This is a genomic window from Actinomadura sp. NPDC048021, from assembly GCF_040653135.1.
Classification (GTDB): Bacteria; Actinomycetota; Actinomycetes; order Streptosporangiales; family Streptosporangiaceae; genus Spirillospora; species Spirillospora verrucosospora.
Map to the genome: position 1 here is coordinate 80375 of NZ_JBEZJQ010000018.1, position 94630 is coordinate 175004.

99 protein-coding genes and 3 pseudogenes (1 of these 102 only partly in view) are annotated in these 94630 nt (G+C 72.5%); 65 read left to right on the forward strand and 37 right to left on the reverse strand.

Features of this window, described 5'->3' with window-relative positions; genetic code table 11:
• Positions 1 to 442 carry the end of a S8 family serine peptidase gene (locus tag AB0C87_RS27550; protein ID WP_353832036.1) on the forward strand. 707 nt of this gene lie to the left of the window's left edge, so only the last 442 of its 1149 coding nucleotides appear in the window; its start codon lies beyond the left edge, outside the window; it ends in the stop codon at positions 440 to 442.
• A 54-nt stretch (positions 443 to 496) separates the two neighbouring features.
• On the opposite strand, the gene AB0C87_RS27555 is transcribed toward AB0C87_RS27550, so the two are convergent.
• Positions 497 to 1237 (reverse strand): hypothetical protein, encoded by a 741-nt coding sequence (locus tag AB0C87_RS27555; RefSeq protein WP_360580204.1) that lies wholly within the window; start codon positions 1235 to 1237, stop codon positions 497 to 499.
• A gap of 518 nt (positions 1238 to 1755) precedes the next feature.
• On the opposite strand from AB0C87_RS27555, the gene AB0C87_RS27560 reads away from it, so the two are divergent.
• Complete coding sequence (locus tag AB0C87_RS27560) at positions 1756 to 2532, forward strand: CAP domain-containing protein (protein WP_353832034.1); 777 nt, start codon at positions 1756 to 1758, stop codon at positions 2530 to 2532.
• 54 nt (positions 2533 to 2586) lie between these two features.
• Here AB0C87_RS27560 and AB0C87_RS27565 read toward each other — a convergent pair whose 3' ends face one another.
• From AB0C87_RS27565 to AB0C87_RS27590, 6 genes are all read right to left on the reverse strand, one after another.
• Complete coding sequence (locus tag AB0C87_RS27565) at positions 2587 to 4014, reverse strand: sigma-70 family RNA polymerase sigma factor (RefSeq protein WP_353832033.1); 1428 nt, start codon at positions 4012 to 4014, stop codon at positions 2587 to 2589.
• Positions 4015 to 4170: 156 nt separating this feature from the next.
• A complete protein-coding gene (locus tag AB0C87_RS27570) occupies positions 4171 to 4857 on the reverse strand; it encodes an NAD(P)H-dependent oxidoreductase (protein WP_360580207.1) in 687 nt (228 codons plus the stop codon).
• A 34-nt stretch (positions 4858 to 4891) separates the two neighbouring features.
• Positions 4892 to 5224, reverse strand: a complete 333-nt coding sequence (locus AB0C87_RS27575) for a helix-turn-helix domain-containing protein (protein WP_353832031.1) — start codon at positions 5222 to 5224, stop codon at positions 4892 to 4894.
• Between the two features lie 107 nt (positions 5225 to 5331).
• Positions 5332 to 6573 (reverse strand): DUF6596 domain-containing protein, encoded by a 1242-nt coding sequence (locus tag AB0C87_RS27580; protein ID WP_360580209.1) that lies wholly within the window; start codon positions 6571 to 6573, stop codon positions 5332 to 5334.
• Positions 6570 to 6941: a YciI family protein gene (locus AB0C87_RS27585; protein WP_360358709.1), complete on the reverse strand. Its 372-nt coding sequence runs from the start codon at positions 6939 to 6941 to the stop codon at positions 6570 to 6572. Before AB0C87_RS27585 ends, AB0C87_RS27580 begins: the two co-directional genes overlap by 4 nt.
• A gap of 57 nt (positions 6942 to 6998) precedes the next feature.
• On the reverse strand, positions 6999 to 7649 hold the full coding sequence (locus AB0C87_RS27590) for a DUF998 domain-containing protein (RefSeq protein ID WP_360580211.1): 651 nt from the start codon (positions 7647 to 7649) through the stop codon (positions 6999 to 7001).
• A 155-nt stretch (positions 7650 to 7804) separates the two neighbouring features.
• On the opposite strand from AB0C87_RS27590, the gene AB0C87_RS27595 reads away from it, so the two are divergent.
• From AB0C87_RS27595 to AB0C87_RS27605, 3 genes are all read left to right on the forward strand, one after another.
• Complete coding sequence (locus AB0C87_RS27595) at positions 7805 to 8257, forward strand: hypothetical protein (RefSeq protein ID WP_360580213.1); 453 nt, start codon at positions 7805 to 7807, stop codon at positions 8255 to 8257.
• 278 nt (positions 8258 to 8535) lie between these two features.
• Positions 8536 to 9564, forward strand: coding sequence for an acetamidase/formamidase family protein (locus AB0C87_RS27600; RefSeq protein ID WP_360580215.1), 1029 nt, complete (start codon positions 8536 to 8538; stop codon positions 9562 to 9564).
• 226 nt (positions 9565 to 9790) lie between these two features.
• On the forward strand, positions 9791 to 10102 hold the full coding sequence (locus AB0C87_RS27605) for a hypothetical protein (RefSeq protein ID WP_353832025.1): 312 nt from the start codon (positions 9791 to 9793) through the stop codon (positions 10100 to 10102).
• A gap of 113 nt (positions 10103 to 10215) precedes the next feature.
• On the opposite strand, the gene AB0C87_RS27610 is transcribed toward AB0C87_RS27605, so the two are convergent.
• The 4 genes from AB0C87_RS27610 to AB0C87_RS27625 all read right to left on the reverse strand — a co-directional run bounded on the left by AB0C87_RS27610 (position 10216) and on the right by AB0C87_RS27625 (position 12626).
• Positions 10216 to 10749: a hypothetical protein gene (locus AB0C87_RS27610; RefSeq protein ID WP_345170986.1), complete on the reverse strand. Its 534-nt coding sequence runs from the start codon at positions 10747 to 10749 to the stop codon at positions 10216 to 10218.
• A 92-nt stretch (positions 10750 to 10841) separates the two neighbouring features.
• Positions 10842 to 11459: a barstar family protein gene (locus tag AB0C87_RS27615; RefSeq protein ID WP_353832024.1), complete on the reverse strand. Its 618-nt coding sequence runs from the start codon at positions 11457 to 11459 to the stop codon at positions 10842 to 10844.
• Between the two features lie 77 nt (positions 11460 to 11536).
• On the reverse strand, positions 11537 to 12034 hold the full coding sequence (locus tag AB0C87_RS27620; protein ID WP_353832023.1) for a pyridoxamine 5'-phosphate oxidase family protein: 498 nt from the start codon (positions 12032 to 12034) through the stop codon (positions 11537 to 11539).
• 112 nt (positions 12035 to 12146) lie between these two features.
• On the reverse strand, positions 12147 to 12626 hold the full coding sequence (locus tag AB0C87_RS27625) for a macro domain-containing protein (RefSeq protein WP_353832022.1): 480 nt from the start codon (positions 12624 to 12626) through the stop codon (positions 12147 to 12149).
• Between the two features lie 92 nt (positions 12627 to 12718).
• Here AB0C87_RS27625 and AB0C87_RS27630 point away from each other — a divergent pair, with 92 nt between their 5' ends.
• Together AB0C87_RS27630 and AB0C87_RS27635 are read left to right on the forward strand one after the other, a co-directional pair.
• A complete protein-coding gene (locus AB0C87_RS27630) occupies positions 12719 to 13684 on the forward strand; it encodes a hypothetical protein (protein ID WP_360580218.1) in 966 nt (321 codons plus the stop codon).
• A gap of 126 nt (positions 13685 to 13810) precedes the next feature.
• Positions 13811 to 14920: a winged helix DNA-binding domain-containing protein gene (locus AB0C87_RS27635; protein WP_360580321.1), complete on the forward strand. Its 1110-nt coding sequence runs from the start codon at positions 13811 to 13813 to the stop codon at positions 14918 to 14920.
• 96 nt (positions 14921 to 15016) lie between these two features.
• On the opposite strand, the gene AB0C87_RS27640 is transcribed toward AB0C87_RS27635, so the two are convergent.
• Together AB0C87_RS27640 and AB0C87_RS27645 are read right to left on the reverse strand one after the other, a co-directional pair.
• Positions 15017 to 15217: a DUF397 domain-containing protein gene (locus AB0C87_RS27640; RefSeq protein ID WP_360580220.1), complete on the reverse strand. Its 201-nt coding sequence runs from the start codon at positions 15215 to 15217 to the stop codon at positions 15017 to 15019.
• The gene (locus AB0C87_RS27645; RefSeq protein WP_360580222.1) at positions 15214 to 16026 is read right to left on the reverse strand and encodes a helix-turn-helix transcriptional regulator; all 813 of its coding nucleotides are present in this window, start codon (positions 16024 to 16026) and stop codon (positions 15214 to 15216) included. The genes AB0C87_RS27640 and AB0C87_RS27645 overlap by 4 nt, the downstream gene beginning before the upstream one ends.
• A 115-nt stretch (positions 16027 to 16141) precedes the next feature.
• Here AB0C87_RS27645 and AB0C87_RS27650 point away from each other — a divergent pair, with 115 nt between their 5' ends.
• Together AB0C87_RS27650 and AB0C87_RS27655 are read left to right on the forward strand one after the other, a co-directional pair.
• The gene (locus tag AB0C87_RS27650) at positions 16142 to 16552 is read left to right on the forward strand and encodes an ATP-binding protein (protein ID WP_360580223.1); all 411 of its coding nucleotides are present in this window, start codon (positions 16142 to 16144) and stop codon (positions 16550 to 16552) included.
• 196 nt (positions 16553 to 16748) lie between these two features.
• The gene (locus AB0C87_RS27655) at positions 16749 to 17075 is read left to right on the forward strand and encodes a rhodanese-like domain-containing protein (protein ID WP_353832011.1); all 327 of its coding nucleotides are present in this window, start codon (positions 16749 to 16751) and stop codon (positions 17073 to 17075) included.
• A gap of 140 nt (positions 17076 to 17215) precedes the next feature.
• Here AB0C87_RS27655 and infA read toward each other — a convergent pair whose 3' ends face one another.
• The 5 genes from infA to AB0C87_RS27680 form a co-directional block, all read right to left on the reverse strand.
• Positions 17216 to 17440, reverse strand: a complete 225-nt coding sequence (infA, locus tag AB0C87_RS27660; protein ID WP_353832010.1) for a translation initiation factor IF-1 — start codon at positions 17438 to 17440, stop codon at positions 17216 to 17218.
• The gene (locus AB0C87_RS27665) at positions 17437 to 18231 is read right to left on the reverse strand and encodes a GNAT family N-acetyltransferase (protein WP_345170966.1); all 795 of its coding nucleotides are present in this window, start codon (positions 18229 to 18231) and stop codon (positions 17437 to 17439) included. The genes infA and AB0C87_RS27665 overlap by 4 nt, the downstream gene beginning before the upstream one ends.
• Positions 18232 to 18441: 210 nt before the next feature.
• The gene (locus AB0C87_RS27670) at positions 18442 to 20373 is read right to left on the reverse strand and encodes an ABC transporter permease (RefSeq protein ID WP_360580227.1); all 1932 of its coding nucleotides are present in this window, start codon (positions 20371 to 20373) and stop codon (positions 18442 to 18444) included.
• 3 nt (positions 20374 to 20376) lie between these two features.
• Positions 20377 to 21135: an ABC transporter ATP-binding protein gene (locus tag AB0C87_RS27675; RefSeq protein ID WP_345170961.1), complete on the reverse strand. Its 759-nt coding sequence runs from the start codon at positions 21133 to 21135 to the stop codon at positions 20377 to 20379.
• An 11-nt stretch (positions 21136 to 21146) separates the two neighbouring features.
• A complete protein-coding gene (locus AB0C87_RS27680) occupies positions 21147 to 22442 on the reverse strand; it encodes an SGNH/GDSL hydrolase family protein (protein WP_345170959.1) in 1296 nt (431 codons plus the stop codon).
• A gap of 126 nt (positions 22443 to 22568) precedes the next feature.
• Here AB0C87_RS27680 and AB0C87_RS27685 point away from each other — a divergent pair, with 126 nt between their 5' ends.
• Positions 22569 to 23900: a sensor domain-containing protein gene (locus AB0C87_RS27685; protein WP_360580229.1), complete on the forward strand. Its 1332-nt coding sequence runs from the start codon at positions 22569 to 22571 to the stop codon at positions 23898 to 23900.
• The gene (locus AB0C87_RS27690) at positions 23870 to 24556 is read left to right on the forward strand and encodes a response regulator transcription factor (protein ID WP_345170955.1); all 687 of its coding nucleotides are present in this window, start codon (positions 23870 to 23872) and stop codon (positions 24554 to 24556) included. Before AB0C87_RS27685 ends, AB0C87_RS27690 begins: the two co-directional genes overlap by 31 nt.
• Positions 24557 to 24714: 158 nt before the next feature.
• Here AB0C87_RS27690 and AB0C87_RS27695 read toward each other — a convergent pair whose 3' ends face one another.
• Together AB0C87_RS27695 and AB0C87_RS27700 are read right to left on the reverse strand one after the other, a co-directional pair.
• Positions 24715 to 26235 (reverse strand): MFS transporter, encoded by a 1521-nt coding sequence (locus tag AB0C87_RS27695; RefSeq protein WP_345170953.1) that lies wholly within the window; start codon positions 26233 to 26235, stop codon positions 24715 to 24717.
• Between the two features lie 164 nt (positions 26236 to 26399).
• Positions 26400 to 27146 carry a helix-turn-helix domain-containing protein gene (locus AB0C87_RS27700; RefSeq protein ID WP_353832002.1) on the reverse strand — a complete coding sequence of 249 codons (747 nt, stop codon included), beginning with the start codon at positions 27144 to 27146 and terminating at the stop codon, positions 26400 to 26402.
• A 252-nt stretch (positions 27147 to 27398) separates the two neighbouring features.
• On the opposite strand from AB0C87_RS27700, the gene AB0C87_RS27705 reads away from it, so the two are divergent.
• The 3 genes from AB0C87_RS27705 to AB0C87_RS27715 are packed head-to-tail and all read left to right on the forward strand — an operon-like array spanning position 27399 to position 29837.
• Complete coding sequence (locus AB0C87_RS27705; RefSeq protein WP_345170949.1) at positions 27399 to 28058, forward strand: DUF4097 family beta strand repeat-containing protein; 660 nt, start codon at positions 27399 to 27401, stop codon at positions 28056 to 28058.
• A 37-nt stretch (positions 28059 to 28095) separates the two neighbouring features.
• Positions 28096 to 29067 carry an ATP-binding cassette domain-containing protein gene (locus AB0C87_RS27710; protein WP_345170947.1) on the forward strand — a complete coding sequence of 324 codons (972 nt, stop codon included), beginning with the start codon at positions 28096 to 28098 and terminating at the stop codon, positions 29065 to 29067.
• Positions 29064 to 29837: an ABC transporter permease gene (locus tag AB0C87_RS27715; RefSeq protein ID WP_345170945.1), complete on the forward strand. Its 774-nt coding sequence runs from the start codon at positions 29064 to 29066 to the stop codon at positions 29835 to 29837. The genes AB0C87_RS27710 and AB0C87_RS27715 overlap by 4 nt, the downstream gene beginning before the upstream one ends.
• A 71-nt stretch (positions 29838 to 29908) precedes the next feature.
• Here AB0C87_RS27715 and AB0C87_RS27720 read toward each other — a convergent pair whose 3' ends face one another.
• Positions 29909 to 31525 (reverse strand): hypothetical protein, encoded by a 1617-nt coding sequence (locus AB0C87_RS27720; protein WP_345170943.1) that lies wholly within the window; start codon positions 31523 to 31525, stop codon positions 29909 to 29911.
• 371 nt (positions 31526 to 31896) lie between these two features.
• Here AB0C87_RS27720 and AB0C87_RS27725 point away from each other — a divergent pair, with 371 nt between their 5' ends.
• Positions 31897 to 32076 (forward strand): hypothetical protein, encoded by a 180-nt coding sequence (locus AB0C87_RS27725; RefSeq protein ID WP_360580233.1) that lies wholly within the window; start codon positions 31897 to 31899, stop codon positions 32074 to 32076.
• A 116-nt stretch (positions 32077 to 32192) separates the two neighbouring features.
• Here the strand turns inward: AB0C87_RS27725 and AB0C87_RS27730 are convergent, their stop codons facing one another.
• Complete coding sequence (locus AB0C87_RS27730) at positions 32193 to 32822, reverse strand: LUD domain-containing protein (RefSeq protein WP_360580235.1); 630 nt, start codon at positions 32820 to 32822, stop codon at positions 32193 to 32195.
• A 157-nt stretch (positions 32823 to 32979) separates the two neighbouring features.
• Between AB0C87_RS27730 and sigJ the strand changes: the two genes are divergently transcribed.
• The 23 genes from sigJ (at position 32980) to AB0C87_RS27845 (ending at position 56629) form a co-directional block, all read left to right on the forward strand.
• Positions 32980 to 33918 (forward strand): RNA polymerase sigma factor SigJ, encoded by a 939-nt coding sequence (gene sigJ, locus AB0C87_RS27735; protein ID WP_360580237.1) that lies wholly within the window; start codon positions 32980 to 32982, stop codon positions 33916 to 33918.
• Between the two features lie 239 nt (positions 33919 to 34157).
• Positions 34158 to 35753 carry a phospholipid carrier-dependent glycosyltransferase gene (locus AB0C87_RS27740; protein ID WP_360580239.1) on the forward strand — a complete coding sequence of 532 codons (1596 nt, stop codon included), beginning with the start codon at positions 34158 to 34160 and terminating at the stop codon, positions 35751 to 35753.
• Positions 35754 to 35803: 50 nt separating this feature from the next.
• Positions 35804 to 37180 carry a DUF6801 domain-containing protein gene (locus AB0C87_RS27745; RefSeq protein WP_360580241.1) on the forward strand — a complete coding sequence of 459 codons (1377 nt, stop codon included), beginning with the start codon at positions 35804 to 35806 and terminating at the stop codon, positions 37178 to 37180.
• Positions 37181 to 37232: 52 nt separating this feature from the next.
• Positions 37233 to 38246: a cupin-like domain-containing protein gene (locus AB0C87_RS27750; protein ID WP_345170931.1), complete on the forward strand. Its 1014-nt coding sequence runs from the start codon at positions 37233 to 37235 to the stop codon at positions 38244 to 38246.
• Positions 38247 to 38501: 255 nt separating this feature from the next.
• Positions 38502 to 39821 carry a DUF6801 domain-containing protein gene (locus AB0C87_RS27755; protein ID WP_360580243.1) on the forward strand — a complete coding sequence of 440 codons (1320 nt, stop codon included), beginning with the start codon at positions 38502 to 38504 and terminating at the stop codon, positions 39819 to 39821.
• Positions 39822 to 39946: 125 nt separating this feature from the next.
• Positions 39947 to 41074 (forward strand): DUF6801 domain-containing protein, encoded by a 1128-nt coding sequence (locus AB0C87_RS27760; protein WP_360580245.1) that lies wholly within the window; start codon positions 39947 to 39949, stop codon positions 41072 to 41074.
• Positions 41075 to 41083: 9 nt separating this feature from the next.
• Positions 41084 to 42307: a lipase family protein gene (locus tag AB0C87_RS27765; protein ID WP_360580247.1), complete on the forward strand. Its 1224-nt coding sequence runs from the start codon at positions 41084 to 41086 to the stop codon at positions 42305 to 42307.
• Positions 42308 to 42360: 53 nt separating this feature from the next.
• Complete coding sequence (locus AB0C87_RS27770) at positions 42361 to 42879, forward strand: hypothetical protein (protein ID WP_345177899.1); 519 nt, start codon at positions 42361 to 42363, stop codon at positions 42877 to 42879.
• Positions 42880 to 42934: 55 nt separating this feature from the next.
• A complete protein-coding gene (locus AB0C87_RS27775; RefSeq protein WP_353831991.1) occupies positions 42935 to 43720 on the forward strand; it encodes an ABC transporter permease in 786 nt (261 codons plus the stop codon).
• Between the two features lie 3 nt (positions 43721 to 43723).
• Positions 43724 to 44551, forward strand: coding sequence for an ABC transporter permease (locus tag AB0C87_RS27780; RefSeq protein WP_360580249.1), 828 nt, complete (start codon positions 43724 to 43726; stop codon positions 44549 to 44551).
• Positions 44548 to 45807, forward strand: a complete 1260-nt coding sequence (locus tag AB0C87_RS27785; protein WP_360580251.1) for an MCE family protein — start codon at positions 44548 to 44550, stop codon at positions 45805 to 45807. The genes AB0C87_RS27780 and AB0C87_RS27785 overlap by 4 nt, the downstream gene beginning before the upstream one ends.
• A complete protein-coding gene (locus tag AB0C87_RS27790) occupies positions 45804 to 46859 on the forward strand; it encodes an MCE family protein (protein ID WP_360580253.1) in 1056 nt (351 codons plus the stop codon). Before AB0C87_RS27785 ends, AB0C87_RS27790 begins: the two co-directional genes overlap by 4 nt.
• Positions 46856 to 47899, forward strand: a complete 1044-nt coding sequence (locus AB0C87_RS27795) for an MCE family protein (protein ID WP_360580255.1) — start codon at positions 46856 to 46858, stop codon at positions 47897 to 47899. The genes AB0C87_RS27790 and AB0C87_RS27795 overlap by 4 nt, the downstream gene beginning before the upstream one ends.
• Complete coding sequence (locus AB0C87_RS27800) at positions 47899 to 48891, forward strand: MCE family protein (RefSeq protein ID WP_360580257.1); 993 nt, start codon at positions 47899 to 47901, stop codon at positions 48889 to 48891. The genes AB0C87_RS27795 and AB0C87_RS27800 overlap by 1 nt, the downstream gene beginning before the upstream one ends.
• Positions 48888 to 49928: an MCE family protein gene (locus AB0C87_RS27805; RefSeq protein ID WP_360580259.1), complete on the forward strand. Its 1041-nt coding sequence runs from the start codon at positions 48888 to 48890 to the stop codon at positions 49926 to 49928. Before AB0C87_RS27800 ends, AB0C87_RS27805 begins: the two co-directional genes overlap by 4 nt.
• Positions 49928 to 51175 carry an MlaD family protein gene (locus AB0C87_RS27810; protein WP_360580260.1) on the forward strand — a complete coding sequence of 416 codons (1248 nt, stop codon included), beginning with the start codon at positions 49928 to 49930 and terminating at the stop codon, positions 51173 to 51175. The genes AB0C87_RS27805 and AB0C87_RS27810 overlap by 1 nt, the downstream gene beginning before the upstream one ends.
• Positions 51172 to 51702 carry a hypothetical protein gene (locus tag AB0C87_RS27815; protein ID WP_360580262.1) on the forward strand — a complete coding sequence of 177 codons (531 nt, stop codon included), beginning with the start codon at positions 51172 to 51174 and terminating at the stop codon, positions 51700 to 51702. The genes AB0C87_RS27810 and AB0C87_RS27815 overlap by 4 nt, the downstream gene beginning before the upstream one ends.
• Positions 51699 to 52223, forward strand: a complete 525-nt coding sequence (locus AB0C87_RS27820; RefSeq protein ID WP_360580264.1) for a hypothetical protein — start codon at positions 51699 to 51701, stop codon at positions 52221 to 52223. Before AB0C87_RS27815 ends, AB0C87_RS27820 begins: the two co-directional genes overlap by 4 nt.
• 11 nt (positions 52224 to 52234) lie before the next feature.
• A complete protein-coding gene (locus tag AB0C87_RS27825) occupies positions 52235 to 52765 on the forward strand; it encodes a hypothetical protein (protein ID WP_360580265.1) in 531 nt (176 codons plus the stop codon).
• Position 52766: 1 nt separating this feature from the next.
• On the forward strand, positions 52767 to 53366 hold the full coding sequence (locus AB0C87_RS27830; protein WP_360580267.1) for a hypothetical protein: 600 nt from the start codon (positions 52767 to 52769) through the stop codon (positions 53364 to 53366).
• A gap of 120 nt (positions 53367 to 53486) precedes the next feature.
• Positions 53487 to 55184, forward strand: coding sequence for a GMC family oxidoreductase (locus AB0C87_RS27835; protein WP_360580268.1), 1698 nt, complete (start codon positions 53487 to 53489; stop codon positions 55182 to 55184).
• 39 nt (positions 55185 to 55223) lie between these two features.
• Entirely contained in the window at positions 55224 to 55586 is a 363-nt protein-coding gene (locus AB0C87_RS27840; protein ID WP_353831981.1) for a helix-turn-helix transcriptional regulator, read from the forward strand.
• A complete protein-coding gene (locus tag AB0C87_RS27845; RefSeq protein ID WP_360580271.1) occupies positions 55583 to 56629 on the forward strand; it encodes a hypothetical protein in 1047 nt (348 codons plus the stop codon). Before AB0C87_RS27840 ends, AB0C87_RS27845 begins: the two co-directional genes overlap by 4 nt.
• Before the next feature lie 11 nt (positions 56630 to 56640).
• On the opposite strand, the gene AB0C87_RS27850 is transcribed toward AB0C87_RS27845, so the two are convergent.
• Positions 56641 to 57858 carry a hypothetical protein gene (locus AB0C87_RS27850; RefSeq protein ID WP_345177928.1) on the reverse strand — a complete coding sequence of 406 codons (1218 nt, stop codon included), beginning with the start codon at positions 57856 to 57858 and terminating at the stop codon, positions 56641 to 56643.
• Positions 57859 to 58095: 237 nt separating this feature from the next.
• Between AB0C87_RS27850 and AB0C87_RS27855 the strand changes: the two genes are divergently transcribed.
• Positions 58096 to 58458 carry a VOC family protein gene (locus AB0C87_RS27855; protein ID WP_345177930.1) on the forward strand — a complete coding sequence of 121 codons (363 nt, stop codon included), beginning with the start codon at positions 58096 to 58098 and terminating at the stop codon, positions 58456 to 58458.
• A gap of 12 nt (positions 58459 to 58470) precedes the next feature.
• On the opposite strand, the gene AB0C87_RS27860 is transcribed toward AB0C87_RS27855, so the two are convergent.
• Entirely contained in the window at positions 58471 to 58803 is a 333-nt protein-coding gene (locus AB0C87_RS27860) for an ArsR family transcriptional regulator (RefSeq protein WP_353831978.1), read from the reverse strand.
• 89 nt (positions 58804 to 58892) lie between these two features.
• On the opposite strand from AB0C87_RS27860, the gene AB0C87_RS27865 reads away from it, so the two are divergent.
• The 3 genes from AB0C87_RS27865 (at position 58893) to AB0C87_RS27875 (ending at position 61669) form a co-directional block, all read left to right on the forward strand.
• On the forward strand, positions 58893 to 59891 hold the full coding sequence (locus tag AB0C87_RS27865) for a zinc-dependent alcohol dehydrogenase family protein (protein WP_360580273.1): 999 nt from the start codon (positions 58893 to 58895) through the stop codon (positions 59889 to 59891).
• Between the two features lie 126 nt (positions 59892 to 60017).
• Entirely contained in the window at positions 60018 to 60992 is a 975-nt protein-coding gene (locus AB0C87_RS27870) for a helix-turn-helix domain-containing protein (RefSeq protein WP_360580275.1), read from the forward strand.
• A gap of 71 nt (positions 60993 to 61063) precedes the next feature.
• Positions 61064 to 61669, forward strand: coding sequence for an isochorismatase family protein (locus AB0C87_RS27875; protein ID WP_345177936.1), 606 nt, complete (start codon positions 61064 to 61066; stop codon positions 61667 to 61669).
• Between the two features lie 2 nt (positions 61670 to 61671).
• Here the strand turns inward: AB0C87_RS27875 and AB0C87_RS27880 are convergent, their stop codons facing one another.
• A complete protein-coding gene (locus AB0C87_RS27880) occupies positions 61672 to 62160 on the reverse strand; it encodes a MarR family transcriptional regulator (RefSeq protein WP_353831975.1) in 489 nt (162 codons plus the stop codon).
• A 105-nt stretch (positions 62161 to 62265) separates the two neighbouring features.
• Between AB0C87_RS27880 and AB0C87_RS27885 the strand changes: the two genes are divergently transcribed.
• The 5 genes from AB0C87_RS27885 to AB0C87_RS27905 all read left to right on the forward strand — a co-directional run bounded on the left by AB0C87_RS27885 (position 62266) and on the right by AB0C87_RS27905 (position 67371).
• Positions 62266 to 63498, forward strand: a complete 1233-nt coding sequence (locus AB0C87_RS27885) for an amidohydrolase family protein (RefSeq protein WP_345177939.1) — start codon at positions 62266 to 62268, stop codon at positions 63496 to 63498.
• A gap of 82 nt (positions 63499 to 63580) precedes the next feature.
• Positions 63581 to 64909 carry a serine/threonine-protein kinase gene (locus AB0C87_RS27890; protein WP_360580278.1) on the forward strand — a complete coding sequence of 443 codons (1329 nt, stop codon included), beginning with the start codon at positions 63581 to 63583 and terminating at the stop codon, positions 64907 to 64909.
• A gap of 68 nt (positions 64910 to 64977) precedes the next feature.
• Positions 64978 to 65583: a GNAT family N-acetyltransferase gene (locus AB0C87_RS27895; RefSeq protein ID WP_353831973.1), complete on the forward strand. Its 606-nt coding sequence runs from the start codon at positions 64978 to 64980 to the stop codon at positions 65581 to 65583.
• Between the two features lie 161 nt (positions 65584 to 65744).
• Positions 65745 to 66344 carry an RNA polymerase sigma factor gene (locus AB0C87_RS27900; RefSeq protein WP_345177946.1) on the forward strand — a complete coding sequence of 200 codons (600 nt, stop codon included), beginning with the start codon at positions 65745 to 65747 and terminating at the stop codon, positions 66342 to 66344.
• The gene (locus AB0C87_RS27905) at positions 66337 to 67371 is read left to right on the forward strand and encodes a CU044_5270 family protein (RefSeq protein WP_360580281.1); all 1035 of its coding nucleotides are present in this window, start codon (positions 66337 to 66339) and stop codon (positions 67369 to 67371) included. Before AB0C87_RS27900 ends, AB0C87_RS27905 begins: the two co-directional genes overlap by 8 nt.
• 76 nt (positions 67372 to 67447) lie before the next feature.
• Here AB0C87_RS27905 and AB0C87_RS27910 read toward each other — a convergent pair whose 3' ends face one another.
• Together AB0C87_RS27910 and AB0C87_RS27915 are read right to left on the reverse strand one after the other, a co-directional pair.
• Positions 67448 to 68020 carry a hypothetical protein gene (locus AB0C87_RS27910; RefSeq protein ID WP_360580283.1) on the reverse strand — a complete coding sequence of 191 codons (573 nt, stop codon included), beginning with the start codon at positions 68018 to 68020 and terminating at the stop codon, positions 67448 to 67450.
• 101 nt (positions 68021 to 68121) lie between these two features.
• Entirely contained in the window at positions 68122 to 69174 is a 1053-nt protein-coding gene (locus AB0C87_RS27915) for a hypothetical protein (RefSeq protein WP_360580285.1), read from the reverse strand.
• A gap of 134 nt (positions 69175 to 69308) precedes the next feature.
• On the opposite strand from AB0C87_RS27915, the gene AB0C87_RS27920 reads away from it, so the two are divergent.
• The 4 genes and pseudogenes from AB0C87_RS27920 to AB0C87_RS27935 all read left to right on the forward strand — a co-directional run bounded on the left by AB0C87_RS27920 (position 69309) and on the right by AB0C87_RS27935 (position 72527).
• Positions 69309 to 70130 carry an SDR family NAD(P)-dependent oxidoreductase gene (locus AB0C87_RS27920; protein WP_360580287.1) on the forward strand — a complete coding sequence of 274 codons (822 nt, stop codon included), beginning with the start codon at positions 69309 to 69311 and terminating at the stop codon, positions 70128 to 70130.
• 137 nt (positions 70131 to 70267) lie between these two features.
• Positions 70268 to 70912 (forward strand): TetR/AcrR family transcriptional regulator, encoded by a 645-nt coding sequence (locus AB0C87_RS27925; RefSeq protein ID WP_360580289.1) that lies wholly within the window; start codon positions 70268 to 70270, stop codon positions 70910 to 70912.
• A 48-nt stretch (positions 70913 to 70960) separates the two neighbouring features.
• Positions 70961 to 71856, forward strand: a pseudogene (locus AB0C87_RS27930) (IS5 family transposase).
• A gap of 224 nt (positions 71857 to 72080) precedes the next feature.
• Positions 72081 to 72527, forward strand: coding sequence for a hypothetical protein (locus AB0C87_RS27935; RefSeq protein WP_360580291.1), 447 nt, complete (start codon positions 72081 to 72083; stop codon positions 72525 to 72527).
• A 209-nt stretch (positions 72528 to 72736) separates the two neighbouring features.
• On the opposite strand, the gene AB0C87_RS27940 is transcribed toward AB0C87_RS27935, so the two are convergent.
• The 6 genes and pseudogenes from AB0C87_RS27940 to AB0C87_RS27965 all read right to left on the reverse strand — a co-directional run bounded on the left by AB0C87_RS27940 (position 72737) and on the right by AB0C87_RS27965 (position 76221).
• Positions 72737 to 73138: a hypothetical protein gene (locus AB0C87_RS27940; RefSeq protein WP_360580293.1), complete on the reverse strand. Its 402-nt coding sequence runs from the start codon at positions 73136 to 73138 to the stop codon at positions 72737 to 72739.
• A gap of 802 nt (positions 73139 to 73940) precedes the next feature.
• Positions 73941 to 74516, reverse strand: coding sequence for a dihydrofolate reductase family protein (locus AB0C87_RS27945; protein ID WP_360580295.1), 576 nt, complete (start codon positions 74514 to 74516; stop codon positions 73941 to 73943).
• A 346-nt stretch (positions 74517 to 74862) separates the two neighbouring features.
• Positions 74863 to 75060: a DUF397 domain-containing protein gene (locus AB0C87_RS27950; RefSeq protein WP_360580323.1), complete on the reverse strand. Its 198-nt coding sequence runs from the start codon at positions 75058 to 75060 to the stop codon at positions 74863 to 74865.
• Between the two features lie 51 nt (positions 75061 to 75111).
• Positions 75112 to 75219, reverse strand: a pseudogene (locus AB0C87_RS27955) (DUF397 domain-containing protein); the annotation flags it as partial.
• Positions 75220 to 75229: 10 nt separating this feature from the next.
• Positions 75230 to 75415 carry a DUF397 domain-containing protein gene (locus AB0C87_RS27960; protein WP_360580297.1) on the reverse strand — a complete coding sequence of 62 codons (186 nt, stop codon included), beginning with the start codon at positions 75413 to 75415 and terminating at the stop codon, positions 75230 to 75232.
• Positions 75412 to 76221 carry a helix-turn-helix transcriptional regulator gene (locus AB0C87_RS27965; protein WP_360580299.1) on the reverse strand — a complete coding sequence of 270 codons (810 nt, stop codon included), beginning with the start codon at positions 76219 to 76221 and terminating at the stop codon, positions 75412 to 75414. Before AB0C87_RS27965 ends, AB0C87_RS27960 begins: the two co-directional genes overlap by 4 nt.
• A 110-nt stretch (positions 76222 to 76331) precedes the next feature.
• Here AB0C87_RS27965 and AB0C87_RS27970 point away from each other — a divergent pair, with 110 nt between their 5' ends.
• Both AB0C87_RS27970 and AB0C87_RS27975 read left to right on the forward strand, forming a co-directional pair.
• Positions 76332 to 76772, forward strand: coding sequence for an ATP-binding protein (locus AB0C87_RS27970; RefSeq protein WP_360580301.1), 441 nt, complete (start codon positions 76332 to 76334; stop codon positions 76770 to 76772).
• Positions 76773 to 76852: 80 nt separating this feature from the next.
• The gene (locus AB0C87_RS27975) at positions 76853 to 77077 is read left to right on the forward strand and encodes a hypothetical protein (protein WP_360580303.1); all 225 of its coding nucleotides are present in this window, start codon (positions 76853 to 76855) and stop codon (positions 77075 to 77077) included.
• Here the strand turns inward: AB0C87_RS27975 and AB0C87_RS27980 are convergent.
• Together AB0C87_RS27980 and AB0C87_RS27985 are read right to left on the reverse strand one after the other, a co-directional pair.
• Positions 77067 to 78179: a hypothetical protein gene (locus AB0C87_RS27980; protein WP_360580305.1), complete on the reverse strand. Its 1113-nt coding sequence runs from the start codon at positions 78177 to 78179 to the stop codon at positions 77067 to 77069. The genes AB0C87_RS27975 and AB0C87_RS27980 overlap by 11 nt on opposite strands.
• Positions 78180 to 78233: 54 nt before the next feature.
• On the reverse strand, positions 78234 to 79448 hold the full coding sequence (locus AB0C87_RS27985) for an Ig-like domain-containing protein (protein WP_345177970.1): 1215 nt from the start codon (positions 79446 to 79448) through the stop codon (positions 78234 to 78236).
• A 374-nt stretch (positions 79449 to 79822) separates the two neighbouring features.
• On the opposite strand from AB0C87_RS27985, the gene AB0C87_RS27990 reads away from it, so the two are divergent.
• The 8 genes from AB0C87_RS27990 to AB0C87_RS28025 are packed head-to-tail and all read left to right on the forward strand — an operon-like array spanning position 79823 to position 89385.
• Positions 79823 to 81229, forward strand: coding sequence for an exopolysaccharide biosynthesis polyprenyl glycosylphosphotransferase (locus AB0C87_RS27990; RefSeq protein ID WP_345177971.1), 1407 nt, complete (start codon positions 79823 to 79825; stop codon positions 81227 to 81229).
• The gene (locus AB0C87_RS27995) at positions 81226 to 82554 is read left to right on the forward strand and encodes an O-antigen ligase family protein (protein WP_360580308.1); all 1329 of its coding nucleotides are present in this window, start codon (positions 81226 to 81228) and stop codon (positions 82552 to 82554) included. Before AB0C87_RS27990 ends, AB0C87_RS27995 begins: the two co-directional genes overlap by 4 nt.
• On the forward strand, positions 82551 to 84248 hold the full coding sequence (locus AB0C87_RS28000) for a lipid II flippase MurJ (RefSeq protein ID WP_360580310.1): 1698 nt from the start codon (positions 82551 to 82553) through the stop codon (positions 84246 to 84248). Before AB0C87_RS27995 ends, AB0C87_RS28000 begins: the two co-directional genes overlap by 4 nt.
• A complete protein-coding gene (locus tag AB0C87_RS28005; protein ID WP_345178176.1) occupies positions 84220 to 84897 on the forward strand; it encodes a polysaccharide deacetylase family protein in 678 nt (225 codons plus the stop codon). Before AB0C87_RS28000 ends, AB0C87_RS28005 begins: the two co-directional genes overlap by 29 nt.
• On the forward strand, positions 84894 to 86027 hold the full coding sequence (locus AB0C87_RS28010; protein ID WP_360580312.1) for a glycosyltransferase: 1134 nt from the start codon (positions 84894 to 84896) through the stop codon (positions 86025 to 86027). The genes AB0C87_RS28005 and AB0C87_RS28010 overlap by 4 nt, the downstream gene beginning before the upstream one ends.
• A complete protein-coding gene (locus tag AB0C87_RS28015; RefSeq protein WP_353835608.1) occupies positions 86011 to 86769 on the forward strand; it encodes a Wzz/FepE/Etk N-terminal domain-containing protein in 759 nt (252 codons plus the stop codon). Before AB0C87_RS28010 ends, AB0C87_RS28015 begins: the two co-directional genes overlap by 17 nt.
• Positions 86766 to 87953 (forward strand): GNAT family N-acetyltransferase, encoded by a 1188-nt coding sequence (locus AB0C87_RS28020; protein WP_345177982.1) that lies wholly within the window; start codon positions 86766 to 86768, stop codon positions 87951 to 87953. The genes AB0C87_RS28015 and AB0C87_RS28020 overlap by 4 nt, the downstream gene beginning before the upstream one ends.
• Positions 87946 to 89385: a glycosyltransferase gene (locus AB0C87_RS28025; RefSeq protein WP_360580314.1), complete on the forward strand. Its 1440-nt coding sequence runs from the start codon at positions 87946 to 87948 to the stop codon at positions 89383 to 89385. Before AB0C87_RS28020 ends, AB0C87_RS28025 begins: the two co-directional genes overlap by 8 nt.
• 239 nt (positions 89386 to 89624) lie before the next feature.
• Here the strand turns inward: AB0C87_RS28025 and AB0C87_RS28030 are convergent.
• Positions 89625 to 90029: pseudogene (locus AB0C87_RS28030) on the reverse strand (glycosyl hydrolase); the annotation flags it as partial.
• On the opposite strand from AB0C87_RS28030, the gene AB0C87_RS28035 reads away from it, so the two are divergent.
• The 3 genes from AB0C87_RS28035 (at position 89944) to AB0C87_RS28045 (ending at position 93085) form a co-directional block, all read left to right on the forward strand.
• Positions 89944 to 90120, forward strand: a complete 177-nt coding sequence (locus AB0C87_RS28035) for a hypothetical protein (protein WP_345177985.1) — start codon at positions 89944 to 89946, stop codon at positions 90118 to 90120. The pseudogene AB0C87_RS28030 and the gene AB0C87_RS28035 sit on opposite strands and share 86 nt — an antisense overlap.
• 393 nt (positions 90121 to 90513) lie before the next feature.
• On the forward strand, positions 90514 to 91803 hold the full coding sequence (locus AB0C87_RS28040) for an ATP-grasp domain-containing protein (RefSeq protein ID WP_345177987.1): 1290 nt from the start codon (positions 90514 to 90516) through the stop codon (positions 91801 to 91803).
• Positions 91804 to 91831: 28 nt separating this feature from the next.
• Entirely contained in the window at positions 91832 to 93085 is a 1254-nt protein-coding gene (locus AB0C87_RS28045; RefSeq protein WP_345177989.1) for an NAD(P)-binding domain-containing protein, read from the forward strand.
• Between the two features lie 73 nt (positions 93086 to 93158).
• Here AB0C87_RS28045 and AB0C87_RS28050 read toward each other — a convergent pair whose 3' ends face one another.
• Positions 93159 to 93410 carry a hypothetical protein gene (locus tag AB0C87_RS28050; protein ID WP_345177991.1) on the reverse strand — a complete coding sequence of 84 codons (252 nt, stop codon included), beginning with the start codon at positions 93408 to 93410 and terminating at the stop codon, positions 93159 to 93161.
• Positions 93411 to 93783: 373 nt separating this feature from the next.
• Between AB0C87_RS28050 and AB0C87_RS28055 the strand changes: the two genes are divergently transcribed.
• A partial coding sequence (locus AB0C87_RS28055; protein ID WP_360580317.1) for a hypothetical protein occupies positions 93784 to 94630 on the forward strand: 847 nt, incomplete at its 3' end.

Here is a 94630-nt window from a genome sequence, read left to right on the forward strand (position 1 = left end):
CGGCGGCGGTTACTCGTCCTCGGTGAACACGGCCGCGAACAACCTCGCGAGCTCCGGCGTCTTCCTGGCCGTCGCCGCGGGCAACGACAACGGCAACGCCTGCAACTACTCGCCCGCCAGCGCGAGCAACGCCACCACCGTCGCTGCGAGCACGAGCACCGACGCCAAGGCGTCCTACAGCAACTACGGCAGCTGCGTGGAGCTGTACGCGCCCGGGACGGGCATCACCTCCACCTGGCTGAACGGCGGGACCAACACCATCAGCGGCACGTCGATGGCGACCCCGCACGTCACCGGGGTCGCGGCGCTGTACAAGTCCGCGAACGGGGACGCGTCCTACAGCACGATCCGCAGCTGGCTCGTCTCCAACGCCGTCAGCGGAAAGATCACCGGCAACCCGTCCGGCACCCCGAACCTCCTCCTGAGCAAGCGATCCCTCTAGAAGACCGCGTCGATGGGCCGTCGGAAGCGACGGCCCATCGACGGCCGCGGCGGCTCAGCGGCCCAGCGCCCCGCGCACGGTGAGGCCGTGCCGCGTCCGCAGACGCCGCAGCTCCCACATCGCCACGGCGGTGACGGACAGCGGTGCTCCCAGGATGAACCCCAGCCGCACCACGAACGGGACGCCGCCGTAGGCGCCCTGGAAGACGTCGAAGACGGCGACCTCCCAGACGAGCAGCGTCGCGAGGAGTGGCGGGACCGTGTCGTGGAGGTCGGCCGTCCGGAAGACGTGCACGAGTGACTGCACGATGCCGTAGAGGCCGAAGGGGATGTACCACAACGAGAAGGCGCCGATCGCGAACAGCAGCACCAGCCGCCACGGTGACGCCGTCCAGTCGGTGTCCTCGGTCACATAGCCCAGCCCCGTGGCCAGTCTCGGCGCGGCGAGCGTTATCGCCAGCGTGAGCAGCGCCCCGGCGGGTTTGGCCGCGCGGCGCAGGTACAGGCGCCGGTTGGGCGGACGGGCCGCCGCGATGAAGACGGTGACGGCGATCGGGAACGTCACCGCCAGCGTGATGAGGGTGGTGCGGATCTGGGCGAAGCGGTCGTCCAACACGCCGTTGGGGTCCTTCGCCAGCCCGTAGGAGAACAGCATCCACGTGACGGCGACCAGACCGACGACCGTTCGCCAGATCTGCACCTTCTTCACCGCCGGGTCGTGCACGCGTTCCGGCCGGGACGGCGTGAAGACCGCGCTCCCGACGGCGAACGGATTGAAGAGACGCCCGAACGTCATCCGGCGCGGCGGACCCGGCTGCCACGGACCCTGCGGGGGCCGCCCCGGGCCCTGCGGCTGCTGCCATGAGCCCTGCCCCTGCTGCCAAGGGCCTTGCGGCTGCTGCCAGGGGCCTTGGGGTTGCTGCCAGGGACCTTGCGGCGGCGGTCCGGGCTGCCACCCGGGTCCGGGCGCTTGTCCTCCTCCGTACGGATTCATCGCGCCCTGCCTCCGCTTCCGCTCATCCCGCGTCCTTCCCTCGCCGCGCCCGAGGCCACGAGGAGAATACGCAGGATCTCACCGAGTGAGAACGCTTTATCTCGATCCCGGCCGGGCCGCTGTCGCCCCGAGGACACGTGCCGCCGGGAACCAGGCCCCTCCGCTCCCGCACACGCGATCTTGAGTCGACTCGCCTCCCGTCACGTTCTCGCAGGTAGGAACGATTCTCAGATTTCGCTCGCACTTTCTGTTATCCGGGCGTACCCGCCAGGTCTCCCAGGTGTCCGACAAATCCTCGGAAACCAGGAAGGCAGGCTCACGTGAGCGAGAGGAACAGCACGGGGTCGAGACGGAGTCCCCGGACGCGCCGCGGCAGCTACGGGCGGGCGCCGCGTCCGAGCGGGCGGTGGTGGGCCGCCGTCGGCGCGAGCGCGAGCGTGGTCGCCCTGACGGCCGGGGTCGCCTACGGGGTCACCGGGTCTTCGGAGGCCCCGGCCGATTCCAGGCCGGTCGCCGACCGCGCGGCCCCCGCGCCCACCCCGTCCCCCGCCAAGGCGAAGGCGCCCGCCGGCAAGCCCACGGCTTCCAAGACCGCCAAGCGCTCGACCGTCGCGAAGAAGCCCGCGAAGCACATCACGAAGCGTCCGCAGAAGAAGAAGCGGCCGGTCACGCCGGCGCCCCGTTCCACGGCGCCCGGCGGCGGCAGCGTGGGCGGCGGCACGCTCGCCCAGCAGGTCGTCGCCCTGACCAACGCCGAGCGCGCCAAGAACGGCTGCGGGGCCCTGACCGTCGACTCCCGCCTCCAGGCCGCCGCGCAGGGCCACTCCGCCGACATGGTCGCCCGCGGCTTCTTCGACCACACCAACCCCAGCGGCAGGAGCCCGGGCGACCGGATCACCGCCGCCGGTTACCGCTGGTCCACCTATGGCGAGAACATCGCCTACGGCCAGCGGACGCCCGCCGCCGTCATGTCCGCCTGGATGAACAGCTCCGGGCACCGGGCCAACATCCTCAACTGCCGGTTCAAGAACATCGGCGTGGGTGTGGCGCTCAAGTCCGGGACCCCGTACTGGACGCAGAACTTCGGCGCCCGCTGACGTGCGGAGGCGTGCGCGCACGGGAGGGGCGCGAACCCGTCCGGCGCGCACGCCTCACTGAGGTGAGGCGAAGTCCTGCGTCCACCAGGGGCCGCCGGGGCCGGACGCGACGCCCACGCCGATCTCGGTGTAGTCGCAGTTGAGGATGTTGGCGCGGTGGTAGGTGCTGGTCATCCAGCTCGACACCGCCGAGGACGGCGTCGCGGCGCCCTGCTGGATGTTCTCCGCCCAGGCCCGCCACCGGTATCCGGCGGCGGTGATGCGGGCGCCCGGATCCTGCCCGCCCGCGCCGTCGTGGGAGAGCACGCGCCGCGCCGCCATGTCGGCGGAGTGCCTCTGGGCCGCCCTGGTCAGCCTCGGATTCTCGCGCAGGGGACGGCACCCGTGCCTGGCCCGCTGGATGTTGGCGAGGCGGACGACCTGGCGTCCCGGGCTGAGGGGCGCCGTGGACGTCTTGCGCGGCTTCGGCGAGCGTCGGGTCTTGGACGGGGTGGGCGACGGACGTTCGGAGGAGGTCGGCGCCGCGCTCGGAGTGGCGGCGGGCGCGCTCGGGAGCGCGGCGGCCGGGGGCGGCTCGTCGCCGGGCACGGCGAAGAACCAGACGGCCACCGCGACCGCCGCCACCGTGGCCGTCCCGACGATCGCCGCCGTCCGGGCCCCGCGCGAGGCGTGCAGGGCGACGTCCGCGCCCGACAGCTTGGCGTTCGCCAGGTCCGCCGCCGACAGACGGGCCGGGGGCGGGACGAGGACCATGCCCGCGAGCAGCGCCTCCGCCGGGGCGAGCCTGCGCCGGTGCGCGCGGCAGGCGTCGCAGCCGCGCGCGTGGCGGGCGATCCGCTTGCGCCACACGGGCGTGGGCCGCCGGTTCCACGAGGCCGTCACCTCGGCGAGGCCCGGGCACGGCGGCGTCGCGGCGAGCACGCGGACCACGAGCCGTCCCGTCTCCAGCTGCTCCTTCATCCGGTTCACGCGCACGGCCGCGTGGCGCCGCTTCACGTCCAGGGCCGCGGCGAGTTCGGTGCGCGTCAGCTCGCCCGAGACCTCTAACCACCACAGCGAGAGCAGGTCGCGGTCGGCGGGGTCCAGCCACCGGGTGGCCTCGGCGATCTCCTTGCGCTGCCCGGACAGCCCGAGCCGGACGATGGTGGTCTCGACGAAGTCGCCGCCGGGGTCGGGGATCTCGTGCGCGGCGTCCAGGCCGACGGCGGGGCGCCTCCGGTTCGCCGACCACCGGCGCCGCACCTGGTTCATCGCGATCGCCACGAGCCAGGACCGGAACCGCGACGGGTCGCGCAGGCCGCCGAGGCCGTTCAGCATCCGCAGCATGGTGTCCTGGACGACGTCGTCCACGTCCGCGTGGCCGTCCAGCGCCCGGCCGACGACGTTGTACACCAGCGGCAGGCAGGTCGACACCAGCCGTTCCCTCGCCGCCGCGTCCCCGGCCTGCGCCGCCGCGACCAGCCGCTCCTCGCCGCCGTCCATCCGCATCCCTTCGCGCCACCGGACCGAACCGTTCGGCCACGCCAGAAGAGACCCCGCCACCCTCCCGTCGATTACAGAAAAACTAGGACATGTCCAAGCGGGCGGGTGGGCCGTCCGGCCCGGCGGCGCGTCCCGCGGTTCACCGGCGGGAGCGGCTCACACCAGTGAGGCGTCGCGCGACGCGGGATCCGCCGCGATGAGCGTGACGGACTCCCTGACCGTCTCCAGCGCCGCCGCCCGTTTCTGGTCGGTCATGTGGGCCGGTCCATAGGTGACCACGGGGTCGAGCACCCGGTAGCCGACGAACTCCAGCATTCCGCGATGGATGTGGAACAGGAAGTCGTCCATGGAGCCGAAGACGCCAGGTTGGAACATCTCGCTGGGACCGCCGGTCGTGAACAGCAGCATCGCTCGCTTGCCGGCGAGGGCCGCGTTCTCGAAGAGACCGTGGTCGCCGCCGAAGACCGCCCCCATGGCGAAGACGCGGTCCACCCATCCCTTGAGGATCGCGGGCAGCGAGAACCACCACATCGGGAACGACAGCACGAGCAGGTCGGCGGCGAGCAGGCGGTCGAGGTGGGCCTGGACGGTCGCGTCGAGCGTCCCTTCCCTGACCGCGCGCATCTGCTCGGCCTGCGGCTTGAAGTGGCCCTCCACCGAGGGGAAGTCGTCGCGGGCGAGGGTCGGGGCCCAGGCGTCGGCGTAGAGGTCGAGGACGTCGACGCGGTAACCGGCCTCGCGCAGGGCCTGGGCCGCGGTGGTCATCTGGGCGGTGCTGAACGAGCGGGGCTCGGGATGGGCGTGGACGATCAGGGCGAGGGGAGCGGCATCCGAGGTCGACATGGGAAAATCATATCGACATATCGCGATTCGTCAATCAGATGGTGATGGCGAGCGCCTCCGCCAGCCGCGCCAGCCGCTCCTCGTCCCGCCGGTAGTGGGTCCACTTGCCCACCCGGGTCGCCCGCACGAGCCCGGCCCGTTCGAGCGTGCTCATGTAGCTGGAGACGGTCGACTGGGCGAGCCCCGCCTTGGCCTGGATGTGCGTGACGCACACGCCGACCTCCTCGCGGTCCGCGATCGGCTCCCACTCGCCGAAGTGCCGCTCGGGCTCCTTCAGCCACTGCATGATCTGCAGTCGGGCGGGATTGCCGAGGGCCTTGAACACGTCGATCAGCTCCTCCGGCCCCAACTCCGCCGCCGCGGCCATCAGCCATCTCCCTCACAGTCGAACCGACAGACCACGATATCTCGATACCTGAGCCGAGGCGGCCGGACTCACGGCCGCCGCCCCCGCAGCGACCGGACATGCCGTGGTCAGTCGAGGCGGTCGGCCTTGCCGAGCAGGTAGCGCTGCTCCACCTGGTTCTCGGTCAGGGCGGCCGCCTGGCGGTACAGAGCGGCGGCGGACGCGTCGTCGCCGGTCATCTGCAGAAGGTGGGCGCGCACCGCGCGCTCGCGTTGCCGCGTGAGGGGGTCGCGGTCCAGGCGGTGCCGGCCGTTGAGGTCGTCCAGGAGGGCCAGGCCCCGGGCCGGTCCGAACGCTCGGGCGACCGCCACCACGCGGCTGAGCCGGATCGGCGCGGTGGGCGTGAGGCGTTCGAGCCAGAGGTACAGCATCGCGATCTGCGGCCAGTCGGTCTCCTCCGGCGACGCGGCCGCCGCGTGCACGGCGGCGATGGCCGCCTGAAGCCGGTACGGGCCCGCCGCGCCGCGGTTCCAGACGCCGTCGATCAGCTCGGTGCCCTCGCGGATCAGGTCCGGGTCCCAGCGCGTGCGGTCCTGCTCGTCCAGCGGCACCAGCTCGCGGTCGGCGCCGGTGCGGGCCCGGCGCCGCGAATCGGTGAGCAGCATCAACGCCAGCAGGCCCGTCGCCTCGGCGTCGCCCGGGAGCGAGGCGTGGAGCATGCGGGCCAGCCGGATCGCCTCCCGCGTCAGGTCGACGCGGGCGAGCTCCCGCCCGGCCGTGGCCGTGTAGCCCTCGTTGAAGACGAGGTAGAGCACCCGCATCACGGCGGCCATCCGCTCGTCCCGGTCGGCGTCGGTCGGGGGAGTGAAGCGGGCGCCGGCGCGGGCCAGCCGCTGCTTGGCGCGGCTGATCCGCGTCCCCATGGTGGCCTCGGTCGTGCCGTGGGCGTGCGCGATCTCGGCGGTCGTCAGGCCGCCGACCGCGCGCAGCGTGAGCGCGACCTGCGACGTGGTGCTCAGCGCGGGATGGCAGCACAGCATCAGCAGCGTGAGGCTGTCGTCGACCTCCGGCGGGGGACCGGCCCGGCGGGCCGGCGCCCCCATGGCCAGCTCGGTCATCCCGGCCTCGTGCTCCCGCCGGCGCCGCGCCTGGTCGGAGCGGAGCAGGTCCACCATGCGCCGGTAGCCGATCCTGATCAGCCAGCTCCGCGGGTCTTCCGGCACGCCCCGGGCAGGCCAGTCATCGCTCGCCGCCAGCAGGGCCTCCTGGACGGCGTCCTCGGCGATGTCGAAGCGTCCGAAGCGCCGCACCAGGGCGCCGAGCACCTGCGGCGCCTCCGCGCGCAGCAGATGCTCGACGTCGCCGTTCACGCCGCGAACTCCTCCCCCATGATCGGCCGGATCTCGATCGGCTCGCCGAGCACCTCCACGATCCGCGAAGCGATCTCCACGGCGCGTTCCCGGCCCGCGACGTCGATCACGGCGAAGCTGGCCAGGACCTCCTTGAGCTCGGCGAACGGCCCGTCGGTCGCGACCACGCCGTCCGGCGCCCGGCGCACCGTCGTGCTGACCACCGGGTGGCCGAGCCCCTCGCTGGTGACGAACTCGCCCGTCTCGGTCAGTTCCCGCTCGACCTTCTGGTACTCGGCGAACGCGGCGAGCGCCTCCTCCGACGGAGCGTCGGCGGTGGCGGCGTCCCAGGCGGCGGCCGGGGTGTAGCTGAGCAGCAGGTACTTCATGGCGATCCTCCCCTTGGTCCCACAGTGCACGAGCCAGGTTCCCGCTGTACAGCCAGGTCAGCCCGGGTGCGTGCTCCGGCGGCGCAGCGACAGTGCGACGACGGTCGTCCAGGTGAAGGCGACCAGGCCGTTCAGCGCGATCTGCAGGCTCATGTGATCCGGCGACATGGGCACCAGCAGGACGAGAGCGACGGCCCCGTTCAGCACGGCCGGCAGCACGGCCCGACGGCGCGCGCACCGGACGGTCATCACGGCGGCCGCGATGGCGAGGGCCGTGAAGGCGACGGCCGCCGCGACCGAGTGCGCGACCCCGTGCCAGGACATCTGGTCGACCGGCCCCTCCGGTGTGCCGGCCGGGAAGCCGTTCTCCGGATCCATCGGGAGCAGCCCGGCGGCCACCAGCCCGGCCCCGAAGACCCCGACGAGGACGGGCAGCGCCCACCGCCCGGCCCCCTCGGTGATCGTGCGCCTGAGGCCGACGGCCAGGGCGACGCCGCCCAGCCCGGCGAGCACGAACGTGACGATCTGGATCCAGCCGAGATCACCGGTGGCGAGCTGGCTGATCGGGTGCCGCCTGATGTCGAAGCCGTCCCGCATGACCATCTGGGTGACGGCCGAGGCGAAGAACAGCGGCCCGGTGAGGGCGCCGGCGACCAGGACGCGGGACGTCCGGCGGACGCCGACCGAAGGGGCGATGGCGGTGGTCATGGATTCCTCCTCATCGATGGGTTCTCGCCGCTACCTCGGGACCGGGCCCCGGATCTCGACGTCCCGCAGAAGTGACCTACGTCACATCGGTGTCATGTCCGAAAGCGTCCGGGGGCTCCGAGGTACCGGCGAACACCCGCGAAGAGGAGGACACGATGTCCGAGAAGAGCCCGAACGAGAACGTTCCGAACGAGAGCGACCAGCCGAGCGTCGAGGTTCAGGCCCTCGACCGCCTGGTCGGAGCCTGGAAGGTCACCGGCGGCGCCGAGGGGACCGTCCGCTACGAGTGGATGCCCGGCCGCTACTTCCTGCTCCAGCACGTCGACCTCACCCAGTTGGGCGAACCGGTCACCGGCATCGAAGTGATCGGCAAGCTCCGCCCGTTCGGCGAACCCGCGGGCGAGGACGTGATGTCGCGGTACTACGACTCGCTCGGCAACACCCTCGACTACGTCTACGAGCTGACCGGCGACAAACTGACCATCTGGGGCGGCGCCAAGGGCAGCCCCGCCTACTTCGAAGGCACCTTCAGCCCTGACGGCAACGCCCTCACCGGCGAATGGGTCTACCCCGGCGGCGGATACAGGTCCGCCATGACCCGCATCTGACACCCGCGAACGACGACCAGAAGCGCCGGGCCCGATCAACGGGCCCGGCGCTTTTCGCTTTCCCGCGGGATCCACCTCGACGAACCGCCGGCCTCCCGGCGAGGCGGCCGGATACCCGCTGACCGGCTCACGCTCCGTGCCGGGCGCGGCGGGAAACGGACGGTCCCCCCTGCAAGGCCGCACAAGGCGGCAAGGCTGAACGCCGAAAACGAGAAAGGACGTCTCGCATGAGTGAGATGCCTGACAGGCTCCGATCCTGCTCGCCCGAGGCAGTGGTATTGGAGACCAGTCGAAAGACCGCGGGCTGGGGCCTCTTCGTCCCCGGCTCGGAACCCGTCCTGACCGTCAAGCCTGGCGCGTGCGTCACCATCAACACCGTCAGCTGGACCGGGGCGACCGCTCCCGAGGGCCCGATCGCCTACTTCCGGGCACTGGGGGTGCCCGCCGACCAGGTGCTGCCCGAGCTGCTGGAAGTGGCGGCGATGCCGCGTCCGGAGGGATCGAGCGGCCACGTCCTCACGGGGCCGATCGGCGTCGAGGGCGCCGAACCGGGCGACGTGCTGGAGATCCGCGTTCTGGATGTCTCGCCGCGCGTTCCCTACGGCGTGAACAGCAGCGGCCCCGGCCTCGGGGTCCTCGGCGATCTTCTGGAGCGGCGGACCTCCCGCCTGCTCCGGCTCGATCCCGAGCAGCGGTTCTACGCCTTCGGGGGCGGCATCGAGATCCCCTTCAGGCCGTTCGCGGGGATCATGGCGGTCGCGCCGCCCACCGGGGTCGGCGCCGTCTCCGCCAACCCGCCCGGCAGGTGGGGCGGCAATATGGACTTCCGCGATCTCGTCGCGGGGTCCACGCTGTACCTCCCGGTCTTCCAGCCGGGCGGTATGTACTACACGGGCGACACCCACGGCGCGCAGGGGCACGGCGAGGTCGACCAGACCGCCGTCGAGCACTCGATGAAGGTGACCGTCCAGTTCTTCGTGCACAAGGGCGGCGCCCTGAAGTTCCCCCGCGCGGAGAACCGTGATCACGTCTGGTGCACGGGGATCCACGCGGATCTCAACCTGGCCATGCGGATCGCGGCCGAGGAGGTCGTCGACTACCTCGTCGGCGTCCTGGGAATGACGGGTGTCGAGGCCTACCGGCTCTCCAGCCTCGTGGTCGACTTCAAGGTCGCCGAGGCGGTGAACGTCAACAAGGTCGTCATCGCCGAGATCCACAAGGACCGGCTGCGCCCGCTCGTGGGCGGGGCCGACGTCCCCATCGTGGGTCGCGGACACCACCGGCCCGCCGGTTCCTCCGTCTCCTGACGGTGCCGCAGGCGGGCCCTGAGATCTGCGGCGTCGCCGCCGTCTGACAGCGGCGACGGCGACGGCAAGGGTGAACACCCGGGGGTCCACGGGATCTGAAGCTCCGTGGACCTTCAGCACGAGGCGTCCCGGCAGAAAGGCGGCATCAGCCGCCCAACGCCGGGACGCTTTCTCGTTCCACGAGCACCTGCGAAGGCGCGAAAGCGTCGCCGTCCGCGAGAGAGGAATGCGGCCCCCGACCGTTCAACATCGCGACATCGCGCGTTCCCACGGCATCGACATCGGCGCCGACGAGAACCCCGTGCTTCCGGGGGGCGTCAGGCTCGACTGCAGGGTGCTGACCAAGGACGGACGGCGGCTCGTGAGGATCACCGTGCACGACGCGGTGCCGAAGGAGTTCAGCCCCCGGCAGGTGGTGGCGCAGATCTGGACCGGCTCGGACGGCTGCCAGCACGGCAGCCACTGGACCGACGAGGGCACGGCCTGCTGGGGAGAGGTCCTCCTGGAGGACCCGGCCGGGGGCGAGTCTCCCGCCTGAGCCTCGCCATGCTGACCGCTGACACACCCTCGTCGGCTTCGGTGTGGGGGCGCGGACACCGATGTGGTCGCACTGTCGAGGACAGCGCGACCACGGCGACTGGACCGGTGCGCTCAGCCGCAGGCTATCGGGCCGAAGTCATACGAGCCTGCCCAGTCTTCCCAGCCCCAGACATTGATGCAGGTGTTACGGGCGGACACATAGACCGGTCCCGCGAAATACCGGTAAGGCCCGTTGACGTCGTAGGAGGTGTCCCCGTAGCGCAGCTCCCGCAGTTTGACGCTGACTTCGGACAGTTTTCCGTAGCTGTAGTTCGTCGTCGACTTTTGCGTGAAGGCGCAGTTCTTGCCGTTGCCGGCGTTGTAGCCGATCTTCACGTATGCGACGGTGCCCCACCCGTCGGCGGTCTTGTTGTAGCCGGAAAGGGCGATGCTTCGCACTTCTTTGTAGCCGCTGCCGCAGACACCTGGCACCGAGTAGGCGGCGGCGGCGTTGGCCGGACTCATGAGGGACAGAGTTCCGACAGTGGTGACGGTGAGTGCTGACAATGACAGCACAGTTCGGCGCAGAGCCGTCTTCATACGTGCCCCCCAGGGGTTTTCCTTGCGCGGATACAGGAGATCGGTCCGCGCGCTGGCTTCCGCCATCCGGGGAACGGTACCAAGAATGATCAAGAGAGCGACATCACGGGTCGGCAACGAAAACGGTTGCACTTAACGGCCGGCCGAACGGTGCTTACCTACTTTGGTGTTGTGCCGTCCTCTTGGGGCCGACCCGATCCTTTGTCGTGGCTTTGAGGTAGATCATGGTCGCGTATTGTGATCGTTTCGCATTGGTCCAACGAAATTCCCGTGCTGCCGGGGACCAATGCGGACCTGCCGCTCGCCGCCGCCTCGGCGAGGACGGCGGGCGGGGTGTGGTCGAGCAGCAGCACGAAGTGCAAGGCGAACGGCTTCCTGTCCTCGTGCGGGACCCCGTCGGCGTCGAGTTGCAGGTTGGCCTTCCAGGCCGCCTGGCAGAGCACCGAGACGAGCAGGCCCAGGAACTCCGCACCGGCCAACCCGTCGGCGTCGTCGACGAGGACGGCGACGTCCCGCTCGCCGTGCCCGGGGCCGTGCCAATCGTGCAGGCAGTCCACGAGCGCGTCCCAGTTGTGGCCGAAGTAACCGGGGAAGGACAATTCCCGGGCGAAGGCGCGGAACAGTGAAGCCGGGTCGAGCAGTTCTCGACCGTCCAGTCGGAAGACGAGCCCGCCCTGTTCTTGGAGCGCCGCCGTTTCGGAGGCCACCCACGAATCGTCACCAGAGGTGAAGACGACCCAGGGCGGCCTGCGCTCGGTGAGGGTCGGGGCGCTCATGCCGAGGATTCTGACACGGCATGGCTTGGGCAAAGCGGCGCGAGGGGCCTGCGCCTGCCACGGCTCACGTTGCTGGATCAGGCGCTCTGGCGTTCGGCCCGCTGCCGCGCCAGCTCCTCGACCGCGCTGGGCAGCGTGGTCTCGAAGTCGATGAGCTTCACCCAGGTCGGCGTGACGACGATGCGGACCATGCCGTCGTAGAGGGAGCGGACCTCGGCCTCCCACTCGACGCGCTGCTCGGGCGTCATGTCGTAGCTGCCGTTCATCTGGAGGTATTCGTCCGGGATGCCGTCGACGACGTCGAGCTCGGCGCGCCCCCGGATGAGCAGGATCTTCGGCGGGTGCACCTCGGTGTCGATCGTGAGGGCCACCATCGGGTTCTCGCGCAGGTGCGCCAGCTTCGGGGCGTTCCTGCTGGTGCACATGACGATCTCCGAGCCGTTCCACGTGAAGGCGATCGGCACGTTGCGCGGCGTGCCGTCCTTGGCCACGTAGGCCAGCCGCGTCACATCACGCGCCAGCAGCTCCTGGCTGTACGGCCGGTTGAGGATCTCGGTGATCTCGTGCTGCTCCATGGTCGTCGCTCCTGTCTCGGTGCCGTCGAGCGCCCGTTCTCGGCCGCTCGTGCCCCTGGGACGGAGCCACCCCCACGTTCTCGACATCCCCGACACCGAGATCTCGAACTTTTCATGGCGTGTCGTAGATGGTGACGGAGATGCCGGGGTCGGTGAGCTCGCTGATGACGAGCGGTTCGATGCGGTCCCATCGCCCGCCGGCCAGGCCGCAGCCGATGCGAGGCATATGGACGGTCGCTTCGAGCTCGATGGCGTGTGCGGCCAGCTGGTGGAGGCACTTCCGCACCGCCTGGTAGCGGATCGGCGGCCCGGAACTCCGGCTGGTCTTGACGCCGTGCTGGCCGATCATGTTGGCGACCCAGATGTCGGGCCGGACCTGGACGAGCTGGACCGCGCCCAGCCCGAAGTCGTTGGCGGCGCGGTCGCGGTGCCAGCGCCGGTAGGCGGCTTCGGGCTCCGGCCAGCGTCGGGATATCGCCAGGACGAATCCCTTGCCCCAACCACCCCTGTTGTTGCAGACGTGCGCGATGACCTTGGGTCCTGCGGCCTGGGGGGAGGTCGCGTCGCCCTGGAGGTAGCGGATCTGCGCCATGATCGTCACGATATCCGCGCACAGTGACAGATCGGCTGGTCAGGGCACGCGCGCGTTCGAGCGCCTTGGCGTACGACCAGTACTGTTCGCGGATGGGATGCTGGACCGCCTATCTCGTCCGCCTGGAAGACGGCTCCCACTGGGAGTTGGACGAGAAGTACGGCCGGTGGCACCTCACGGGGGCCGACGACCGCAGCGGCCTCGTGGAAAGGATCCGGGCCGACGGCAGGCTCGTCGACGGAGCCCCGAAGACGGCACGGTCCTGCCAGGGCATCGCCCTGGACATGACCACGCGCCGGTACCGGTTCTACGGCTGCGCGTTGACCATGCCGCCCGCGGGTGCCAGCCACCGCGAGAGCATGGCCCTGCGCCAGGCGGCCACGCCGGGCTGGGAGGACTGGGACGTCGCCTACGCCTGGGGCGGAGACGAGGAACTGCGCCGCCTGATCTTCCCCGGACTCCCGCCCGAACCGGCGAGGGCCGAGGCCGTAGAGGTGAACCCGGCCGCTCGCGACTACTGGTTTGTCGACTGGGACCCGGACACCCGCCAGATCACGGTCCGCCACCACGAACTGATCGCAGACGCCCTCGCCGACGCATCCTGCCTCGTCAGCGTCATCGAAGCCGACGCGGCCCTCACGCACTGGCAACTGTCCAACACGATCGTCCCGCTGCTGGCGCATCACGGGGAGTCTCTTCTGGGCGCCCTGGCCGCCGAGGCGCCTTTTCCCTTGGCCGCCGAGGACGCCGTGACCGACGGCGCGGTCATCGACCTGCGCGCCCGTCGCCTGCGCTATTGGACCACCGCCACCGTCCCGCCGGGGCTCCTCGCGCGTGTGGGGGAGACCTGGCCGGGCTGGAAAGTCGAACGGCTGGCCTGGGGACACCGCGGACACCTCGCCGCCATCGGACGGCACCCCGACGGCCTGAGCATGACGGACGCCGAACTGCGCGAAGCCCGCTGGGACGACGAGCTGATCACCATCAGGAACCGCGCCGCGCTCCCCACCGAACCGCGCCGGCTGCACACACCGAAAGTGCACGTCGTCGACCAATAGTGAAGGCCGCCACCCACCGCGACCGGCCGTCTACCGAACTGCCCAAGGCCGGGGATGCGGCTTCGCAGGGCTGCTTGGCGCGGAGCAAGGGAACTCTTCCGCCCTACTCTGACCCGTGTGACACCGATGCTCACTCGCCGCGCGCTCAACCGCGCCACGCTCGACCGGCAACTGCTGCTGGCCCGTTCGACACTGCCCGTGGTGGAGGCGGTGGAGCATCTGGTGGGTCTCCAGGCGCAGACGCCGCACTCGTGGTACGTGGGCCTGGGCGTACGGCTGGAGGACGTGCGCCCGGAGCAGATCGGGCAGCTGCTCCTCGACCGGCAACTCGTGCGCATCGCGTTGATGCGTTCGACGATCCACCTGGTGAGCGCACGCGACTGCCTGTGGCTGCGCCCGCTGATCCAGCCCGTCCTGGACCGCGACCTGTTCTCCAACCACACCCACGGCGAACCCGTCCAGGGCTTGGACATGGACGAGTTGGTCGCCGCCGCCCGGCCGTTGGTGGAGGAGAAGCCGCGTACGAGCAAGGAACTCGGCGCGCTGCTCGCCGAACACGGCCGGACGGCGGGATGGGGCGACCGGCCCCCGGCGTCGCTCGCGTACGCGGCCCGCAACAGGATGGCGTTGGTGCAGGTGCCGCCCCGGGGTGTGTGGGGGCGAAGCGGGCCCATCGCGCACACGACCGCCGAGGCGTGGCTGGGCCGATCTTTGGCGGCCGACGCGTCCCTTGAGGAGATGGTCCTGCGTTACCTGGCGGCGTTCGGCCCCGCGTCCGTGAAGGACGTGCAGAAGTGGTCAGGGCTGACGCGGTTGCGGGAGGTGGTGAACCGGCTGCGTCCCCGCCTGGCCGTCTTCACCGACGACGACGGGCGTGAACTGTTCGACGTGCCTCACGCTCCCCGGCCCGATCCCGACACCCCCGCGCCGCCGCGTTTTCTGTACGACTTCGACAATCTGCTGCTGTCGCACGCCGACCGCAGCCGCGTCATCACCGACGCCTTCCTCGCGCAGAAGTACGCCACGCGCCGTCCACTGCCCGGCATCGTGCTCCTGGACGGGTTCACCGCCGGTGACTGGCAGCTGCAACGTGAACGGGACACCGCGACGCTGCTCGTCCGACCCTACGAGCAGCTCGCGTCGCGAGACAAGGACGCGCTGGCCGAGGAGGGTGAACGGCTCCTGGCCTTCGCCGCCGCCGACGCCACCACTCACGACATCCGCTTCGAATCCTGAAGTTGGTGATCAGGCTCGCGGGGAGGGCGAAGCCGCAGCGGGCGGCGGTGTCCATCTGGAGCAGCCGGTACTCGGCCGTCCGCGTTTTCGGGAGGGTTAGAGGTCTAGGTCTCCGCGCTTTGCGCGGGTGATGAGCTGGGTGAAGCTTGTGGGGGTGAGGGTGAGGTGGCCGGCGTCGGGCGCCTTGCTGTCTCTGATGCCGCGTCCTTCTGCAAGTGCAGCAACTTCAACACAGTCCTGTCCGCCGTCAGCGCCCGAGCCACTCCGGCTGGATTTTCGCCACACGGGGCTACTCATTTCACGGCCTCCATTAATTCGCGCAAGAGACTCCGGGTCGAGTCTCGCGACAGGGCGTCATCCCCTATCAGTCCGAAGCGTAGTCGGTACTTCCTGATCTTCGCCGGATCGGATACGAGCCGACCACCCTCGACCGCTGCTGACCAGGCATGTTCTTTTCGGCCTACCTCTAGGATCGTGAACGAGCCGTCCACCCCGGCATGTGCGGCTTTGTACTTGGGGAGCGCTCTGACGACCACCCTTCGGCGATGGCTGAGGTCAAGCAAGTGAGCGAGTTGCGCGCGCATGACCTCCGGCCCCCCTACGGGATCTTCGAGAACTGATTGCCGCACGAAGATGCGTAGTTCCGGCGGGTCGACGCGGTTCCAAAGCTCTTGCCGAGCCATGCGGATGGCGACCGCGGCCTCGACGTCCTCCACCACCTGTGCGCCTTCGATCAGCGCACGCGCATACTGTTCGGTCTGGAACAGCGCGTGAATGACTAAGGCGGAGTAGATGCTGATGACGTCGGCCCGCTGCTCGTACTTGGTGTAGGCGTGGAACCAGTTCGGATCATGTGCCGATTCGGCATATCGCCGAAGTCGGGCAAAGTGCCCCCGAGTCCTCCAAATCTGGTCGAGTATTTCTGCCTTCTCTTTCGAGAGATTTGTGGTGCCCGATTCATAGTTCGAAACCGTGGAATCGTCCACCCGTAAGACGTCGGCCAGTTGGGCCTGCGAGAGGTTGCGCTCCAGGCGCCATATCCGCAGGTCACTGGCCAGCCAGTGCCAGGGGTTGTTGTCTGGATCAAGCTTGTCGACCTTCGGCATTCAGGATCCTCAATCTTGGGATTCCTGAACGAAACGCGACAAGCGTAATCGGCGGCGGGAAGGTGGGGCCAGGGTTCAGCGAGAAGGGTGGCCCGGGATGAATGGCATTCGGGACATGCGGGACAAGCTTCCGTCGAAGGCGTCGAATGAGTTCGGGCTTCGGTGGCGGGCTTATCCGGAGAGCGTGTATCTGACGCGGTCGCTGGTGTCGCAGGCGTGTGAGGCGTGGGGGTTGGCGCGGCTCGACTATGTCGGGCGGACGATCATGTCGGAGCTGGCGACGAACGCGGTGGTGCACGCCGTCGAGGGGCATGAGATCCAGGCGTGGGTCACGCTTTTGGACGGTTCCGTCGAGCTCCGGGTGTGGGACCCGTCCCACGCGCCGCCGGTCGTGCCGGACGCCGATGTCGAGGCCGAGGGCGGGCGGGGCCTGATGATGGTGCGGCTCCTGGCGACCGGCGGCTGCGGATACCGGCACGTCAACGGCGGTCGCGGCAAGGTCGTCTGGGCGCGGCTCGCCCTCTAGGACCCCCGCCCGTCCGGCGAGTGGCCGCGCCCGACCCCCCTGGGTGCGGCCGCGCTTCCCCCGCTTCGCCGGACGGGCGGGCTCAACGCCGGCAGGCGCGGGCTTGGTGTCTGAGCCGTCCCTTGCAAACGGACTGCGGTCCGATTAGTATCCACCAATAACCGGACCGCGGTCCTGATTCTTGGAGGGTACTGGCATGACCGCACTCATCACCCGCGACGAGCTCAAGGCAGCGATCGAAGCGGGCACCGTGACCGTCCTCGACACCCTGGGCGGCGAGTACTACGCCAAGCAGCACCTGCCCGGCGCCCTCGAACTGGTCTTGGCCGACGTCAACGCCCAGGTGCCGACCCTGCTGCCCGACCGCGACGCCGCGATCGTCACCTACTGCTCCAACCCGGCGTGCCCCAACAGCGGACAGGTCGCCGATCGGCTCACCGCTCTCGGCTACACCGACGTCCGGAAGTACCGCGAGGGCATCCAGGACTGGGTGGAGGCCGGTCTCCCCACCGAGTCGGCTTGACGTGCCGGGGAGGGCAGAGCCCCCTGCCCTCCCCGGCATCGCACCGCCTCTGCGTGGATCGAGGCCCGGGTGGCGACTGCCTGGCCGTCCCGGAGATGAGTCCCGGTCACGGGAAGCCTGTGACCGGGGCCCGAGCGCCGTTAGTTGCGGTAGCGGAAGACGATCCGGCCGCGCGTCAGGTCGTACGGGGTGAGTTCCACCAGGACGCGGTCCTCCAGGTTGATCTTGATGTAGTTCTGGCGCATCTTGCCGCTGATGTGCGCGAGTACCCGGTGTCCGCCCTCGAGCTCCACGGTGAACATGGCGGCGCGAAGGCACTCGACGACCTTGCCTTCGCGTTCGAGGCCCTGCCTGTTCCTGGTCATCGGACGAGCTCCAGGTTGCTGCTCACCGACCGGGCCCCGACGCCCTCGATCAGTGCCGAGGCCGCCCGGTTGGACTCCTGGACCTCGGCCCAGGCCGCGTCGAATCCGGACTGGTGGAGCGTCCCCAGTGCGTGGGCCAGCAGGGCGCGCGCGATGCCCCGGCGCTGCTCGCCGGCCCGGACCGCGAGCAGCCCGATGCGCGGCCGTCTGACCGTCACCACCCGGATCAGACCCAGGTACCGGTCCGGCGCCGCGGCCACCGCGTACTTCGACGGGTCGACGACGGTGTCGTCCGCGGGGCGGGGAAGCACCTCCGCGGGCATCGACTGCCACCATCCGACGGTCGCCTCGACCTCGTCGCGGATCGCGCGGTCGACCGCCCGCAGCAGGTCCTCGTCCACCTCGCCGGCGGGGACGATCGTCACGCCCGGAGGCGGCAGGGCTCCTCCGAGCCCCGTCGCCCGCGGGTCGGTCGGGACGACGTACTCCCACTCGCGGCGCCGGATCCTGAAACCGGCCCGCCGCCATCGGGCCGTCAGCTCGGCGTCGGCTTCGTCGACCACCGTGTACAGCGGCGCCGGGAGTTCCGCCGGCATCGCCTCGGCGAGCCGGTCGAACGCGGCGTCGTGCCAGGCGTCGATGCTGACGAACAGGCGCCCGTCGGGCCGGTGTTCCGCGTACCCGCGGCCGACCACCAGGTCGTCTTCCAGTGCGTGCCAATGCCTGTCCGCGACGCGCGTGATCTCCACCGCGTTCCCGCTCAGGCCGGGTCTGTAGGGCTTCGTGTTCATCGGAGTCTCCTTCAGGAGTGCCTCGATCTCAGGCGCTCCTGGCGACACCGACTGTCAGCCGCCGGACCGTGACGAGCTGAAGGAGCACCCATGGGTGACAGGGTTCACGGGTACTCACCTCCTGGCGACGTCTGCACGGCCGAGCGCGACGGTATCAGCGCGGCGCCCTCCCGCTCCAACCCTTTTCCACCTCTATGGGCGCCCCGCGTCCTATTCGCGGGCGGCGACCAGTGCCGTGAGGGACGGCCTGGTGGCGGCCATCGCGGTCAGGGCGGCGGCCACGGCGGTGATGGCCAGGGAGGCCGCGGTCAGCAGGCCCAGCAGGCTCCACGGCACGGCGAGGATGTGCACCCCCTGCATCGCCGGGACGAAGCCCGCCAAAGCCCCCGCTGCGACCACGACCCCCAGGGACAGGCCGATGAAGGTGACCGCGGCGGACTCGATGACGGCCATCCGGACGACCTGGGCGCGGGTCAGGCCAGTGGCGCGGGCGACGGCGAACTCGGTGCGGCGCTCGGCGGCGGAGATCACGACGGCGTTGACGACCGCGATGGCGGCGTACAGGCCGGACATGCCCATCAGGACGGACATGATCCCCGTCGTGCCGCGCTGCTGCTCCGCGACCCTGGCATCGGCCCACTGGCGCAGGGTTCGCACCTCGCCGAGCTTGGCGGCGCGGATCCGCGAGGCGACGGCCTGCGGCGACGTGCCGGGCGCGACCTGGACCAGGGTCTCGGTGGGCGCGTCCGCGAGCATCGAGGCGGGAATGAGGTCGCGCGGCACCAGGAAGTTGTCGCTGCCGTTCTCCAGGACTTCCGGTAGGCGCGCGACGATGCGCAGTTCGAGCTTGCGGGAGCCGACCCGTGCCGTGACGTCGCCGTTGCGGACGCCTTCGGCGGCCAGTTGGGGGCCGATCGCGATGGTGCGGCCGTGCAGGGCGTCCAGGGAGCCGGAGCGCAGGGTGAGGCGGTGGGTGCGCCGGTAGGCGGGGGCATCCACGGCGGTGATGCCCGAATAGCGGGTCTGCCGGTAGGAGCGGCCTTCCACGCGGTGCCGGGACGTCACCGACATCTCGACCTGGCTCTGCGGGGACGCCAGGGCGACGCCGGGAACCTGCGGGATCCGGGCGGCGGCGGCCCCGGTCGAGGTGACCACCAGGTCGGCCGCGGTGATCCGTTCGAGGTCCGCGCCGGTGGCCCGGGCCAGCGAGTTCAGCGCGCCGGTCAGGCCGACCAGCAGGCCGACGAGGACGATGACGGGCGCGGCCGTCGAGGCGCTGCGCCGGACGGCGTCGCGCAGGTTCGCCTGCGCCAGTTCACCGAGGACGCCGGCGCGCAGCGCGGTCCCGAGCACGTGGCCGACCAGCGGGACGGCGAGGGGGCTCAGCGCGCTGAGGGCGATCGACCCGAACACCGACACGCCCATCGCGATCAGCAGGACGCCGAGCAGGTCGGCGCCGTGCCCGGCCGTGACCAGCATGACCGTCAGCGCCAGCGAGGACACGCCCGACAGCCAGCGGCCGGCGGTCATCACCCGGGTCGCGCGCGGGGCGTTGCGCAGGGCGTCCAACGGACGGACCCGGGCCGCCCGGTAGGACGCCGACAGCACTCCGAAGACCGCGACGCCGATCCCCACGATCGGCGACACCAGCAGGATCCCGGCGGACCAGTGCGCGGAGAAGCCGTGGGGGAGCAGCCCGATCCGGATCAGCAGCCGGGCTTGGAGCCAGGTGCCCGGCACGCCCAGCAGGATCCCGATGCCGCTTCCCGCCAGCCCCAGCAGGAACGCCTCGCCGAGCAGCAGCCGGACGAGCTGGGGACGGCTCCCGCCGAGCATGCGCAGCAGGGCCAGGTCCTTGCGCCGCTGCTCCACGGCGAAGGCGAACGTCGAGCCCACGATGAACACCGCCAGGAACATCGCCAGCGGCGTGGCCATGCCCAGCAGCGTCGCGGCCCCGACGTACCCCTCCCGGATCTGCTCGGCCGTCCGGTCCGAGGCGCCCGGCGGGATCTTCGGCTCGCCCGTCGAGAGCAGCACGAGCACCGACGACTGGACTAGCGCCACGCCGAGGGAGACGGTCAGCAGTGCCCCGGCGAACAGCGGCCAGCGGTCCCGGACGGTGCTGGCGGAGATGCGCAGCACGGGTCAGCCCTCCAACCGGGTGAGGCGCTCGGCCACCTGGGCGGCGGACGGGCGCATCAGACGGTCGGCGATCCGGCCGTCCGACAGGAACACGACCGCGTCGGCGCTCGCCGCTGCGACCGGGTCGTGGGTGACCATCACGACGGTCTGCCCGGCGGTGTCGACCATGCGGCGCAGCAGCCGCAGGACGGTGCGGGCCGATCCGGTGTCCAGGGCCCCGGTGGGCTCGTCGGCGAACAGCACCGACGGCCGCGTCACCATTGCGCGGGCGATCGCCACCCGCTGCTGCTGCCCGCCCGACAGCTCGCGCGGACGGTGCCGCGCGCGGTCGGCCAGGCCCACGTCCGCGAGGGCGGCCCGGACGTCGTGGCGCGACGGCCGGGCGCCGGCGAGCTTCAGCGGGAGCGCGACGTTCTGCTCGGCGGTGAGCGAGGCAATGAGGTTGAAGTTCTGGAAGACGAACCCCACGGCGCGGCGCCGCAGGCCGGTCAGGGTCGCGTCGGCGGCGTGGGTGACGTCCAGCCCGGCGAGCACGACGCGCCCGGACGTCACCTTGTCGAGGCCCGCGGCGCAGTGCAGCAGGGTCGACTTCCCCGAACCCGAGGGGCCCATCACGGCCGTCCAGGAACCGGCGGGGAAGGTCACGCTGACGTCGGCCAGCGCCTGCACCCGCGCTTCGCCCGTCCCGTAGTGCCTGCTCACCTGGTACAGCTGCACCGGCGCGACCGGAGCGGTGGCGGGCGCGGGACCGGGACCCGTCATCGCGGGACCCCTCATCGCAGTTTCCGCAGGTCGACGCCGCGCGCCAGGGCCTGGTAGCCCGCGTCGTTGGGGTGCAGCCCGTCCTGGTAGACGTACGAGAGGCGGGGACGGTCGGGGTCGGCGGGGTCGGCCATGATGCGGTCGGCGTCCAGAACGGCGTCGTAGGTGCCGCTGGTCCGGATCCAGTGGTTGACGGCGTCGCGGTTCTTCTCCACCTGGGGCGTCCACACCGGGAACAGGGCGCCCTTCATCGGGAGGATGGTCGTCCCGACGACCTTGAGGCCGCGGGCGCGGGCGGCGCGGACCAGTTGCCGCTGGGCGTCGATGACCTGCGCGGCGGTCGCCGGTCCGCCCGGCCGCAGGCACGGGTCGCCGGGGGTCTCGCGGATGTCGTTGGCGCCCAGATGGACGATCACTGCCCGCACGCCGGGACGGTCCAGGACGTCGCGGGCGAACCGGGCGGTGGCCTTCTCCCCGGCGCATGCCGAGTCGTGGCGCAGCCGGTTGCCGCCGATGCCCGCGTTGACGACGCCGAGCGGGCTGCGGGCGGCGGCCAGCCGCTCGGCCAGCGCGTCCGGCAGGCGCGCGTCGGCGCCGGGGGCGGCTCCGACGCCGTCGATGAGCGAGTCCCCGAAGGCGACCACCGTCCCGCCGGTCCCGCCGGTGACGTCCACGCCCGCCAGGTAGTACAGCGCGTCCGTGGAACGGGTGTAGGCGCCGGCGCCCTCGTCGGACAGGTGGTCGCCGGAGGCGCGGTAGGCGGGCTGGGTGGTGAAGCGGTGGAACGTCGCGGGCCCCGTCGCGCCGGTGAACCGCAGCGTGACCGCCAGCTTCTCCAGCGGAACGGTGGCCAGCGGCACCGGATCGCTGACGATGTCGGCGCCCGGCGCCACGGTGGCGGACCGCGTCCCGCCGAACCTCAGCGCCGCCGTGGTGCCCGGCCACGCCTGGGCGCCGCCCGCCGAGCGGGCGACGGCCGCGGCGGCGACCCGCAGCGGACGGGTCCCGTAGAGGTTGGACAGCCGGATCCGCACCTGAGCACCGCCCGTGCTGAGCCGGACGACCTGCCGCAGCGAGTGGTCGCCGAAGCCTTCCACGGACCAGTTCGGGCCCTCGTCCTCGCCGCCGGCGATCGGGCGCTGCATCGCCGCGCCCCAGCTCTGCGACCAGCCCGCGGTCCTGAAGGACGCCGCCTGTGCGGCGGAAGGGGCGGGACGGGGCCAGGCGTATCCGAGCCCGGCGATCAGCGCGGCAGCGGTGACGCCGGCCAAGGGCGCGACGGCCCGTGCGGGGAGCTTTCGTCTCATGCTCCGATCCCACCGCCGGGGCACCGGCGACCGCATCACGGTGGTCCACCAACTTGGAGGTATGCCTAGCACTACCTCCGCGTTCGCGCGGGCCGGGCACGGCGCGGGGTCGGCTAGCGTACGCCTGTGCCGAACGACCCGCCGCCCACCCTGCTGGCCGCGATGGGACGCCGCGGCTTCCTGCTGACGGCCTGGCCCTGGCGCGCCGTCGGCTACCTGCTGTCGACCGTGGTCGTCGTGGTCGCGGCGGGACTGCCGCTGGCGGTGCTCGGGACGCCGCTGCTCCTGGCCGCCGCCTCGGACGCCGCGCTCGGCGAGCGCGCGCTGCCGGCCGTCCTCGGCCTCCTGCTGGTCGCCGGGCTCGGGCCGGCGGTGACCATCCCGCTGACCGGTCTGGAACGGCGCCGGCTCCGCCTGGTGGACGCCCGTCCGGCGGGCCCGGGGCATCGGCGGCCGCCCGAGCGGGGCGTCCTGCCGTGGCTCCGCACCCGCTACACCGAACCGGTCACCTGGCGCGCGCTCGGCTACTTCCTGCTGCTGTCGGCCGCCGTCCCCGTCCTGTACGCGGCGCTGCTGTCCGTGCTGGTCTTCGAGTCCGGCGCCGTGGCCGCCCCGCTGATCCTGCTCGGCGGCGACGGGCCGATGGTGCTCGGCCCTGTGAAGATCGCGACGCCGGAGGAGGCGCTGCCCTACGCGGCCGCGGGGCTGGTGCTGCTGCCCGCCGTCCCGTACCTGCTCGGCCTGGTCGCCGCGGCGCAGGGCGCGCTCGCCCGGACGTCCCTGCGCAACGGCTCGGGGCAACGGCTCCAGGCCGAGCTGGTCGAGGTCGCGCGGTCCCGCGCCCGGCTGGTCGACGCGTTCGAGGCCGAGCGGCGCCGCATCGAGCGCGACCTGCACGACGGCGCCCAGCAGCGGCTGCTCTCCCTCACCCTGAAGCTCGGGATCGCCCGCGTCGACCTGCCGCCCGGGTCCCTGGCGGCCGGCAGCGTCGCGGACGCCCACGCGGAGGCCAAGCTCCTCATGACCGAGCTGCGGGAACTCGTCCACGGGATCCACCCCCGCGTCCTCACCGACCGGGGCCTGGCGGCGGCGCTGGGCGAGCTGGCCGACCGGTCCCCGCTCGCGGTCGCCGTCGAGGCCGACCTGCCCGGACGGCTTCCCCGCCAGGTCGAGAGCACGGCCTACTTCGCCGCGGCCGAGGCGCTCACGAACGCCGCCAAGCACAGCGGCGCCGACCGGGCCGCGGTGGTCGCGCGCCTCGCCGGCGGCGTCCTCACGGTGGAGGTCGCCGACGAGGGCGCGGGCGGCGCCGACCCGGCCCGCGGCACCGGGCTGACCGGCCTCGCCGACCGGGTGGCGGTGATCGACGGCAGACTGCTCGTGTCGAGTCCCGCCGGGGGGCCGACCCTCGTCCGCGTGGAGCTGCCTTGCGAACCGAACCGACCGCCGTCCGGGTAGTCCTCGCCGAGGACGGCGTCCTGCTGCGGGAGGGCCTGGCGGGGCTGCTGGCCAGGTTCGGCTTCGACGTGGCCGCCGCCGTCGACGACGCCGAGGCCCTGCTCGCGGCCGTCGCCGAGCACCGCCCCGACCTGGTCATCACCGACATCCGGATGCCGCCGGGCTTCTCCGACGAGGGCCTGCGGGCCGCCGTGCGGCTGCGCCGCGCCGACCCGGGCCTCGCGGTGGTGGCGCTCAGCCAGTACGTCGAGCTGAGTTACGCCGCCGACCTGCTCGACTCCGGCGACGGCCGCCGGGTCGGCTACCTGCTCAAGGACCGGGTGGTGGACGTCGCCGACTTCGTCGCGGCGCTGCGCCAGGTCCTCGACGGCGGGACGGTGGTGGACCCGAAGGTCATCCGGCAGCTCATCGGCCGCCGCCGTGACCCGCTCGCCGCGCTGTCCCCCCGCGAGCACGAGGTGCTCGCGCTGATCGCCGAGGGGAGCTCCAACGCCGCCATCGCCCGCCGGCTGGTCGTCACCGAAGCGACCGTGGGCAAGCACGTCCGCAGCATCCTGGCCAAGCTCGACCTCCCCCAGACCGACGACACGCACCGCCGGGTCCTCGCCGTCCTGGCCTACCTCCGAGACCGTCCCCCCACCCCAGACCCCGGCTGAGGCCGTGAGGCCCGGCGCGTCCCGAGGGTCCGGGTGGCTCGCTCACCCCCGGCCTCGACTTCGCCGACTGAGATCAGTGCGGCCGGGCCGCCGCCGACCAGGCTCGTGCCCTTGAGGCTGTCGGCCGTGGTCTGGGCGGCGGCCGCGGCCGCTGTGTGTCAGACACTGGGGGCGGGGGCTCCGGGCGACAGGCTCGGGGCTTCGGCGTCCTCGGGGGCGGTCCGGTGCTCGGAGACGGTCGGGAGCTCGGGGCGCGGGGTGTTCATCAGGACGGCGACGATCAGCGCGCCGACCACGAGGATCCCGGCGGACCACGCGCCGGCCGCGGCGAAGCCCTCCACCAGTGCCTGCCTGGCGACGGCCGGGCTCGGGCCGTGCGAGGCCAGGTAGTCCGCGGTCGCCGCGGTGGCGATGGTGTTGAGCAGCGCGATGCCGATCGAACCGCCGATCTGCTGCGCGGTGTTGACGGTCGCCGAGGCGATGCCGGAGTCGCCCTGGCCGACGCCGTGGGTCGCGTAGTCGAGGGCGACCGGCATGATCATGCCCGCCCCGAAGCCCAGGAGGAGCTGGGCGACGAGGACGCCCGCGGCGTAGGGGGTGCCGGGCTCCAGGGTGAGCATCCACAGCATGCCGGCGGAGCTCACCAGCATGCCGGGGACGATCAGAGCGCGCGGCGCGACCCTGGGCAGCAGCCGGGTGGTGAGGCCGCCGGCCGACAGCAGCACCGCCGTGGCCATCGGAAGGAAGGCCGCACCCGTTCTGATCGGCGAGTATCCCTTGACGACCTGCATGTAGTACGTCAGGAAGAGGAACGCGCCGAACATCCCGATGACCGCCAGGCCCACGGCCAGGTAGGCGCCGCCGCGGGTCCGGTCGGCGACCACGCGCAGCGGCAGCAGCGGCTGCGCGACGCGGCTCTCGACGAGGGCGAACGCGGCGAGCAGCACCGCGCCGGCGGCGAGCAGGCCGATGACCTTCGCCGAGCCCCAGCCGTCCGACCCGGCCCGGCCCGTGGCGTACACGATCGCGACCAGCCCGCCGGTGACCGGCAGGACGCCGAGGAAGTCGAACCGGGCGGAGCCCGGGTGCCGGGACTCGGTGAGCATCGCGAACCCGCCGACCGCCGCGACCACGGCGATCGGGATGTTGATGTACAGGCACCAGCGCCAGTCCAGGTAGTCGGTCAGCGCCCCGCCGGCCAGCAGCCCGATCGCGCCGCCCGCGGCGGAGATCGCGCCCCAGATCCCGAACGCCTTGGCGCGGTCCTTCGGCCCGGTGAAGGTCACGGCCAGCAGCGACAGCGCGGACGGCCCGAGCAGCGCGCCGAACGCGCCCTGCAGCGCGCGGGCCGTCAGCAGCATCTCGAAGCCGGCCGCCGCGCCGCCGAGCGCCGACGCGCCGGCGAAGCCGAGCAGGGCGACCAGGAAGGCCCGCTTCCGGCCGGTGTAGTCGGCGATCCGGCCGCCGAGCAGTAGCAGGCTCCCGAACGCCAGCGTGTACGCGGTGATGATCCACTGCCGGTCGCCGTCGGAGATCTGCAGGTCCCGCTGGAGCGACGGCAGCGCGATGTTCACGACCGTCCCGTCCAGAACGATCATTAGCTGGGCCAGGCCGATGAACGGCAGCGCGGCCCAGCGGCGCGAGCCGGGCGGCGGCGCGGGCGCCTTCGTGGTCGCCATGACTTTGTCCTCACTCGTGGTGCGGCGTGCCGCGCGAATCGATCGCGGGCCTCCTGACGCACACGAGACACCGGCGGCCGCGTCCTTCTGACAGGCCGCTCGTGTGAACTGCGCCACGGGCCGCGATGACGCCGCCCGCGTCCGGCCGGGGCGCCGGGACGGCCCTAGCCGCGGTCCGGTTCCGGCGCGGCGGCGACCGGGGGCGTTTCCGGCTTGGTGTAGAGGACGTCGCGAGCCTGCTCCACGGCCCGGTTCAGGCTTTCGCTGACGAAGTCGAGGAAGCGGGCGGCGTTCTCCAGGCGGGTGGCGGCCGGGGTGCCGCGCCCGAGGACGGCGACGCCCTCCCGCGCGGCTTCGCTGAAGCGGTCGTTGTCCCGGATGCTGCGGATCATCGACTGGTACCAGAGGTCGTTGTCGACGACGTAGCGGTCGCGCCGGCCGTCGCTCTCCCGGCGGATGAGTTCCAGGTCCGCGAGGAACGTGACCGCCTTGGAGATGGACGCGGGGCTGACCTGGAGCCGCTCGGCGAGTTCAGAGGCGGTGAGGCTGGTGTCGGCGGTGTAGAGGCAGCTCAGCACCCGGGCCGTCATCTTGGGCAGGCCCGCCGTCATGATGACGGTGGCGAGGGTCTCCTGGAACTCCAGCACCGCCTCGGCGTCGCGTCCGTAGGGCTGCGGCGCCGCCCGCGTCCCCCGGGCCGCGGTCTGGGTGCGCCGCCGGGTGCGGCGCTGGGTGGCGTGATGGGCCAGGTCGGCGCGGTAGCCGGTGGGGCCGCCGTTGCGCATCACCTCGCGCGTGACCGTGGAGGTCGGACGGTCGAGGCGGCGCGCGATCTCCGCGTAGGCGAGGCCGTCGGCCAGCCCCACCGCTATCTGCTGGCGCTCCTGCTGGGTGAGCCTGCCTCCCGGCATCACGACCCCTTTCGTGCCCCGCGGGGCCGTGGCGTTCCCTGACGCCTCCACCATAGCGTTCACCTTCAGTACATTGCAACGTTCGGCAGCGTTGCGTTGCGTTAGACAACAGTCTGTTGCAATGATTATCTAACTCTGACCTGCGCAAACGCTACTTCAATGCAAAGATCGTGTTGCCTATATATGGAAAGCAACGTAGCTTTTGCGTTGTTCGAAACAAGCAGCCGCAAGGCGGACCGCAAGGAGAGCACGATGCAGAAGTTCGACACCCCCGCCCCGATCACCGCCGTCCTGGACGTCCCCGCCGGCCGCGTCCAGCTCATCGCCGCCGACCGTACCGACACCGCGGTCGAGGTCCGGCCCGCCGACGCGTCCAAGGGCCGCGACGTGAAGGCCGCGGAGCAGACCGCGGTCGAGTACGCGGACGGAGTCCTGCGGATCGCGGTCCCGGTGAACAACCGCCTCGGCTCCTCCGGGGCGGTCGAGGTGACGGTCCAGCTGCCCACCGGGTCCCGGGTCGAGGGGAAGGCGGCCGCCGCCGAGCTCCGGACCGTCGGACGGTTCGGCGACGTCGCCTTCGAGGGCGCCTACCGCTCGATCAAGCTGGACGAGGCCGCGAGCCTGCGCCTCACCGCCACCGACGGCGATGTCGAGGTCGGCCGGCTGGGCGGCCCCGCGGAGATCAGCACCCAGCGGGGCGACATCCGGGTCACCGAGGCCGCGGGCGGCAAGGTCGTCCTGCGCACCATGTCCGGCGACATCTCGGTCGGCGCCGCCGCGGGCGTCTCGGCCTCCCTGGACGCCGGCACCAGCCAGGGCCGCATCACCAACACCCTCAAGAACGACGGCACCGCCGAACTCGACCTCCACGCCACCACGATGCACGGCGACATCACCGCCCGCAGCCTCTGACCCGCGGCTCGACGCGACCCCCCAAAGGAGCAGCACCATGACCGACCTGGCCATCGCGGCGACCGGGCTGCGCAAGTCCTACCGCGACAAGAAGGGCGAGAAGGTCGTCCTGGACGGCATCGACCTGTCCGTCCCCGAAGGAACGATCTTCTCCCTGCTCGGCCCGAACGGCGCGGGCAAGACCACCACCGTCCAGATCCTGTCCACGCTGATCCGGGCCGACGCCGGCGAGGTCCGCGTCGCGGGGTTCGACCTCGGCCGCCAGGCCGACGACGTGCGCGGCGCGATCGGGGTGACCGGGCAGTATTCGGCGGTCGACAAGCTCCTGACCGGCGAGGAGAACCTCCTCCTCATGGCCGACCTCAGGCACCTGCCGAAGAGCGAGGGCAGGCGGAAGGCCGCCGAACTGCTGGAGAAGTTCGACCTGGTCGACGCGGCGGGCAAGCCGGCCTCGACCTACTCCGGCGGCATGCAGCGCCGGCTCGACCTGGCGATGACCCTGGTCGGCGACCCCAAGCTGATCTTCCTGGACGAGCCCACCACCGGACTCGACCCGCGCAGCCGCCGCGCCATGTGGGGCATCGTCCGCGACCTCGTCCGGGACGGCGTCACCATCTTCCTCACCACGCAGTACCTGGAGGAGGCCGACGAGCTCGCCGACCGCATCGCCCTCCTCGACCAGGGGCGGCTGATCGCCGAGGGCACCTCCGAGGAGCTGAAGCGGCGCATCCCCGGCGGCCACATCCTGCTGAAGTTCGGCGAGCCCGGCCGGCTCGACGCCGCCGCGCTGGCCCTCGGCGCCGGCACCCCCGACCCGGAGGCGTTCACCCTCCAGGTGCCGAGCGACGGCAGCGTCCGGATGATCCGGGACGTGCTCGCCGTCCTGGACGACCACTCGATCGAGATCGACGAGATGTCGGTGCACACGCCCGACCTCGACGACGTCTTCCTCACCCTCACCGGCCGGCAGGCCGACGACACGGCCGGAACCAAGGAGGCCCTCCGATGAGCACGCTCACCCTCGCCGCGCGCGACTCCTCCACCATGGTCCGGCGGCAGCTCAAGCGCATCGTCCGCTACCCGTCCATGACCATCCAGCTGATCATCACGCCGGTCATCATCCTGCTGCTGTTCGTCTACGTCCTCGGCGGCACCCTCGGCAGCGGGCTCGGCGGCGGCCGCGACGCCTACGTGAACTACGTCGTCCCCGGCATCCTGCTCATGACGGCCGCGACCGCCGCGACCGGAACCGCCGTCATGGTCGCCACCGACATGACCGAGGGCATCGTCGCCCGCTTCCGCACCATGCGGATCTCCCGGGCCTCGGTCCTCACCGGCCACGTCGTCGCCAGCGTCGTCCAGCAGCTCTTCGGCATGGCCGTCCTCATCGGCATCGCGCTGGCGATCGGCTTCCGCCCGAACGCCTCCGCCGTCGAGTGGCTGGCGACCGCCGGGATGCTGACCCTGTTCGCGGTGGCCGTCACCTGGCTGTCGGTCGCCCTCGGCCTGAAGGCCTCGACCCCCGAGGCCGCCAGCAACGCCCCGATGCCGCTGATCCTCCTGCCCTTCCTCGGCAGCGGCTTCGTCCCCACCGACTCCATGCCCACCGCCCTGCGCTGGTTCGCCGAGTACCAGCCCTTCACCCCGATCATGGAGACCGTCCGCGGGCTCCTGCTCGGCACCCCGATCGGCAACAGCGGCGCCATCGCCGCCGCGTGGTGCGCCGGCCTCGCCCTCCTCTCCTACTTCTGGGCCAAGCGCACCTACAACAAGGCCTGACCGTGAACCGGCCGACCAGGGCCGTCAGACCAAAGGGTCTGACGGCCCTGACCGCTTCCCGGCCCAGTGGTTCACCGCCTCAGGCGGAAAAGGCTGGCGGTGGCCGCCCAGAAATCGGGGGCCGGTGTGCCCGTGACGTTCCAGGAGCCGTCGCCTTCGATCGCACGCCAGTCGGATGACCAGGAGTCGATGACGGGGCGCTCCGCGAAGGGGACGGAGACGAGGGGAAGGTCGGGCACGGTGCTGTTGGTGGGGCTGACGTGGCGGCCGCCGCCGGTGTTGCGCCTGGACCTGCGGAAGGCTTTTTGGGCGTCGCCCTCAGTGAGGCACCGGTTCTCGATCGCGCGCCAGAAGCCGGCCTCGAAAGACCGGTAGGCGGAGTCGTCGGACGTGGGGACGGCCATGAGCCCGAGAGGCAGGAGCAGGACCCGCAGGTCGCTGCCGGGCCGTCGCGCGATCATCGAAGCCGCCCAGCCGGGGGCTTGGTGCTCCAGGAGCTGGTAGCAGAGGCAGTACCCGTTCCAGGCGGCCACGGCGTTGCGCTCGTCCTCGGTGGGCTCGGGCCGGGCGTGGCGGCCCTTGGGGCGCCACATCTCGCGGGCGGCGGGGTGGGCGGGGCGCTTCTCACCGGTCCACCGCTGTCCATCCCAGTAGGCCTCGACGTCGGGACGGGTGCTGTTGAGATACCAGCCGGGCCGTCCCCACTCCACCGCGCCGGCCATGTTCCCCCGCCTCAGGGAAACCGGGCTGACCTGGCCGTCGCGGGCCTTCAGGCGTTCGACTTCCCGCTGGAGACCTTCGACCTGCCCGGTGAGGGTGGCCTTCTCCCGGTCCCAGTCCCGGACGGCCTGGCCCCACTCCTCCAGCGCCCGGCGGTACTTGTCCTCGTCGTCCTCCCGGGCCTTCTCCAAGACGGCGATGGTGTCGCGGTAGTGGGCGCTGAGCCGCTCCTGAAGAAGCTGCATGTCCTTCAGCTCCTGGATGGTCTCCCCCTGCCGGGAGATCCTCGTCAGCGCCTTCACCAGGGAGGTCTCCATGACCCGGGCATGCTCGTGCAGGCCGTCGACCCGCATGGCCCGCTGGGTCAGCTTCTGGGAGAACCAGGACGCCTGGAACTTCAGCATCTCGGCCTGGGCGTTGCTGTGCCGCTCGGCTTCCTCGGCCTCCCGCAGCTGCTGCTTGGCGGCGGCCAGACCGGCCTCCAGGTGCCCGAGGGCCTCGCGGAGTTCCTCGGCGGTCTGACGATGGCGTTCGCCGTGCGCGGTCAGCAGCGCGACCAGGCCCCACATCCGCTTGAGCGTCTCCTCCGCCGCCGCCAGGTCCTTCTTCGCGGTCGCCAGGTCCTTCTCCAGGATCGGCACCTGGTCCGCGTGGGTCGCCGGGCGGGGCTTCCGCTCGTCACGGGCGGCCCGGTACCGCTCCCGCAGAGTGCGCGCCTCGTCGTCGTCCAGCTCCCGGACGGTCTCCAGCGGCGCGACGAAGAACGCCTCCAGCACCCGCTCCTCGGGCACCGCATCGCCGTTGAGGTAGCAGTCGAGGCGGCTGTGCCCCCGGATCCCGGCGGCGGCGAGCAGCCTGTCCTTGGTGAGCCTTCGTGCCTCCATGAGGTCGCGAAGGTATTGGGACAACGCCGCGACCTGCGGGAAGTCCTCGTTGATCTTCTTCTTGGGGCGTCCGTGTGAGCCCACGCGATCTCCTTCCCCCGGAACGGGAGAACTCGCGAAAACGAAAAATCCCCGCGGCGTCCCCCTCTCCCGTTACCGGGAAATTGGATCATCGGTAGAGACTCGCCGAAGACGCGCCGCAAGGAAGTCAAACCAGTATCTCCCTGCCTAGTTCGTCTTTCAAAACAACACGCCCAGAAGGGGTCCAACCTGCATAGATGCCGACCCAGTCGACCAAAGCAGTCGAGAACGAACAACCAGAACACCGTTCTGGAATTTCGCTACAAAGCGTTACATCCTCCTGTCCGAAACCCTCGGACGCGGACGCCCCGAATGGAGGGGCTGGAAAGCAGTAAAGAGTGGTTGACTCCAGTAAAAACCGGAATAATCGGTCAATGGGCCGTGCCGCGGTGCCGAAGAACGGCCGGCCTCGCCGGACGACGCGCCGGGGCGGGCTCCGCCGGATGGTCCGCCGGCTGGCGCAGGCGGGCATGTTCGCGGCCGCACGCGGCACCGCCTACACCCTCGGATGCGCGTTCACCGCGTGGCTGATCGTGTGGATCACCCAGCGCTGACCCTCGGGCAGCTCGCCGACGCGCCGGGCGGCCCCCCGGCGCGGCGCGCCCCGCCGACCTCCCGGGGCTCCGGGACGAGCCCGGAGCCCCCCGCCTCGTCGGACGGGCTTCGGGGGTCAGAAGCCGATGGTCTCGCGGAGGAGCAGAACGGTGCCGCGTCCGGGTTGGTATTCCGCGTTGAGGATGAGGAGGCGGTTGACGGCGCTGGGCGTGCCGTAGGCCTTCAGGGCGCGGGCGTTCTCCAGCGGCAGGCAGTGGTCTTCGACGCGGCGCAGCGCGGTGCTCAGGTCGGGCACCACCTTCTGGGCGCCGGCGATCCAGATCGCGCGGGCGGCTCCGCCGGAGTAACCGGGCAACTGGCTTCCGCTGCCCGAGGCGACCACGAGGGAACCGGTCTCGGTGACCGCGTGGACGCTGCCGACGACGACGTCGGGGGCGGCGCACCGCCGCCGGATCTCGTCCGTCCGGGTGGCGCGGTCCATGGCCAGGATGCGCGGCTTGACGGCGTCGTATCGTCCGCTGCCGTTGATGTCCTCGTCGATGCCGGACAGGCGGAGGGTCTCGCTGGCCGCGGTGAACACGCCGGCGCCCTCGGGGATCAGCTCCCTGACACGGGTGCGCGCGGCGGCGGCGTCATCGAGGATCTCGACGGTGAAACCGTGCGCGGTGAGGGCGGCGGCCGCCCGCTCCAGACGCCGCCCGGGCGCCGCTTCGGTGAACTGCGGCGCCGGAATCGAGGTGGTCATGATGTCGCTGAGCTCCTTGTCGCCGGATGATGGGGTCGTCTGAGCAGTTCGACAACGCAGCCCGCGGAAACGTGAGGCCGGTGCGCCGCCTCACATTCCGGTGCGCCGTCCTGTCGAAGGGGTGAGGACCGATTCGACCGAGGGAGCCGTCGGCGCCATGACCATCCGATCCGAGCCCGAGCAGGACCGGCCCGACCCGGACCTGGACGCGATCATGAGCGAGCGGCGGCGCCTGACCGGTCTCGCCTACCGGCTCCTGGGCTCTTTGGCCGAGGCCGAGGACGCCGTGCAGGAGACCTACGCCCGCTGGTACGCCATGTCCCGGCAGCAGCAGGAGGCCGTCGAGGTGCCCGGGGCCTGGCTGACGACGGTCGCCGGCCGCATCTGCCTCAACGTGCTCGGCTCGGCGCGGGCCCGGCGAGAGACGTATGTGGGCGACTGGATCCCGGAGCCGCTGCCCGAGCGCGCGGAGTGGATCGGCGGGCGGCCGGACGGCGCGGCCGCGGACCCGGCCGACCGGGTCACCCTGGACGAGTCGCTCAGCCTGGCCTTCCTGGTCGTGCTCGAATCGATGACCCCCGCCGAGCGCGTCGCGTTCATCCTGCACGACGTCTTCCGCCACCCCTTCGCCGAAGTGGCCGAGATCGTCGGCCGCACTCCGGCGGCGTGCCGCCAGCTGGCCTCCTCGGCCCGCCGCCGCGTCCGCGCCTCGCAGCCCTCCGCGACACCGCCGGCCCGGCACGCCGCTGTCGTCAGAGACTTCAGGCGGGCGTGGGAGGCGAAGGACATCGACGCCCTCATCCGCCTGGTCGACCCCGACGCCACGGCGGTCGCCGACGGCGGCGGCCTCGCCACCACCTTCTCGCCCCCCATCCAGGGCGGCGAGCGGATCGCGCGCGCCTGGCTCGAACTCGCCCGGCGCAGGCCCGACGACATGACGTTCGCGGAGCGTTTGGTCAACGGCCAGCCCGGCCTGGTGGCGCAGCAGGACGGCGCCATCGTGACGGTGTTCGCGTTCCAGATCGCGGGAGACCGGATCCGGCGCATCTGGGTGGTGCGCAACCCCGAGAAACTCCGCCGCTGGACGGCGGGGTGACGGGGTGTTCCGGGCCTTGCCCCTTTCGCGGGGCGGAAATCGCGCGTCTTGGGACAGCGGTGTTCGGGGAAGTTGTCGTTCGCTTCTACAACGGCATTCGGGTTTCCGGAGCGGGACGTTAGAAAACTCACAGAGGTGAGTAATCGTCCCCCTTTCTTCGTCGCGGACTTGGTTCATCCGGTGGTGCGCCGCTCATTACGGTTCTTCTCCCCGTCCACGCCTTAGCGAAGGGGAGCACCTTGACCGCCTCCGTAGCGGTGGAAGAACCGGCGTCCGCGGCCGGCGCGCCGGCCGGTCGGCGCGCGTCCGCGTGGGGCTGGGCCGGGCCGCTGGTCGTCGCGGCGTTCGCCGGGTTCCTGGTGTTCCACCGGCTGGGCGCCCCTCACGCCCTCGTCTGGGACGAGACGTACTACGCCAAGGACGCCTGGGCGTTCCTGCACTACGGGGTCGAGCACAACTGGCGCGGCGGGCCGAACGGCGAGTACGCCGACTCCCTCTTCATCGCCGGGCATCCCGCGGCGGGGCTCGCGGGCGGCGGCGAGTGGGCCGCGCATCCGCCGCTCGGGAAGTGGCTCATCGCCGCCGGGATGGCGCTCTTCGGATCCGGCCCGTTCGGTTACCGGTGCGCGGCCGGTGCGGCGGGCGTGCTGGCGGTCCTGCTGCTGGCCCGCATCGCGCGGCGGCTGACCGGCTCGACCGTTCTCGGCTGCGCGGCCGGGCTGCTGCTCGCGCTGGACGGCTCGTGGCTGGTGTCCAGCCGCGCGTCCATGCTCGACATCTTCCTGCTCGTGTGGGTGCTGGCCGGGTTCGGCTGCCTCATCGCCGATCGGGACAGGACGCGGGCCGCCCTGGCCGCGCGTTCCGAAAGCGGGGGGCTTGGCGGGCCGTTCGTCTGGCATGGGTGGCGCTTGGCGGGCGGGGTCTGCTTCGGCCTCGCCTGCGCGACGAAATGGTCCGGCGCCTCCGTGCTCGTGTTCTTCTGGGTGCTGGCGCTGATCTGGGACGGGAAAGCGCGCAAGGACACCGGAGCCGTCCGGCCGTGGCGTGGCATGGTCAGGCTCGACCTCCTGCCGTCGCTGGTCCAGGTGGGGGCCGTCGCCGGGGTCGTCTACCTGGCTAGTTGGTGGGGCTGGTTCGTCTCAGGGACGCCGCTGCAGAAGACCCTCTTCGGCCAGAACGTCCCGGGGTTCCAGCGGCGCTGGGCCGAGGCGCATCCGAGCGGCCTGTGGCCGTCGTTCCTCGATCCGCTGCGGTCGCTGTGGCACTACCACGCGATGACTCTGGACTTCCACAGCGGCGTGACGCAGCCGAACCCCGGCCAGTCGTGGCCCTGGCAGTGGCCCGTCCTCGGACATCCGGCCGTCATGTGGCGCACCTCCGTACCGCAGGGACGGGACGGCTGCGGCGCCGCGAAGTGCGTCAGCGAGATCTCCCACCTCGGCACGCCTGCGCTCTGGTGGTTCTCCATCGTCGCGCTGCTCGGCATGGTGGTCTGCGCCTTCGCGGCGCGCGACCGGCGGGCCGCGGCGGTCGTGGGCGGCTACCTCGCGAGCTGGCTGCCCTGGTTCCCCGCCGCGCTCGCCGGCCGGACGATGTACTCCACCTACGCGCTGCCGATGCTGCCGTTCGCGATCCTCGCGATCGTCCTGCTCTTCGACGGCGTCTCCGCCCCGTACCGGGAGCGGCCCGTGCCGCGCCTGCTGCTCGGCGCGGCCGGGGCCGCCTACCTCGCGCTCGTGGCGGTGAACCTGGCCTACCTCCTGCCGATCCTCACAGGCGAGCCCCTTCCGGAGGCCGGCCGGCAGGCCCGCCTGTGGCTTCCCGGGTGGACGTGACCTCGCGCCGGCCCGCACGTCCGCAGCAGTCCCAGGAGAGGTGATCGACGATGAGGACCCCCGCCCGCTGGAGGCTCGGCGCCGTGACGGCCGTCGGGCTGGGCGCGCTCGTGACCGGATCGCTGCCGGGCGGTGCGGCGCGGGCGCAGGAGGCGGACGCCGCCCTGACCTACGCGTGCCGCCTGCCGTCCGGGACGTCGCGGGAGGTCGGCGTCCGGGTGCGGGGCGCGTTCCCCGCGACGGGAACGGCCGGACGACCCGTGCGGCCGGGCCGGGTCACGGTCGCGGTGACGATCCCGAAGGCCGCGGTGCCCGAGGTGAGCGCGCTCGGCGGCGCCTCCGTCGCCGGGACCGCGGAGCTCGGCGTGTCCGTGCGGCAGGACGGCCGGTCCGCCCCGGCGGCCTGGCCGGGACTCGCCACGCCCGCCACCCCGGTCGCGGACGGCGCCGACCTGGTCCTGGCGGCGTCCGGGGACGTCCCGCCGGTCACGCCCGCCGGGACCGGCGACCTCACGTTCACCGCCGGGGACCTGACGCTGGAGCTGGGCCCGCGCGACGCCCACGGCGGCGTCCCCGAGGACGCGAAACCGGCGATCACCATCGGGTGCGAGCCGACGGCGGAGCACGTCCTCGCCACGGTGCCCGTCCCCGCAGGCGAGGCCCCGGCGACGCCCGCTCCGCCGAAGACCGCGCCGCCTAAGACAGGGAAGCGGGCCGCCGCGGCGCCCGGCGAGACCCCGGCCGAGTGCGGGAGGTTCACCGGGCCCACCGACGACTGGTACCCCGGCTGCGTCTACCTGTCGGGGTTCTCCAACGTCGCCAAGCTCAAGGGCGCCGCGATCCTGAACGACCCGGAGTTCGGCCGCCCCGCCCTCACCAATGTCGTCTACGCGCTCACCGACACCGGCGCCTCGGTGCGGCAGCGGTTCGTCTCGCCGCTGCGGTCGCGGTCGACGTTCCTGACCTTCGGGTTCATGCCGACGACCGCGACGATGGAGATGACGCAGCGTCCCCTCGGGCCGGGCGAGGACTACGGGACGTTCGAGGCCGTCAGCGACATGCAGACCGGCGTCCAGTCCGTCAGCGCCCACATGCGGATGTCCATCCGCATCTCGGACGTCTCCGTCAACGGGACGCCGCTGGACGTCGGCGGGAACTGCCGCACCGCCGCCGACGCCGACATCGTCCTCAAGGGCGAGATGACCAGCGTCCTGGAAGGCGGGATGCTCGACGGCTCGTTCCGCATCCCGCGCTTCACCGGCTGCGGGGCCGGCGAGGACCTCGGCCCGCTGTTCGACGGCGCCGTCTCCGGCCCGGGGAACCTGCTCCGCGTCACCCTGGGCGCCACCTGCATCCCGGACGCCGACATCAGCTGCCCGCCGGTCGTCCCCGCCCCCGCGCGCACCGCCCCGCGCCCCGCCGGCTGAACGACGTGCCCGCCCACCGCAACGCCTGCTCACCGAACCACGGAGGAACGCCGTGACCACCACCCGACCGAAGGACCAGTGGCGCCGCTGGATCGCCGAGAACCTGCTGCTCGGCAACCCCCCGGAGGTGATCCGCGCGGCGCTGGAGAGCAACGGGTTCACCGAGGAGGAGGCCGCCCGGGAGGTGGCCGGCGCGCTGGCGAGCCCGTACGTGCTGGGCGCGACCCGCGTCGCCAACCGGCTCCGCAAGCGCGAGTGGACGCTGACCGTCTACGGGCGGCTCGCCCGGATGCGCGCGGACGGCGGCGAGATCGTCCGGAGGGAGCGCCTCTCCCGGGACGAGTTCTTCGAGGAGTACTACTTCCAGAACCGCCCCGTCATCATCACCGGAATGCTCAAGTCGTGGCCCGCGCTCACGAAGTGGGACTTCGACTACCTGCGCGCGACGTGCGGCGGCAACGAGGTCGAGGTGCAGTTCGGCCGCGAGTCCGACGAGAACTACGAGATCAACGGGCCGCGGCACAAGCGGCTCATGCCGTTCCGCGAGTACGTCGACATGGTCGAGGCGGCCGGGACGACCAACGACTTCTACATGACGGCCAACAACGCGTCCCGAAACCAGCGGGCGCTGGACGTCCTGTGGGACGACATCGACCCGGTCTCCGAGTACCTGGACGGCGGCGAGGTCAAGGGCCGCAGTTTCTTCTGGCTCGGCCCGCCCGGCACGAAGACGCCCTATCACCACGACCTGACCAACAACTTCATGGCGCAGGTGATGGGCCGCAAGAGGGTCAGGATGGTGCCGATGCACGACACCGCCCACGTCTACAACACCCTGCACTGCTACTCGGAGGTCGACGGGAGCGACGTCGACTACGACAGGTTCCCGGCCATGCGCAGGGCTCAGGTGCTGGAGTGCACGCTCGCCCCCGGTGAGCTGCTGTTCATCCCGATCGGGTGGTGGCACTACGTCGAGGGCCTCGACGCCACGATCACGATGAGCTTCACCAACTTCCTGAAAGACAACGACTTCGCCTCCGACTACACCACCTACCAGCACCTCTGATCCGTTCGCGCCGGTGATTCGAGCACCGGATGACAAAATGCGGAAACGCTGTCGTCCGGTGGTCTGACGCTGCCCTCGAAAAGCTCGAAAAATGTCAGATCATGCTCAAGTGGCCGCACTTTTTAGAAGCCGTTGAACGGTGAGCGTGAACGCCTTTGATTTTGTCAGTCGACCGCGAAGACCCGGGTGCCGGCGGCCGGTAATTTACCGCCTCGAAACGTACGGGAAATCTGGTTCCGGACGAAAGGCAGAAAGTTGGACGACAAGCTCGGTACGCGCAAGCGGCGCACGGCCAAGGGCCTCGCGACCGCGGCCATCGGGGGCCTCGGCCTCTCCCTGCTCGGCGTCGTCGGCGCCGGCCCCGCCCTGGCGGACCCGATCCACCAGACGCTGAACTTCCACTGCGTCTTCCCGCTGATCGGCAACCAGCCGCTCACGGTCGACATCGACAGCGACTTCCCGTCCAGCATCAAGGTCGGGGAGCTGTCGCCGCCCTTCCACATCAAGTCGACGGCGCACATCACCGGCACCATCACCAACGGCCTGCGCGCGGTGAAGGCCGTCACGCTGGAGGGCACGGCCTCCGCCGACTCGGTCGTGTCGGTGCCCGAGGACCCGAACCTGCCGGTCGCGACGGACGTCGTCATCAACAAGGTCGACATCCCGCAGCAGGCCGGGGCGACCTGGGACCTGGTCGCCGAGGGCGACGCGCCGCAGCTGGTGTTCAGCCAGACCGGCGAAGGCAAGATCACGATCGTCGGGCTGACGCAGCACATCAACCCGAAGAAGGCCGACGGCACCGAGGTCTGGGCCGGCGGCAAGGACGTGACCTGCACCAAGGACCCGGGCCAGGACGAGCCGTTCGCCCACTTCACCATCACCGACGGCGGCACCCCCACGCCGACGCCCACCCCGACCCCGACGCCCACCCCCACTCCCACGCCGACCCCCACTCCCACGCCCACCCCGACGCCCACCCCCACTCCCACGCCGACTCCGACCCCCACTCCCACCCCGACCCCCACGCCCACTCCCACGCCGACCCCGACCCCCACCGGCGGTGAGCACTACGACTTCACCCTCTCCGGTGAGACGTTCGTGAAGGCGCCGAACGGCAAGGCGCCCCTGACCGGCTCCGTCGGCGCCGACCTGAACCTGGACACCGGCGCCGTCACCGCGGACCTGAAGCTCGCCCCGACCAAGGGCAACTTCCAGATCCTCGGCTTCCTGCCGGTGACCGCCGACATCGGCCTCGTCACGCAGGGCCCGACCACCGGCCTCTACAAGGACGGCCAGCTCACGACCAACAGCAAGGTCATCACCAAGCTGTCGTCGTTCAACGTGTTCGGCGCCATCCCGATCGGCGGCGGTGAGAACTGCCAGACCACCGAGCCCTCCGACATCCGGCTCCAGTCGCCCGCGGGCGAGTTCTTCGACCCGGGCGTCGGCGGCAAGATCAGCGGACGGTACGCGCTCTCGTCGATCGACCAGTGCGGGCCGCTGACCGGCATCCTCAACCTCTTCACCGCCGGTGACGGCAACACCATCGACCTGACCCTCACGCCCAAGGCGTGACGGCGGCGGTGAGCTGACGGTCAACCAGGGCGGGCCCCCGCCGCCGCGCCGCGAACGCGGCGTGCCGCGGACGCGGCGCAGCCGGACACGGCGGGGGCCCCTCCCAGACGAGGCGAGGTCGACAGGTGACGAAGAAGAAGAGAACGGGCGCCGCGCTGGCCCTGGCCGCCGCCCTGCTGGCGTCGGGCCTCGCCGGCGCGGGCCCCGCCGCGGCGGGCCCGGCCACCCTCGGGCTCGACTACCACTGCACGTTCCCGCTCCTCGGGCCCCAGCCGGTGCACGTGGAGCTCAGCGCGAACGTCCCCGCCCGGGTCGAGGTCGGCGAGGTCATGCCGGGCATCACCGTCGACTCGGTCTCGACGGTGAGCGCGGAGTCCGCGCGTGGCCTGCGGGCCCTGTACGCGACGACCCTGCAGGGCCACGCGCTGGCCGACGCGACGCTGACCGTCCCCGAGACGCCGGACGGCCTGCCCGTCGAGGTCGACTCCGCGCTGGACGGGACGCCCATCCCGGCGTCCGGCGGCTTCACCGTGAAGGGGCGCGGCGCGGCGCCCGACCTGACGTTCACGAAGGCCGGGCCCGGCAAGGTCACCGTGGGGAACCTCGTCCTGACCCTGACCCCGCGGACGGACGACGGCGGCGCCTCCGGGCTCGGCACGTTCGAGTCCGAGTGCACGCAGGACCCGGGGCAGGACGCCGTCCTCGCCTCCTTCGAGATCGTGGACGAGGACGGCGGCCCGGGGGCCGCGCCGTACTCCTACACGCTCCAGGGCTCTTCCACGATCAGGGCGTCCGGCGGGACGATCCCGCTGACCGGCGCCCTCGACGCGAAGATCGACGGCGGCACGGTCACCGGCGGCCTCACGCTGGACCCGTCCAAGGCCCGGTTCCAGATGCTCGGCTTCCTGCCCGTGACGGCCGACGTCGTGTTCGCCGCCGAGGGCGGGACGACCGGGACCTACAGGGACGGCGTCCTCACCACCGTCTCGAAGGTGACCGCGCGCTTCCCCGCGTTCACGGTGTTCGGCTTCCTGCCCGTCGGAGGCGGCGAGGCGTGCCGGACGTCCCGTCCGTCCGGCCTCACGCTGACCTCCGCCGCCGGGTTCGACCCGAAGGCGGGCGGCGCGCTGACCGGCGCCTACGAGCTGCCGCCGATCGACGGCTGCGGCCCCCTCACCGGCGTGCTCGGCTCCTCCCTCGCCGGCCCCGGCAACGCGGTCACCGTGACGCTCACCCCGAAGAAGACGAGCTAGGAGCAGGCGATGCCGAACCACCACCACCGGCGAGCGGCGCTCCTCGCCCTGGCCGCCGCGCTGCTGGCCGCGCTCTGCGCCGTCCCCGCGTCCTCCGCGCCCGCCTCGGCGGCCCCGGCGACCGAGCCCGGCCCCGCCGGGGACGCCTTCTACACCCCGCCCTCGCCGCTGCCGTCCGGCTCCCCGGGCGACGTCATCCGGGCGCGCCCGGCCAAGGCGGGCCCGCCGGCCGCGCGCTCCCTCGCAAACGCCTGGCAGGTCATGTACCTGTCGACCGGCGCGCTCGGCAAGCCCGTCGCCGTCACCGGGATCGTCCTCGTGCCGAAGAAGGCGGACCCGGCGAAGGCGCCGATCGTGGGGTTCGGTCCCGGCACCAGCGGCCCGGCGTTCCGCTGCGCGCCGTCCAGGTTCATCGACCAGGGCGCCTTCTACGAGCAGGCGGCGCTGAACGAGATGCTCGGGAAGGGCTACGCGGTCGCCGTCACCGACTACGAGGGCTACCACGAGAACCCGGCGACCACCTACGTGGTCGACTCCATGGGCTACTCCGTCATCGACGCGGTCCGCGCGGCGCAGCGGCTCCCCGAGTCGGGCCTGGCGAAGGACGCGCGGGTCGCTTTCCGCGGCTACTCGCAGGGCGGCGCGGCCGCGATGTGGGCGGGGCAGAAGCAGCCGGAGTACGCGCCGGAGCTGAAGCTCGCGGGCGTCGTCGGCGGCGGCGTGCCGTCCGACCTGGCCGCCGTGGGCCTGCCGCTGGAGGGCCGGGACCCGTTCGGCTTCCTCCTCTACTCGATGGTCGGCATGGACCACGCCTACCCGGAGCTGGACCTCGCGTCCTACCTCAACGACGCGGGCCGCGCCATGGTCGACGGCCTTGAGGGCGGCGCCTGCACGCTGGAGCTGCTGCTCGACTACAAGGGCAAGACGATCCCCGACTACTTCACCACCAGCCCGTTCGCGACCGAGGCGTGGCTGGACCGCGTCGCGGAGAACCAGCTGGGCGGCGAGCCCGTGAAGGTCCCCGTCTTCCAGTACCACTCGGTCTCCGACGAGATCGTCGCGTACGGGCAGGCCAAGCAGCTCCGGGACGACTACTGCAAGCTCGGCGTCCCCGTCACCTGGAAGACGTGGGACGGCGTCAGCCACATCACCCTCGTCTACCGCGGCAACGACGACGCGATGGCGTTCCTGGCCGACCGGTTCGCCGGGAAGCCCGCCGCCTCCAACTGCTGACCCCGACCCCGCGACCGCCGGCACGGTCACCCACCCCCGAGAAGGAGACAACCATGGTTCGGCGATCCGTCGCCCTCGCGGCGCTGGCCTCGGTGGCAGCCCTGTCCGCGGCCGGATGCGGCTCGGAGAAGAAGGACGGCCCCGAGGTCGCCTGGGCGGGCAGGGCCTGCGGCGTCCTCACCCAGAGCGCCCCGATGCGGGCGCCGAAGCTGGACAGCGCGAGCGTGCTGAAGTCCAAGGCGTCGCTCGTCCAGCTCCTCGACGGCATCTCCGACCGGATGCGGACGCTGGAGACGAGGCTGTCCGGGCTCGGCGCGCCGCCCGTCGACAACGGCGAGGCCGTGTTCTCCACCACGATGAACAACCTCACCCGCACGCACTCGACCGTCACGACCGCGTCCAAGAACCTCAAGCGGGCGAACGTGACCGACAAGCGGTCGCTGCAACGGGCCGTCGACCAGATGGGCAAGGCGTTCGGGCAGTACAGCGGCTACCAGGGGCCCGAGCAGGACCTGCGGAAGAACCCGCAGCTGGCCGCGGCGTTCGCCAAGGCGCCGGCGTGCAAGAGATGACGCCGCGTCAGGACCCGGGGGCTCCGGCGGCCTTCACGCAGGCAGGAGCCGCCGGATGACGGCGCCCCTGGCCACGTATCCGCTGAGCGCGCTGCGCGAGGCGGGCCGGATGTTCGCGCTCGGCGCCACCGTGTCCGGCATGGCGTTCCGGCGGCCCTTCCAGGTCCGCGAGTTCGTCGAGCAGTTCTGGTTCATCGCCAGCGTGACGATCCTGCCGACGGCGCTCGTGTCGATCCCGTTCGGCGCGGTGACGTCGCTGCAGGTCGGCTCCCTCACCCAGCAGTTCGGCGCGCAGTCGTTCACCGGCGCCGCCAGCGTCCTGGTGGTGATCCAGCAGGCCAGCCCGATGATCGTGGCGCTGCTGGTGTCGGGGGTGGCGGGCTCGACGATCTGCGCGGACATCGGCGCCCGGACGATCCGCGAGGAGCTGGACGCGATGGAGGTGCTCGGCGTCTCGCCCGTCCAGCGGCTCGTCGTCCCGCGCGTCCTCGCGTGCGTCGCCGTCGCCTTCCTGCTGAACGGGCTCGTCTCGGTCGTCGGCGTCGCGGGCGGCTACTACTTCAACGTCATGATGCAGGGCGGGACGCCCGGCGCGTACGTCGCGAGCTTCTCCGCCCTCGCCCAGCTCCCCGACCTCTACGTCGGCGAGGCGAAGGCGCTGCTGTTCGGCTTCGTCGCCGGGATCGTCGCGGCCCACCGGGGCCTGAACCCGAGGGGCGGCCCGAAGGGCGTCGGCGACGTGGTGAACCAGTCGGTCGTCATCACGTTCCTGCTGCTGTTCCTGCTCAACCTCGTGATCACCGGGATCTACCTCCAGGTCGTCCCGCCGAAGGGAGGCTGAGCGATGGCCGTGATCGGAGCGGGCCCCGCCGGGTGGTTCGCGTGGCTGGACCGGCCCGGCGACCAGGGCGTCTTCTACGTCCGGGCGCTGCTGTGGACGCCGCGCGCCGTCCACCGCTACCGCAGGGAGGTGCAGCGGCTGCTCTCCGAGGTCGCGTTCGGCAGCGGCGGCCTCGGCGTGATCGGCGGGACGATCGGCGTGATGGTCGCGATGACCCTCGCGACCGGCGTCGTCGTCGGCATGCAGGGCTACTCGGCCCTCCAGCAGATCGGGACCTCGGCGTTCACCGGGTTCGCGTCCGCCTACATCAACACCCGCGAGATCGCCCCGGTGGTGTCGGGCCTGGCGCTGTCGGCGACGGTCGGCGCGGGGTTCACCGCGCAGCTCGGCGCCATGCGCATCAGCGACGAGGTGGACGCCCTGGAGGTCATGGGCATCCCGTCGCTGCCGTACCTGGTGACGACGCGGATCGTCGCGGGCGCCGTCGCGATCGTCCCGCTGTACGCCATCGGCCTGCTGTGCGCCTACCTGGCGTCCCGGGAGGTCACGGTGGTGGTCAACGGGCAGTCGGCGGGCACCTACGACCACTACTTCCGGCTGTTCCTGGCGCCGGCGGACGTCGTCCTGTCGTTCCTCAAGGTGCTGGTGTTCAGCGTCCTGGTGATCCTGTCGCACTGCTACTACGGCTACCGCGCGGCCGGGGGACCGGCCGGGGTGGGGCGCGCCGTCGGCCGCGCGGTCCGCACGTCCATCGTCCTGATCAGCGTCAGCGACTTCTTCTTCAGCCTCGCGCTCTGGGGCGCCGGCACGACGGTGAAGGTGGCCGGGTGAACGCCCGCGGCGGGGTCCTCGGCCGGCGGCTCGCGGGGGTGGCGTTCCTGCTGGTGCCGGTGCTGCTGGTCTGGCTGTCGGTCGCCGTCTACGGCAAGAAGTTCACCGACGTCGCCTGGGTGACGCTGCGGACGGCGAGCGCGGGCAGCGAGATGCGCCCGCACGCGGACGTGAAGCTGCGCGGCGTGGTCGTCGGCGAGGTCCGCGAGATCTCCTCGGACGGCGGCGTCGCGACGCTCCGGCTGGCGATCCGGCCGGACAAGGTGCGGCTGCTGCCGCGCAACGTGTCGGCCCAGCTCCTGCCGACGACGCTGTTCGGAGCGCGGTTCGTCGCGCTCGTCCCGCCCGCGCGGCCGTCCCCCGAACGGCTCACCGGCGGGAGCGTCATCAGCCAGGACCGGTCGGCGAACGCGATCGAGCTCCAGCAGGTGATGGACACCCTGTACCCGCTGCTCACGGCCGTGCGGCCGGCGGAGCTGGCGGCGACGCTCACCGCCGTGTCCCAGGCGCTGGACGGCCGCGGCGCCGACCTCGGCCGGACGATCGCCGAGCTGGACTCCTACCTCAAGAAGATCAACCCGAGCGTGCCGGCCCTCAACCGCGACCTCAGGCTGCTCGTCGAGGTGAGCCGCGACTACACCGAGGCCGCGCCCGACATCCTCCAGGCCCTCCACGACTTCGCCTCCACGAGCCGGTCGCTGGTCGAGCAGCGCGACGACCTCGCGCGGCTGTACGCGTCGGTCACGGACGCCTCCCAGGACCTGGCCCACTTCCTGCACGAGAACTCCGGCAACGTCATCCGGCTGTCGGCGGCGAGCCGCCCGACGCTCGAACTGCTGAGCAGGTACTCGCCCGAGTACCCGTGCACGCTGCGGATGCTGACCGACTTCGTCCCCGTGATGGACAGGGTGCTCGGCAAGGGCACCGACCGGCCCGGCCTGCATGTGGACGTCACGACGCTGCCGTCCAAGGGCCGCTACGTCCCGGGCAGGGACCGTCCGCGCTACACCGACAAGGGCGGCCCGCACTGCTATCCGGTGGGCGGGACCGCCGTCCCGAAGTCGGCGCCGGTCGATGCGGCGACGCCCGTCGCGGTGGCGCCGGGCGCGCTCGGCCTGCCGAACTCGCCCGAGGAGAACCGCCTCGTCAACGAGCTGCTCGCCCCCGGGCTCCAGGAGGTTCCGGAGGCGCTGCCCGACTGGAGCAGCGTCCTCGTCGGGCCCGTCTACCGGGGCACGGAGGTGAGGCTCAAGTGAACCGGACGGCGCGAGGGAACCGGGGCCTGGCGAAGCCGCTGGTCAAGTCGCTGGCCTTCGTCGTGGTGACCGTGGTGGCGACCGCGATGCTCGCCCTCAGCATCACCGGGTCCGGCGGCGGCGACGCCGTCACCTACCGGGCGCGCTTCACCGACGCGTCCGGGCTCCGCGAGGGCGACGGCGTCCGGATCGCGGGCGTCGAGGTCGGCCGGATCGGCGGCATCGAGGTCGTGGACCGCCGCGTCGCGCTGGTCTCGTTCTCCGTCGAGCGCGGGCGCCGGCTGCCCGCCTCGTCCACCGCCACGATCAAGTACCTGAACCTGATCGGGCAGCGGTACGTCGAGCTGGGACGGGGCGCCGGGACCGGCGGGACGCTGCGGCCCGGCGCCACCATCCCCGTCGAGCGGACGGCGCCCGCACTGAACCTGACGCAGCTGTTCAACGGGTTCCAGCCGCTGTTCCAGGCACTGTCGCCGCAGGACGTGAACCGGCTCGCCGGGTCGATCGTTCAGGTGCTCCAGGGCGAGGGCGGGACGGTCGAGGGGCTGCTGTCGGCGGTCGGGTCGCTGACGCGCGGAATCGCCGACAAGGACCAGGTCATCGGGCAGGTCGTCGACAACCTGAACGCCGTCCTCGACACGGTCAACGCGCGCGGCGACCACCTCGGGAACCTGGTCGGGACGCTGCGGAGGCTCGTGTCCGGGCTGGCCGCCGACCGCACGTCGATCGGCGCGGCGATCGGCGCGCTGGACGACCTCGCGAGCACCGCCGCCGGCCTGCTGCGCGACGGCCGCGAACCGCTCAGGCGAGACATCGCCCAGCTCGGGCGGCTGTCGCGGAACCTGTCGGACGACTCCCCGAAGGTCGAGTCGTTCCTGCGGCTGCTGCCGGTGAAGATGACCGCGATCGGGCGCATCGCCTCCTACGGGTCGTGGATGAACCTCTACCTCTGCCAGGCCGACCTCGGCGGCGCCGCCTACCGGCAGTACCCGGGCGAGGAGCATCCGCCGCCCACCGGTGTCCCGCTCACGGCCGAAAGGTGCGGCGCATGACGAACAGACGGCACGCCGAAGGCCGGCGGCCTCGGCTGCGGCCCGTCCGGGAGCGGAACCCGGTCGCCGTCGCGGTCGTGTCGCTCACGCTGATCAGCGCGCTGGTCCTGCTGGCGTTCAACGCCGGGGACCTGCCGGTGATCGGCGGCGGCACCCGCTACACCGCCGAGTTCGGCGAGGCCGCCGGGCTGCGTCCCGGCAACGAGGTCCGCGTCGCGGGGGTGAAGGTCGGCGAGGTCACCGGGGTCCGGCTGGACGGCGCGAAGGTCGCCGTCGCGTTCCGGGTGCGCCGCGCCTGGATCGGGGACGCCAGCACCGCCGCCATCGCGATCAAGACGCTGCTCGGCGACAAGTTCCTCGCCCTCGACCCGCTCGGCGCCCGCCCGCAGGACCCGGGCCGCCGCATCCCCCTCGACCGCACGACCTCCCCCTACGACGTGACCAGGGCGTTCGAGGATCTCGCCGGGACGACCGGCCGGATCGACTCCGCCCGGCTCGCCGCGAGCCTCGACGCGATCTCCACGACGTTCGCGGGGACGGCGCCGAGCGTCCGCAGGGCGCTGGACGGCGTCTCCGCGCTGTCGAAGTCGATCTCGTCGCGGGACGCCGAGCTCGCGCGGCTGCTGGCGGGCGCCCGGCAGGTCACCGGGACGATGGCGGGCCAGAGCGCGAACGTCGAGGCGCTGCTGCGCGACGGGAACCTGCTGCTCGGTGAGATCCGGCGCCGCCGCGAGGCGATCCACGCGCTGCTCACCGGCACCCAGGCGCTGGCGGAGCAGCTCACCGGGCTCGTCGACGACAACCAGCGGCAGCTCGATCCGACGCTCCGATCGCTCGGCCGCGTCACGGACCTGCTGCGCAGGAACCAGGACGACCTCGACAGGGCGCTGAGGACGGCCGGCCCCTACACGCGGCTCCTCGGCAACACGCTCGGCAACGGGCGCTGGATGGACGGCTACCTGTGCGGGCTCGTCCCGAAGGAGTACGGGGCGAAGGCACCGGATCACGGGTGCATGCCACCCGGGAAGGGAGGTGGGTGATGCTGCGCCGCCTGAGAATGCCGCTGGTCGCCGCCGGTCTCGCGGTGGTCGTCGCCGCCGTCGTGCCGGTCGCCCTGCGCGACCCGGGCGGGACCCGGATCACCGTGTACTTCGAGACCGCCGTCGGCGTCTACCAGGGCTCCGACGTACGGATCCTCGGCGTGAAGGTCGGCACTGTCGACTCCGTCCGCGCCGAGGGGACCCGGGTCAGGACGGTCATGACCGTCGACCGGGGGGTGGACGTCCCGGCCGGGGCGAAGGCCGTGGCGGTGGCGCCGAGCCTGGTCGCCGACCGGTACGTCCAGCTCACTCCCGCCTACACGTCCGGCCCGAAGATGGCGCCCGGGACGGTGATCCCGGTCGAGCGGACCGCCACGCCGATGGAGCTGGACGCGATCTACGACAGCATCCGCAAGCTGGCCGGCGACCTCGGGCCCCAGGGCCTGAACAAGGACGGCGCGCTGTCGCGGCTCCTCGAAACGGGCGCGGCGAACCTGAGCGGCAACGGGCGCGACATCCGCACGACCACCGAGCGGATGGCGCAGGCGGCCAGGACGCTGTCCGGCTCGCAGAAGGACCTGTTCGCGACGATCCGCGGCCTCCAGACGTTCACGACGACGCTGAAGACGAACGACGGGCAGGTCAGGGAGGCGGAGCGGCAGCTCGCCGACGTCTCCGGCTTCCTCGCCGACGACCGCGAGGAACTGGACGCCGCGCTGCGGGCGCTGGCCCAGGCGCTCGCCCGGGTCAAGGCGTTCGTGCACGACAACCGGCGGCAGATCGCCGGGAACGTCGCGAAGCTCGCCGACATCACGCGGCTGCTGGTGAAGCAGCGCCGGTCGCTGGCGGAGGCCCTGGACGTCCAGCCGCTCAACGCGACCAACGTCCTCAACGCCTACGACCCGGCGACGCGGTCGCTGATGGGGCGGCAGAACCTCGGCGAGCTGGCCCCGCCCCTTCCCGCGGCCGGTCCCCGGAAGGCGGCGCCATGATCCAGAACGCCCTCATCCGAAACGCCGTGGGGACGGCCCTCGCCTGCACCGCCCTCGGCGGCTGCGGCTTCTCCGGCGCCGCGGACCTCCCGCTGCCCGGCGGCGCCGACCTCGGCGACCACCCGTACACGGTGCGGGCGCGGTTCGCGAACGTGCTGAACCTCGTCCCGCAGTCGGCGGTGAAGGTCAACGACGTCGCGGTCGGGCGGGTGGTGAAGGTGACGCTGCCCCGGGACGGCTGGGCGGCCGAGGTCACCATGAAGGTCGACGGCGACGTCCGGCTCCCCGCGGACGCCCGCGCCGAACTGCGCCAGTCGAGCCTGCTGGGGGAGAAGTTCGTGCAGCTCGGCGCGGGCCCACCGGGCGGGACCCCGCCCGGCGCGGGGGTGGGCGCGCTGGCGGACGGCGCGGTCATCCCGGAGTCCCGGACGAACCGGAACCCCGAGGTCGAGGAGGTCTTCGGCGCGCTGTCGATGCTGCTGAACGGCGGCGGCATCGCCCAGCTCCGGACGATCACCGTCGAGTTGAACCGGGCGCTCGGCGGCAACGAACCGCGGGTCCGGTCGCTGCTGGAGCAGGCCCGCACGCTCGCCGGCGCCCTGGACGCGAACAGGCAGGGCATCACCGACGCCATCGACGGCCTGAACCGGCTGTCGGCCACGCTGCGCGGCCGCGGGGACCAGATCGGCGTCGCCCTCGACGACATCGAACCCGGCCTCGCGGTGCTGGCCGAGCAGCGCGGGGCGCTCGTCCGGATGCTGCGCTCGCTGGACGACCTGTCGCGCGCGGCGGTCACCACCGTCCGGCGGAGCAGGGACGACATGATCGCCGACCTGCGCGCCCTCGAACCGACGCTGCGCAGGCTCTCCGACGCCGGCCGGGACCTGCCGAACGCGCTGCAGGTCCTGGCGACGTACCCGTTCACCGACGCCGTCCTGCCCGCGGTGAAGGGCGACTACCTGAACGTGTACCTCCAGATCACGGCCCGCCCGGGGACCCGGATCGTCCCGCCGGTCAAGCCCGCCGAGGGGGACTGATGCCGACCGCGTCCGCCAGGGTCAAGAACCTCGTGTTCCTCGTCGCCGGCCTGCTCGCGGTGGGCTACGTCGGCCTCACCTACGCCGGCCTCGGCGGGTACGTCGGCTACCGCGACCACTACGTCGTGCGGGCCGACCTCGCCGAGGCGGGCGGCCTCGCGGAGAACGCCGACGTCACCTACCGGGGCACCTCGGTCGGGCGGGTCGGCGCGCTGCGCCTGACCGGCGACGGCGTGCTCGCCGACCTGAAGATCAAGAAGTCGGCGCCGCGGATCCCCGCGCGCACGCGGGCCGTCGTCGCGAACCGCTCGGCGATCGGCGAGCAGTACATCGACCTGCGCCCGGACACCGGCGCCGGACCGTACCTGGCGGCGGGCTCGGTGATCCCGCGCTCGTCCACGGCGACCCCCGCGCCGGTGACGGACCTGCTCACCAGCGTGAACGCGCTCGCCACGTCCGTCCCGACCGAGGCGTTGCGGACGGTCGTCGGGGAGCTGGGCCAGGCGTTCGCCGGGCAGGGTCCCGACCTCCAGGCCCTCCTGGACGGCACACGGTCGCTGACCCGCGCCGCGAACGAGAACGCCGGGCCGACCACCTCGCTCATCGGCGACGGCGAGACCGTCCTGCGCACCCAGAACCAGGAGGCCGCGTCGCTGAAGGCGTTCGGCCGCAACGCGCGGCTCCTCTCCGAGCAGCTCCGCGAGTCCGACCCGGCCTTCCGCAGGCTGGTGTCGACCGCGCCGGGAGCGGCGGGCGAGTTCCGGGCGCTGGTGCGCGACCTCGACCCGTCCCTCAGCGTCCTGGTCGCGAACCTGTTGACCACGGCCGATCTGCTGGAACCCCGGGCCGACGGCCTGGAGCAGCTCCTGGTCAAGGCGCCCGCGGCGGTCTCCGCCGGCATGTCGGCCGCCCAGGGCGGCAGGCTCCGCTTCGGGATGGTCACGACGTTCTTCGACCCTCCGGACTGCACGAGCGGCTACGGCGGCACGAAGTACCGCAACGGCCTCGACACCTCGCCCGGCCCGGCGCTCAACACGGCCGCCCGCTGCGCCTCGCCGCCGTCCAGCGGCGTGAACGTGCGCGGCGCGGGCAACGCACCGCGACGTCCCGTCCCGGCCCCGGCGCGGGCGGGGTCGGTGCTCTCCGCCGGTTCGCCCGCGCTGCCGGGGGCGCTCGCCCTGCCCGGCGTCGAAGACGGCCCCACCGGCATGGGCGGCCTGCTCGGCGTCGAGGGGGCGGGCGAATGACCGCGACCGCACAGGATGCCCGGGGGCGCGGCCGGCGCCTCGCCGGGTGGGCGGCGATCGCGGCGGCCGCCGCGTTCCTCGCCTGGTCGGGCTGGACGGTGTGGCACGACGAACCGGACGCCCGGAGCGGGCCCGAACGCGCGCGGGACGTCGTGCTGCGGAGCGCGCGCGAGCAGATCGCCGCGCTCAACTCGATGGACCCCGCGCGGGCGGACGCGGGGCTGCGCGCCTGGCGGGACGCCTCCACCGGCCCGCTGCACGACCAGCTCGCCCGGGACGAACCGCGGAACCGCACCAGGATCGGCCGGTCCCGGACCACCGCCGCGGCCACCGTCACCGGCGCCGCCGTCACCTCGCTCGACGTCCGGGCGGGGAAGGCGAAGGTCATCGCGTCCGTGCAGGTGAAGCTGGCCTCGCAGGGCGGCGCGCCCACGTTGCAGCGCAAGCGTTTCGAGGCCGGGACGGTCCGCACGCCGTCCGGCTGGAGGCTCGAATCGCTCACCGCGATCCCGGTCGGTGCGCGATGAGGCGGCTGCCCAGGCTCCGCGGGCCGTTCGCGGTCGCGCTCGCGCTCGCCGTGCTCGCGCCGGCCCTCCGTCTCGCCGCCGGGCCGGCACGGGACCACGGGCTGGCGGGGGGCGGGCGGACTCCCCGCGACACCGCCATCCTGGACGACGTGGCCACGACCGAGGTGCTCGGGGACGTGTCCACGGCCCTCGCCCGGGTGTTCAGCTACGCGCCGGACGACCTCGCCGCCACCGAGCGGGCCGCGGGAACGGAGCTGTCCGGCCGGGCGCTGGACGAGTACCGGCGGCTCTTCGCGCAGGTCAGGCGGCAGGCCCCGGCCCAGCGCGTCACGCTCGCCACCCGCGTCGTGCGCGCCGGGGTCGTCTCGCTGACCGGCGACACCGCCCGGCTCCTGGTCTTCCTCGACCAGACCGCCACGCGCGCCGGCGGGCCGGACGGGACGCCCGCCGCCGCGCAGCTCGCGGTGACCGCGCACCGCGACCGCGGCCACTGGACGATCACCGCTCTCACCTCGGTCTGAGGGGGGCTCGCATGGCAGACGGAACCCTGCGGGGGACAGACGACACCTCGCGACGGACGGCGACGGCGCTGCTCGTCCTCGCCGCGCTGTTCGCCGCCTGGGCCGGCCGGTCCTGGTACTCGGCCGCGCACGACGGCGCCCGCGCGTACTCCCGCGCGCGCGACGACGTCCTGGAGGCGGGGGAGCAGGGCGTCCAGAACCTCAACACCCTCGACTACCGCTCCCTCGGGCCCGGCCTGAGGACCTGGCAGGACTCCACCACCGGCGACCTGCACCGGCAGATCGCGCAGGGCCGTCCGGCCTTCGAGCGGGAGGTCGCGAAGGCGCGGACGATCACCAGGGCCCGCATCCTGGACGCCGCCGTCGCCGAACTGGACGAGCGGTCCGGCAGGGCCCGGATGCTGGTCGCCGTCGAGATCACCGTGACCCCGCCGGACGGCGACCCGGCCGTCCGGCAGAGCCGCCTCGTCGGCGAGCTGACCAGGACGTCCGGCGGCTGGAAGCTCAGCGGGCTGGGCCAGGCTCCGGCGGAGGGATCCTGACATGGCGGAGCTCGGCCGCACGGCTCTGCGGGCCGCCCGGCTCGTGCGGAACACCGCCTGGGTCGTGCGGAACACCGCGTGGTGGCGGGCCCGCGCGTCCTCGCCCATCGCTCTCGGCCTCGCCGCCGTCCTGCTCGCCGCCTTCGGCGTGTGGGCGCTCCGGCAGGCCGGCGGCCTGCGGGACGACCCGTCCGCCCGCAACGCCGCCCTCACCGACGGCGCCGCGACCAGCGAGGTCAAGGGCGCCGTCGCCGACATGATCGGCAAGGTGTTCTCCTACGACTACGCCGCCCCCGGCCGGACGTCGCAGGCGGCACGCGCGTCCCTCGCCGGCGACGCCGTCCGCCAGTACGAGGCGATCTTCGGGAAGGTCCGCGAGGACGCCCCGAAGGCGAGGACCGTGCTCAGCACCCGCGTCACCGACAGCGCCGTCACCACCCTGACCGGCGACCGCGCCGCCGTCCTCGTCTTCGCCGACCAGCGGACCACCCGCACCGCCGACGGCGAGAGCACCCACGCGCCCGCCATGCTCACCGTCACCGCCGCCCGCCGCGACGGCCACTGGAAGATCACCGCACTCGACGCCTTCACCGCCGGCTGAGCGGGCTTTGTCGCTCCACTGACAAAAGCCGCCGTGAATCGTTGCGATGCGTGCATGGTGCGCGCACGCTCCGGAGGAGCACACTCGGCCCCTTCGTTCCCCCGACGAAGGCGGTGTGTGATGCCCGACGGCTTCGATTTCGACGTGATCGTGGTGGGCTCCGGGTTCGGCGGCAGCGTGTCGGCCCTGCGGCTGGCGGAGAAGGGCTACCGGGTCGCGGTGGTCGAGGCGGGGCGCCGCTTCGACGAGGGCACGCTGCCCAAGACGTCGTGGCGGCTGCGCAAGTACGTGTGGGCGCCGCGCCTCGGGATGCGGGGGATCCAGCGCGTCCACCTGGTGGGCGGAAAGGCCGGTGTCCTCGTGCTGGCCGGGGCGGGCGTCGGCGGCGGCTCCCTCGTCTACGCGAACACCCTCTACGTCCCGCCGGAACCGTTCTTCAAGGACCGCCAGTGGGGCCACATCACCGACTGGCAGGACGAGCTCGCGCCGTTCTACGACCTGGCCCGCCGCATGCTCGGCGTCACGGTGAACCCGCTCGTCACGCCCGCCGACGAGGCGATGAAGCGCGTCGCCGAGCGGATGGGCGTCGGCGACACCCACCACCCGACGCCGGTCGGCGTGTTCTTCGGCGAGAGGCCCGGCGAGGATGCCGCCGACCCCTACTTCGGCGGCGCGGGCCCCCGCCGCACCACCTGCACCGGCTGCGGCTCCTGCATGATCGGCTGCAAGGTCGGCGCGAAGAACACGCTGACCAAGAACTACCTGTACCTGGCGGAGAAGGCGGGCGTGCGAGTCGTCCCCGACACCACCGTCACCGCCCTGGCGCCCCGGGAGTCCGGCGGGTACGAGGTGACCGCCGAGCGCACCGGCCCGTTCCGCGGGCGCCGCCGGACGCTGACCGCCGAGCACGTCGTCCTCGCCGCCGGGACGTACGGGACGCAGCGCCTCCTGCACCGCATGCGCGCCGCCGGCCGTCTCCCGCACCTGTCGCCGCGCCTCGGCGAGCTCACCCGCACCAACTCCGAGGCGCTCCTCGGCGTCGAGCGCATGACCGTCTGGCACCGCGCGAAGGACGTGGACCACAGCACGGGCCTCGCCATCACCTCGTCGTTCCACCCGGACGACAAGACCCACATCGAACCCACCCGCTACGGCGCGGGCAACAACGCCATGGGCGTCATCCGGACCCTGCTGGTGGACGGGGACGGCGCGCCCCGCTGGCTGAAGTTCCTCGGCCAGGCCGCCCGGCACCCGACCGTCATCCTGCGCGGCCTGTCCCTCAGGGACTGGGCCAAGCGGACCGTCATCGCGCTGGTCATGCAGACCGCCGACAACTCCATCACCATCGGCGAGGAGCGCGGCCGCCTCGGCCGCCGCAGGCTCGTCGCGCGCCAGGGCGACGGGGAGCCCAACCCCACCTGGATCCCCGTCGCGCACAGGGCCGTCCGGATGCTCGCCGAGGAACTCGACGCCACCCCCGGCGGGACGTGGTTCGACCTGTTCAACATCCCGACGACCGCGCACTTCATCGGCGGCTGCGTCATCGGCGAGACGCCCGAGACCGGCGTCGTCGACCCGTACCACCGCGTCCACGGCCATCCGGGCCTGCACATCGTGGACGGCTCGGCGGTCACCGCGAACCTCGGCGTCAACCCGTCCCTCACCATCACGGCCCAGGCCGAGCGCGCCATGGCGTTCTGGCCGAACCGGGGCCAGAAGGACCCCCGTCCGGAGCCCGGCCGCCCCTACGAGCGCGTCGACCGCGTCCTGCCCGGGAAGCCCGCCGTCCCGCCCACGGCCCCCGCCGCGCTCCGATGACGCCTTGCCATAGTCAGATGATCGATATATAACGATCACATGCCCAAATCCATGCAGGAGCCGACGTTCCTGATCCTCACCGCGCTCGCGGACGGCCCGCAGCACGGCTACGGGATCATGTCCGACGTCGAGCAGATCTCCGCCGGGCGCGCCCGGCTGCGCGCCGGCACGCTCTACGCCGCGCTGGACCGGCTGCAGGCGGAGGGGCTCATCGCCCCCGACCGCGAGGAGGTCGTGGACGGCCGGCTGCGCCGCTACTACCGGCTCACCGAGGACGGCGCCGCCGCGCTGAGCGCCGAGGTCGAGGCGCTCCAGCACCGGACGCGGGTCGCCGCCCGCCGCCTGGCCGCCTTCCCGGACCTGCGCGGCGGCACCACCCCGGCCTTCGGGGGGCTCCGGTGAGCGCGCTCGAACTCCGCTACCGCCGCCTCCTCGCCTGCTACCCGGCCGGACATCGCGCCGAGCACGGGGAGGAGATGCTGGACGTGCTGATGTCCGCGGCCCGCCCGGGGCAGACGCGGCCGTCCTTCGCCGACACCGCCGACCTGCTCCTCGGCGCCGTCCGCATCCGGCTGCGCCGCGCCACGGGCGACGCCACCGGATCGCCGTGGCCGGGAGCGCTCGCCGTCGCCGGCCTCGTCGCGATGATCATGCTGGTGGCCGACGGGGTGCGGTTCGCCGTCAACGTCCCGCACCTGGGCATGGTGTTCGCGGAGCGGGTGGGCGAGGGCGGCTGGCCCATGCTCGCCTCCTACGTCGGCACCGCGCCCTACTGGGCGGCCTGGGCGGTCATCGCGGCCCTGGCCTGGCGCGGAGCCCGCCGCCCCGCCACCGTGGCCGCCTGTGCGGTGACCGCCGCGCAGCTGCTCCTCGCGTTGTGGGCCGCGACCTTCACGGAGGCCCCGTACGCCCCCGTGGCGTCCTCGGTGGCGGGCATCCCGTTGGCGCTCGCCCTGCTGGCCACCGCGTCGCTGGTCGCGTCGCCGGGCCCCCGCCACGGCGCCCGCCGGCTCGGCCGCGCCCGTGTCGCCGGTTTGGCCGCCATGGCGGGGGTTCTGGTGGCGCTCTCGTCGCACCCCCTGTTCGCCCTCGTGTTCCAGGGAGACCTCGGCCAGGTGGGCACGCGCGACATCGACCGGTTGGTCACCTTCTCCCAGAAATGGGGCTACGTCCAGTTCGTCGCCGCGCTGGCCATCGGCGTCCTCGTCTGCGCCGACCTGGCGAGGTCCCGCCAGGGGCGCCGGGCCGCCGCACTGCTGGCGATCGCGGGGCTGCCGCTCCTCGTCCGCGTGGGCCTGTTCCACATGGGCTCGTCCGGAGAGCCCCAGGCCCTCACCCATCTCCTCGCCGAGGGCCTGGCCGGCTTCGCCGTGACGATGGTGTGCGTCCGGCTGGCGGAACTGCCCTTGAAGACCGGCGCGCCCGGCCGCGCCGGCGAGGCCTGACGCCCGCCGGGCTACTCCTCGGGGCCGGGCTCCTCGGGTTCGGCCGGCGGCTCCTCCACGGCGCGGCGGGTCGCCTGGTGGACGCGGACGGCCAGGATCGCGCGGGCGAACCGTCCGGCCAGCTCGCCGTCCATCAGCTCGGGGACCTGGTCGACGCCGACCAGGCCTCCGGGCTGGACGGTGACCGCGCCCGTGTCGCCGACCCGCACGCCGCGGCCGTCGTCGAGGTCCTCCATGGACGGGAGGTCGAGCGCGGCGCGCAGGGTGTCCTGCAGCGCCCGCACGGTCGCGGCGTCGCGGTCGATGCGGATCTCGGCGGCGTCCGCGCGCTCCTCGGCCCGGTCGGCCCGCGCCCGCTCGCCGTCGATCCGGGCGTCGGCCGCGTCGGCGAGCTGCTCGGCGCGCTCGGCCCGCGCGGCCAGGTCCGCGGCCCGCTCCGTCGCGGCGTCGCGTTCCACGCTCAGCCCCGCGACCTCGCCCTGCACGACGCTCAGCTCCGCGCGCAGCCGCCGCTCGGTGTCGGCCGCGGCCTCCAGCTTGGCGCGCGCCTCCGCCAGTTCGGCCCGCACGTCCGACAACTCGGCCCGTACGTCGGCGAGGTCGCTCTTGGCCGCGGCCAGCGCGAGCTGGTCGTTGCTCAGCCGCGCGGCCAGGTCGTCGCGCTCGCGCTCGGCCTCGGTGCGCGCCTGGTGCTCGGTGCTCCACGCCGCCTCGGCGCGCTTGCGGATCCCCTCGGCGTGTGCGGCCTCGTTGGCGGACGTGGCGCGGGCCTGCTGGTGGGCGCCGGCCTCCCGCCACGCGTTGGCCTCGCTCTCCTGCGCGGCCGTGACGCTGGCCTTGGCGGCGGCGAGCCCGGCGGCCAGCTCCTCCTGGGCCGCCACGGCGTCCAGGCGGGCCGCCTCCGCGCGGGCCTCGGCCTCGGCCGCGCGGGCGTCCGCCTCGGCGGCCTCGCGCCGCGCGTCCCGCGCCTCGGCGAACGCCTTCTCCGCGGTGCCCAGCACGTCGCGGACCTCGCCGTCCAGCCGCACGCCCAGCACGCCCGCGCTCTCGACGAGCTGCGCGACCAGCCCGGCCAGCCGCTCCACGTCCCGCCCGAACGCGCCCGCCGGCGCGGGAACGGGGCTCGGGGCGCGCTCGGCCGGCTCGTCCGCGGCCACCGGCGCGCCGCCCGGCAACCGGATCGGCGCGGTCAGCACGCCGTCGTCCGGGACCTCTTGATCTTCGCGCACGCGAGCATCCTAGTGAACCACTCCGTTTCGTACCTCCCCCGCGAAAAGGTTCATATCGGTCAGCCGGGGAGGCCCCGCTCGTAGGCGGCCGCGACCGCCGGCGCGCGGTCCCGGCCAGGGGTGGGGGCACAAAGATCTTCAAGCCCGGGAGCCGCCGGTATCGGCAGGCTGGCCGCACGCGGGTGCCGAGAGGCCCCACGCTTCATACCCGTCATGTACGTCAGCAGGGGGTTCCCCATGTCCGTTCTCAACGCTCTCGGCGCGGTCATCATCGACTGCTCCGACCACACCGCGCTGGCCGAGTTCTACCGGAAGGCCACCGGCTGGGAGGTCGGCTACGGCGACGACGACGTCGTCTACCTCGACAGCGGGTCCGCGCCGCAGCTGGCGCTCCAGCGGATCGAGGGGTACCGGCCCCCGGTCTGGCCCGGCGCCGCCAAGCACGCGCACCTGGACTTCGCCGTCGCGGACGTCGAGGTCGCGGTGAAGGAACTGCTCGCCCTCGGCGCGACCCGCCCCGACACCCAGCCCGGCGGCGACGAGTGGACCGTGCTCCTGGACCCGGAGGGCCACCCCTTCTGCATCGCCGCCGGCGACTGACCGGCGGGGTCGCTAGGCAGGCCGGGGGGACGTGCGGTCGGCGGCGACGATGGCGTCGACCAGGCCCGGGAAGACCTCGTCGATCTCGTCGCTCCGGAGGGCGTTCATCCGGGAGGTGCCGACGTAGTACTGCCGGATGAGCCCCGCCTCGCGCAGGATCCGGAAGTGGTGCGTGGCCGTGGAGTTGCTCACGGGCAGGTCGAAGGCGCCGCAGCGGATGTCCCCGGCGGCCTCGCGGAGCTTCGTGACGATGCTCCGCCGCACGGGGTCGACCAGGGCTTCGAGGATCTGCTGAAGCGGGATCGTCCGGACGTCGGGGTGCGCCGGGATGCGGTCGTCCTCCATGGCGCCCATAGTACGACACCCATCAAAGTTTGACAGCCATCGTACTAAGGGGTTCAGTGGACCGACCTGCTACGAGGAAGGGCCCCGCGATGGCCATGACGGTGATGTTCCACGAGCTCGGCGGTCCCGAGGTGATGCGGATCGAGGACGTGGAGGTCCGCGAGCCCGGCCCGGGCGAGCTGCGGATCCGGGTGGAGGCGATCGGCCTCAACCGGGCCGAGGTGCTGTTCCGGACCGGCCGCTACATCGAACCGGTGACGGCGTTCCCGGCCAGGCTGGGCACCGAGGCCGCGGGCGTCGTGGAGGCGGTCGGCGAAGGCGTCACCGGGTTCCGGCCAGGGCAGCCGGTCAGCACGGTCCCCGGGTTCTCGCAGAACGAGTACGGCGTCTACGCCGAGCAGGCGATCGTGCCCGCCTCGGCCGTGCTGCACCGTCCCGAAGGGCTCGGCGCGGTCGAGGGGGCGGCGGTGTGGATGCCGTACCTGACGGCCTACGGCGCGCTGGTCGAGGTCGGCGGCATGCGGCCCGGCGACACGGTCGTGCTGAACGCCGCGTCCAGCAGCGTGGGCCTGGCCGCGATCCATGTCGCCGACCGCGTCGGCGCGACCCCGATCGCCCTGACCCGCACCGCCGCCAAGAAGGACGCGCTGCTCAAGGAGGGCGCGGCCGACGTGATCGTCACCGGGGAGGACGACGTGGCCGGACGGGTGCTCGCGGCGACCGGCGGCCGCGGCGCCGAGTTCGTCTTCGACGCCGTCGCGGGCCCCGGAGTGACGGACCTGGCCCGGCTCGTCGCCCCCGGCGGGTCTCTCCTGGTGTACGGGGCGCTGAGCGGCGAGCCGACGCCCTACCCCGGCATCGAGCTCGGCCTGCCGGCGCTGAACATGCGCACCTACACGATGCTGGAGACGGCCAGGGACCCCGAACGCCTCCGCCGCGCCGCCGCCTTCGTGACCTCCGGCCTGCGCTCGGGCGCGTTCCGCCCCGTCGTCGACCGCGCCTTCCCCCTGGCGGAGATCGCCGACGCCCACCGCCACCTGGAGTCGAACACCCAGATCGGCAAGATCGTCGTCACCGTCCCCCGCTGACGCCCCGAGGAGCCCGGAGCGTCGTCCGAGCCGACGCGGCCCTGACGCCCGCGCCAGGCCACGGGTGTCCGGATGTGACAGGACCTCGTCATGGCGGCCATCGCGACCCGCTGCGAGGATAGGGACATGTCCGCTTCGCACCGTGTCGTCATCGCCGTGTTCCCGTGCGTCGATCTTCTCGACGTCACCGGGCCCGCCGAGGTGTTCGCGATCGCGAACCGGGAGCTGTCCGGCGGGACCCCGTACGAGGTGCTGCTCGCCGGGCCGGACGGAGGCCAGGTGCGCACCAGCGCCGGTGTGCGGCTCGCCACCGACCTGACGTTCGAGGAGGTCGGCGACCGTGTCGGCACCCTCGTGGTGCCCGGCGCGCTCGACTCCGCCGGCGTGCCGGTGGTCGATCCGGATCTCGTCGGATGGATCGCGGAGACCGCCCGGCACGCCCGGCGGGTCGCGTCGGTCTGCGTCGGCGCGCACCTGCTGGCCGCGGCGGGGCTGCTGGCGGGCCGGACGGCGACCACGCACTGGGCCACCGCCGACCGGCTGGCCGCCGACCACCCGGATGTCGTCGTGGACCCCGATCCGATCTACGTCCGGTCGGGGAAGGTGTGGACGGGCGCGGGAATCAGCGCCTGCATGGACCTGGCGCTCGCCCTCGTCGCCGAGGACCACGGCGAACGGGTCGCGCTGGCGGTCGCCCGGCAGCTGGTGATGTATCTCAAGCGCCCAGGCGGGCAGAGCCAGTTCAGTGTGCCGCTCTGGCACGCGCCCGCGCAGCGCCGTGACATCGACGAGCTGCGAGCGTGGATCTGCGCGAACCCGGCCGAGGACCTGTCGGCGGCCGCGCTCGCCGAGCGGATGTGCCTGAGCGAACGGCACTTCAGCCGGGTCTTCCGCAAGGAGACCGGCGCCACCCCCGCCGCGTTCGTCGAAGCGACGCGCGTGGAGGCGGCGCGGCGGTTGCTGGAGGGCACCGACGAGCCGCTCGACCGGGTCGCCACCGCCGCCGGGCTGGGGTCGGCGGAAACACTGCACCGGGCGTTCCGGCGGCGCCTTGGCACGACTCCGGCGTCCTACCGGCGGCGGTTCCGCACCGCCGCCTGACCTTTCCCCTGTTTCCCGGCCCCGCGCGGCCGGTGCCCCACCCTGCCTTTCCCTTTCTCGAGGAGGATGCGATGAGTGCTGTTTCGGCGACCCTGCGTGAGCTGATGGGCCTGGACGGCGGACTGCCGTCCCTGGCCGCGAGCACGCTGATCATGATCGACTTCCAGAACACCTACCGCACGGGCGTGATGGCGCTGCCCGACGCCGACCGGGCGCTGGACGCGGCGGCGCGGCTGCTGGACCGTGCCCGCGCCGCCGGGACGCCGGTGGTGCATGTCGTCAACGACGGCGGTGAGGGCGGCCCCTACGACATCCGCGCCGAGATCGGCCAGGTCGTGGAGCGGGTGGCGCCCCGTGACGGTGAGCCGGTCGTGGTGAAGGGCTTCCCTGACTCCTTCCACGAGACGGACCTGCTGGACGTGCTGCGCGGGGCCGATGCGGGGCCGGACCTGGTGCTGGCGGGCTTCATGACGCACATGTGCGTGCAGTCCACCGCGCAGGGCGCGTTCAACCGCGGTTACCGGCCGACCGTCGTCGCGGAGGCGAGCGCCACCCGGCCCTTGCCCGGCCCGGACGGAGCGCCGGTCCCGGCGGAGGTGCTGCACGCGGCGGCCCTGACCACGATCGGCGACCTGTTCGGCCGGGTCGCGGCGCGCGTGGACGACCTGCCCGCCTGAGGTCAGGCGTCCGCGCCCGCGCCGTCCTGGCCGCCCCGGCGCTGCCGCGCGGACCAGGCGCCGGCGTCCTCGCTGTAGCGGACCAGGAACCGCGCGAACTGGACGCGTTCGGCCGGCTCCCAGCCCGCCGTGATGTCCTCGAAGGTCGCGCGCTGCTCGGAGGCGAAGCGGCGGCGCTCGGCCTCTCCGGCGTCCGTGAGTTCCAGGACGGTGCGGCGGCTGTCCGCCTGGGACGCGGCCCGCCGCAGCAGCCCGTCGGCGATGCAGGCGGCGACGGTGCGGCTGGCGACGGGCTGGGTGACCCCCATCTCGGCGGCGAGCCCGCCGACCGTCATCTCCCCGGGCGCGTTCGCGACCACGTTGAGGACGAGGTTGCGCGTGAGGTCCGCGCGCCCGCCGGAGGTGCGCCGCCGCAGGTGCGACAGCGCGGGCCCGATCTGGTCGAGGAGGGCGCTGCCGTCGGTTCCCGGGTCCCGGGGGGCGTTGTCCATGCGGCCATCCTACGGAGTGGTGCCCGGCATGCATATACATGACGTCATGCATTTGCATAGCAGGTGCTATATATTGGCGGTGCACCCTAAGGATCGAGGTAAGCCATGCCCGTGACCGCTGTCACCGGCGCCCAGGTCTTCGACGGCGAGAACACCCTGGGCGTGACCACCGTGCTCGTCGAGGACGGGCGGATCGCCCGCGTCGGCGGCGACGTCCCGGAGGGCGCCGAGATCGTCGACGGCGCCGGGGCGACGCTCCTGCCGGGCCTGATCGACGCCCACGTCCACACGTCCCGGGAGTCGCTCGCCCTGGCGCTGCGCTTCGGCGTGACGACCGAGCTGGAGATGCAGGGCCTCCACACGCGCGACAACCGCGGGGACATCGGCGAGAACGACGCCCTCGCCGATGTGCGGTCCTCCGGGTTCGGCATCACGCCGCCGGGCGGCCACCCGAGCGAGCTGTTCCCGGAGGGCTTCCGCCCCGGGCCGCCCCCGGGCGTGAAGCCGCCCGGGCAGCCGCCGCTCATCCCGTTCTCCACCACGCCGGAGGAGGCCGTCGCGTTCATCCCGCAGCTGATCGAACGCGGCTCCGACTACATCAAGTTCATGGTCGACGACGGCAGCGTCGAGGGGCACCCCGGCCTTCCGATGCTCGACCAGGCCACCCTGAACGCCGGCGTGGCCGAGGCCAAGAGGCGCGGGATGCTCACCGTCGCCCACACCCTGACCCTGGACGCCACCCGCATGGCCGTCGAGGCGGGCATCGACGGCCTGGCCCACCTGTTCATGGACCGGCCCCCCACCGGCGAGATCATCGACCTGATCAAGGATGCGGGGGTGTTCGTCGTCCCCTGCGTCGTCCTGAACGCCTCCATGATGGGGATCACCGGCGGCGACCTCGCCGACGACCCCCGCGTCGCGTCCCGGCTGAGCGCCGACTGGGACACGACGCTGCGCTCCAGCTACGGCCACTATCCGCAGGGCGAGATCGAAGACGTCCTGGCCACCGTCAAGGCCCTCGGCGACGCGGGCGTGGACCTGCTGGCGGGCACCGATGCCGCCATGCCCCTGCCGTTCCTGGGCGGGATCGCCCACGGCGCGAGCCTCCACCACGAACTGCAGTACCTGGTCCGCGCCGGACTCGACCCGGTGCACGCCCTGCGCGCGGCCACCTCCGTCCCCGCACGCCGTTTCGGCCTCGACGACCGCGGACGCATCGCCGAGGGCCTGCGCGCCGACCTCCTCCTCGTCGACGGCGATCCCACCACCGCCGTCTCCGACACCCTCAACACCCGCGCCGTCTGGCGCCGCGGCACCCGGAGAGACCCTGGCATGTGAAGCGACGGCCTCACGGGCATCCTATAAATACACGGACGTCTATATGATTTCCCGGGCGGCCTTGCCGAGCTGAGGAGAGCCGATGCGCGATGGTCTGGAGCTGGCCGGGCGGTACCGGCTGGAGGCGCCTCTCGGCAAGGGCGGCATGGGGGAGGTGTGGCAGGGCGTCGACCTGCGGCTCCGCCGCCCCGTGGCGGTGAAGATCCTCACGTTGAGCGGGGACGTCGACGGGGCCGGGGTCGCGCGGTTCCGGCGGGAGGCGGAGATCGCCGCGACCCTGAACCATCCCGGCATCACCACGGTGTTCGACGTCGACGAGCACACCGACGGGGGGCTGCGCCTGCTGTTCCTGGTGATGGAGCTGATGCGGGGGCGCGACCTGGCCTCGGTCCTGCGCGACAGGCCGGCCGGGCTGCCCGCCGCGCAGGTGACGGACTGGGCGGTGCAGATCCTCGACGCCCTGGCCGCCGCCCACCGGCGCGGGGTCGTGCACCGGGACATCAAGCCGGCCAACCTCTTCCTGACCGACACCGGGCAGGTGAAGGTCTGCGACTTCGGGATCGCCCGCCTCGCCGACGCCACCAAGATCACCGCTACGGGGTCGTCGGCGGGGACGCCGGTCTACATGGCGCCCGAGCAGATCGAGGGCCACGCCGTCGACGAGCGCACCGACCTGTACGCCTTCGGCTGCGTGCTCTACCAGCTGCTCACCGGGACCACCTGGGTGGACACCGAATCCAGCGCCGGCGCCATCCTCTACCAGCACCTCAACAAGGCCCCGGCGCCCCCGCGATCCGTCCGGCCCGACATCGACGACCGCCTGAGCGCCCTGGTCCTGGACCTGCTGGCCAAGCAGCCCGACGCGCGTCCGAGGGACGCGGCCACCGTCGCCGAACGCCTGCGCGGCCTCACCGCCCGCCCGCCGTTTCGCGGCGAGCCGATGGGGCCGCAGCATGTCCCTCCCGAACAGCGCGGCGGACACCCCCGGACTCCACAGCCCCAGATGGCGAGCCACCCCACGGTGGCGGTCCAGCGCGGCGGCGCCGGCACCGCGATCGCCGCGATGGCGCTGGCCCTGCTGTGCGTTCCGGGGCTCCTGATCATGCTCCTCCGCTCCGCCTATGACCTGGATCTCCCCGATTCGCCGGGCGCGGTGCTGGCCAATGTGAACATGGCGGTGGGCGTGGCAGAGCCGGTCGCGCTCGTCGCCGGAGCGTGGCTGCTGTCCAGGCACAGATCGGCAGGACGCTGGACGATCGTGATGACCGCCGGCCTGGTGGCCCAGCGCATGTGCGCCAGGGGGGACGAGTACGGTTGGGGCCCTCTAGTGATCGTTTTCATTCTTGCGGTCGCTGCCCTGATCATGGCCGCACTCCCGGCTACCGGCCGCTGGTGCCTGCGGCGAAGCTAGCTCGCCGTCCGGCGCACAGGTACTGCCCAGAAGCCCGAGCGAGGAGTGGGGACGAACGGAGGAGACCCGTGCTCACCCTGGCGCAGATCGCTGAGGATCCGGACTCCCTGCGGAGCCGTCTGGAGTCGCCCGACGGCGTGCCCCTCGTCTTTCGTCCCTTGGCCCGAACCGACGCCGAGAGCCTGGCCGGCTTTCTCGCCGCGCTTTCTCCCGAGTCCCGCAGGTTCAGCGGGTTCGACGGCGACGACCTGGCGGCAGCGCAGGAGTTGTGTGCGGCCATCGCGCGCTACGACAAGCTCCGCCTGGTGCTGGAGGAAGAAGCGTCAGCCAGGATCGTGGGGCTGCTGGAGTTCAGCCTCTCGCTGCCGGAAGGCGACCTCGTGCGCTACCGCAGAGCCGGAATCCACCTTGGTGAGGCGACCGACTGCCGGTTCGGCCTGACGCTGGCCGACGACCACCAGGGCAAGGGGCTGGCGACGCTGGTCTTGCCGCTCGTCTGCGAGGTCGCCCGGCGGCTCGGCAAACGCAGGATCATCCTGTGGGGCGGCGTTCTGGCCGACAACCCCCGCGCCATCCGCTACTACGAGAAGAACGGCTTCCGGCGGGTCGGCTCCTTCGCCGGGCCGGACGGCCAGACGTCCCTGGACATGATCCTGGACATCGATCCCCGATGAACGGGCTGGGCACGGCACGCATCGTGCCTGGGTGGGACGTCCATATCCTCTGATCTCGTCGCCGTCCGTGGGTATCCGACCGCTCTCGCGATCGCGATGGGAACCGGATGGGGGCGGCTCGGCAACAACGGGTGTTCCGACCCGAAGCCGAGAGGCCGTGTATGAGCACAGCGAGTGAAGAGGACGCCGATGACGCCTCCGTCATCAGGCGGTCCCGGCAGGAGCCCGAGGCGTTCGCCGAGGTGTTCCGCCGGTACGCCCCGGACATCAAGCGGTACGTGATCCGCCGGCTGGGCGCCGACGCCGCCGAGGACGTGGTGGCCGAGACGTTCCTGGCGGCGTTCCGGCAGCGCGACCGGTACGACCTGTCCCGTCCGAACGCGCGGCCCTGGCTGTACGGGATCGCCACCAATCTGATGGGCCGCCATGTGCGGGCGGAGGTGCGGCAGCTGCGCGTCCTGGAGCGGATGGGCACCGACCCCGTGATGGAGCCGTTCACCGAGCGCAGCGACGAGCGGCTCAGCGCGGGGGCGTCCGGCAGGGCGCTGGCGAGCGCGCTGGCCGCGCTGCCGAGGGGGCACCGCGACGCGCTGCTGCTGGTCGCCTGGGGTGATCTCAGCTACGCCGAGGCCGCGCAGGCCCTGGGCGTGCGCGTCGGGACGGTGCGGTCCCGCATCAACCGGGCCCGGCACAAGCTCCGCAGGCACCTCGGTGCGACCGAACCCGTGATCTACGTCAGTGAGGAGCCCGTCCATGAATGAGATGACCGAGCTTGAGCGGTTCCGCTCGGACGTTCCCGAGCTCGACCTGACCGACGTGCGGGCCGAGGAGCGCCGGCTGCTGAGCGTCATGCGGGACACGGCGCCGGAACACGGGCGTTCCAGGCCCGTCCTCGGCCGGACCCGGCGCGGGTGGATCGGTCTGGCGGCGGGACTGGCCGCTGCCGCCGCCACGGCCGGGGTCATCGCGGTCGGCACGGGCGAGGAGCCGGGTACCCCGCCGGTCGTGCACACGATGCCGGTGGCGTCGGTGCAGCTGCTCAAGCAGGCCGCCGACCACGCGGCCAAGTCCCCGGAGCTGCACCCGCGTCCCGGCCAGTTCCTGGTCTTCGAGTCGCGGACCATGGACACCGTCGAGAGCAACTCCGGCGGGCGCCACGAACGCTACCTGGACCGGCAGGAACGGAAGATCTGGCTGCCCGTGGACGGCGACGCCACCCGCGGAGTCCTGTGGGCCAGGACGCTGGAGCCCAAGCCGTATCCGGGATGGCCCGTCCCGGCCGTGGCCCGCCAGGGCGTGGGACGCAGCTCGATGTCCAAGGCCGCCGACTTCGACCGCCGCGCCGAGCACCTGCGCAGCGACTACGCCTACCTGAGCCGCCTGCCGGCCGATCCGGCCAAGATGTACCAGCACCTGTACATCGGCCTGGGCACCGGCCCCCAAGCCGACGCCACGGCGTGGCAGAACGTCGGCGGCATGCTCACCGAGGCCTACATGCCCCGCGCGCAGCGGGCCGCGCTGTTCCGGGCGGCGGCGGCCATCCACGGCGTCACCACCGTCGGCCGCGCGGTGGACGCGGCGGGCAGGACCGGCATCGCCGTCACGCTGGACCCGCTCGACGGCGGTATCCGCGAGGAGTACATCTTCGACGACAAGACCTACGAGTTCCTCGGCCGGCGCAGCGTCGTCACCAAGGCCGAGAAGGCGGAAGCCCCGGTCGGGAGCGTCCTGACCAACTCGGCACAGCTGAAGGTCTCCATCGCGGACCGCCCCCCGGCGGTGAACTGAGCCCGCGGCGCAGGCGGGGCCGGTCATCCCGACCGGCCCCGCCTCGCCTCGCGCTGTGCGGCAGGCTCCGGGCCGGTCAGGACGCCGTCGCGAGCGAAACGAACGCCACTGCCATGCCTGTGACGCACACGACCCCGGCGACCGCGAAGGCGAGCCGGTAGGGATGCTGCTCGACCCACGACACAAGGCCCGGGTACGTCTCGGCGAACTCCTTGGCGCTCACGGGACGGCCGGGCCCGCTGCACGGCACGCCGAGCGCGTCCGCCAACCAGGTGAGGTCCTCGCGCGAGTAGAGGCTGCCCTGCACTCTGAAGAGCAGGGCGCGCTGCGCGCCGAGCACGAACAGGCTCTCACCGGCCCCTCCGCGGGGCGCGATGATGCTCGCGCGCACCACCTCCGCGACGCGCGAGCGTGGCTCACGTTTCCGGCCGAACAGCCCTTGGACGACGAGCTCGTGAGCCGTCAGGGTGATCCGGGCGCTGAGAAGGGCCCCGATCGCCAAAGGGATCAGTAGGGCGAACAGGCCGCCCACGATCAGGGCGAACACGGTCGGGGCGTCGCCGATCAGGATCGCGGCGACGATGCCCGCGCCCGCCACCGCCACGACGACCAGAACGATCAGCCCCGTCCGGAAGTCCGGCCGAACCACGAGCTCATCCTGATCACTGCTCACACCGACATCAGCCCCTTCTCCGGCTGCTCAAGAGCCTGCCGCATCGTCGGCGATGCTCCGGCCTCCCAGAGTCGGGTTCATCTGGTCAGGGCGTCGACACGGTCTCTGACGTCGGCGTATTCGTTCTCCGCGTCCTCGACGATCGCTTTCGGGGTTCGGCCTTCGCGTCGTTGGAGGTGGATTTCGGCGATGCGGGCGAGCTCGGGCTGTGGGCCGGGGTCCTCGTCGACGTCCTCGTCGGCTGTGTACGCCATGGAGGCATCGAAGGGGGCGACGCCGGCGGCGAGCAGGTAGAGCAGGTCGCACAGATCCTTGGCGACCGGGCCGGCGTGGCCTTCGCTCCCGAACAGCACGACGGGTTGCCGCTCGATCGGAAGGCCTTCATGGACGAGCCAGAACGCGACCCGCCCGCCGCTGCCGTCCACCCCGAACACGCGGAACTCCCGGTCGGCGTCGTCATTGCCGGTCCAGGACGCGACCGCCTTCGGCTCGAAGCGGTCGAACGCCTCGAAGTCGATCCCGTCGAGTCCAGAGGCGTCCTGGTGGTCCTTCAACGCTCGCAGGGCGGCGGGAGCGGGCTCGTCGGGGTCGGGAGCCGGCCAGAGCGGGATCGCCCGGGCATTCGGTATCGCCGCCTCCAGCAGTTCCGGGTCGTTCTCGGCGCGTTCGTTGAGGGTCAGCAGGTACCAGATGAACCGGCCGTCCTCGTGGTAACGCACCTCGAACGTGCTCTCCTCGTCGCGGTGCAGTACGTGGACGACGTTCCCGTACTCCGCGACCATGCTGTCCAGCGCCCGTGCGCGGGCCTCCGGCTCGGGCAGCGCGACCGTGAGGCCGTCCCGCACCGGCGCGGGATAGGACTCGGTGAAGTAGACCTTGGTGACATAGCCGATCACCGGACCGCGGCCGCGCACCCGGGGTGAGGGGTAGCGGCCGGGGACCCTCACAGTGGCCTTGTAAGCCATCTCCCAGCCTTGCTCCGGGACGCCCATACCGTCCCAGCCGTCCCTGGCGGGAAACATCGGCGGTGGACGCAGACCGTGGGCACGGTGCAACTCGGCCAGCCGAGGATCATCGGTGCGGCTGCCGAGCAGCTCTTCCAGCAGGGCGAAGGGCGGCGAGGTGATCACACCTGGACGGTAGCGGGATTCGAGAGCGACCGTCCCGGCCACCTAACCAGACTTGTCAGTCTGGTCTTGTGGCCGAGGGCACGCGTGTACGGCCACGTGAATCCGCGTATGACGACGACCAGGACGTCCATTTGATGAAGACCTATGTGATCACTGGTGGCACCGACGGCATCGGTGCGGCACTGGCCCGCGCGTTGTTCTCCCGGGGCGACAGGGCCGTGATGGTCGGGACCGACCCGAAGAAGGGTGAACTACTGGTGGCCGAGGCCGCCTCGGCACCGGGAAGCGCGGCGTTCGTCAAGGCCGACCTCAGCCTGGTCTCGAACACCCGCCACACCGTCGACAGGCTCACCGAGGAGCACCCGGCCATCGATGGCGTGGTGCTGTGCGCGAGGTTCATGCGGTCCCGCCGGTCGGTGACCGCCGAGGGGTTGGAGAGCAACTTCGCACTGTTTTACCTCAGCCGCCTGCTGTTGGGTTACGGGCTGCTCGGTCCGTTGGAGAAGGCGGACCGGCCGGTGATCGTGAACGTCGCCGGGCCCGGCCACGACACGCCGGTGGCCTGGGACGATCTGCAGAGCATCCGGCAGTACGACCTGGTGCACGCGATGTTCATGACCGGACGCCTGAACGATCTGCTCGGTGTGACCTTCGCCGAGCGGCACGGCAAAGGTCCGGTACGGTACGTGCTCTTCCACCCCGGCACCACGGCGACCAGTTACGCGGGCGAACTCGATACGCGGACCGCGGCGTACCTCCGGCAGCAGCGGAAGATGGCCAAACCCGCGACCGACGTCGTGCCGCCTCTCCTGCGGCTACTCGATGATCCGCCCAAGCCGCCGTTGACCGCGTTCCACCTGTTCATCGAGCTGAACGTGCACAGCGAACTGTTCTCCGCAAAAGACGCGGCGCGACTGTCCCGCCTCACCGACGAACTTCTCGCCAGGGTTGGCTGACCAGGTCGGACGTCGGCGCCCGCCAGCCGATCGATCAACGATGGCCTCATCGGGAAGTCCGCTCTGCAGCGGACTGGCAAGACCATCTGGTCGGACTGGTGAGTCTGGTTCGACGGGCCGTTGCGTAGGCTGTGGGAATGAGTGGAGCCGTCGCGGCGCGTGGCCGGATCGACAAGCGGCAGGCGATCCTCGACGCCGCGTTCAGCGTCTTCGCCCGAGCGGGTTACGCCCAGGCCGGGGTGGACACGATCGCGGCCGAAGCGGGAGTGGCCAAGGCCACCGTGTACAGCCACTTCGGCGACAAGGAGAACCTGCTCCGCGAGGCCGTCGCCGCCTCCGCGGATCAGGCGCTGGCCGACAACCTGGCCGCGGTCGACCGGCTCACCGATCGCGGCACCGACCTGCGCGCCACGCTGGAAGGCGTCGGCCTGCGCCTGCTCCAGTGCTACTGCGACGACCGGTCCTGGGCGCTGCGCCGGCTGCTCTCCGCCGAGATCAACCAGTTCCCCGACCTGCTCGACACCATCCACACCCGCGCGTCCGACCGCATCACCGAAGCCCTGGCCGACCGGCTCGCGCGCCTCACCGTAGGTGGGCACCTGCACACCCCGGACCCACTCCTGGCCGCCGAACAGTTCTTCGGCCTGCTCTCCGGCCCGATCGACAAACGAGCACGCCTCGGCACCCGGCGCGTCCCCAACGCCGAACTGCGAGCCCTCTCTCGCGCCGCGGTCAGTACCTTTCTGCAGGCATTCGCCCCGAAATCGACTGAAACCGCCTAGGGCCTGTTTTGCGGATCTGGATCTTTGGTTTGTGGCTTGATGGTGGCCATGGTGCGGCGACATGAGTTGACCGATGCGGCCTGGGCGCGGATCGAGCCGTTGCTGCCGGTTGCTTCGGGTCCTGGTGGGCGGTGGCGTGACCACCGGCAGGTGATCAACGGGATCTTGTGGAAGGTCCGGACCGGTGCGGACTGGCGGGACGTGCCCGAACGCTACGGGCCGTGGCAGACGCTCTACCAGCGGTTCCGCCGCTGGAGTAGGGACGGGACCTGGGAGCGGCTGCTGGCGCACGTCCAGGTCCACGACGATGCGATCGGAATCGTGGACTGGTCGGCGGTGTGCGTGGACTCCACCATCGTGCGCGCCCACCAGCACGCCGCCGGCGCCCGCAAAAAGGGGAACGGCAGGGGACGAACCCGGCATCACCAGCCGACGGGCAGGAACTCGGACAGGCGCTCGGGCGGTCCCGCGGCGGACTGACCACCAAGATTCACCTGGCCTGCGACGGGCGCGGCCTGCCGCTGGCGTTCACCGTGACCGCCGGCAACATCAACGACTGCACCCGGCTGATCGAGGTCGTCGAAGCGATCGCGATCGGCCGGACCGGGCCGGGCCGTCCGCGCACCCGGCCCGGGCACCTGATCGCCGACAAGGCCTACTCCACCCGCATCATCCGCGACTACCTGCGCAAGCGGCGCATCCCGCACACCATCCCCGAACGCAGCGACCAACTCGCCGCCCGCGCCCGGCGCGGGCACCGCCGCTGCGGCTTCGACCGGGACCGCTACCGCCGCCGCAACGTCGTCGAACGCTGCTTCAACCAGCTCAAACGCTTCCGCGGCCTGGCCACCCGCTACGACAAGCTCGCCGCCCACTACCGCGCCGTCGTCACCATCGCCAGCCTCATCCTCTGGCTCAACCACGATCCACAAAACACGCCCTAGCGCCGCGTCCCTCAAGCGCCGGCGCCTGGCGTCTGGTGTTGCGGAGTGGGAACGCCTCGAAACCGGCCTGCCTGCAGGTGCTTTCGCCAACGCTTCGAGGCCAGGGCATCCCAGGTCGGCATTGCCGCCGATAGTTGCCGATTCCCGTCGATGCGGTCGAGTTCTGTACGGTCTCTTCTGAGCCCGTGCGAGTAAGCGGGAAAAATCTAAAGCAGGAGAGAATCATGAGGGGTCTCACGAACCTTCTCACCATCCTCGTCGCAGCGATCATCGGCGGTGTCACCGCCAGTCAGGTCTCCCTCATGTCCTTGGTCGGCGACGTCAGCGGGCAGGATGTCGTCAGGGCCGTCATGCTGGGCGGCGCCGTTGGCGCCATGCTCGCCATCATCGCCAGCGTGCTCATCGTCATCATCGCCGGCGTGGGCACCGTCCTCCTGGGCAAGGTCGCCTCGTACACCATGCTGGGTTGCGGCCTCGTGATCCTTGGCCTGAGCGGCTTCATGTTCGCCTTCGGCGACCAGGGGCCCCTCGCGTGTGCCATGGGCCTGGGCATCCTCGCGGGCGTCCTCGCCGACTACATCGCCGGCCGCACCGGCACCGTCAGCGCTGCTGGAACAGTGGCCCCGCAGGGGCAGAACCCCAAGTCCTCCGGTGATGGTTCGCAGAAGTAAGGCCGGGGAACCGACACCCATCGGCGGCCGGGACCCTGTTCCCGGCCGCCGATCCGTTCGACGGCCACTGCGACATCCAGGTACCGGCGCACCGCGCCGGGTTCATCTGGTCAGGACACGATCTCTGACAGGCGCTGCCTAGGCGATCGCGTCTGCCGCCGCCTGCGCCGCCCATCTGCCACCGTCGTCTCGCCGGATGAGGCGGCGTCTCAGGCGACCTTGGTGATCTTGCATTCGATGCCTGCGGGGCCGATCGGAGCCTGCGCCGCGGAGGTTCCTCCGAAGGTCTTCGTGCCTCGAACCTCGAAGGTCTGAAGGCCGATCCGCTGGCGGGAGGCCGCATCCAGGACCTCGACGGTGACCGAGTAACTCGTCGCGTCGCCTGCGATCGTGCCGCTGATCGTCACCGTGCCCTGCGATCCGGCCGCATTCACCTGGCAATCGACGTTGGCCCTGTAGTTCTTCGGGCCAAGGGACGGGGTGTTCCCTTCCAGCGCACCGATCGAGTAGAGCACGGCGAGCAGTCCCAGGAGCCCCGGCAAACCCAAGGCGATGATTAGGAAGGTCTTCTGCCTCGGGCGGGGACGCGAGCCGTACTCGTCATTGGCCATGGTCCACTCGTGAGTAGGCATCGCTGTCCCGTCACCCCGGTCGATCCCGCTGAGCAAAGTCTGTGCAGGTCAGCATATGGCTCAATATGCGTGGTTTGATCTTGTGGGTCTGGTACGGGGCCCGGTCGGCGCCGGTGGCCAGGCCACTGCGGTCCACGGACGATGAAGGCGCCCAGGACGCTCCGTGCACACGCTGAGGCGGGCGTCACCACCGTCTGCCGCGCGGTGGACGCGGCAGGCAGGACGACACCCACCCCTCCCAGGATGCTCAAGAGCCTGCCGCATCGACGGCGATGCTCCGGCCGCGCCCTCCTGGGACGTGTGGCATGTGATCCCCCCCGCACGGAGAGCACGAGCGGCGATGATCAGCCCTCCCCTCGGGACGCAGGACGATCGCGATCACCGCAAGCGCGGTGGCGCTCGGCGCCGAAGCCTTGGTGACGGTGACGGTGACGGCCGTTGGCCGTGGTGGATCAGGCGCTCTTGCGGAGAGTTCGCTTTCCGCAGTTGGGGCTGATCTCCACGGCCGGTTCGTCATATGTGCCGCAGAGTTCGACGGCCCCACCCCAGGTCTCGATCCGGAGGGCCCGGGGGGCGTCCGCCATGATTCGCACACGCGGGGTGAGGGGTAGCGGCCGGGGATCCTCACGGTGGCCATGCAGGCCATCTCCCAGCCTTGCTCTTCCCAGGGTGGTCTGCGTGGGTGTTCCAGGCGGAACCCCAGCACGGTCGCGCCCCGCCACCGGCCTCCAGCGCCCGATGCTCATACGGAATCGATCAGCTCATCGCCGCTCGTAGTCGATCAACCGTGCCGGGTCGGACGATAGGTCAGCACCTGCGTTTGGCCGTCAAAAGTACGGGCCCCGAGCAGCTCCAGGTCGAAGTCGTCCGCACCGTCGAAGATTCGGTCAACGCCGGTCGCCCCGGAGATCACTGGGAAGACCGTCATCTCGATGGTGTCGATCAGGCCGGCGTTCAGCAGCGCCCGGTTGAGTTTCAGGCTGCCGTGGGAGCGCAGCGGCACGTCGGATTCGGCCTTGAGGCGCGTGACCACCTCGACGGGATCGCCGGACTCGATGGTCGTCTCCGGCCAGTTGAGCGGCTCGGTCAGCCGGCTGGAAAGCACCGTGACCGGGGAATCGAACATGCGCGTGATCCACCCGTCGAACAGGCTGCGATCGAAGCCTGCGGCGAGGAACGGCGCGTTCGACGTGTAGGTGTTGGCCCCGAGCACCATGCGCAGCGGGTCGCGGTAGGCGGCGGCGCGGTGCGCAAGGAATTCGGGGCCCTGCTTGCCCCAGTAGCCGCCCCAGTCGCCCTCGTGGTTGGCGAAGCCGTCGAGCGTGGAGAAGATGTCGAAGGTGTACGTGGCAGTCACGGTGTCTCCCTGCGGGAAGTCGGTCGCGCCGCGCCTTGCGGCGGCCTCACCCCTGCTACGAACACCACCGCCCCGACCCGACACGCCTCCCGGATTTCTTTCGAAAAATCTTTCGGGCTCTTGCGGATCGAGGATGTAGCTCTCGGCGCGCCCTGCCGCCTCGACGAGCTCGGCTTGGAGGTGAAGGGGCAGCGGACCGGCATGGCCAGGGTGGAGGAGACCGCGAAGGTCATCGGGGTCAGGCTCCACCTGCCCGTTGAAGGCCAGGCTGCGGATGTGCGGATGCGCGGTCTTGGGGCGGGGAACTCCAGGTCGGGACCGTCGGGTTCCAGCATCATCCCGATGTTCAACGCGGCAGAATGTCTCGCTTGGCCCGGCTGAGGAGGACGGCGAAGGCCTGGGGGGTGAGGGCGAGGTGGCCTGCGTCGGGGGCTTTGCTGTCCCTGATGGCGATCGCGTGGGGAAAGGTGGCCAGCTCGACGCACTGGCCGCCGGTTTCGTCACTGCGAGTGGATCTGCGCCGTGAAAACAGGGCGAGTTCCACGCAGTGGCCCCCAGTCTCGTCGCTATGTGTGGATTTGCGCCAGGGAAGACGGGCGACTTCCACGCACTGCTCGGAAGTGCCCGCTGTGCTTCTACTGCTCTTGCGCCACGTGGGGCGGTGTTCCGTCACAGCGTCTCCTACCTCGTTCCGTGCCCGCATGCCGGCCGGGTCAGTGCGGGAGTCTGTCCTGCTTGGCGCGAGCGAGGAGGTCGGCAAAGGCGCGGCGGGTGAGGGTGAGGTGCCCTGCGTCGGGAGCCTTGCTGTCGCGAACGGCGACTGCGTGGGGGAGCGCGGCCAGCTCGACGCACTGGCCTCCAGTCTCGTCGCTGTGAGTGGACTTGAGCCAAGTGGTCATTTCATCAGTCCTAGCATGTGCTTGATCAGGATCCTTGACTGGTCCTCTGGAAGCGCAAGCGCCCCAATTCGGTCATAGCTTACGCCGAACTCCCGTATTTCCGGAGGGCGTTCGACCAGCCGCCCCATGCGTCCCGACTCCAGGTAGGCGACCTCTGAGTCTCGCGTGGTCATGAGGCTGAGCGAGCCGCTCACTCCCGGCCATCCTGCTGAAACGGGGAAGATGCGCAGGCTTACGTGGTCGAACTCCGTTATGCGGAGCAGATGGGAAAGTTGACCGGACATCACTTCTGGCCCACCCACCTGCCACCACAGGACCGTCTGCGCGAGTATCACCCAGAGGTGAGGTGGGTTCGGCCCATACAGGCGCTCCTGTCGCTCCATGCGATCTTTCACGGCACTCTCGACGTCCTCGACTACGCCGCCTCTCTGGAACAGCGCGCGTGCGTAGCTCTCACTCTGGAGCAGGCCGAACACGACGTCGGATGTGTAGTTCCTGATGGACGTGGCGTCGCGCTCGTACTGCAGGAAGGCGCCTACGCGTGGGCGGTCGTGCCCGTCCTTGGCGTGTTCGGCGAGGGCGGTCAGTAATCCCGCCGTGCCCCATGCTTCGTCCAGCGGCGCGAGGTTCGCCTGGTTGGGGCGGCGGCGGCCCGCCTCCCAGTTTGAAACATGCGACCGGGAGGCGTTTGCCACGTCCCCCACCTGCTGGCAGGTCCACCCGTGGTTCAGGCGGAGAAGTCGCAGTTGAACGGCTACGAGGTCCCAGAGGGAAGATCGCGGATCGAGTGAGTCGTGGCTTTCCATTGCCGACCCTTCTGGAGATCGTTCGTTTTCAGTGCGGGTGAAAGTGTGGCCAAAGTAACTCGCTGATCGCACTGTTGTCCGTGAAATCCGGTGAAAGGAGGGTGGTGGAAATGGCGGTAGAGGTCGTAGATGCGGGCGAGGTGGACATTTGTTGCCTTGCTGATCGGACTGTGCCGGGGATGGTGCGGACGGTGGTCGGGTTGCGGCTTTCGGAATGGGGGCTCGGGGTGGTGGCTGACAGCGTTCTCCTGATCGTGGCGGAGCTCGTCACCAATGCCGTGCGGGTCGCCGGGGAGCGGGAGATCCGGATCAGGTGCGTGCGGGAGGTGCGCGGCGTTTTGGTGGCTGTGTGGGATCCGTCTGAGGAGAGGCCCGTGACTCGGCCGGTGTTGGGGCCGGGGGATATGGGGCCGGACGCTCGGGCGCTGGATGACGGGTACGACGACGGGACGGGCGGGTGGGGGTTGCCGCTTGTGCAGGCGCTGGCGTCCGCGTGCGGGGTGACCGGGGCCGCGCCCGGCAAGTGGGTGTGGGCGAGGGTCTCGTGCTGAGGCGGTGGCGGAGGCGGCAGAAAGCCGTCCGGTATCTGGATCTGTTGGCGCTCGCGGTCGGGGCGCTTGGGTGGCGGTGCGTGAAGCTGTACGGGCGCGAGTTCCCCACGCCGCTGCTCTGGGTGTACGCGAGCGGGGTCGCGGAAGACGTGGGCGTGGTCGTGAGGGCGCGGGCCGTTGGCGGTGCGTGGGTCTACCAGGACGTCCAGCGAGGCCGGGTCCTCTTCCCGTGCGGGGACGCCAAGGCTGCCGGGGAGCGGGTCGATTCCGTGCTGAAGGGGCGGTTGTTTCCGGCTACGTGGTGAGGCGGTGGCGCAGGCGGCGGATGTTCCGTTGGATCAGGGTTTCCTGGAGAGCCACCGTTGCCAGGGCCATGGCTGCTTCGGCGCCGGCTTGGGCTATTTCCTCCGGGGTCGGTGGTGTCGTTGTCTCCGCGGACGGGTCGTAGCGCAGGTCTTCAAGGTCGCCGACGATGTGCGCGGGTGTGTCCTGGAGGGCGGCCAGATCCTCGTTGCTCCACTCCGTCAGGCGTTCCCGCCATTCGGGTGGGGTGGCGACCTTGCCGCCTCGTCGGGGGCGGGCCTGGAAGCGGGCCGTGACGGCCTGGCGGATCCAGTCGGCGTGCTGGCCGCTCCAGGACGCCTGGCGGATGGCCGCGTTCATGGACGACAGGACCAGCGTCTCCGGGGCCGTCAGGCCGGTGTGGGCGCGTTCGGTGGGCATGGTGGGCGGTTCGGCGAGGGCGAGAAGGCCGATCGCCTCGGCGAAGCGTTGCCACAGGAGGCGCGGCGGCCTGCCCGGAGTGGTGACGATGCTGACGCGGGTGGCTCCCGCGTCCGACCAGCGTCGGGCCAGGCGGCCCAGGTCGAACGCCCGCCACAGGTGGGCCGACCGGTCCGTCTCGATGTGGTCCCGGCCCTTCTCGCGCTCGTTGGCGAGACCGGTCAGGTAGGTCCCGAAGCTCACCGAGCGGCCGTTGCGGATGTGCTGCTGCCAGAGGGAGGGCAGGGCCCAGCCGAGGCTGCGGGCCGTGACCACGACCTCGATGTCGTCGGCGCCCAGCGCGTCGAAGAAGCGGTGGATCGCGGGTGTTCGGATGACCGAAAGGGCCTCGGCCGAGAGGAGGACGGTGCCGGGCCTCGACTTCACGTCGTCCAGCAGCGTCTGCCAGGAGGTCGCTTCCTCGGAGGCGCGGTCGTGCGACACCCAGGGGAACTCCGCACCCAGCAGGCCGTAGGTCGCCCACTCGTGGTTGGCGACCGTCCGCTTCCCCCGGGCCCAGTCGGGGCTGACGGGGTAGCGGACGCCCGCCTTGGCGAGGGCGTCGGCGTTCGCCTGGAGCACCTGCTGCAGGAACGTCGTGCCCGACTTCTGCACGCCGATGTGAAGGATGATTCTTGTTGCCACCCGGGCCACTCCCCCCGCGACCTGTCGGTCACGAAGGGTAGTGGCCCGGACGGGTCAGGCGTGGGACGTGGTGATGGACTTGCCGAGGGCGCTGCCGCTGGTCCACTTGGAGAAGGGGAGCTGCCAGTAGCCCCAGCCGTTCGTCCACTGGAGGCTGCGCTTGGTGCCGGTGATGTTGACGATGTCGCCCCGGTAGGACCAGTGGAAGAACCACTGGGCGTCGCTGGAGGGCGAGCGGACGCAGCCGTGGCTGCAGTTGCGCCGGCCGAGGCAGGTCGGGTCGTCCATGTTCTGGTGGATGTACTCGCCGCTGTTGGAGATGCGGGTCGCCCACGGGACCTTCTCGTCGTACCAGCCCGGGTCGCCCTTCTTCTTGCCGGGCGGGCGCATGCGCTCCAGGCGGACGTGGTCCATGGTGAGGTGGACGCCGCTGGTGGTGAGCAGGTGGTCGACGCCGTCGCCCTGGACGTCGCCGCCGCTGCCGAGGCTCACGCCCCAGGTGCGGACGGTGCGGCCGTTCTTCTTCACGACGGCGCGGTGCGTCGTGGCGCTGATGTTGACGACGTGGGAGTCGCCGATCTTGAAGGTGCGGACCGTGTCGCGGTCGCCGAAGACGTTGTCGCCGATCTTCAGGCCCGCGAAGTGGACCTTGACGGTGACGGTCTGGTTCGCCTTCCACGGGTGCTTCGGGCGGAAGACGACCGAGGGCAGCCCGTTGAAGGACTCGCCCGCGCTCAGCCAGCGCCAGGCGCCCTCGGTGGGCGTCGTCGATGAGATCTCGATGGCGCGCTCGATGGCGGGCTTGGCCTTCTCCGGGACGGCCTTGTTGAACTGGACGAACACCGGCATGCCGGTGCCGACCGTCTCGTTCTGGCTGGGCACGACGTTGTTGACGCGGGTCGCCGCGGTCGAGCGGATCGTGCGGAACGCGCTCGTCGCGGTGGTGGACTTGCCCTTGTCGGACGTCGCCGTGGCCGACACCTGGTAGCTGCCGCCGGGCTGGAGCGTCCACGTCGAGCGCCACTTGGTCTTGTCGGCGGACAGGGCGCCGGGAACGTCGACGCCCTTCAACTTCACCTTGACGTCGCCGAGCTTGCCGCCCGCGGCGGTCACGGTGACGCCCTGGTCGGGACGCGCCTTGCCGCTGCCGTCCGCCGGAGTGATCGTCAACTGGGGGGCGCCGTCGTCGCCCTTCGTGGTCGTCCCGCCGCCGCCGTCGCCGCCGCTGCTTCCACCGCACGCGGTCGCCAGGCCCAGGACGAGCGCCATCACCAACGCCTTACCTCGCACCGTTCTCCCTCAACAGCCCGCCGGTTCCCGCGCGATGCGGGGCCGGCAACAAGATCGGTTGCGGAACGGCCTTTATTCCGGCCCGCCCGGAGGCGGGACGGCCGGGTTCGGCGTCCGACTCACCTATAGACGTCCATGGTCTCGCAGAGGTTCGCATGCGGTGGCCACTTCGCATGATCTTTCTGGGGCCACGGCCCGGCGCGCGGCCGCGGAGACCGTCCCGTCGATCTTCTCTTCAAGACTGCGGCGGCCCCGGTTAAAAGCGGCGATTTGTGCTCTGACCAGGTGCGATGCTGATCACCGGCCGCCAGCGACGGCCCCCGCAAGGTGCTTGTCTGTGAAGGGGACGCGCGATGAGAGCCCAGGGGCTGAGTTTCTCCGTCGACTCCGGCTCGGCCCCACCGGAACTGCTTTCGGCGGGCGGCCGGCCGGTCACCCCGCGAAGGACGCGGATGCTCGCCGGGTTGTTCCCGGTGAGCCTCGCCGTCCTGGACGGCTGCGCGACGGCGGTCGCCGTGTCCCTCACCGGGGGCGGCGACCTGCCGGGCCTCGCCGCGTTAACGGTCGTCGCGCTCAACGGCGCGGGCGGGCTGTACCGGGCGCGCCGCGCGCCGGCCCTGCTCTCCGACGCGCCGCCGCTCGTCCTCCGCACGCTGCTCGTCTGCGGGATCGCGGCGCTGCTGCGGGCGGACGCCTCGGCCTGGCTGTGGACGGCGGCCCTCTGCGGGACGGTCCAGCTCAGCGGGCGCGCGTGCGCGAACGCGATGGTCCGCACGTACCGGACCCGGCGCTCCCGGGCCCGGTCCGCGCTGGTCGTCGGGACGGGCGGGGCCTCCGCCCACGTGCTCGACGTCCTGCGCGAGCGCGCCGACCTCGGGCTCGCGGTGGCGGGGCAGGTGTCCGCGGGGGACCCGGAGGGGCCCCCGGGCGCGGCGCCCGTCCTCGGGGAGACCTCCGACCTGCCCGCGCTCGTCGAGGCGCACGGGATCGAGACGCTGGTCGTCGTGGCCGAGGACGTGCGGCCCGACCGGCTGGACGCGGTGCTGCGGACGTCGTTCGCGCTGCCCTGCGAGACGCTGCTCGTCCAGCCGCCCTCGGACGTCGTCCCGGTGGCGCCGGGGCGGCGCGAGTACCTCGCGGGGCTGCCGTGCGCGCGGATCGAGTGGGGGCTGCGCGCCCCGGCGGCCCGCCGCGCCAAGCGGGTCCTCGACGTCGTCGTGGCGGTCCTGGTCCTCCTGCTCGCGCTGCCGGTGCTCGCGGCGTGCGCGGTCGCCGTCCGGTCCGAGGGCGGTCCCGGCGTGCTGTTCCGGCAGCGGCGGATCGGGCTCGGCGGCGAGGAGTTCGTGCTGCTGAAGTTCCGGACGCTGAAGCCCGCGGACGAGCGGGAGGCCGACACCCGCTGGACCGTCAAGGACGACGAGCGGATGGGGCGGGTCGGCCGGTTCCTGCGCGCCACGTCCCTGGACGAGCTCCCGCAGCTGTGGAACGTCATCCGCGGCGACATGAGCCTCGTCGGCCCGCGCCCGGAGCGGCCGCACTTCGTGGAGCAGTTCTCCCGGACCTGCCCCGGCTACGCGGCGCGGCACCGCGTCCCCGCCGGGATGACGGGCTGGGCGCAGATCCACGGGTTCCGGGGCGACACGTCCATCGAGCTGCGGGCGAGGCTCGACAACCACTACATCGACCACTGGTCGTTCACCGGCGACCTGAGGATCCTGCTGCTGACGGCGCGGGCGATGCTCTTCCGGGACCCCGCATGACGACCTACGCCGCCGCTCCGCTCCTCGCGAGGCCGCTGCCGAGGCGCCCGAGCCTGCTCGTCGCGGCGACCGTGGCGTGCGCCGGGATCCCGCCCGGCGCGCAGGCGCCCGGGGCCGGCACGCAGGTCACGGCCGGGGACGTCGCCAGCGCCGTGCTCGTGCTGGTCGCGGCCGGGATGCTCGCCACGGGCCGGGCGCGGCTGCCGCGCCGGGCGCTGCCGGCGTTCGGGCCGCTGGTCGCGGCGCTCGGGATCAGCACCGTGCACTCGGCCGACATCGGGACCAGCCTCGCCGGGTTCGTCCGCGACCTCCAGGTCTTCGTGCTGGTGCCGCTCGCCGTGGTCGTGCTCGTCCGGGACCGGCGCGACCTCGCCACCGTCTGCTGGGCGGTGCTCGGCCTCGGCCTCGCGGAGGCGGTGTACGGGATCTGGCAGGCGCTCACCGGGAACGGCGCGTCGATGGGCGGCCAGAACATCCGCGCGGTCGGGACGTTCGGCGCGCTCGACGTGATGGCCATGTCGGTCGTCGTCGGGTTCGCGTTCCTCGTGCTGACCGCGTTCGCGCTGACGGCGTCCCAGCACGGCGCCGCCGCCGTCCCGTCCGCGCTCGCCGGGATCGCCGTCATGGGCGCGGCGCTGGCGCTCGCGCTCAGCCGCGGGACGTGGATCGCGCTCGGCGCCGCCGCCGTGCTGACCCTGGTGCTGTTCGACCGGTGGACGGCCGTCAAGGTGCTGACCTGCTGCGGCGCGCTGATGCTCGTCCTGCTCGGCGCCGTGGGCGGCGGGTCCCAGGCCGTGGTGGAGCGCGCGAAGTCGACGGTGGGCTCGGTCAGCGACCCGGACCAGTCCGTGGACGACCGCTACAACCTGTGGGCGGCGGCCGTCCGGATCTGGGAGGACCACCCGGTCACCGGCGTCGGGGTGAAGAACTTCCCGGCCTACCGCGACACCTACGCGACGATCGAGCTGTCGTCCGGCAGCGAGACCGCCGATCCCGTCAACGGCTACGTGCGGCAGCCGCTGCTGTCGCCGCACAACGAGTACTTGCTGTTCCTGTCCGAGCAGGGGGCGGTGGGCCTCGCGGGGTTCGCCGCGCTGCTCGCCGCGATCGCCGCCGGGCTGTGGAGGCGCCGCGACGCCCGCGACCCGTTCTGGCTGGCGAGCGTCGCGCTCCTGGCCTTCCTGCTGATCAACTTCCTGTACGCGGACCTGGGCGGGCCCACGTGCGCGCTCGTCGGCGTCGTCCTCGGCCTCACGGCGGCCCGCGCGTTCGGGGCGGCCGGCGCCTCCCCGGTCATGACGTCCCCTTCCGGGAGGGCGCCGTGACCGGGCGCGGCGGGCGGCCTCCCGGCGGTTCCGTGGGACGGGCCGCGATGGTGTCGGGGGTGCTCATCGCGGCGGGCACCGGGCTGGGGTTCCTGCGCGACCTCGTCATGGCGGACCTGTTCGGCGCCAGCGGCAGCACGGACGCGTTCCTCGTCGCCTGGACGATCCCCGAGACCGTCTCGCCGCTGCTGATCGAGGACGCCATGGCGCTGCTCATGGTCCCCGTCGTCACGCGGCTCCTCGCGCGCGGGGACGGCCTGCGCCCCCTCGTCGGCACGACCCTGCCGCGCATGGTGCTCGGCCTGTCGGTCGTCACCGGTGCGCTCGCCGTCGCGGCGCCCACCGTGGTGGACGTCCTCGCGCCCGGCCTCTCCGAGCAGGGCCCGGCCGTCCAGTGCGTCCGGCTGACCGCGGTCACCGTCGTCACGTTCGGCGTCGCGGGCTTCATGAGCGCGACGCTGCGCGCCCACCACCGGTTCGGGCCGCCGGCCGCCATCTACCTCGCCTACAACGTCGGCATCCTCGCGCTGATCGCGGGCCTGTCCGGCGCCGTCGGCGTCACCAGCGCGGCGGTCGGGGTCGCCTGCGGCAGCTTCCTGATGGTCGCGGTGCAGCTCCCGGCGTTCCTGCGCTGCCTGCGGGACGCGCCCGCGGGACCGGACGCGGCGCCGTCCGGGAGCGTGGACGTGCGGCTCGGCCTGGCGGCCATCGCCCCCATCGTCGTCTACACGGTCACGCGGCAGTCGCAGGTGTTCGTGGAGCGGTTCATCGGGGCCGGGCTGGCCGCCGGGTCGATCTCGCACCTGAACTACGCGCAGAAGGTCGCGCAGGTGCCGATGGTGCTGTCGCTGCTGATCGTGACGGTGACGTTCCCGAGGCTCGCCCGCGCGTCGGCGGACGGCGACACCGCGCAGGTCGCCCGCCGCATCCGGCAGGACCTCGCCGTCGCGAGCGCGATGGTGCTGGCCGCGACCGCGTTCCTGGTCGCGTTCGCCCCGGTCGTCATCGGGGTCCTGTTCGAGCACGGCGAGTTCACGTCCGCCGACACCGCGAGCACCGCGGCCATCCTGCGCGTGTACGCGCTCGGCCTGTGGGGGCAGATGGCCGTCGGCCTCGCCGCCCGCGCGTTCTTCGCGCAGAAGAAGCCGACCTGGCGCCCGGCGGCCGTGCTCGCCGCGGGGCTGGCCGTCACGGCGGCGATCGGCGGCGCGTTCGCCGCGTCCGCCGGGACGCTCGCGCTGGCCGCCGCGAACGCCGCCGGCATCACCCTCGCCGCCGTCCTGATGCTCGCCGGGCTGCGCCGCGGCGTCGCGCCCGTCCCGCTGCGCCGGATCGCCGCGGACGTGGCGCGGCTCGTGCTCGCCGCCGCGGGGGCCTGCGCGGCGGGGACGCTCGCCGCCGGGGCCCTGGACGCGCCGCCGGTCGTCCGCCTGGCGGCCGGCGGGCTCGCGGTCGCCGCCGTCTTCGCCGTCCTCGCCGTCCTGGCGGGGCCCGGCCTCGTCGCTCCATGGATCGCTTCACGGCCGCTCGGTGGGCGCCACCGGCGCGGCCGCACCGAATCGGGGGACACCAGTGAGCAAGCCGACAGAACCGAGTCACCTGACCGAACCGGCCCAGCTCCCGGCACGGACGGCCGAGGGCGTCCGGCACGCGCCGCCGGTGCTGATGTACCACTCGGTCGACCACTTCGATGAGGACCCGCACCTGGTGACGGTGTCGCCGGCGCGGTTCGGGCGGCAGATGGCCTGGATGCGGGCGCGCGGCCTGCGCGGCGTCGGCATGCGCGAGCTGCTGGACGCGCACGCCGCCGGACGGGCCCGCGGCCTGGTCGGGCTCACCTTCGACGACGGGTACGCCGACTTCGCGACCCGGGCCGTCCCGGCGCTGGTGCGGTACGGGTTCGGCGCGACGGTGTTCGTCGTGTCCGGGCGCATCGGCACCTACAACGCGTGGGACGACGGTCCGCGCAAGCCGCTCATGACGGCCGAGCAGATCCGCGCCGTGGCCGACGTCGGGATGGAGGTCGCCTCGCACGGCCGCCACCACGTCTCGCTCCCCGAGACGGACGACACCGAGCTCCGCGAAGAACTGGAGGAGAGCCGCGCCGTCCTGGAGGACCTCGTCGAGGCACCGGTCACCGGCTTCGCCTACCCGTACGGGCACGCCACCGCCCGCGAGGTCGAGGCCGTGCGCGCCGCCGGGTACGACTACGCGTGCGACATCCGGCCCGAGGAGCCGGGACGGCACGCGCTGCCCCGCACCTACGTCGGCGACCGGGACGGCCCGCTGCGGCTGCGCGTCAAGCTCGTCCGCCACGAGCTGCGCCGGAGGAGCCGCGTGTGACCCGGGTCCTGCACGTCATCACCGGCCTCGACCACGGCGGCGCCGAACGCCAGCTCGCGCTGCTGCTGCGCCACCTGCCGGTGTCCTGCGAGGTCGCGACCCTCACCCGGGCCGGAGCCCTCGGCGCGGAGATCCGCCGCTCGGGCGTGCCCGTCCACGAGATCGGGATGCGCGGCAACCGGGACCTCGGGGCGCTGCCCCGGCTGGCCCGGCTGATCCGCCGGGGGCGGTACGACGTCGTCCACACCCATCTCTACCGGGCGTGCGTGTACGGCCGGATCGCCGCGCGCATGGCCGGGGCGCCCCGCGTCATCGCCACCGAGCACTCGCTCGGCGAAGGCCACATCGAGGGGCGGGCCACGACGCGCGGCGTCCGGGCCCTGTACCGGGCGACCGAGCGGCTCGGGTCCGCCACCGTCGCGGTGTCGCCCGCCGTCGCCGACCGGCTCCGCGCCTGGGGCGTGCGCCCCGGCCGGATCGTCGTGATCCCGAACGGCGTCGACGCCGCCGCGTTCGCGTTCGACCCGGCCCGCCGGGCCGCGACGCGCCGCCGCCTCGGGATCGGCCCGGACGAGCCCGTCGTCGGCGGCGTCGGGCGGCTCGTCCCGACCAAGCGGTTCGACCTGCTGGTCGAGGCGGTCGCGCGGCTGGACGGCGTCCGGCTGCTGCTCGTCGGCGCGGGCCCGGCGCGGGAGGCGCTCGCCCGGCTCGCGCGCGAGCGCGGCGCCGCCGGCCGCGTGGTCTTCGCCGGGGCCACCTCCGACGTCGCGGGCGCCCTCGCCGCCATGGACGTGCTCGCCGCGCCGTCCGTCCAGGAGACGTTCGGGCTCGGCGTCCTGGAGGGGCTGGCCGCCGGGCTGCCCGTCCGCTACACCGTCTGCCCCGCCCTCGACCACCTCCCGCCCGGCGACGCCCCGGACGCCCGCCGCCTGCCCTCCGACGCCGGGGTCTGGAGCGCCGAACTCGGGCGCGTCCTGCGCGAACCCCGCGACCGGACGCGGGTGGCGCCGGCCGTCGCCCGCTACGCCGTCGCCGAGCGGGCCGCCGAGCTCGCCCGGCTCTACCGCCCCGACCCGTTCGCCGGCGGGGCCGAACCGATACGAGAAAGGGCTCATGATGCAGCGACGTGACGCCAGGAGGAGGCCGCCGAGACCGCCGAGGACGGTGCGCCGGGCCGGCCGGTTCGGCCCGGCCGCCCGGCGCCTGCGCGGGCTGGTCACCGCGACGGCGCGGCGCTTCGGCCTGCCCATCGTGTTCGTGCTCGCCGGGTTCCTCGGCGGGCTCGGCTACGCCGTGTTCGCGCCCACCACCTACACCGCGACGGCGTACGTCCTGGTCGTGGACGCCGGGAAGGGCCAGTCCGGCCCGGCGGCGGTCAGCTTCGCGCAGGCGTTCGGGCGGCTCGCGCCGCTCCCGGAGACCCTCGCCTACTCCTCGCTCCCGCTGCCGGACGGGGAGAGCGGCTCCACCCGCGAGCACATCCAGGCGTCCACCTCGCCGGACACGCCTCTGATCAAGCTCGCGGGCAGCGGCCGGACGGCCCGCGACGCCGCCGCGTACGCCAACGCCGCCGCGGACGCGCTCGTCCGGTACGGGACGTCCCACCGCTCCGACACCGGCGTCCGCGTCGCGCTGATGACGCTCGCCGAACCGCCCGCCGAGCCGTCGTCGCCGAACCTGCCGCTCGGCCTCGCCGTCGGCACCGCGTCGGGGATCCTGCTCGCCGGGCTCGCGGCCGCCGTCATGAGCGGCCGGCGCGGGCGGGCCGGGCGCCGGGAGCGGGGCCACGTCCCGTCGGCGGCGGGAGCGGGCGCCCTCGAAGAGAAGATCGCCGGTCCCGTCCCCACCGGACGGGTGGAGGTGGGCTCGTGACCGTGACCGCGCCCTCCCTGCTGACCGCGCCGCCCGGCGCCTCCACCGAGTGGTCGGCCGAGGTGCACCGGGACGAGCAGGCCCTCATCGCCCTGGCCGACGACCTGCGCGACCTCTACGAGCGCAGCCCGGCCGCGACGCCCTTCCAGTCCTACGAGTGGATCAAGTCGTGGTGGGGCTGGTACGGGACGCGCGGGCGGCTCCGCCTCGCCACCGTCCGGCGCCGCGGCAGGCTCGTCGCGGCGGCGCCGCTGGCGTCGGGCGTGCGGCACGGATTCCCGGTGCTCGTCCCGATCGCCGCAGACCAGAGCGACTTCACCGACGTCCTGCTCGACCCGGTCCACGCCGACGGCGCCGTCCGGCACCTCGCCCGGGCCCTGCTGGACGAACGCGGATGGTGCGCGCTCGACCTGCGCGAGGTGCGTCCCGGCTCGGCGGCGCACCTGGTGGCGGCGCAGTGGCCGCGCGGGACGTGGCGGACGCCGTCCTCGGTGTGCCTCGAACTGCCCGCCGGCGGCGGAGACCCCGGGACCGGCGCCGGGATCGACGCCGTCCTGGACCGGCTCCCGCGCCGCACCGCCGGGAAGATGCGCGCCAAGCTCCGCAAGATCGACGTGCGCGGCATCACGGCCGAGAGCGTCCCGGCGGACCAGGTCCCCGACGCCGTGCACGCGCTGCTCGACCTGCACGCCCGGCAGTGGCGCGGCCGACCGATCAACCCCGAGCACACCCGCGGGCGGTTCCGCCGCCACCTCGCCGAGGCGGCCGCCGGGATGGTCCGCGACGGGCGCGCCGCCGTCCTGCAGTACCGGTGGGACGGCCGGCTCGTCGCCAGCGACCTCGTCCTGATCGGGCACCGCCACGTCGGCGCCTACCTCTACGGGGCGCTGCCGGACCTGCGGTCCCGCGTGGACGTCTCGCTGATGATGCTGCGCGAGGACCTCGCCCTCGCCCGGGACCGGCGCCGCCAGGGCGTCAGCCTGCTGCGCGGGGACGAGCCGTACAAGCTGAAGTGGCGGCCGGCGGCCGTCCGGAACGAGCGGATCATCCTCGGGCGGACCGCGCCGGCCGCCGCCTACGCCGGCCTCGCCCGGACCCGCGCGTACCTGGCGGAGCGGCGGCGCGGGGGGCCGGGAGCGCACGCCGGCCCGTCCGGGAGCGCGTCCCCGCTGCTCCATGACTGACCCGCGGGACGGCACCCCACTGCGGATCCTGCACGTCAGCCAGCCGAACGCGGGCGGGGTCGCCGTCTACGTCGGGCAGGCGGCGGGCGACCAGCGGCGGCGCGGCTGGGAGGTGGCGGTCGCCTGCCCGCCGGGCGGCGACCTGCCCGAGCGGTGCATGGCGGCGGGCGTGCCCTGGCTCAGGTGGGACGCCGGGCGCGCCCCCGGCCCCCGCACCCTGCTGGAGGCGCTCGGCCTCCGCCGCCTGGTGAAGGGCTTCGCCCCGGACGTCGTCCACCTGCACTCCTCGAAGGCGGGCCTGGCCGGGCGGCTGCTGGGCCGCCCGGCCGGCACGCCCACGATCTTCCAGCCGCACGGCTGGTCGTGGCTCGCCGCCACCGGGCGGACCGACACCCTCAGCCGCCTGTGGGAACGCGCCGGCGCCCGGTGGAGCGACGCCCTGGTCTGCGTCGGGATCGGCGAGCTGCGCGAGGGCGAGCGCGCGGGCGTGCGCGGGCCGTACCGGCTCGTCCGCAACGGCGTCGACCGGCGCCGGTTCGCGCCCGCCGACGCCGCCGCGCGCCTCGCCGCCCGCACCCGTCTCGGCCTGGAGGCCGCCGTGCCGCTCGCGGTGTGCATCGGGCGGCTGACCCGGCAGAAGGGGCAGGACGTCCTGGTCGCGGCCTGGCCGGGCGTCACCGCGCGCTGCCCGTCCGCCCAGCTCGCCATCGTCGGGGACGGCGAGGACCTGGACCGGCTGCGCCGCGAGCGCGTGGCCGGGGTCCGGTTCGTCCCGGCCGTGGAGGACCCGCGCGACTGGCTCTCGGCGTCCAACCTCATCGTGCTGCCGTCCCGGTGGGAGGGGCTGCCGCTGACCGCGCTGGAGGCCCTCGCCACCGGGCGCCCCCTCGTGGGGACGGACATCCCGGGCATCACCGAGGTCGTCCGCCCGGGGCTGGGCGCGCTGGTGCCCGTCGAGGACCCCGCCGCGCTCGCCGAGGAGATGGCCGGGCGGCTGCTGTTCCCCGGGATCGCCGAGCGGGAGGGGCGCGCGGCGGTCGCCGCGTCCGCCGCCTACGACATCGGCCGGACGGCGGCGCTCCTCGCGGCCGTCACCCGCGACGTCGCCGGGCTCGGGGAGACCCCCGCGGAGGCCCTGGCGGACGCGCGGGCGGTGGCGGGCGGCCCCGACCACGGCGGCCTCGGCGTCACCGGTTTCGGCGGCCTGGGCGGCTTCGAGGGCGCCTTGACCGACGGCTTGGCGGAGGGCGGCGCGGGCGGGGCCGGCGCGGAGGGCGCCGGAACGGCCGATGCCGGGGCGGCCGGTGCGGATGTGGCCGGTGCGGACGCGGCAGGCGGAGAGGCGGCCGGTGCGGGGGCGGCGGGCGTCGGGGTGAACGGGCCCTTGCCCGGGGGCGGCGGGGCGGTCACGCCGCCGAACAGCTCCCGGTAGGCGGCGGAGGAGCGGGGATTCCCGCCGCCGCACGACCAGACCCCGTGCGGGCAGTAGTCCGTGATCGACTGGTAGACGACGTCGTGCGACATGATCCAGTCGTGCATTCCCCGTACATACGCGGGATTGTCGGAATTGCGAAACAGGCCCCACTCGGGAAACGAGAGGGGCTTGCCGTGCGCGGTCGCGAACTCCGCCTGCTCGCGCAACCCGTAGGGCTCGTCGACGAAATCCTGGAATGACTTTCCCTCGGGTTGGTCATAACTGTCGGAACCGATGATGTCGACGACGTCGTCACCCGGATAGCAGTCCGTCCACGGGATCGCGTCCGGGCCCCGCGTCGGCGCGAAATCGAAACGGAAGTGCGCGCCCCGCACCGCGCGCATGGTACCGACGATCCTGCGCCAATAGGCCTTCCACGCGGTCGGATCCGGGGCGCACCGTCCGGCGTAGACCTCGCCGTTCATCTCCCAGCCGAGGACGATGACCGCGTCGCCGACGCCCAGGGAGACGAGCCGTTCGGCGAGTGTCCGGTAGTGGTCGTCGAACGTGCCGCGCATGCCGCCGCGCAGCAGCGAGGCCAGCACCGGAACCGGGATCCCCGCCTCGTTCGGCGCCATCATCGGGACGTTGAGCACGAGCATGCGCCGCTGGTCGGCGGCCTTCCAGTGCGCCCAGGCGGCCAGCATCGCCCGCGGCCCCTCGATCGCCTCCCAGTCGTCGCCCGGCAGGTAGGTGCGCCCGACCGTCACGGTCGAGCCGAGCCAGCGCTCGAAGCGGGCCACCCGGGCCACGCCCTCCGGGCCCGAACCCAGAAACGCCCCCAATGGCACGTGTGCCGCCCATCGGTGAATCGCCCGCGGCTGCTGCCACGTCACCAGTGCCGACGCCATGAGGGCGAACAACACCACGGATGCGGCCAGAATAGGAGGGAGCGGACACCAGAACGGCGACCTTTTTCGCCGGGGTTCGAACGGCCGTCCCGTCGAATGGATATCCGCAGCTCGCATGCGTATCGTATGCCCAAGGGAGCCCGTCGCGAAAAAGTCGGCGGGGTGGAAAATGTGAAAATTTACCGTGGGGAAGGGATGCCGGTGCGCCGCGATACGAGGGAATGGGCCTGAGGGGATGTTCTTCGACAGCCGGCCGCGGGCCGTCCAGCCCCGCAACGCGCGCCTCGACCCGGGCCTTCCCGTCCTGCTGCTGCGCACCGACCGCAACCTGTTCCACCACGGCACGCTGGCGGTGATCCGCAGCCTCGGCCGCGCCGGGGTCCCCGTGCACGCCCTCCTCGAAGGGCGCGGCAACCCCGCGTCCCGCTCCCGCTACCTGTTCCGCGGGCACCCCTGGGGGCCGCCCGCCGAACGCCCGGACGAACTGCTGGCCCACCTGCGGACCGTCGCCGAGCGGATCGGCCGCCCCGCCCTGCTCGTCCCGATGGACGACGCGGGAGCGATCTTCGTCGCCGAGCACGCGGACGGCCTGAGGCCCCACTTCGTCTTCCCCCGCCAGGACCCCGGCGTCCCCCGCGGCGTCGCCGACAAGGCCCGGCTGCTGGAGGCGTGCCACCGGCACGGCGTCCCCTGCCCGCCGAGCCTCACGCCCGAGTCGGCCGCCGACGTCGACGAGGCCGCCGCCGCGCTCGGCCTGCCGCTGATCGCCAAGTGGGCGCGGCCGTGGCGGATGCGCCCCGGGATGCGCAGCACCACGCTGGTGCCCACGCTCGGCGAGCTGCACCGGCTGTTCGCCGCCACCCGCGAGCGCGACCCGCACGGCGGCGCGGGCCCGCTCATCCTGCAGCGGCGCATCCCGCCCGCGGGCGGCGACTGGTTCTTCCAGGGCTACTTCGACGACGACGGCGACTGCCTGTTCGGCGGGACCGGCCGCAAGCACCTCGCGCACCCGCCGCAGGCCGGGCACACGGTCGCGGGGGAGTGGGTCGCCAGCCCCGAGCTCGAACGCCACGCGGTCCGGATCGTCCGGCTGCTCGGCTGCCGCGGCCTCGTCGACCTCGACTTCCGGTTCGACGCGGGCGCCGGCGTCCACCACCTGCTGGACTTCAACCCCCGCATCGGGGCGCAGTTCCGGCTGTTCACCGACCGCGACGGCCTCGACCTCGCGCGGGTCCTGCACCTGCACCAGTCGGGTCGGCCCGTCCCCGCCGCGCGGCCGGCGCCCGGCCGCCACCTGCTCGTGGAGAACCACTACCTCGCGCGGTCGGCCCGGCGTCCGCGCCACGGAACGCCCCCGGGTCCCGGAACACCGCGGCTTCCGCGGCTGCGCCCGCTGCGGGAGACCCTCCGCCCGCTGCGGGAGGCCGACGAGTTCGCCTGGTACGCGGGCGACGACCTGCCGCCCTTCCTCGCCATGGGGCGGCGCAGCGCGCTCCGCGCGGTCGAACGGCTCCGCACCAGGTAACACCACGCACACACGGGGGGAATCGAACATGAGCGACTCGGCCAGCGACGTCGTCATCGCCGGCGCCGGGCCCTACGGCCTGTCGACCGCGGCCTACCTGCAGAACCTCGGGCTGGACGTCCGGGTCATCGGCGAGCCGATGCGGTTCTGGGACGCGAACATGCCGCTCGGCATGTACCTCAAGTCCGAGCCGTTCGCCTCCAACCTCGGGGCGCCGCAGGCGGGCCTGCGGTTCACCGACCGCCATCCGGGCTGGCGGATCGGGCAGCCGATCCCGCTGGAGACGTTCGTCGAGTACGGGCGCTGGTTCGCCGCCGAAGCCGTCCCGGGCACCGAGGACGCGCAGGTCGTGAAGATCGAGCAGGGCGTCGCGGGCGGCTACCTCGTCACGCTGTCGTCGGGCGAGGCGATCGCGGCGCGCGCGGTCGTCGTCGCGGTCGGCGTCGGGCCGTTCGCGCACATCCCGGAGCAGCTGACGGGCATGCCGTCCTGGCTCGTCTCGCACAGCAGCGCCCACAGCGACCTCGGCCTGTTCGCGGGCAAGGAGGTCGCGGTCGTCGGCGCCGGGCAGTCCGCGCTGGAGACGGCGGTGCTGCTGGCCGACGCGGGGGCGCGGCCGCACCTGATCGCCCGGCGGCGCGTCCTCGACTGGAACACCGTCCCGGAGGAGCGCCGGTCGCCGCGCACCCTCCTGCGGGAGGGCCCGAGATCCGGGCTCGGCACCGGCTACCGGACGTGGCTGTGGGCGGAGCGGCCCGGGCTCGTCCGGTACCTGCCGGAGCGGACCCGGCGGCGGATCGTCCGCGAGACGCTCCCGCCGGCGGGCTCCTGGTGGCTGCGCGACCGGCTGGACGAGCGGATCCGCGTCTCGACGGGGCGCCTGCTCGCCAAGGCCGTCGAGCAGGACGACGGCGTCGCCCTCACCACCACCGACCACGAGGGGCGCCGCCTCGTCACGGAGGTCGAGCACGTCATCGCCGCGACCGGGTTCGTCCCCGACGTCGAGCGGCTCACCCTGCTCGCGCCCGAGCTGCGCGACCGGATCACGACCCGGCTCGGGGCGCCGGTGCTCAGCCGCGACTTCGAGGCGTCCACGTCCGGCCTCTACTTCGCCGGGCTCGCCGCCGCCCCCACCTTCGGGCCGGTCATGCGGTTCGTGCACGGCGCCGACTTCGCCGCCCGGCGGATCGCGCGCCACATCGTCCGGCGGACGCCGCGCGTGCGGGTGCCGGCGAGCCGACCGTCGGCCTTCCTGGAGCCGGGAACCTCCTCCCAGAGGTGAAGAATCCTCCTCCGAGCCGGCGGTGCGCCCCAGGGCGCCCGCCGGCTCCCGGCTCTCCGGGACCGGCCGGCCGTCACCCCCAGGGCGGCCGGGCCCGGCGGCGCGCGCGCTCGGCCCTGGCGACGGCCACGGACCACTGCAGGCGCGAGTAGAGCGTCCACGCGCCGCACCGGCCGCGCGCGGGCGCCGGGTCATGAGCGGTGGAAACGGCGGAGAGCATGATCAGGTCGGCGTCGGCGCGGGTGACGAACCGGCGGGTCTCGCGCCGGGGGCGCTGGGAGCGCGCGGGCAGCAGGCGCGCCATCGCGGACGAGGGATCGATCATCGCAGGCTCCTCGCTGGACGGCCGGTTGTGACCGCCCGCTCACTGAATGTAGCGCACCGATACCGTCCACCATGCTTCTCCCGGACGCCAGGCATGGGGGCGGCGCCTGACGGTCCCGCAAGGGCACCGAGGCTCCGGAGAAAGCCATGCGTCTCGACAAAAAGAAAGAGCCTGGCAAAAAGGGCGACAGGTACCGGGAAACCGGCCGAGATAAAAGCCAGATTAATGCCACGGTAAATGATGGGGAGACACGGCGGGAGACCGGCCAATGGCTCCTTGATCGGTGTTGCGGCGGTGCTACGTTCATGCCGTCCGGAACGACCGGGACCCGAAAACGACCTGGCCACGGCCATGGCGACGAGAGGAAGCGGCTGTGCACACCGAACCGATCCAGCGCGGGGCGAAGCGCCCGCAGGGTCGGCCGCGGCACGCCCTCCTCTCCGTTCTGGTCCGCCTGGTCGCCGTCGCGGGCTTCGCGTTCGCGGGATGGCTCACGCTCTCCGCGCTGACCCACTCCGCCTTCGCCGCCGAGCGGGCCGCACGCCCCGCCGCCGCCCCGGACGACCACGGTCTCCTCGACCAGACCCCGCGCGTCGCCAACCTGGACGGCGCGGCCGCCATCCGCCACCTCACCGCCGACCACGACCCCCAGGCCCGCAAGGGCCAGGCCGGTCAGGCCCGGCACGAGGGTCAGGCCCGCCACAACGGCGGCCACGCCGCCCACGGCGGCCAGGCCCGTCAAGGCGGGCTGGTCCGCGGCGGCGGGCAGGGGGCATCTCTCTCCGAGGCCGTTTCGGACTCCGCTCCCGGCGTTGGCCGTGGCTCTGGCCTCGGCTCTGTTTCCGGGGCCGTCCCGGGTGGTGTGCGGGAGATCGGAGAGCACCCCGTCCGGTACCTGCGGGCACGGCAGCAGGATGTGCTCGACGGCAAGGACCGGGCCGTCCGCCAGGTGCGTGACGTGGCCGACGAGGCCGGGGTGCCGGGCGTGCGCGTGTCCGACCTCCTTCAGGAGCGTCCTGTCATCGGGGGGCTCGTCCACCGGGTGACGGACCAGCAGCCGCTGCTGGAGGACGGCGCACCGGCCGGCGCCCAGCAGGAGCCGAAGGTGCAGCGCGGCGTCGACCGGGCTCGCGACGAGGCGGCGCCCGCCGCCGCGTCGCACGCCAGGCCCGCGGCCGTCCCGGTCGCGGCGAGCGCGGGCGAGCCGGCGCACGAGAGGG

What these genes read in the sequence shown, in the direction of transcription:
- AB0C87_RS27555 (WP_360580204.1), bottom strand. Translation starts at nt 1,237, where the DNA reads ATGACGTTCGGGCGTCTCTTCAATCCGTTCGCCGTCGGGAGCGCGGTC.
- AB0C87_RS27565 (WP_353832033.1), bottom strand. Translation starts at nt 4,014, where the DNA reads ATGGACGGCGGCGAGGAGCGGCTGGTCGCGGCGGCGCAGGCCGGGGAC.
- AB0C87_RS27570 (WP_360580207.1), bottom strand. Translation starts at nt 4,857, where the DNA reads ATGTCGACCTCGGATGCCGCTCCCCTCGCCCTGATCGTCCACGCCCAT.
- AB0C87_RS27575 (WP_353832031.1), bottom strand. Translation starts at nt 5,224, where the DNA reads ATGGCCGCGGCGGCGGAGTTGGGGCCGGAGGAGCTGATCGACGTGTTC.
- AB0C87_RS27585 (WP_360358709.1), bottom strand. Translation starts at nt 6,941, where the DNA reads ATGAAGTACCTGCTGCTCAGCTACACCCCGGCCGCCGCCTGGGACGCC.
- AB0C87_RS27590 (WP_360580211.1), bottom strand. Translation starts at nt 7,649, where the DNA reads ATGACCACCGCCATCGCCCCTTCGGTCGGCGTCCGCCGGACGTCCCGC.
- AB0C87_RS27595 (WP_360580213.1), top strand. Translation starts at nt 7,805, where the DNA reads ATGTCCGAGAAGAGCCCGAACGAGAACGTTCCGAACGAGAGCGACCAG.
- AB0C87_RS27605 (WP_353832025.1), top strand. Translation starts at nt 9,791, where the DNA reads ATGCGGCCCCCGACCGTTCAACATCGCGACATCGCGCGTTCCCACGGC.
- AB0C87_RS27610 (WP_345170986.1), bottom strand. Translation starts at nt 10,749, where the DNA reads ATGGCGGAAGCCAGCGCGCGGACCGATCTCCTGTATCCGCGCAAGGAA.
- AB0C87_RS27615 (WP_353832024.1), bottom strand. Translation starts at nt 11,459, where the DNA reads ATGAGCGCCCCGACCCTCACCGAGCGCAGGCCGCCCTGGGTCGTCTTC.
- AB0C87_RS27620 (WP_353832023.1), bottom strand. Translation starts at nt 12,034, where the DNA reads ATGGAGCAGCACGAGATCACCGAGATCCTCAACCGGCCGTACAGCCAG.
- AB0C87_RS27625 (WP_353832022.1), bottom strand. Translation starts at nt 12,626, where the DNA reads ATGGCGCAGATCCGCTACCTCCAGGGCGACGCGACCTCCCCCCAGGCC.
- AB0C87_RS27630 (WP_360580218.1), top strand. Translation starts at nt 12,719, where the DNA reads ATGGGATGCTGGACCGCCTATCTCGTCCGCCTGGAAGACGGCTCCCAC.
- AB0C87_RS27635 (WP_360580321.1), top strand. Translation starts at nt 13,811, where the DNA reads ATGCTCACTCGCCGCGCGCTCAACCGCGCCACGCTCGACCGGCAACTG.
- AB0C87_RS27640 (WP_360580220.1), bottom strand. Translation starts at nt 15,217, where the DNA reads ATGAGTAGCCCCGTGTGGCGAAAATCCAGCCGGAGTGGCTCGGGCGCT.
- AB0C87_RS27645 (WP_360580222.1), bottom strand. Translation starts at nt 16,026, where the DNA reads ATGCCGAAGGTCGACAAGCTTGATCCAGACAACAACCCCTGGCACTGG.
- AB0C87_RS27650 (WP_360580223.1), top strand. Translation starts at nt 16,142, where the DNA reads ATGCGGGACAAGCTTCCGTCGAAGGCGTCGAATGAGTTCGGGCTTCGG.
- AB0C87_RS27655 (WP_353832011.1), top strand. Translation starts at nt 16,749, where the DNA reads ATGACCGCACTCATCACCCGCGACGAGCTCAAGGCAGCGATCGAAGCG.
- infA (WP_353832010.1), bottom strand. Translation starts at nt 17,440, where the DNA reads ATGACCAGGAACAGGCAGGGCCTCGAACGCGAAGGCAAGGTCGTCGAG.
- AB0C87_RS27665 (WP_345170966.1), bottom strand. Translation starts at nt 18,231, where the DNA reads ATGAACACGAAGCCCTACAGACCCGGCCTGAGCGGGAACGCGGTGGAG.
- AB0C87_RS27675 (WP_345170961.1), bottom strand. Translation starts at nt 21,135, where the DNA reads ATGACGGGTCCCGGTCCCGCGCCCGCCACCGCTCCGGTCGCGCCGGTG.
- AB0C87_RS27680 (WP_345170959.1), bottom strand. Translation starts at nt 22,442, where the DNA reads ATGAGACGAAAGCTCCCCGCACGGGCCGTCGCGCCCTTGGCCGGCGTC.
- AB0C87_RS27695 (WP_345170953.1), bottom strand. Translation starts at nt 26,235, where the DNA reads ATGGCGACCACGAAGGCGCCCGCGCCGCCGCCCGGCTCGCGCCGCTGG.
- AB0C87_RS27700 (WP_353832002.1), bottom strand. Translation starts at nt 27,146, where the DNA reads ATGCCGGGAGGCAGGCTCACCCAGCAGGAGCGCCAGCAGATAGCGGTG.
- AB0C87_RS27705 (WP_345170949.1), top strand. Translation starts at nt 27,399, where the DNA reads ATGCAGAAGTTCGACACCCCCGCCCCGATCACCGCCGTCCTGGACGTC.
- AB0C87_RS27710 (WP_345170947.1), top strand. Translation starts at nt 28,096, where the DNA reads ATGACCGACCTGGCCATCGCGGCGACCGGGCTGCGCAAGTCCTACCGC.
- AB0C87_RS27715 (WP_345170945.1), top strand. Translation starts at nt 29,064, where the DNA reads ATGAGCACGCTCACCCTCGCCGCGCGCGACTCCTCCACCATGGTCCGG.
- AB0C87_RS27725 (WP_360580233.1), top strand. Translation starts at nt 31,897, where the DNA reads ATGGGCCGTGCCGCGGTGCCGAAGAACGGCCGGCCTCGCCGGACGACG.
- AB0C87_RS27730 (WP_360580235.1), bottom strand. Translation starts at nt 32,822, where the DNA reads ATGACCACCTCGATTCCGGCGCCGCAGTTCACCGAAGCGGCGCCCGGG.
- sigJ (WP_360580237.1), top strand. Translation starts at nt 32,980, where the DNA reads ATGACCATCCGATCCGAGCCCGAGCAGGACCGGCCCGACCCGGACCTG.
- AB0C87_RS27745 (WP_360580241.1), top strand. Translation starts at nt 35,804, where the DNA reads ATGAGGACCCCCGCCCGCTGGAGGCTCGGCGCCGTGACGGCCGTCGGG.
- AB0C87_RS27765 (WP_360580247.1), top strand. Translation starts at nt 41,084, where the DNA reads ATGCCGAACCACCACCACCGGCGAGCGGCGCTCCTCGCCCTGGCCGCC.
- AB0C87_RS27770 (WP_345177899.1), top strand. Translation starts at nt 42,361, where the DNA reads ATGGTTCGGCGATCCGTCGCCCTCGCGGCGCTGGCCTCGGTGGCAGCC.
- AB0C87_RS27775 (WP_353831991.1), top strand. Translation starts at nt 42,935, where the DNA reads ATGACGGCGCCCCTGGCCACGTATCCGCTGAGCGCGCTGCGCGAGGCG.
- AB0C87_RS27780 (WP_360580249.1), top strand. Translation starts at nt 43,724, where the DNA reads ATGGCCGTGATCGGAGCGGGCCCCGCCGGGTGGTTCGCGTGGCTGGAC.
- AB0C87_RS27795 (WP_360580255.1), top strand. Translation starts at nt 46,856, where the DNA reads ATGACGAACAGACGGCACGCCGAAGGCCGGCGGCCTCGGCTGCGGCCC.
- AB0C87_RS27800 (WP_360580257.1), top strand. Translation starts at nt 47,899, where the DNA reads ATGCTGCGCCGCCTGAGAATGCCGCTGGTCGCCGCCGGTCTCGCGGTG.
- AB0C87_RS27805 (WP_360580259.1), top strand. Translation starts at nt 48,888, where the DNA reads ATGATCCAGAACGCCCTCATCCGAAACGCCGTGGGGACGGCCCTCGCC.
- AB0C87_RS27810 (WP_360580260.1), top strand. Translation starts at nt 49,928, where the DNA reads ATGCCGACCGCGTCCGCCAGGGTCAAGAACCTCGTGTTCCTCGTCGCC.
- AB0C87_RS27815 (WP_360580262.1), top strand. Translation starts at nt 51,172, where the DNA reads ATGACCGCGACCGCACAGGATGCCCGGGGGCGCGGCCGGCGCCTCGCC.
- AB0C87_RS27820 (WP_360580264.1), top strand. Translation starts at nt 51,699, where the DNA reads ATGAGGCGGCTGCCCAGGCTCCGCGGGCCGTTCGCGGTCGCGCTCGCG.
- AB0C87_RS27825 (WP_360580265.1), top strand. Translation starts at nt 52,235, where the DNA reads ATGGCAGACGGAACCCTGCGGGGGACAGACGACACCTCGCGACGGACG.
- AB0C87_RS27830 (WP_360580267.1), top strand. Translation starts at nt 52,767, where the DNA reads ATGGCGGAGCTCGGCCGCACGGCTCTGCGGGCCGCCCGGCTCGTGCGG.
- AB0C87_RS27835 (WP_360580268.1), top strand. Translation starts at nt 53,487, where the DNA reads ATGCCCGACGGCTTCGATTTCGACGTGATCGTGGTGGGCTCCGGGTTC.
- AB0C87_RS27840 (WP_353831981.1), top strand. Translation starts at nt 55,224, where the DNA reads ATGCCCAAATCCATGCAGGAGCCGACGTTCCTGATCCTCACCGCGCTC.
- AB0C87_RS27855 (WP_345177930.1), top strand. Translation starts at nt 58,096, where the DNA reads ATGTCCGTTCTCAACGCTCTCGGCGCGGTCATCATCGACTGCTCCGAC.
- AB0C87_RS27860 (WP_353831978.1), bottom strand. Translation starts at nt 58,803, where the DNA reads ATGGAGGACGACCGCATCCCGGCGCACCCCGACGTCCGGACGATCCCG.
- AB0C87_RS27865 (WP_360580273.1), top strand. Translation starts at nt 58,893, where the DNA reads ATGGCCATGACGGTGATGTTCCACGAGCTCGGCGGTCCCGAGGTGATG.
- AB0C87_RS27870 (WP_360580275.1), top strand. Translation starts at nt 60,018, where the DNA reads ATGTCCGCTTCGCACCGTGTCGTCATCGCCGTGTTCCCGTGCGTCGAT.
- AB0C87_RS27875 (WP_345177936.1), top strand. Translation starts at nt 61,064, where the DNA reads ATGAGTGCTGTTTCGGCGACCCTGCGTGAGCTGATGGGCCTGGACGGC.
- AB0C87_RS27880 (WP_353831975.1), bottom strand. Translation starts at nt 62,160, where the DNA reads ATGGACAACGCCCCCCGGGACCCGGGAACCGACGGCAGCGCCCTCCTC.
- AB0C87_RS27885 (WP_345177939.1), top strand. Translation starts at nt 62,266, where the DNA reads ATGCCCGTGACCGCTGTCACCGGCGCCCAGGTCTTCGACGGCGAGAAC.
- AB0C87_RS27890 (WP_360580278.1), top strand. Translation starts at nt 63,581, where the DNA reads ATGCGCGATGGTCTGGAGCTGGCCGGGCGGTACCGGCTGGAGGCGCCT.
- AB0C87_RS27900 (WP_345177946.1), top strand. Translation starts at nt 65,745, where the DNA reads ATGAGCACAGCGAGTGAAGAGGACGCCGATGACGCCTCCGTCATCAGG.
- AB0C87_RS27905 (WP_360580281.1), top strand. Translation starts at nt 66,337, where the DNA reads ATGAATGAGATGACCGAGCTTGAGCGGTTCCGCTCGGACGTTCCCGAG.
- AB0C87_RS27920 (WP_360580287.1), top strand. Translation starts at nt 69,309, where the DNA reads ATGAAGACCTATGTGATCACTGGTGGCACCGACGGCATCGGTGCGGCA.
- AB0C87_RS27925 (WP_360580289.1), top strand. Translation starts at nt 70,268, where the DNA reads ATGAGTGGAGCCGTCGCGGCGCGTGGCCGGATCGACAAGCGGCAGGCG.
- AB0C87_RS27935 (WP_360580291.1), top strand. Translation starts at nt 72,081, where the DNA reads ATGAGGGGTCTCACGAACCTTCTCACCATCCTCGTCGCAGCGATCATC.
- AB0C87_RS27940 (WP_360580293.1), bottom strand. Translation starts at nt 73,138, where the DNA reads ATGGCCAATGACGAGTACGGCTCGCGTCCCCGCCCGAGGCAGAAGACC.
- AB0C87_RS27960 (WP_360580297.1), bottom strand. Translation starts at nt 75,415, where the DNA reads ATGACCACTTGGCTCAAGTCCACTCACAGCGACGAGACTGGAGGCCAG.
- AB0C87_RS27965 (WP_360580299.1), bottom strand. Translation starts at nt 76,221, where the DNA reads ATGGAAAGCCACGACTCACTCGATCCGCGATCTTCCCTCTGGGACCTC.
- AB0C87_RS27970 (WP_360580301.1), top strand. Translation starts at nt 76,332, where the DNA reads ATGGCGGTAGAGGTCGTAGATGCGGGCGAGGTGGACATTTGTTGCCTT.
- AB0C87_RS27985 (WP_345177970.1), bottom strand. Translation starts at nt 79,448, where the DNA reads ATGGCGCTCGTCCTGGGCCTGGCGACCGCGTGCGGTGGAAGCAGCGGC.
- AB0C87_RS27990 (WP_345177971.1), top strand. Translation starts at nt 79,823, where the DNA reads ATGAGAGCCCAGGGGCTGAGTTTCTCCGTCGACTCCGGCTCGGCCCCA.
- AB0C87_RS27995 (WP_360580308.1), top strand. Translation starts at nt 81,226, where the DNA reads ATGACGACCTACGCCGCCGCTCCGCTCCTCGCGAGGCCGCTGCCGAGG.
- AB0C87_RS28005 (WP_345178176.1), top strand. Translation starts at nt 84,220, where the DNA reads ATGTACCACTCGGTCGACCACTTCGATGAGGACCCGCACCTGGTGACG.
- AB0C87_RS28015 (WP_353835608.1), top strand. Translation starts at nt 86,011, where the DNA reads ATGATGCAGCGACGTGACGCCAGGAGGAGGCCGCCGAGACCGCCGAGG.
- AB0C87_RS28025 (WP_360580314.1), top strand. Translation starts at nt 87,946, where the DNA reads ATGACTGACCCGCGGGACGGCACCCCACTGCGGATCCTGCACGTCAGC.
- AB0C87_RS28035 (WP_345177985.1), top strand. Translation starts at nt 89,944, where the DNA reads ATGCCGCCGCGCAGCAGCGAGGCCAGCACCGGAACCGGGATCCCCGCC.
- AB0C87_RS28040 (WP_345177987.1), top strand. Translation starts at nt 90,514, where the DNA reads ATGTTCTTCGACAGCCGGCCGCGGGCCGTCCAGCCCCGCAACGCGCGC.
- AB0C87_RS28045 (WP_345177989.1), top strand. Translation starts at nt 91,832, where the DNA reads ATGAGCGACTCGGCCAGCGACGTCGTCATCGCCGGCGCCGGGCCCTAC.
- AB0C87_RS28050 (WP_345177991.1), bottom strand. Translation starts at nt 93,410, where the DNA reads ATGATCGATCCCTCGTCCGCGATGGCGCGCCTGCTGCCCGCGCGCTCC.